Below are 83,675 nucleotides of genomic sequence, written 5' to 3'. Positions count from 1 at the left end.
TAAACTTGCCCCTTAGAAAAAAGAAACAATCTCGCCTAAAATTGACTTTGCATAAGCTTAGCTTGATAGCGATGTGGTGCTACCCCAAAATAAAAAGATTAGGAGTGAATCCTAATCTTTTTATTTATACATATTTTTGGTTGTTATATCACTATCAATTCCAAAACGGGATATTTTGAATAAATGAAACCGTCAAAATTAGTGTTGATGCGGAACCAGCAGTTACTAAAGTTACTATTTTTCGTCCATTCTGTTCTTTTGAAGGTTTTATAAGTTCTGTAATTAACACAATCCATATTATGATAGAGACTATTGAAATAATATTTATAGACATATGTATCACATCCCTTCTTGTTTTTACATAAATATTTCTTCTTTTATAAAATAAAAGCAATTTAACAAGAAAACATGTACCTCATTAAAAATCAATATTTCCCTGTTAAACCACCTTTTTTAAATAGAAATACGACTGATAAAACGATAACAACAGCCTTCAAACTTCCCCAATATGGATAAATAGTATGATCTGTTAGACTAGCATATTGAAAAATATTCTCTAAACCGAAAATTCCTATCATGACTGCTAAAATAAATGAAGCTGATCCATACGTCCCGTTATGATAGAGGGTAAATAAGTATATTGCACATATAAGTGGTACGATGATTTGTAATAAGAGTGTCATAATTAGTCCCCCAGTATATTGATACTTATATTATATACAAAATTGTAATAAAAAGGAATGCGACTTATTTAATACTAACAGAACTACTCTAATCATATTCTTCTATAAAAAAGAAGAAAAAGGGGTGTACAGTTAATTGACAAAAGTTAAAGTTAATTTACGACCCATTGTTCATAACGTAAATTTACCAACCGTATTGAAAACAACGATACTTCCAGGTGAATCGACCGAAAGACTATTTATCGCAACTCAATTAGGAGAGATTTTTTACATAGGGGACGGAGTTATAAAAAAATTTTTAGATATGCGTCACCTAATTATTAAATTAGGTACATCTGAAGAAGGTGTTTCTAGTAGCGGTTATGATGAACGAGGATTACTAGGACTTGCATTTCATCCGCAATTTTATCAAAACGGTTTATTTTATCTTCATTATTCAGTAGCCGGAACTCAAGGTCCAGGTGCACTTTCTGAACAATTTAAACCGAATCCTTGTGACCCTAAAACGTTAAATTTAAAGTGGGTTAATAGAAATACGCAATATGATCACATTGATACAGTGGAAGAATGGACTTTACAATCTAACGGCCAAGCTCAAAAGCGACGAACATTACTGAATGTAAGAAGACCATTTTTTAATCATAACGGAGTCAATAGTTTAAACTTTTCACCTGAGACTGGAAAACTTGTTTTTACAAATGGAGATGGCGGATCAGGTTATGATCCATTTAATTTAAGCCAAGATGATTTAGAAATAGCAGGAAAAATAATTGAAATCGATGTAAATAAAAATACATTTATAAATAACCCTCCTGTAGTTACACGCTTTAATGACCTTCCTTTATCTATACAAGAAACACTTACAGTAATTGCAAAAGGAGTACGTAATATAACCGGCATTTCATTTCAAAGGTTTTATAATCAATATATCAAATACACCGGAAATGTCGGACAGGATATTGTAGAGTCTATTTTTTCATTTGTTCAATATAAACCTATACCAGTTACAGAACTTGTTCAAATGCATTTTATGAGGTTAACTCCCAATCAAGATGGTTTTATCAATTTTGGGTGGCGAGGATGGGAAGGGGATTTACCTACTTCTTTTATACGACATTGTTCCGAAAATCAGACTTTGGATGAGAGAACAATAGTTTATTATGATGAAACAATACAAACTTCAGTGAAGCGTATTCTGCCTCTACTTAGTTATTTTCATAAAGATTTTAGAACCGATAAGTTTGGAGGAACTTCACTTACAGGAGTTCAGCCATATATGGGAAATGCAATTTCAAATTTAACGGGTAGCGTTGTTTTTACCGACCTTGCTAAGAAAGAAGATTCTCGACCGCCAGTTAAGGGTGTTTTAGCTTATACTAGAGCCGGTACAGACGGTAAACATGCTGACTTTCATGCTATTGAAACCAATTATGATTTTGGTACGCAAGCAGCTTATTATATGAGTTTAGGAACAAATTCGGCTCAAACTAGGTTATATTTAGGAGTTTACGGTTCTATGAAAGTAACTGATTTTAACAAAGGTACCATTTTTGAAATTATTCCTTGATACGATACAAATGCTCAGTCTAAAAACATAAGGAATTTATTCTGTTTCCAAAACGCAAGACTTAACTTGTCCCCCTAAAAATCTTCAATGTATTAGCATCTATTAACTTGGAGAAAGTAACTCATAAACCATATGTGTACGAATAATATAGAAAGTAATGAATGAGGTATCTTTAGGGGGTATTTTAATGAATCGTTTTGTACGTTATTGGTATCAACTGATGATAGAGCATGATATAAGCTTTGTTCATAAAAGAAACTTGTCCCTTGCGAATAAGTTAGTACTTACAGCTTTGATGAGTGCATTGGCCACCATGTTTCAAGCAGCGGGGAACTTAATTCCTGGTATAGGTTTGCTCATTAGTCCATTTTCGACATTGCCGATTTTTTTTGCTATTCTCTATTCTATTCGTGAGGGAATACTTTCTTATATTCTTACTATTTTTCTATTATTTATTATTGAGCCAAGTGAACTAATTGTCTTTCCTTTTACTACAGGCTTATTAGGTCTAGCCTTAGGACTAGCCTTTTTAAAATTCAAGAGGAGAATTTGGATTGTTTCCTTTTCAGCGACTTGTCTACTTATAGGGATTATGATCGTTCTCGATGTTTTCCGTTTTCCGGTACTTGGTCCTACTGTTCATACAACTATGGACATAAAAATTATTTTATCAATATTTATACTGAGCTTTCTATACTGCTGGATTTATGCAGGTTTTTGCAGAATAATGATGAATAGATTATGTAAAGTGTTGTATTGACAATGGCATAATGAAGATTGGAGAATGCATTCATGACTAACGTTGCAGTTAGAAGACCAAATTTGAATGATGTAGATGAACTATATTTATTTTTCCGGATAGTTATTACGAATACATACAAAAATGAAGGATTGTCACAATTATTGGATGACATAGAAAATGAAATTAACTCAAAAAAGCAGTATTTGAAAAGTGATTTTGATAGTAACGGAGAAAGTCGTTACTTTTTATTAGCAATTGATACAAGTAACGATAAAATCATTGGAACAATCGAAATTGGTCCAGCAAGTACATTGATTAATAGTTGTACAGGTGGTGTACTTAAAAATTTGTATGAAATAGGAACTGTATTCATACTTCCGGAGTATCAAAGAAAGGGAATAGGGAGTTTATTACTACATACAATGTTTCTTACATTACTTAGCAGAGGGATAACAGAATATTGTTTAGATAGTGGATATAAAAATGCGCAAAGTATATGGACGAAAAAGTTTGGAAAACCTAGCTATGTATTGAAAGATTACTGGGGCGAATCCAGTGATCATATGATTTGGAAGAACAATTTACATGATACACCTATAATATTTGAATTATAAAATGAAATATGCCTCTGAACATAGCTTTTCTTACTTATGTATGCTATTATTTATCTTTATAATAAAAGAGGACGTGAATGAACTTGATTAAAATTAGTATCCCTGAAGTTGATGTTACAATTACTGAACGTAAACAAGTTATTAAAGGAGACGAGCCAATCATTACTCCAATTAATGGATTTATCGATTTTCACTTGTTCCCTAGAGATAAAGGCGGCATTTTTATGTTTTACAATATTAATGACGAACTTCTTTTCGTAGGTAAAGCTCGTAAAATTAGACAACGTATTAAGAAGCATTTTGAAGATAATGTTTCACCAATTAAAAATCACCGTGATGAAGTATACCGCATTGATGCATGTATCGTAGAAGATCCAACAGAAAGAGAAATTTACGAAACATATATCATTAATGAATATAAAGCGAAATATAACGTTGATAAAGTATTCTACAAATAATGAACATTAATAAAAAACAATCCTAGCTAATATGCCAGGATTGTTTTTTATTTAGATTTATTCTTCATATCTTTCTCCTTTTTTCAAATGATTAGCCACAATAAAACAGAATATCCCTATAAATATAAGTACAATACCAAGCGTTTTATGTTTTCCCTCAAAGAAAGGAATATCTGAAATAACATTTGTCATACATAGTCCTAAAAATACAAGGATAGGGCCTACCCAAAGTAATACATTACCGAATTTTGTGTGCTTCCACATAATAACCCTCCTTAATTCTCTTTACATATATATCCATAAATTAAAAGTAAATTCATAGAGAAATATAGTTTTTTTCATATCGAAAATTTAACCTTCATATATTGGTACAAGCAAAAGAGAAAGGAGACCATCATGAATTGGTTAGAAGCTTTCATATTAGGTATAATTCAAGGTTTAACAGAATTTTTACCAATCAGTAGTACCGGACATCTTTATTTAGGAAGGCATTTATTTCAATTAGATAAAGCAGGCTTATTTTTAGATACGATGTTGCATATTGGGACTTTACTTGCAGTGTTTATTTATTACAAAAAAGAATTTATATATTTAATTAAAAACCCATTTTCAAAGCTCATGTTATTACTTATTGTTGGGACGATACCTGCAGTTGTTATTGGTTTATTGTTTAAAGACTTCTTTGAAGATATTTCAAAAACAGGAATCACGATCGGTTGGGAGTTTTTAGTGAGCGGATTCTTTCTCTACATGGCAGATAAACAAAAGAATGGTCGTAAAAAAATGGATGACATCACATATAAAGACGCATTAATTATCGGTTCATTTCAAGCGGCTGCTATTTTCCCAGCGATTTCTCGTTCTGGTATGACAATCGTCGCTGCATTATGGAGGCAGTTAGACCGTGAAACTGCTGCTTACTTTTCTTTTTTATTATCAACGCCAGCCATTGTCGGAGCCATTATTTTGCAATTTGTAGACGTTTTTCAAGGGAAAGCAGAATCTATTTCTAGTACATCTTTAATTGTCGGAACGTTATCAGCAGCGTTTTTTGGATACATAGCCGTTTCATGGATGATTCAATATTTAAAACGTCACTCCTTAAAAGTATTCGCGTATTACGTATGGGGATTAGGTATTTTAATTTTAATGTTGCAATTTACTGATGTATTTTAAGTATAATGATAAAGAAGTTAATTAGTTTAAGATCCTGTTTCATTCATACAAGGCAGGATCTCTTTTTATTAAGGGGGAAAATATGTTTAATACGGCTATCGTTATTGGTGGAAGTGTGGCAGGAAAGTTTGCAGCAAAAGCATTATCAACTTCTTTTAAAGAAGTAATCATTATAGAAGCTGGTGAAAGATGGGATGGAAAGTCTTCGAGAAAAAGAGTTCCACAAAGTAATCATCCTCACGTGTTATTAAAAGGTGGAGAAAACGCAATTGAAGAATTGTTTCCTAATATTACGAACGAATTAATAGAAGCGGGTAGTATTATAAACAACTTTACGCGTGATTTGAAATGGCATCAATTCGGTCTATGGAAACAACCGTTCATAGGGGAAGTACATATGATTCAACAAAGTCGTCCTTTGCTAGAATGGCATATTCAAAAACGAATACATCAAATTTCAAATATTACTATTAAATATGAAACATTGGTTAAAGGGTTATTGGTAGATGCAAAGCTTAACAAAGTGTGTGGAGTAAAAGTTAAATATTTAGAGACAGACACACAAGAAGAAGTTCATGCAGATCTTGTAGTTGATGCGAGTGGATTTGGCTCAAAAAGTATAGAATGGCTACGAGAATACGAAATTGAAGTAAAAGAAGAGAAAGTTCGTATTGATTTATTTTACGCAACGAAAATGTTCAAACTTAAAGAAAATGAGGAGTTAGACTGTTGTAATATGCTAATGTCTCCGAGTTTCCCTGATAACCCTTATGGCGTTCTTATTCAAACGATAGAAGATAATCGTTATTTTGTTACTTTCAGTGGATACGCAAATGAGAAAGCACCACAAACAGATGATGAGTTTTATGATTTTGCTGAAAACCTATCAATTTCTAATGTTACAAACTTCCTAAACAAGGCTGAGGGAATTACTGATATAAAGACATACAAAATTCCTTATCAAGTACGCCGGCGATTTGATTTAGTGAATAATGTACCAGAAGGCTTATTAGTTGTTGGAGATGCGCAATGTCGTTTTGATCCCGTTTTCGGCCAAGGCGTATCAGTTGCTGCTATGGAGGCTCACCAGTTGCAATTACTTCTGCAAGGCAGAAAACAGCTTGATAAAACATTTACACAACAATTTTATAAAAAGACAGCTAATATAATAGAAACCCCTTGGGATATGACAACGACAGAAATATCACGTCACCCGCAGCTAAAGAGAGAATTAACTACAAAACAAAAATTTCAGCTATGGTATACGAAACAAATATATCGACTATCCGCAAGTAATTCTGATGTTTATATTCGATTAGTACGAGTGATGAATTTAATTCGTAGTCCATTTCATCTTTTTCATCCGAAAGTGCTACTATCTGTATTGCTTAATCGAAAGAAATAGCAGGAATATAATTGATTAAAAAAGAATGTATAACAGTTAGTAAATCAAGAAGGAGAATACGAGATGGAAATATACATAGAGCAACTAAAGAAACAAGATGTTAAGGATTTATTTACGTTTGAACTTACGAATAAATCTTTTTTTGAAACAATGGTACCAAATCGTGGCTCGAAATATTTTGAATTTGAATATTTCCAAAAACTACTAGACGATTTATTAATAGAACAAGCGGATGGAGATTCTTATTTTTATTTAATTCGTAATGAAGAAAAAGAAATTGTAGGGCGAATCAATTTAGTAGATATAGATACGGAAACTCGAATTAGTTCACTAGGGTATCGGGTCGGAGAAAAATTTACTAAAAAAGGAGTTGCAACAGCAGCCGTAAAATTAATTTTAGATGTAGCGAAAAATAATGAAATTACTGACATTTATGCTAAAACAACGACTAATAATCTCGCATCACAAATTGTACTAGAAAAAAGCGGATTTTCTTCTTATCAAAACGAATCAGATACAACATCTGTAGAATTAAATGGAGAACATGTGAAGTTTGTACATTATATTTGGAGAAATACTTCGCGCTTATAATAAGGAGGACTTATTCATGAATGATTTGCGTTATCCAATTGGCCAATTTACATACAAACGTCCTATAACGGAAGAAATGATTGATACATGGATTCAAGAAATTGAAGATTTACCACATGAACTAACAAAGGCAATTAAAGATTTAGATCAGAAGCAGTTAGATACACCATATCGCGTTGGAGGTTGGACTGTACGCCAAGTAGTTCATCACGTCGTTGATAGCCATATGAATAGCTACATACGCTTTAAATTAGCACTGACAGAAAAGAATCCAACTATTAAGCCGTATAAAGAAGAGAAGTGGGCAGAGTTACCCGATTCAAAATTACCGGTAGATGTTTCACTAGTAATGCTAGATTCATTACATAAAAGATGGGTTAACCTTTTATATTCTCTAGAAATTGAAGATTTAGAAAAGACATTTAACCATCCTGAAACTGGTGAAACAAAACTTGCTGTTGCAATAGGACTATACGCATGGCATGGTCGTCATCATACCGCTCATATTACTTCTTTAAGAAAGCGTCTAAATTGGTAACATGGATATTATATTAGAGAAGGCGACAGAAACTGATGTAGAAGTTATATTTCAAATGCAAATAGACTCATTTAGCCCTTTATTACATAAATATAAAGACTATGAAACAAATCCAGCAAATGAAACTATCGAAAAAACTATTTGTAGAATAAATCAAGTAAACGGTGGCTTCTATAAAATAATAGTGGATATGAATCTTGTTGGAGCGATATGCATTTCACAAAAAGAAACACCCTCTAAATTTTGGATCAGTCCAATGTTTATTCATCCGGGTTATCAAGGAAAAGGAATTGCTCAAAAGGTGATTACATTAATTGAGGAAATGTTTCCTGAAGCAACGAGCTGGGAACTTGCTACTATTTTAGAAGAAGAGAAAAATTGTTTTTTGTATGAAAAGATGGAGTATAAAAGAACAGAAGTTATAAAGAAATTAAATGATAAAACTACACTTATTTATTACAAAAAAGAAAGGTAAAGCATATAAAACACGCTTTACCTTTTTATGTTATTTTAGATTAAATATACAAAAATGATGTATTTTCTTCCAAAATACTCGGGTTAGTAATTTCTGAAATGAATAAAAATACAAAAAACCACTACTTTGTCGTATATGTCACTAACGCTTTTTGAATGCTTAAAATACTATCGTCACCTTTAAATTCTTTCGTAATTGGATCCTCCATACTAGACACCCAAATTTTAAGTTCTGCATCTAAATCAAAATGCCCAGCCGTTTCGATGCTATATTGTGTAATACTTTTATAAGGAATAGAATGGTATTCTGTTTTTTTGCCGGTTACTCCTTGTTTATCTACTAAAATAAGTCGACGATTTGTAAATACGATTAGATCACGAATTAATTTATAAGCATGCTCTACTTTTTCATCGTCTAGCATAATCTTCTCTAAATCACGTTCTACACTTTCAGAACTCGTATTTGATGCATTTCCTAAAATACCGCTAAATAAACCCATATTAAATTCCTCCTTTAATATATGTGGAATGAATTACTTATATTGTAACATGTTACTCACAAAGATATTATGACATTACTTTAGTAGTTTCTGGTTATTGTTGTAATTAGTTTATATAACCTCATCTTAAAATCTTGTGCTAATATGAAATTAAGAAAAAAGAAGCAGAGGGATATAACATGAAGAATATCGGTTTAGTATTAGAGGGCGGAGGAATGAAAGGTTTATATACTGCAGGTGTACTCGAATATTTCATGGAAAAGAACTTATTCTTTCCGTATGTAGTCGGCGTATCAGCTGGAGCCTGTATGGGGGCAACCTATTTGTCACGTCAAAAAGGGAGAAATAAGAAAGTAAATACAGAACTAGTATCAGATTACAGGTATATATCTTATCGAAATTTAATTCGAAAACGTGAATTATTTGGGATGGACTTTTTATTTGATGAAGTACCTAATAAAATTGTCCCGTTTGATTTTCAAACTTTCTTAAACTGTAATGAACAATTTGTTATAGGGACGACTGATTGCGAATCAGGACGAGCTGTTTATTATAATAAAATAGAACATGGAAATGATATTTTAAAAATCATCCGTGCATCTAGCTCAGTTCCGTTTATAGCACCTGCTGTAGAATACGATAATCGTAAGTTGTTAGATGGAGGAATTATAGATCCTATTCCAGTTCTAAAAGCTCAAACTGATGGTTATGAAAAGAATGTAGTTATCATGACAAAACCAGAAGGATACGAAAAGCAGCGGAATAAATTTTCTAGACTGGCTAAAATTTTATATAGAAAATATCCGAATATCGCAGAATCTTTAGTAGAACATTATCGTTTTTATAATGAGACGATATCTTATATGAATCAAATAGAACAAAAAGACAACTTTTATGTCATTCAGCCTAGCGTACAGCTTCCAATAAGCGGAATAGAAAGAAATAAAGAGAAACTTGTTAATTTATATAACCTTGGCTATATAGATGCTCAATATCATTATGAAAACTTATTAAATTGGATAGAGAAATAAAGGAGGAGAAAGTTGAAGTTAGGAAAAAGGGTTATTTTTAATGAATTGCAGAAAATGCCTAGTCCGCTGTACAAACCGTTTCCTTATCGCGCTACAGCAAAATTGCAGCGAAACTTAGAAAGTAGATTTACCGAAGATAATTGTATAAACGCTGATTTTAATCATCATTGGATGCATACAGCAGCTACTTTAAATTCTGTACTAAATGGAAACGAACAGAACATTACGTTTCAACAAATAAAGTGGTTAAGAAAATCGTTTTTTGAGTGGTTTCCGCAATATCGTTTTCTAGAAACAGAAATTGTGAATTATCCCATTTTGTATAGAGATTTCATAAGTTATGAGAAGACCAGGAAGCTATTACTTTATTACCTTACTGAATAAAAGCGAAAACGTACAGGTTACATTACTTGTACGTTTTTTGTTCATAAAACATTCAATATTAACAATTAGTTTATATAGGAATTCTAATGAGAAGAAAGAAGTACATATAATAGAATGATACAGGGGAGGAGAGAGGAATAGCTGTTTTGCTTTAAGTTATTGTCCAACTCGAATACAGTTAGTTATTTATGTTAAAATATTTCGAGTGAAATCAAGCTTTTAAGGATTTCATTGAACATTAAACAAAACAAGTTAGCAACGTAGAAGGGATAACATTAACATGAAAAACGTATCAAATATAGATAAAGTAGAATCAATAAAATCTTTACAGTCAACAATTAGTAAACTTGAAAATGCCTTATCACAGATGACTCAAAAAGGATCAAATACTACTTTAGTGAAAAAAAGACTCAAAGCAGCTAGTATCGGCTTAGCTATGTTAGAAAGTGTTTGGAAGCAAGAAACTCATCATTATACTCAGGAAGATTTAGCAGAAGCTCGTAATGTTCTGATTGGTTTGCTTCCATCAATTGAAAAGATTTACGTTAAGTCAAAGCTTGGGAGTCCTCAAAGAACGCTTTTAGAAAGAAGAATAAAATCGTTTGAACTTTCTATTCAAGCAATAGACAATTATTCTAGTAAATAACTTATTTAAAGAGTCTTATTACAAAAGTGTAGCAAGACTCTTATATCATTCTATCAAAATTAAATATCCTTACTGCCACATTGCAGCAAAGGCAAAACATCTTGATCTACCTCATAATTATTCTCAAACTTCACATCTTCAAGAACATTTCATTGTCTTTAATAAAAATCCATGCATTAAGTAATCTTCAATCGCAAAAACACTCAATTATTTAATTTACGAAAATGGAATACCGCCATGTATTGCTGTAGATCATGTTAATCAGCTAGAAGAACTAACTTTTGAAAACGATATTCCTCGCATTGAAAATCAAATTTCATCTATAAATTCTAATGCAACTCAACTTCACTTTTATATGGTAGCAGGACAACTTGAAAACAAACCTCTTTTAACGGCCAATAATCACTTGTATAGAGCTTTAAAAGATAAAGGGTACAAAACCACTTATGAAGAGTTTCAAGACGGTCATGATAGCGTGTGAGGGTGAAAAAAGTTATTTGATGGATTGAAAGATTTGAAATAGATAAAAACCACACTATAAAATAAAAAGGAGAGAAAATCTATGAATCAGGAAGAACTCGATAAAAAATTAAAGAAACAAGAGATTTTAGTAAAAGATGAAAAAGTTTGGTCGTATACGTATGAGGATCATATTAGTTCTATCGTTAAACAAGCAGAACAGAAAGGAGCTTTTGATAATTTACCTGGTAAAGGTAAACCTCTTAATCTCGATAAAGATCTTTCTTACAATCCTGAAAAGCAACTTTATAGAACTTTAGCAAATAATCATATTTTGCCTAGGTGGATTGAGCTTTCAAAAGAAATTGAAGATTTAAAAGAAAGACTAAAAGAAAATACAAATACGGCAGAAGCAGCGGAATTAATTCGAACTATCAATAAAAAGGTTTTAGAGCATAATTTACTTTGTCCGACAAGCGCGCAAAAAATGAGGGTGAAAATGGATTTTTAACGATTTTCAATTAAGCTATCGCTTACTATATAATTAAGTTAGGCATTTTCAATTCGTTACTAAAGGGAGGCAAATGTAGTGAAGAATACGTATCAACTTCAAATTCCGAAAGAACTAGAACAGTATCGTAGTATTTTAGAAGAAAGTGTGAAACCGTATGTTAAAGTGTCTGGAACATTAGCAGAGACAACGCTTTTTGAAAGTAAGTTTGGTGGTTATCCGTATTTACCTATAGATCAAGAGCATCCTAAAGACTCAAATGGACAACCTATGATGCTACTTGCGCAGTTAAACTTTGAAGAAATGCCGCATGTTGAATATATGCCTCAAAAGGGATTGTTACAGTTTTTCGTAAGTCCTGAAGAAGATCTTTTTGGAGCAGATTTTGATCATCCCACAAGCCAAAAAGACTTTCGAATTGTTTATCATTCTACAATCACAGCGGATTTAACTAAGGTGATTACTGATTTTAGTTATTTAAACACTTTACATTTAGAGAATTTTATCATACCCGAAGCAGCAAAACTAAAGTTTGAGTTGGCATATCAACCAGTAACACCAAGAGATTATCGATTTGAAATGATTTTTAGTGATAACATTGATTGGGAAGAGATTGTTGATGAAGAAAATAATATAGAATTAGGCGAACTGTATGATGATTTATGTAAAGATCAAGGACATAAAATTGGTGGATATCCATTTTTCACACAGACAGATCCGAGAGAATGGGAAGAAAAATACCAGCAACATGACATATTATTGCTGCAAATCGATACAGACGACTCATTAAATATTATGTGGGGCGATTCTGGGGTTGCTAATTTCTTTATACGTAAGGAAGAGCTGTTAAATCTAGATTTTTCCAATGTCATTTACAATTGGGATTGTTACTAGAAGATATAAATAAATTAATAGCAAACAAAAAATCTTCCTGAAGGTGAGGAGGATTTTTTATGTTAAAAATAAGCGTTATGTTAACTAGAATAAAAAACAATGAGTGTAATGAAAGGCAAGCCTAAATAACAGAAATAACAACAAATAATGTAAAGTTGTAAAACGTGTGCAAATAGCAATAAGTTCATTAAGTAAAACATAAAATAAAATTACTAATTTATATTTTGTATAGAAATAATTTTTCTGTATAAAAATTTCTTGCCGATCAAAAATGATTTGGATTCGTTAAATCTTAAGCGATTATTGAGTAAGATTTGCTGTGATGAATTTATAACAAATAAAAACGATAAAAACCGAAGAAATTTGTTTAGATAAGATTTCATATGAATCTCACTAAAAATCTCCGTTCCGTCTCATTAAGTATAGTTTACTTGGTTTTTGATACCTGTAATCGCTTTGTCTCTATAACTACCTATAATATATATTATGTTAACTGTAAAAAAGTAATAAACTTATTAAGTGTTAGTTAGAGTTATTATGATCCCCTTTTCCACCGAATTAGTAATGTGTGACTGATTGTGTAGTTATTCGCTTTATTAGCTATTGATAATAATATTTTCGGATATGAATTAGATTTTAAATAATAAAAAATACAATTCGTTTAATGTGTTCATTTTAAACGAATTGTATTGATATGATTGCGAATACGTTTTTAAAATTAATTTGCTACAGCGATCGCTTCGATTTCAATTAATAAGTTATCGTTAATTAACTTTCTAACTTCTACAGCTGAACTTGCTGGTGGATTCTTAGTATCGATGTATTGATCTCGTATATCTCTAACAATGGCCATCTGAGAAATATCTGTTAAGAAAAATGTTAATTTTACTACATCATTAAATGTTAGTTCCGAAGCTTCTAATGCACTTTTAATATTTTCGAATACTTGTCGCGTTTGTGTAGCTAAATCACCCAGGCCAACTATTTGACCATCAGTATTGATTGCTACTTGTCCAGATATGTAAATTGTTCGTTTAGCGTTACTAACGTCGACTACATGTGAGTATCCAAAAGTTGCTGGCATCGTTTTTGGATTGATAAATTTCTTTTTCAAGATCCTTCTCTCCTTTAAATATCTTATTTTCTTTATATTAGATTTTAATTTCAGATTATCCTCTATTTACTAATAATTATTTATCCATTCAGCTGCTACATCTGTAAAAGTATATTAGCACTTTAATTTAAAGTTAATAATGGATTATGTACGTTTGATTTTCTTGTGTGCTTGTTATAATTACACCTTGTTTTATTAACTCTTCAGTTACTTTTGTATAGAAAAAGTGATACCACCAGATAAAAAACTCTTCATAAGTTATTTCTTTTGAGTATCTGCTGCTCACAAAGTATTCTTTTAAAGGTTTATCGTTTTCATTAAACAATAAGACTAAATCTTTACTGATTGTGTTTGCAATTTCGTTAAGTATAGATAAGTCTGTTGATTTAAATACAGGGATAACAGGTTGTGAATTTTGATATAAGCCTAATTTTTCGTAAACTACGTTTAAATGTAAGTCTTTTTGTTTATCTGCTGCTACGAAACCTTTTACTAATTGCTTTTTCTTATAATTAATATCAGTATTATTGTTTTGAAAATATTCTTCAAATGTTTCGTTATCTGCTGTTATTAAATTTAATGTTGAATATCTAGAATTTCCATAAAGACCAATTTGAACTTCTCCTAAATCTAAATACGTATTACCCTACATCCCGAAAGCCTCTTTATCTGTTAGTTCTTGTTCTTGAATAGCGTAATAATATCTTTTCTTATTTCTTAAAGGTCATTTCTTTTTTTAATATTTTTCTTCCATGTAATTTATTTGTCCAAAATCTAATAACATACCACTATACAGTAAAAGACTATACGATTCTTTAGATAAATGATTAAACGTGTCGTTTCTTTTTGAAATAGCTTCAATTTGACTTGAGTAATTTTCAATGATCTTAAGTGTTGGTTTAATTAGTGATTCACAAAGGTTATAAAGCTTTTTTCCTTCACAAGCTGTTATCACCATACATGTTGGATAGTACCTCCCTCCTGTTTGTTTCAATAGCCCCTCTACTTCTAATGAATTAACGTGCTTTTCAAATTCCTCATTCGTCCAATTTAGCTTCGGTTTTATAGCATTTGACTCAATTACAAGGTGGAGCATTACAAGTAAATGTTGAAGTTTCGTCCCTTTTATTTTTATAGATGTCGAATTATCTCCAGACGAAATCATTTTAGCTTCATAAACTGACTGTATGTAATATATTCTCAAGACTATTATTAGTGAGAATTTCATATTCCCTCCCTTACTAGTAAATTCATTGTAAAATCTATGTATTTACTAAGTTCTATAAACGAAAATAAGTATCCTTTAATAAGATCAAATTAAAAACCTTAGCATAGATATACTAAGGTTTCTTGAATTTTTATAATGAATGAATTCTTTCATAGTCTTTTTTAAATTGATTATCATTTTTTAACCAACTTTTAAAAGTTGGTTCCTTTATTTCTAAATTGGAACAAGTTGTAGCGATACATTTATTTTTCATATATTCCTTAAGAAAATTTTGTTTTCTCTGCTTAACAGCAGCTTGAGTTCTTTTTAGTTTTCGATCTTGTAATTGATCTAGACTTAGACTTTCTTTCTGAAATTCTTGATATTTTCTATGCAAATAAATATCTTTGTCTTTATAAATCCAATTTGAAAATAGTTGTATTGATTTTCTCCCGGTTAAAATGACGCGATAATGTTTATTTTGATTTAGTAAATCGGTTGGTAAATTGTGATTTTGTAGTATTAGATTTAAAGAATTCATAAAATTATATGATCCACCTACAAAACTAACTGTATAAGTTTCATAATTGGCGTAACCATCCCCATCAAAATACCCACGAACAAAATGATGTAAATATTCTTCTGGCACGAATGGAAATTCGATGTTAAATGATTTACATGGCATAATTCCGTGTATGTTCATAAGGTTGTCCTTTATTGTTTTGCTATTAATATTTAGCATATATACACCTGTTTTTTTGTTTTGGTAAAGTGGCTGGTTTGTTTTTAGTTCTTTTTTTATGTCTTCTAAAATGTAACTTTCTTTTTGTGATATACTGACGCATTGATTTTCTTTTTGTATGACACCATCTGCTGCTATAAATCCTAATATATAAGCCATGTTATTTGACCACGTTTTAAAATAACCTTCTGTTATGTCGTACTTTCTCTTCCAACTCCCTATAGCGCGCCTTGGAACGTTATTGTCTGTTAAAACCATACGAATATACCTAGCAGACACATTAGCGAGTATAGCGATTTCTGAGGTACTCCTCCCATCTGCATAAAGCTGCGTTATTTCAGATTTTGATAGTTTACATTTTGATTTCTTTTTTCTCTCTATTTGCACATACGTCCTCTCCTTCCTTTTAATACTTAGAGACATATTTTCTTCTATAACATACAACGAAACGTATGTTCTTTGTTGCGTATAAGAAGGAATTTACTAAATTAAAACATTTTACATTTACTTCATATTAGTTTCATCTGCTGCATGATTTATTTTTTATATATAAAAATAATGAATTTGACAAATTTATAAAATGTACTGCATTTAAGATGAAAGGTAAAATGATTTCGTTTAAACTACAATTAGCTACAATAACAACATACGTATATGGTTAAACGTAAAAAGGAGAACGAATGAAAAAGAAATATATAAATCAAATTCATACTGATGTAAGTTTTAAACCGAAAGATATTATAGGTTTAATAACTGATTACTTTAAAATGAAATCAAAGCTGCGTCCTATAAAGAATTTACCTATTGTTTTATCGGATAAAAGTAATGAGTCTTTAGAGAGTGTGACATGGTTTGGGCACTCTGCTTCACTATTAAAAATAGAAGGTAAAATATTGTTATTAGACCCTATGTTTGGAGATGCCTCTTCCCCATTTCCTCTGTTTAATAGTAAACGTTATAGTGGCGCTTTTTCTTTAGACCGCGAAGACCTTCAAGAAGTTGATGCGATTATCATTTCTCATAATCACTATGACCATTTAAATTACAAGAGTATTATGCAGTTAAAAGATCGTGCAAAGCACTTTTATGTTCCAACTGGAGTAGCACAATATTTAATTAAATGGGGTGTTTCTCCTAGTAAAATTAGTGAGCATAATTGGTGGGACGAAATTATGTTTGATAATATGAAGTTGGTATGTGCTCCCGCAAGGCATTTCTCAGGACGAAGTATGACAGATAGAGATTGTTCGTTGTGGTGTTCATGGCTTATTCTTGGTCAAGAAACTAAAATTTTCTTTAGTGGTGATAGCGGTTATGCCCCTCACTTTAAGGAAATTGGTAATAAATATGGTCCATTTGATCTTACTTTAATGGAGTGCGGGCAATATGATCCTAGATGGTCTGCTATTCATATGTTACCTGAAGAGACAGTTCAAGCTCATATTGACGTGAAAGGAGAACTACTTCTTCCGATTCATTGGGGTGCTTTTACATTAGCATTACACGAATGGAGTGACCCGATAGAACGAGTTACGAAAGAAGCAAAACGTTTAGGAGTTAAAATTGCAACGCCGCAAATTGGTGAATCGATTACGTTAAAATCTATAGACTATCCTTCATCAGCTTGGTGGAGAGAAATATAATTATAAATATAAAAAGAGCGAGTTCTCTTATAAGGAATTCGCTCTTTTTTGTTTTAATGCTTATTTCACTATATTTGCTTTTCCGCTATCTAAAACTCTATTTGTCGGTACAGAGGTAATATCAATCACTGTATTCATGCTCTTATCAGTTAGTTCAATAAGCTCGTTTTCATGTTTTATTTTATTTAAGTCCCATACCATCCCATGGAACTCATTATGCTGTCCACTTACTCTTATAATACTTTTCGTTTTATTTGAAGGCTGTATTTGAAGGTTTATGAATTGATTCCCACTAGTTTCATTTGGCGTGGTTACTTGACTATCCATATAAATCATATTTACACAATCTTCAAGTGAGAAGTTCATAAAACGATTGGCATTTATCCAGGCATAACCAGATTTCGGTTTCTTTGCTACTAATTTTAGCCCAGTTTCCATTCCTACAACTTTTATATTTTCAAAGTTAATAAATGAAATTTCATTTTCTTTTCCACCAGCATACAAAGAAATTCCAGTACCTTTATTTGTTTCTGTCCAATTGATAATATTTACATCTTTTATTTGTGTCTTGTGCCACGTGTTATAATACTTATTTTTGCCGTCTAAATATATAACTTCAGAATTAAATGTAGGATCGTCTATAGCTATATATGCTCCTTCGATAGATGCATTTTTTTCTAATTCTAGAACTCTAAAATTACCTTCAACAACAAATTGTGTTCCATAACCAAATAATAACTTTACACCTTGCTTCACTATAATTGGTGAGGTGATTTTGTACTTCTTATCATCAAGCAATACCGTTTTAATTTTACTAGATTCTGCTTTATTAATAGCAGATTGTATTTTGTTTGAATCATTTTTTCCTTTAAAGTCTTCTACATACACCTTATCATTTTTAGATAAACCATCTTTTTTATTGTATTGATAAAAAGCAAAAGTAATTAAAACTACAGCTATGAGTAAAATAATTATTTTCTTCATTACACTCATCCTCATATAAATTTTCTCCTTAGATACTCTTCGAATCATTTACGTTATAATTATTTTGCTGTGTATTATAGATTACAATGCCTGCTTTTTATAATTGAACTATATTATCTATAGAACTGTCCTGCTTAGCCAATTCTTTATTCCTATAATCTATTAATTTATGATTAGATAAAACAAAATTGTGCTCTAATATTAATTCATTGTGGAGTACTTCATATAAAAATTTTGGTATCATCTCTCCTACGCCGTAATTATAATCACTTAGAATCCAAGAAATCTCTTTCCAGTCTAGAATTCCTTCTGAAACTTTTTTTGGAGTGTGATATATAAATTCATTCAGTATCTTTATTAAATAAACATACATGCCGCCAGAATATGAAGAGTCCTCCCACTTAATAATGCCTTTAAATTGAATGTGGTCATGCGTAACTTTTATATTAGTCTCTTCTTTTATTTCACGAATTGCATTTTCTAAAGGTGTTTCTCCTTTTTCGACCTTTCCTCCTACCCCATTCCACAATCCTTTTACAGGGTCATATTCTCTATTTAACATAAGTATCTCTTCGTTTCTTTTTATAAAACATAAAGTATGCTTGTACATAATGTGATTCCTTCCGCTGTTTTTAATAAGCTCTTACTGGTGATATAAGATGTACTGCTGCAGATTCTGTCCCTGCTTCAATTAATATTGGTCTCATAGAACCGCTGAAGCTTAGAGTAACCGTTTCTTCTTTTATCGTCCTTAAAGCATCCATCATAAATCGTCCATCGAAAGATATATTTAATTGTTTTTCACCTTGAATCGCATCTATTTGTTGTGTCTCGGATATTTTACCAATCTGAGAAGAGTTAGAAGAAATTTTCAATGTGGATGCGTTTATGATTTCTAAGTTGACATTGTTATTTGCCCATTCCCTAGCTAATAAGCTGGATCGATCTACACCTTGTAAAATTCTTTTTCTATCTACGTTAATGACTGTCTGAAATTCATTTGGAATTAAACTAGATATATTAGGGTATTTCCCTTCAATTAGTCTTGAATATAATGTAGTTGTGCCGAATGTAAAAATAATGTGACTTTCTGAAAGATAGATATATACGAATTCGGAATTACTACTCATTAATTTTAGAAGTTCACTAATAGTTGCACTTGGTACGATACAACTTGCTTTCACATCTGTAGATATCATCGTTTCGCGTATAGCAAGTCTATGTGAATCAGTTGCTACGCAAATTAATTTATTATGATCTAACTCCAAATGAACGCCAGTAAGAACCGGTCTAGATTCATTTTTAGCTACTGCAAAGACAGTTTGTTTAAACACCTCAATTAATTGTTCTGTTTCCACTTGTATTTCTGCATGATCGTCAATAAGTGGGACATTCGGAACCTCATTTGCTGGAAGTCCATTTAAGTTTAATGTAATTTCTTCTGACTGTATCGTAATGATTTGCTCATTCTTACTTTTTATTGATATATCACTTGGCATTTTCTTTATAATTTCAATGAAATATTTTGCAGGTACTACAATAGTTCCTGCTTTTAATATAGTTGTAATTTGGTCGTTTTCGTTGGAACTAGGGATGAATTTTTCAATGAAAATATTTGAATTACTTGCGATTAAAGTAATTCCAGATTGATCTGCGGTTATTTTTATACCAGATAATATAGGTATTATAGCTTTGGTAGATATAGCTTTACTTACTTCTGAAAGTGCTTGAGTGAAATGATTATGATTAACGATAAACTCCATTTTTTCCCCGCCTTACATGATATGTTAATGTTATGAAGATTGATGAATGATTGTTCCGTTAAAAAAGTAAGGTGCTGTTTCTTTCCTTTGTAATGTATTTAATAATTGTTCTGGTATACGTAAATGCGGTGCTGCTTTATGTAATTCCATCCAAGTAATCCCTTCGATTTCTTTTGGTCTTGTTATATTTATCTCCCCGTCGATTATTTCACCTAAAAAATTAAAGAAAATGGCATGGTGCCCTCTCTCTTCAAAAAAAGCTTCGCTAATGTAACCAATACCATTTACAGTTATATGTAGCCCGGTTTCTTCTTTCACTTCCCGAATTACTGCCTCTTCTAACGTTTCTCCAAATTTAACTGCGCCACCTGGTAACGTGTAATAAGAGCCATTCTTCCCTTTGTTTTTTACCATTAGAATTTTTTCGTTTGTTTTATCATATAAAAGTGCATATGTAACATTTACTTTTTTCATCTAAGTCCACCTTCAATAACGAGAATTTTCTGTCTTTGTTACATTCTACCATTTAATCGTTTTAAAATATAAAAAAATTAATAGAGTATTTCATTTATCTGCTCTTAGTAAAGTTAATAACCGATAACCTTTCATTGCTATATAAAAAAGAACGTATGTTGAAAGTAATTATTCAATGTACGCTCTTTATGCTTTGATTTGTTTTGGGATTCTATATATTTTCTAACCTTTTTTCTAAATAATATCGATTGTGCCCTTTCGGATGATCTTCACTTACTCCAATCACTTTATATCCATGCTTTTTATAAAAATTAGGGGCCTGAAAACTAAAAGTATCTAAATTGATTAGCCTACACTCTTTTTCAATTGCAAATTCTTCAATAAGTTTTAATAACTTGCTTCCATATCCTTCGTGTCTATAATCTTTAGAAACCCAAAGGAAATCGACATGCACGTGGTGCCAAAATGTAATTGCAGTTATTCCACCTACAATTTCTTCCTTTTCATTTTTCACTATAAAACTAATTTTTTCTGAAGGCTTTTTCTCTTCATCCGAAATATGTTTTTGGTTATATTCAATTACTTTTTCTCTTATGTAATCACTATCTTCTTGGACCCATTGTTTTACTATTTTCATTTTAATTATCACGCTCCTTTTAAAGTATCTATTCAATTTAATAATCATAATGTCCTGTCTAATTTAATAGTCGTAGAGCACTGTTTCATTTGACTAAAATAAAGAAAAGCCCTACTACACTCCATCTGTAATAAGGCTTTATACGTAGTTCGATTCATTTAATAAAAACTTCCGTTAGTTTAAACATATTAGTAAAATAATTCAATTGTATGACTGCGAAAAAGAATGAACATCCCTAAACAAATTAGAACTATTGGAACAATAATATGACAATTTCTCTCAAGTACTTTAGCTAAAATAGGAGCTCTTAACAATTTGTAGCTAATAAGACACCATATTGCTATCATGCAAAAAAAGATAACTAATGTAACAATATTTGTTTTAAAATTTTGACTAGCGAACATTGGTATATAAATTGAAATATTGTCAGCTCCATTACCTAATGTAATCGAAGCCACTTTAAATATTGAACCTGAAACGTTATCAATGACTGTATTTCTTTTATAAGAACGAAGTGACAATAGTGCTTTCACTCCCATATAAATTGGCACGAATCCTAATAACCCAATCCACGATATAGGAATGAAAAAAGAGCTTAAAGAACCAATGATACTTAGGAAAATAATTACACTAAACCCTAAATATTGTCCAACAACAATATAGAGTTCTTTCATCTTAGTTTTTTCCGGGACTGCTCTACCTTCTTTCTTAATTACTCCTGTTTTTACTTGTGAAAATAAAACAAGGAGTATAAAAATGTCATCAATATTTGTTGAAATGAATGCCATAAAAGAAGAAATTATGGTTGTAACCAATATAAGCCAACTACCTTCATTATAAATTTATAAGAAAATAATGGTCTATAAATGTATTGCATTTCTAATAACAAAGTTGATTAACTGTAGTTTTTAAGAATATTTTGGTTCTTTTATAAAACAATATGATTATTTTACTAATCTGCTACTTGGTTCGTTAAGAAATAAACTACTTTATTCCTTTTTAAATCATTTTACTTTGAATGATGTAACTCTTTTCTTCCTACACAATTAGTAAAAAGGAAAATCAAATATTTCATAATATAAAAAGAGCCCTATATGAGGACTCTTTTTAAAATTAAGCTACTTTCCGATACAAATGTTGTTTTTCTTTTTTCTTTTCTGCTTTTGGCGGACGAATTAATATCGAAATAATAAAGGAAATAACACTTAAAACACCGATTATAATAAAGGTCGGTTGAAATCCCCCGAGTATCGCTCCAATAAATGATCCTGCAAGCGCACCAAATCCGAAACCTTGGTAGACAATGCCGTAATTTGTACTATGGTTTTTTAATCCAAAGAAATCTCCGACAATAGCTGGGAATATAGTTATATTACCACCGAAGCAAAAGGCGACACTTGCTACACAAGCAAAATAGATTCCGTAATTTAGCGGAATAAAACTTAAAGTAAAGACTGACAATCCTATAATAATAAACGTTGCAGAGACAATTTTCATTCGGCCGATTTTATCTGATAGCGTCCCAAGAATAATTCTACCTACTGTATTAAAGATTGCAATCATAGCAACGGCGTTTGCAGCGGTTGCTGCGCTAAGTCCAACGAGTTGTACGCCGATATCTTTTACCATACTTATTAAATACAAACCACCCATACACGAGGTGAATAACATAAAAAATAGGAGATATACTTGTTTCGTTCGCATCATTTCACGCGGAGTATAGTCATTGTGTAATGTTTCAGTTACAGCATTACTTACAATTGCCTCACGTAAGAAGAACGATCCGATTAACACTAAAAGTAACACGATAATACCCCAATATAAGAATGCTTGTGATACACCAAGGTTATCGATAAGATTTCCGTTTATATATCTAAAGATTAAGCTGCCCATTCCATACGCTGATACAGATATACCTGAAATAAGCCCTTTCCGATTTGGAAACCATTTAATTAAATTAGATAGTGATGTAATATAAGCTGTTCCATCCGCATAACCAACAACGACACCAGCTAATAAATATAATAGTGGTAAAGAAGAAACTTGTGAACTAAGTATTAAGCCGAGTCCTAAAACAATTCCTGCAGTAGCAATAAGTTTTCGCAGTCCTAATTTTTTCTGCAACTTTGCTGCAAATAAAGTTGAGAATGATAAAGAAAAACTTGTTATGGAGAAAGTTATCGCTACTGAATTAAGATTCCATCCAAACTTACTTACAAGGGGTTGATTAAATAAACTCCATGTATAAATTGTTCCAAGGCCAATTTGAACAATGATTGTACCTAGAACAATTAGTAACGGATTTATAGAACTTTGTTTCATACTAACTTGTCCCCTTCTTTTATCTTGACATGAATTTTCACAGTTAGTATATCCATCATAAATTACAAGATACTGTACGGAAAATGGTAATTAAGTTCATATACACAAAAAGACACTTCATAAAGAAGTGCCTTTTGCAGGTTATATCAGATATTTCTAAAGAAAGCTTTGTTAAGATAAGACATTTTCAAATGCTTATGTATATATGTTATCAAATAATTTCTTAAATGTTATGAGACTTAAGACGTATTTTTCATTCATCATATAGTCGGATGAAAAATTAATATTCGATTTCATCAAAATCTTTCGGCTGCGGTACAGTTTGCATATTAGCTGCATCTTTAGGATCGCTATAAATTGCATTTTGCTCTGTATTTACATCTTTTATATTTTGCTTTTTATTTTTGTTCACTTTATCTTTCACTTTCAATCACCCCTTTTTGTTATAGGAGTAATTATGCCCTAATACGGTTACTAAATGTATCAGCGACTAAATTACTAAATTCACGTAAATAATATAAGTAATTATCACCGCCGTAGTTATATCTTTTATTATACATTTTTGCAACAACTACATTATATTCAGGTATTACTAAAATAGTCGGTCCAGTAATCCCTAATATTTGATACGACCCTTTTGGAATACGTTCACCAAGTTCGCTTAATTGTGCAGGCTCATTTTGGATGAACCAAAACACCCCATTTTGTGGTAGCTCTTTGTTTATAAATGTTGGACTCTGCAAACTCGTAGCAATTTTTATAACTTCTTTTGGAACGATTTGTTTATCATGTATCATGCCTTGATTTAGATGAAGATTGCCCCACTGCGCAAATTCTCTAGCTGAGACAAATAGATTTTTTTCAGTACCATCATTTACTGTACCAATTCCACTTATCGGGTCTTCATTTGGATTATTAATAATTTCAACCAAATTTTCATCTTGCTGTATTCTCCATCCTGTTTCTTGAAATTTAGCAGGTTTAAAAACACGCTCTTTTAACAATTCAGGAAAACTTTTGTTATATAGCTGATAAATAAGACGTGTCATCATTCTTACATTAATATCTCTATACGCCCATGATTGTCCCGGTTCAAATTCACGAAAAATTGTCCCGTCATTCGTTTCTTCTAATCCGTGCGAATGTGTTACTAAATGTCTTATCGTCGTTTTACCAAGCAATATAGGATCAAAGTCTTTAAAATATTTTATCGCTTCATCATCAATAGAGTTTATTTTCCCCTCATAAAGCGCATACGCTATTATTAATCCTAAATAACTTTTTCTAGCAGAAGCAACGTTAAATTGTGAAGGTGCTGTTACTTTCTTGCTTGTAGATGTATTTGAGTGATAACCACTATAATGCTCTAGCACGATTTTATTATCTTTTATAATACAAAGTGCTGCAGCAGAACTTTGATTTTTTTCTTTTATATTTTCTACCCAAGAAATCAACTTTTCGTATGTATACAAATAAATCCCCCTTAACACTAATACAAAATTACAGCATGAAAGAAAAGTATAAACAGTATTTACACCTTTCTTTCATATAAAATATTAATGATGTACTATATTTAAATAATCCACCAGTTCCAGCAATTAAAGCAACCAAAACAACCAGCGCAACCTACGCAACGTCCACCACAGCCACCACATCTACCGCCGCCACAACCGCCACAGCGTCCACCACAACCTCCGCATCCTCCGCAACGACGTGCATCGTCTTGAATGTAGTAGTATGGATATTGACTTTGTTGTTGATCCCAATACACAACATTACCAGTTTGATAATCATTAAGATTTAATGTTTGTAGTTCATGTTGAAACTGATTCATTAAGAACCCCTCCATTTATAAATATAAATTCCGCCCAAATATTAAAGTTAATAAATTCTTGTGAACAAAGTAGAAACAAGACTATAGACTAAATGCGTACATCAACAAAATATGAACTTACACTAGGTGATGTACCTTGTTTTTCAGCCTATTTTCTTTATATTCATTCGATGGACGTATTTACTATAAATAAAGTGATTTAAAAATTACTAATCCAACAATTTAGTAGTTCATCACTTAACTTTCTTTCTAGTAATTCCTTCACTAAAGGCATTGGCATGATTTCATAATGATTTAAGGCTTCTTTATTACAATCTATCCATTGAAATGCTAAATGAGACTCGCTAGATTTCGGTGGTAAGTCCGTATGTAAATCTTGTGACTCTACTTCAAAAATGTGGTTAATTTCATGATGAAGCACTTCTTTATCTTGCCATTGATTTTCTATGACTCCTAAAAATTGTTGTATACTACAGTTTACTCCAAGTTCTTCTCTTAACTCTCTTATTAATGCATTCTCTGCTGATTCTCCAATTTCAACATGGCCACCAGGTAAAAAATAATGATGGCCAATATATTCAGCAACTAATAATTTTTCATCTTTTATCATGACTGCTCGTACAATATGATGAAATTTACTTTTCAATTGATATTCCTCCTAGTTATTCAATGTATAGTTGCTCAAAATAGTCATTTAGTATTGGTATAATATAAATCATAGGTGTTTCATACGGATGAATATCATTAATAACTTCAAGAGCATCTTTTACAAGTTCTCGTTTACACTTTATTTCAACTTTACATTCTTGCCCTTCGCATATTCGACCAATTTCTCCATTAAAAGGAGATGCCTCGTCTAACGGTCTCCAATATCCTTTCACTGAACTATAGGAAAGACAATGGTCATATTCGCCCGTTTTACATGCTCCAATTTTATTTAATTCATCCCTTAATGTTTCAATATATTCTTCAGGAATGAACACTTCAATTTTCACTTCAGTAAATTGCATATTTCATTTCACGCCTTTACTTCCTAATAGTTAAACAAATAAACGATATACTTGCTCGCCATCATACTCCTGTTCTAATGATTTGAAACTGTATCGTTCATATAGTTTCTTTGCAGAGATATTATCTTTATGTACGGTTAATCTAATTTCTTTACACGATTTAAAAGTATTTTTTATTATATTAATACTTTCTTGTAATGCTGCTTTTCCATATCCATTACCTTGCTGCTTTTGATCAATAATAAATCCGTTAATCCAATACATATCTGATGTCTTTCTTACAACTGCATGCATTACAAAACCAACCATAAGGTCACCAACGTATATAGCGAATGGTATGTACTCTACATTGTCACCATCTGGTTTTATATATACTTTAGCAAGCGAAACTGCTACGGATGGAACAAATTTCAACTGATTTTCTTTAACTTGTAGCTTTAATGCTTCTTCCCAATTTTCTCTCGTAACAACCTTTAACTGGACATTCAATATTGTAAGCTCCTTTATCTAGAGGGATGTATTTTTATATTCAACGCATTGAAATAATTCCCTTTTTCGACAACAACTTATAACATGATTTTTATAAAATCTTGAATGAATTTTTGTTCATCTATTTCTAATGCTATATGGGCCCCTTCAGGTATAGAGCTAGGGCGAAAATCAGCAAATGTTTGTCCTTTCGTATCTCCGTATGTATCTACATTTACTGTACGATGCACAAATTCAAAAAAACTTGGATTTACTAATCCACTTATTGCAACCACATCATGTAGCAAAGGTCCTTCGATAGATGGATTAAGTTTTTGGTATGCAGATAAATAGTAGTCATACATTGGTTTCATTATCATATGAAATGGATTCTTTGTATTAGCTTGAATATAGCTAAATACATTTGGTGTTAACACAGCTTTGTTTGTTACATTTAAAGGGAATATTAATAAATTCTTTGCTTGATGGAAAACAATTTTACTTGCTATAGGATCTCCATACACATTTGCCTCTGCTAACGGCGTAACGTTTCCTACTTCTAAAAAAACACCACCCATGAAATATATTGCTTTTACATTTAGCATTAAATCATTCCATAAATTAAAAGCAATTGCTAACGAGGTAGATCTTCCTACATCAACAATCGTTAAATCTTTTCCGTACTTTACAAGAATCGCAGCGATACTACCAAAATTGTATATTGGAATAGATAATACGCTTTCTGGAACATGGATGGGCCCTAATCCTTCTGCTCCGTGAATTTCAGGGTAGTACGTAGTAATTTCTTCTGTAAGTGGTTTTGTTGCACCACTAATGACAGGAATGTCTTGTCTATTTGCTAACTGTAAAATATACGCTGCATTATGTGCAGCATGTATATGCTCAACATTTCCGTATCCAGTTACAATACCTACAATTTCAATTTCGGGATGCAGTAAACCATACATAATGGCAAATGAGTCATCAATACCTGGGTCTCCGAAAAATAATACTTTTTCCAAGAAATACTCTCCCCTCATAAAAACATAGAGTCATCAATAACTATGTATATGAAAAAAGCAAGTATATCTATGCGAATTTTAGAATGGATAATGTTTTACAAAATATTAAAAAGGAACTAGCGTATGCTAATTCCTTTCTTAAGTAACCATTCTCAAATTTAATTAATTATCGTATCCTTCATAAATTGCATCATTTATTTGATTTTGTATTTTTTTATCATCAGGTACAGGTTTCCACCAATTTCCTGTAATAAATAACATAGTTAATAAATTATAACTATCACTAAAATAACTTTCTCTCTTATTCTTCATCCAATCCCAACCGCTATTTACCCACTTTTGATTATTGCTACTCGTTATACTTGCAGCAATAAACGGTGAAACAAATACAGCAGTTGAATAACTACCAATATTAGATCCATTTAATTGATAACCATCCACAATTTTAGAAGGATTTCCATTCGTTTTATTTTGAATCCATGAAGAGACTTTATCAGAAATGACTTTACTTCTTTTCTCGCCGTACATCGCATAGTCCATTACAATTCTCAATGGTACCCGACTAGCATTGTAATAATATGCATTTGTATATTCTGACTCCTCTAAGAAGTCTTTAGGTGCGGGTTGTGGTGGGTTTTTTACAACGAAATCTGAAATAAGTCCTGTATTTGGAGAGTACTTATTACTAAATTGCGTATAAACATCGTACAAATTATTAATAACAGTAAGCCAAGTTTTATCACCTGTAAATTCATAAAATGCTCTAAGGTGTGACATCATCCAATCAGATGGCCTCGTATCAAGTGAATTTTTAGAATCCCAATCTCCTAAATTTAGTCGGCTATTATTTGTAACATTACTAGCTTTAATACCTTTTGTAATCATGTCTTGTGCTTCTTTTAAATAATTAACTGTTCCATTTGATCCCCACTGCTTATGAGCAAGAAGAAGAGAATACGCAATATCTAAATCCCCATCAGTAGCAGAATCAAAATGACCTTGTGCTTTTTTACTATCTGCGACAACCCATCCCATTAAATTAGGATTTTGAGAGCTTTTAAAAGTTCTTGCTGTTTTAAATAAACCGTCATAGATTTTTTGAGCATTCGAATCATAACCAGCCATTAATACTGTAATTATCATCCCATACCCTTGACCTTCTGAAGTTCCAAGTGGCTTAAACCCATCCGCATCACCTGTAATCTCTCCTTTTACATAATAACCACCAGGTAAAGAAGATAAATCATTTTTCAAATATTTCTTTTTCCAATTATCGTAGTAACTTCTTACAGAAGCATTTAAACTTTCCTGTGTAACATGAGTAGGTTTTATAACACCTGCATAATTAACTTGCTGGGGAAATGGTTTCATTTCCTTTGCAGAAGCTACTTGTTGATTAACTACAGGAATAGAATTTTGTACTGAATTGTCCGTTACATTTGCTGCGAAACTAGAATTAGAAAAACTAGCTAGTCCGATTCCTATAATAGAAATACATGTGAAAAATTTTCTTTTTCCATTCATTATGTTGTCATCTCCTTTTAAAATGCTTACTACATAAAATGTAACATACAATATTTAACTGAAATACAAAATATTATATTTATCAACATAAGAAAGAAACTATATGAAAAAGTATCATAAAATCATTATTGAATTACATTATACGGATTGATTATTTGCTAAATTCCTATGTTTTTCTTTTCTTAATACTGGTATATGAGCAATCACGATACCAAGTATAGTAATCCCTCCGCCAATTATCGAAACTAAAGTTGGCACTTCTCCTAACCATAACCAAGCAATAAAACATGCAGTTACTGGGGGTTAAATATAGAGAGCTTGTTGCCTCAGCAGCACCAGCATGAGATATGATATAGGCCAATGCGATATATGGGAGTACTGTTGGAAATAAGCCTAAATATAAAACACTCACATTCACTTCAAGAGGAGCTGCTAGTATTTCTTGATACATTCCCGGTAAGAAAATAAGCATACATACAGTACTAGATACAATTGTATATATGGTGAATGGTAAGAAGCCGTACTTTTTTAAGTAAGAAGTTTGGAAAACAAAATATAGGCTTTCTGAAATTGCTGCAAATAATATAAATAATCCCCCACTATTTAATTGAATACTATCTCCTTGACTAAATGATATGAGAGCAATTCCTATAAAACTAATTACACCACCGATCCAACCATTTAATTTCATTTTTTCGTTTAAAAATATAGAAGCAAGAATTGCCGTTACTATAGGTGTGACCGAAACAATTAAACTTGCAGAACCAGCATTTACTGTTTTTTCGCCGTAGTTTAATGCAATGTGATAAAAAGTGAATCCTAAAGCACCGAACATAAAAATTGCTGGGATATCCTTTAAATCCGGTAGCCGTAACTTGTAGATAAAAGAAAACAACAGAAGTATAAATGAAGCGATTAATAAGCGTAGTAAAGTAAGATGCTCAGGTGTATAAGATTCAAGCCCCATACGAATTGCCGGAAAAGCAGTTCCCCATATAAGAATCGTAAACGCGTGTGCATATATAATGCGTAAATCCCATTTTTTATTATGCATGTTTTCTCTCCCTTTCTAATAAACCAACCATTTTTAAATTACCAATTATTTCTTTTCATCATATTTAATAGTTGATACAATGTCTTCAACCAGTTATTTATCGTAAAAACCAACCACTTGGCATTTTTAAATTGAACGAGGGAGTTTTTTTATGACAACGAATAAAAAAACTGCCTAAATATCGGCAGATAGTAGATTATATGAAAGAAAAAATCGAAAACGGAGAATGGCCGATCGGAAGTAAGATCCCTAGTCAAAGGCAGTTAGCAAAATTATTTCATGTAAATCGAAGTACTGTAATAACTGCGCTCGATGAACTTATGGCAGATGGCTTAATTCAAGGGAAAATCGGAGCAGGAACAGTTGTAACAAATAATACATGGTCATTATTAGCGACGAATCCCCCGCCTGATTGGAGTGAATATGTAAAAGCTGGTATTCATAAACCTAGCAAGTTAATGGTACGAGAAATAAATGAAGCAGAAGCAAATAAAACACTTATCCATCTTAGTAAAGGTGAACTTGCACCTCAAATTTTCCCGCTAAAAACGATGCAGTCCATTATGAAAAACGTAAGTGACGAATTAGATTATTTCGGATACGAAGAACAAAAAGGTTTTTTACCGTTACGTGAGGCAATAAGTAACTACGTAAAATCATTCGGAATACATGTATCACCGGGTTCTATATTAATCGTCTCTGGTGCATTACAAGCATTGCAATTAATATCAATTGGTCTTTTGCATAGAGAATCAACTGTTTTACTTGAACAACCTTCTTACTTATATTCACTTCATGTATTTCAATCAGCAAATATAAATTTATCTGGTATAGCTATGGATCATCACGGTATTTTACCTAACGAATTATTAAAACGCATTAAATACAGTCAAAAGAAAAACATTTTATATTCTATTCCTAGTTTTCAAAACCCAACTGGGATATTAATGTCTCAAGAACGAAGAAAAGAAATAATAAAGATATGTGAAAAGGAACAGTTACCTATTATTGAAGATGATATTTATCGTGAGTTATGGATTGATGAACCCCCTCCAGCTCCTTTAAAATCAATAGATAAACATGGACATGTATTATATGTTGGTAGTCTATCTAAAACACTTAGCCCAGGACTTAGAATTGGATGGATTATTGGACCTGAACCAGTTATTGAAAGATTGTCAGATATAAAAATGCAAACAGACTATGGATCGAGTTCGTTATCCCAAAGAGTTGCTGCTGAATGGATAAAAAAAGGTTTTTATGAAGAACATGTTGCAAACGTAAGAATTCAACTAAAAGAACGAAGACAAATCATGATACGGGCTTTAAATAAGTATTGTGCAGATATTGCCACTTGGGATATTCCTAACGGCGGATTCTTTATATGGCTTAAGGTTGTACCTAGCATTCCGATGAAGAAATTATTTTCAGAGGCACTATCAAAAGGAATTCTTTTAAATCCAGGACGTATTTATGAAGAAGAATCAGAACCGTACATTCGTTTATCATATGGATATGCTTCTCCAGAACAAATGACTCACGGGGTTAAATTGCTGAGTGAATTAATCCGTAAGCTAATGGCATAATAAAAACTCCTCTTTTTCTATAGAGGAGTTTTTATGTATCTTATTTACCACAACCGCATTTCCTGCCCCAACACAATAAGTCCTTCATAAGGATCTCCTTCAATGTTTAATACTTGAGCAAAAGCAGGTTCTGTTTTTATACCGTTCTCTTTTAAGCGAAGAATTTCTTCCCTTATATGTGGATGCTGCATTAATAGCATGTGCTCTACTATCATATGTCTATATGCATTTTGGTTACGCACTGGCTTAGGCTGAGCAAATAATTCAAATTCAAAACCTTCGAATTCAAAATTTACCTTTATCGATTCAGTACCTTTCATTTTTTTCTTTTTTATATTGAACCCTCTATAAGAACCATATAAAGATCTCATTTCCTGCTCAAAAACATCAAAGTTATGTACTTCCATTACTATATCTAAGTCAGATTGGAGAGTATCAATTCTTATAGGGATTGTCCCGCAAAGAACGGGACTATACAAAGCTAAATCCTCCATTATGTTTAGTTTATTTAAAACATCATATACCTTTTGTTGTTTGTCATTCCCTGATTGTAAATATGTAATAGATGTAAACATGGAAGTCTCTCCTTCATTTCACGTAATACGTGGCTCACTAAAATCAAGAAAAATTTGTCCGTTTAAATTTGTTCTAGGATTACCTTTATTTCAATATATTAAGGCCAACAAACAATATGTTTCAACTTTTCTCCTATACTGCAATACTATAAAAATAAAAAAGGAGGAATTATTATGAGCATTTTTAACATTCTTTTAACCATACACATACTATTTGGAACAATATGCTTAATCACTGGTATTGTAGCGATGGTTGCTCAAAAGAAGAAAGGAAAACATACTGAATGGGGCGAGATATATCATGCATCCTATGTTGTCATTACCCTTACGGCAATAATATTATCCATTATCAACTGGGATAAAATCGCATATTTATTTTATGTAGCAATCTTCTCTTATTCATTTACAATTTATGGATACCTTGCACGAAAAAAACGTTGGAAAAATTGGCTCCATCACCACATTAGAGGTATGTTAGGTTCTTATATTGGTGCAGTCACCGCACTTTTAGTAAATGTCGGCATCCATATTCCCATTATAAATTTACTTCCGCCTATATGGTTTTGGTTTTTACCGACCTTAATTGGTATCCCCCTCGTAGCCAGTGTATCAAAAAAATATAAAAAGCGTAGTTGAAATTAATTACATTTTGATTACTTTCTGATTATTAGAATGAAAAATTATACTCTATGTATCACAAATGATATTATGAATGCTCGTCCTATGAATATTTAAAATAAAATGCCGCCCAGCAGGACGGCTCTTATTTTTACTTTACAAACGTAACATATTCACCAGAAACCCATTGATTTCCACCAACATTATACCAACCATCTTTATATCCAAACGATTGATATTTTTCACCTTGGTACACGTTTTTCACAATGCCGTAATTTGTTCCTGGGCCGGTACGAACACGCAATACATCCGCTATTATAGTAACTACACCTACACCATCGTTTGATGATTGTGAAGTTGCTGGTACATTTCCTCCCGTATAACGAATGTATGATGGATCGTTATAAATCCACTGATCGCCACCTAGATTTAACCAGCCATTTGATTGTCCAAATACTTTGTAGGACTCTCCTTTCCCTAATTGACGAATAACGCCATATCCAGTACCGGGTCCTTTTCGTAAATTTACATTACTACCGTTAATATAAGCAACCCCTACACTATCATTCGACATGGGAGGAGTTGCTACGTTTTGAGCACCTTTTCCAAAAGTATCCGTTCCATACCCTTTGTAGTTATATTGCAAATGCGGGCTATCCACAAATCCTTTCCAGTCACCGCCCCATTCAAAACCAATTTGTTTAGCATAACGAATTGCTGATGCCCACGGTTCTTTATTATAGCCATTCCAATCTTCTGTACCATTCGACTGAATTGGAACAAAATCTAATGCCTGTCCTACTAAGTGATATGATCGCATCGTTTGTGATGCTCCTTTACGAACATATTCACGTTGTTGCTCGACCGTACGGATTGTTTCATAAATTAATACTTCAATTCCATTGTCAATACAGTACTGATACCACTTAAAAGCTGCAGCTTTCGTATTATCCGCTAAGTTATTCAGATTATTTACATTTCTAGTGTGGTATTTCAATATGCAACATCTCCTTTTCTATTATCATATGCAAAACTCGTCTCATGGGTTGTACATATACCTAGAACGATCCGAAGTACAAATACATAAGAAGCCAATTCATCTAAATAGATTTACATTTCTAGCTTCAAACTTTGTAAACTGAAATCGAAGCAATAAAAAAACCGCAACCCAGGTCTTCTAGTTGCGGTTTTTGGTATTTTCTTTTTATATGCAACATGTCATCTTGCATTATTAATCCTAATATATAGATTGTGTAAATTTTCCCTTTATGAATAACACTTCTTATTCATGACTTTTCAAATCCAATATGGAATGTAAACGATCCGGATAATTAGTAAACATCCCGTCGACTCCCCATGAAAGTAACTTTTTCATATCTTTTTCATTATTTACTGTAAATGGATGAACTTCTAATCCGTTTTTCTTTATTTTATTTACATAATCTGAATCAATATATTTGTAATTCATACCAAGACCTATACAGTACGTTTTATACTTTTCTATCTCTAATTCTGTTAATTGAACTGCTTTTTTATATGGTAATAATTGTACTAAAGATATATTACTATTTAAGCTATGAATCTTTTGCAGACTTTCTTCACTAAACGATTGAATAATAACTTTATCCTGTATTTCATAGTGATTAATAATTTCTAATAATTTTTCTTCCATTCCTGGATATTCATTAGGTGATTTTGTTTCAATATAATAGTTTGCGTTATGCCCAAACGTTTCAATAATTTCTTTTAATGTTGGGACTTTAGCATTTTCAAATTCTTTCTTTGCTAAGTTCGGATATTTTTCGTTGAAAAAAGAACCTGCATTTAGTTGCTTTATTTCTTCTAATGTATGCTCTTTCACTAGCCCTGTACCATTTGTTGTACGGTTTAAGGTTTCGTCATGCATAGCCACTAAATGTCCATCTTTTGTCATTTGGAGATCAATTTCTATATAATCTCCATTCATTTGTTGGCCTAATTGATATGCCTCTATTGTATGTTCAGGTGCGAACGCAGAAGCACCTCTATGTGCGATATTTTTTATATGATTTGATTGATTAATAGCTTTAGTATACTTATGTTCATTTATTTTCTGAAAAACAAAGATACTTATTACTATAAAGGCACAAATTATTGTAACGAGATAGATCTTTTTCATAACAATTTATAAGCTCCTATATAAAGACGATTTAACTTGAATGATTTACTCAATTAAATGTCGATTTTCCAATACCGTCATTTTGCCGATAGCTTGAAATCCTGATTTTTTATAAATATTGATTCCATCTGGTGAAGCTTGTAATACACAATACGTATTTTTAAATTTTTGTGCTTCTTGCAGAAGGAAATTGAACATAGTAGATCCGAATCCTCGTCCTCTCATTTCTTCTTTAGTTGCTATGTCATAAATACCAATACTATCTTTTGAACATATCAATGAACCAACAGTTACGACTTCACCTTCATATAACCCTAAAAATAATTTCATATTCTCACTGTTACATATATCAAGATTAGAAATTTGATTATAGAATGCTTGTACATGTATACCTTCTTCTGATGTGCCGAATAGATCAGCTAACGTTTCTCCAAATTTATTTATTTGTCCAGGTGAAGATGCTTGTTGAATAGTAAAACTTACTGGCATGTTTATTGTTGGGGAAATTGTTTTTAAGTCTGCTACCATCGCAATATTCTGTTCCGCTTTTTTTAAACCGATTTTAATTAACTCGCTTTTTATATCCCGCTCTTGCTCCTCATCCCATAACCAAACACTCATTGGAAAATTTCTTTGATAATAGTATTCTACCTCTTTATATAATTTCTCGATCCCTTCCGTTAAATTATTGTTTAGTAGAGTGATGATATTAAATGTATCGGCAGGTAATCCACAATCAACAGCAATATAATCTTTCGTTTTTTTTATACTCATTCCGGGCACAAATTGTGCAACATATGAAGTTTTAAATGCAAAGTTATCTAGTAGTAGTTGTTTATAATTCATCAATAGTTCTCCTTTTCATAAAAAGTAACACTCGAATTTTTCTATATTAAATATAACATATTAGAAATTTACCATTTTCTATAAAAAGTACCTCTTTAAATTGTGCTCTATAGTTTAAAATAATTAAAAATGATATAACGTTGTCGGAATGAAAAAAGTGGTATATAATAAATATTAACATTACTAGTAATTATTTTAGGTATTCCTAGAATAAAGGAGCGATACATATGAAAATTACTATTTATTTCGGAAGTCATGAAGATCAAGATGTTCGTACTATGGACTGTCATTTAGATGTAGAAGATACAGAAGAGATTGTTTCTGTATCATAATATAAATAGTTAGGGTAAAACCTATTCCTTACAGCGTTTAAGGCACCTTTTATAAGGTGTCTTTTTTGTTATATTTTCATCAAAAACCCTTTACTTTAGAGCGTTTTAATAGTAAAATATAAATATACGAACAAACGTTCTTTTTATTTTAAACGTACATGAAGGGATGATTTTAACAATGGCTCCATTAAAGCGCAGAGGAAGAAAAAAGCAAGCACCTATTATTTCAAATACAGGCTTTATCGGCTCTGTCTTTATTGATACATTGGAGTTACAAAAGAAATCCTATTATTTCGCTCGTAAAAAACTTCAAATTGTTCATCACGTACTAGATGGTCTCTCTGGAGCAACAAGTGCTTTATTTAAGGAACATAACATTTCAGCATACATGTCATGTGTGTATTTACATACACAAAAGAAAATTGGTTTTGTTCTTTCAACGAAACCATTTGAACAAAGTGATGGCGTTGCTTATTTTGTAAATTATTTAATCGAAAAGAATTTTTACGGCGACCATGACGAAGATGTAGAATATCAAGAAGTATTTAATACAGGTTTTATCGGTGTAGTATTCGCTGATTTGTCTAGTATAGATCGCTTTAATTTCGAGTTTGAAATGGGTATGCTAACGAAATTAATGAAAGATATGATTATTCCGGTTAAAGAACTCTTTTTACGCCATAATGTACCGGCTTACATCTCCACTTCTCATTTAGAAGAACAAAACAAATTAGGTTTCGTTCTCTCTGTAAAGCCATATGATGAACGCGCTGAAGCTGATTTATATTTTGAAGCGTATTTAAAAGAACGAGGATTATTTATTGGTGATGAAGAAGATGATATTGATAAAATTGTTATTAGAAAAACAGCTGAATTACGATAGAAAAGCGCAGGATGCTGATCCTGCGCTTTTTAAGTTACGTTAAACACTATAATCTTTTGAATGAATTTCTAAATTTAACTTATTTGTTAAAATTTTATTCAAAGTAAAAAATACAATCCCCCCTGCAATGGGAAGCGTGTAGGCTGGAATGAAATTTAATAATAGTCCTGATATTGCAAGTGCTATTGGCTGCATTATTTTACCTAAGCTTAATCCAATACTAAGAACTCTTCCTCTATATTCTTCAGGAATCTCATTTTGCATGAAATACATTAAAGGAATATCAATTTGTGCTATCATAAACCCTAAAAAGAACATAATCATGCAATACGTAGTAACATATACCAAATTATTTACTACAATAGATTTAAATAAAACAGGTATTCCTGAAACTATCATAAAAATTGCCAACATAAAACTTATTTTTTTCAATAGATAAGAATAAGAAAAACAATCAGTTATCTTTTTTACTAATATTGCACCAACTATCATACCTATCGGAAAAGTCCCTTGAATCATACCAAATTGCTTAGAACTAAGATTGAGAACTGTGTTAATAATGTATGGCAACGGAACAGTTACAGCAAAGCCTAAAAAGAAATTAAGTGAAATTAAAATACTAAAAGTATTTTTTAAGCTTTTCCGCTCCAATAAGTAAGAGTATCCCTCCTTTATATCTTCAATAAAATTAATTTCTCTAATTGAACATTCCTCATTTATGTTTTGCTCGCACAATTTAAAGTTTATAAACAATATGGATATAGCCGAAAGGATAAATGAAATACCGTTAATAATTATAAAAGTTTTCATATCAAAGACTGCAAAAACAATGCCCCCTAACATAGGCCCTAAAATTAAAGATATAGAATCGATAATTTTACTTATAGAATTAATACTCATTAACCGTTCTTTAGTAACCATATTCGGTTTTACGGCCTCTAATCCTATTCCAAAAAACGTTGTAAATACTGTCATAAGAAAGGTAGTAGTATAAATGATGAATAAGTTTAATCCATAATAGCTGCTTAATATATAAACAGTTATTAATAATAATCCGCTTAGTAAATCCATACAAATAACCAGTTTCTTTTTATCAACCTTATCAGCAATGACACCGGCAAATGGATTCATAACAATCATTGGAATCGTTCCTAATATGAGCGAAATTGCAAAATTTAACGCAGATCCGGTTATTTGTAAAACATACAATCCTAATGCAAAACTATAAATAGAGCTACCAAATAGTGATACTGTTTTTGCAATTGAATATAAACTAATATTTCTTAATTCTTGATTGCTTTTTTTATTTTCTATATGTAATCGTAAACTTCCCATCACTTTTCCCCCTGCCTAACTTTGTGTTACGTACATTGTAAGTTCTTGGGTCAACCCAATAGCAATATGTACTATTTGAAAAGTTTTAAGGGAAAATAAATAAAAGATGGGGTTAACCCCATCTTTTTCCGAAAAATGAATATGTATAAATTTCTTCTCCTTGAACAAAGAAATCCTCGTACCTTCCCCCTCGTATCAAATAATTTGAAGTACTTTCATCAATAGATTGAAACTGTAAATTTTCGATTTCTTTTGTTACTTTTGCAGATGTAAAATTCTCTCTGAGTCTAGGTGCAATTTGGCTATTTATACTAAATTTATTAAATAAAATAAATGAACTTAATAAATAACAATTGTGTTTAAAAAGGGAATTTAATTCACACAATAAGAACTCCTCATATTCAAAACTATAATTACTTGTACCTGATTGATCGATTACAATATCAACAGAATTATTCTGAATAGGTATGTTTAGAAAGTCGGCACAGATAAATACAATATTTCTTTTCACATTTCTTCTCTCAATTACATCTTTTAAAAGTAAAAGTTTATTCAAATCTCGATCAACAGCAATATATAAACACTCTTCCGGTAGTTCTTCATAAATATTTCGTAAAAAGAACCCAATACCAGACCCTAAATCAAGTAGTATTTTTTCATTTAAATCTAATTGCATTAGTTTCTTTTTCGCCCATTCTCCTCCTCTTTGAACATTTTCCAAAAAAGCAGTATCAGTTTCATGAATATAATCCGAAATAGAATCTTCAAGTGATTTCTTTTCATACGCTTTCACTGAGTTGCCAGCTGTTAAAACCCCTGAAATAATCGTGTATTCTTCACCACAATTACAAATTAACTTTCCCTCAATAATTTGATTCTTATTAATAATGCCATCTTCAAGAATTAAATTTCCGTTACACTTAACACATTTAAATAAATGAAGTACTTTTAAATCTACCCCTAAAATTGAACTCGAAATTTCAGTTTCTATAGATAAATTATGTAACGCTTCCTTTAATTTGCATTTTCGTTCCTCTAAAGTTTTTATTTCTTGTTCAATCTTTTCATATTTTACTTTAAATAAAGATTGATAAAAATTATCCTTTTCATAGTCTAAGGATTTCCCTAAATTTTTATAAAGAAACAGTTCTTTAATTTCATACAAGCTAAACCCTAGCCATTTGTACTCTAATATAAGTTCTATATCCTTTTGACAATACTCGTCAAAAAAATAGTGACTTCCTTTTTTCTCGGGAATAACGAGTCCGAGGTCCATATAATGTCTAATCGTATCTACACTTACATTATTTACTTCTGCAAACTTACTGATTTTCATCCTAATCACTACCATTTATATATTTGTTTATACATACTTCTTTATTATTTTAAAAAATCCTTTCATCTGCCTATACAAAATTATTTATGCTATGAAAAAGATGTAATTAATTTTAAAGTTTCGCCACATAACCATTAAGCTAAGCTTAGCTACTCTTTTTTAATCTTGAATTTAAAAAAGAGTAGCAGGTAGTACGTTTATGTCTATATATCTAAAAACTGTGAGTTCATGGATGAATTTAAAACTGCGGCGTAAGTACTGCAGTTTCTTCCTTTTTCATTGAGTTGAAATATGTAAAGTTACGTACTTTAACTGTAGCGGACTTGTACTACGCGTTCATATAAATTTTATAGACGTTAAGGATTTTGTTTTATGGGAAGTGTTCTTGCTATGGAATCGGAATTGTAAATATAGATGAACGTGATTCAAATCAAAAAAAGGTACTCCTAGAAGTACCTTTTTAACTATTCTATATGTGCGAACGTTTTCAAAAATTATTGGATATAAATTGACGTACGCATTGTATTAAATGGCGCGTTTATAGATGTTTTTTGGTATTCAAATGTTCCTTGTTGATGTCCAGACGCATCCCATTTGTAATACCAGCCAACGATTGGTTTTCCGCCGATTATTGTGGATCCAATACTTTTTACATTAGAACCATTCATTTTAGTAAACGGATTTTGACCGTATCCCATCTCTTTCGTTGTAATATATAAGTATTTTCCCCCGTGGTTACGTGTTGTGCTAAAGCTGTTTTGGTTAATTGTTTCTACTCCGCCCAGCTCAGACTCTACTTGTACGACGTTTAGTGAAGTAAGTGGTGCTGCTGGTCCAGCTGAAGCTTCTGTTGCCATCCCTAATCCGACGAACGCTGTGATTGCTAACGATGAAATCCCTAGTGCTGCTTTTTTAAACATAAAAAACATCCCCTTCCATCTATTGTTTTCTCTTTCATTGTCAATATAATCCTAATAATCTTATATGTAAATAGATTGTAACTGTAGAAATAAAAGGTAGAATATTCTGATTTATTAGCATTTAAAAATATGACTTCAACTTTTTTCGTTAAAGATAGTCATCAATCTCTAACTACCTAATGACCTCAAATAAACGCTATTCAAGTCATTTTAAGAGGTACAAAAGACCTTATAGTATATAAGGTCTTTCCCAACACTCTGAAAAAACCCGTGAATGATTCACGGGTTTTACTTTAATAACTAATTGCTATTGTTCCCTCACCTGCATGAACCGCAAATGAAATTGGTAATGGATATAATTTGAAATCCATTTCGGGGAATGCTTGTTTAATATCTGCAATCCATTCTTCCGCTCCAGCTTTATCGTTAGCATGGAACATATGAAGTACTTTTGGTAATTCTTTTTCAAGTTCATTTTTAATATATTCTCGACATTTTTGGATTTTACGAACTTTCTTTTCAAGTAAAAGCTCTCCACCTTTTACTTCTAGTATTAAGTTCACACTTAATAAACTTCCAAGTAAAAATTGAATACCCTTTACACGACCACTCGCATATAAACCTTTTAAACTCTTTGGGAATACATGAAAAGGTCTTCTTTTTTCATCTACTAATGTTTTGTGTATATCTTGTAAAGTCATACCATCATTGTATAACGATTTCGCTTTTCTAATTAATTCATCCATTGGATAACTTGTTGTTTCACTGTCTAATACAGTTAATGGAAAACCTGCCATTTCTGCAGCTAACTTCATATTTTGATAGGTTCCACTTACTTTTCCGCTAATAGCAACTGCAAATCCTTCTTCATATCCTTCTTTGCATTTTGTAAACAACTCTACCATTTCCCCAATATTAGGTTGTGAAGTAGTGACTGTTTTACCTTCGTTTAACGCATTATAAACCCGTTCACGTACACCTTCTTCACAATCTTTGTACGAAATTCCATCAATAATAACTTCGATTGGGATAACAAAGTTATCTCCTTCTGTTTTAAAATTCGCAGTTGTACTATCAGTAATCCAAGCAACACGCTTCATGTTGTTCCTCCCTTAATTCAATTCCTCTTTTCTAATTTTTCTATATATTTATGTTATAAAAAGAGAATATCCCTGTAATAGTAACAGGACTTTATTATTTTGGCTATAGTAGATGTATATTAAATGTGACTATTTCTTGTCTATTCCACAAATAAAAAAGAAAATCAAGGAATTTGCTCGATTTTCTTCTTATTCATATACTATTTAAAAGTTTCATTATCTAAAATTACAACATAATCATTCGTTAATCTTCCTGCCTCTTTTGTATAACTAACAAGCCTTTGTATATTATCACAGCAAATTTTTGCTCCCCATACGAGTAACGGTACGCCAATAAAATCGATATGGAACCTTCTAGAAAACAGACCACCAAAAGTCATTGGTAAAGGTACGGTTGGTGATGTATTAGAAAAAATAATTTTTTCATGACTTTGATAATGTTTTTGCAAGATTTCTCCTAAATGCTTCATCGCTGGTACAACAACTTTTGATGCGCCACATCCAATCGTATATACAGGATGACCGTTTTCGTCTATTCCATGAAAAATAATTTTTCCCATATCTTCTGTTTTCAATTTATTAAAGTAATCTACATTCAAAATTTCTTCTTTTGTTAACTTACGATCCGTTGGTAATTTATTTAAATGATATGCTGCAGCTAGTGATGTTGTATGTGTACCGCCGAAGTCTGTGTAAATGTATATCATATTATCATCCCTTGTTGTAAAAGTTCAATGTTATTTAGTATTACCGTTCGCAACAATGTTAAACAAGGGATGCATGTATTTACGCTTTTTGTGTTAATTCATTATATTTTTTCCAAATATAATAACGTCTACTAATTACGGTGCCTAATGTAATACATAAAAAGGCATTTGTTACAACCATTAGTGTCTGGTGCGTGCTACCAGAAAACATACTTTGTTTAATAATAATTTTTGCTCCTAAAATAACAAGAAGAATTATTGTACTTACCCAATTTCCTTTCCGTAGTACATGACCCGTTTCACTATCTAATCGAAATGTTAAAGCTTTCCCCCGTATAATTCCAATACCTAAGCCAATTCCAAGCATTACAAAAAACAGTAGTCCTTGCAGCAAAGTTATTTGTCCCATACGAATAATGGACTGAACTGTTACAAAGCACAACAAAGCCGGAATGAGCCAAATACGGTTTATTTTCACTTTTCGTTCTTTACTTTGCATCAAAACAATAATAAGAACAACAAGTAAAATATCCATTTAGAATCCTCCTATAAACTTGTTTATCTTTAAAGATTATATTCTCCTCTTTTCATTCCATAATTGAAATACAATAGCTACTTTCAAGTGTAAGATGGAAAATGTGAGTTCTCATCAGCCTTAAGCATTATTTATAAAAATAAAAAGACGTACTTTTTACTCGTACGCTTTTAATAACTTGTTTAAACTCCTATTTATCAACTAATTCCACACCTTTAGAATTAGTTTTACCCAACAATCGAATGTTAAATTTATTAATAGCTTTTAAAAAGATATTATAAATACAATATCCAACAATAGAACCTATAACATTACAGATCACATCATCAATATCAGTAATACGTCCCACTCCACTAAATAAAGACTCAATTAATTGTAGCAATTCAATACTAACTGATATAGCAAATCCTAATAAAATATTATTTTTGAATTTCGTATATTTATCCCATAAGATTGGTGCTGAAAATCCTAAAGGCATTAATAATAAAATATTCCCGCCTACATTTCTTACAATTAGACCAATCATAAACAGGGCATCCCCATCATAAGCACTACCAATTTGATTGATGTCTTTAATAATTGATGCAAATGGTATTATATTGACCGAGCGATTCAGATTTTCAACATTAGAAGGAAAACCAATTGGTAAAGGGAATAAAGTTACTGCAACAACCATACAAATGTAGACCACGAATAAAAAACTTATTATTTCTTTCCACCAAATCACATGTTTTTTATTTTTGGTACCAATTAATATTCCACGTACAATTAAATAACAAATAACCCCTAAAATAATAAACAAACTACCGTTGATCATATACAAATTGCTAACACGCCCTTTCATATGAATGAATAATTAAAATTTACAACTATATAGTAATGTTTTCGAATTCCAAAATCTATATAATTGTATATATTTTTATGAAATTATAAAACCCTTTATTTACTAAATAAAGGGTTTCTCGTTAACTAAAATATTTTTCAAAATAGAAACTATCATGAACCCGTTTAAATTATTTTTGTATCTCTTCTTTAATATCCATATAATTAAAAAGCTCTTTCTATTTCTGTCATTAATTTTTCGGGTCCTGCCCCTTTATTCGATGGAATAACTAAAGTGATTCCTAATTCTGGATATATAGACGAGCGAAAACTGACGCCTGGATCATATCCCATTATATGATATTTGAATACCTTGTTTTCTCGTGTTTCAATCCATATTCCATAGCCGTAAGACTGTTTATCATTTACTTGAATGTGGGGAGTTAAAAGTAACTTTGTATATTCCTTTCCTAAAATTTCATTATTAAATAGTGCCGCCCAAAATTTCAGCATGTCTGGTGCAGTAACATATGCACCTCCATCAGCTCCTCCTTTTATTGGTATAGAGTAGGCGTTTGTTCTCCAATTTTGGTTAGTTTCATCCTTTATATATCCTAGTGCTGTATGTCTTGGTAATCTATCTAAAGAAAAATAGCCAGAATCATTCATACCAATTGGATTAAATATGTTCTTTTCTATATACTCCGTAAATTTAAATCCCGTCTGTTCTTCTATTATTAATCCGAGTATGATAAAACCTGCATTGTTGTAGTGAAACTTACTTCCAGGTGTAAACATCATATTACTGTTTTGGAATAATGGTAAAAAATCTTTTAAGCTCTTTAATAGATACATAGGTGTTTGTTTCCAAAGATCTTCGAAGTTATCCATAATACTTTCATCAAAATAATCTGGTATACCAGCGCTATGCGTTAGTAGTTGATGTATTGTAATATCTTCATCAAAGTTTGGAAATTTTATCTCTAGACAATCTTTTAATTTTGTATGAAAAGAAATAACACCTTTTTCAACAAGTTGACAGATGCCAATTGCAGTGAAAATTTTACATCCTGAGGCAATGCCGAATCTTGTTTGTATCGTATTGCTTATACATTCACTTTGGTTTGCGTAACCCAATGCTTTTTCATAGACTAGGTTTTTTTCTTTTTTTACTAAAACTACTCCAGAGAAATCTATTTCCTTTTGTATTTCTTTTACAATTTTATTAATCTCATCTTTTGTTTTTATCACGACAACCACCCTTATCTTTCCAAATTGTTCTTTCCCCTTATTAATTTTTCCATATAAAGGGGAAAGAACCCTCTTATTGAATACGATAAATTGTTAATGAGAACACAAAGTTTATTTCGAATTTATCCCGCATTAACGGACAGTAAGACCCCCACCTCAAAATTCAGTGGAAGTTAAGCGGGGGATGAACAAAACCCCCACTGATTAAAGTTTCACTTTATTGATTCAGTAGAATACAACTTAGATTGCAATGGGAATAAAGTAAACACACACAATACGATAGTGATAAATAACATTATTAATGACCCTACAATAACTACAAGTTGTATAGAAATGAACTGAGTCGCAACACCAGATAATATTGTAATAAAAATTGTTACTAACGCAATAATAAGCCCATATATACTCCCGATCCGTCCCATCATATGAACAGGGATGTTATTTTGGTAAAATGTATAAAATCCTGTATTTGCATATGCCATCGAAAAAGATAAAATAAAGAATCCAATAGCAGCTATTAAAAATACATTTGAAAAGGCATAAATTAAATAACCAATTGCGATGAATAATGATCCTATTCCAATTAGAAATGAAGGTGCTAATTTCTTTGACAAAATTGTATTTGTTATGGCACCTAATATATAGCCTGCACCAGCTATACTAACTAGAAAACCGTATTCACTATCTGTTAGTAGTAATACCTCTTTCGCAAACGATAGTTCAAGTGAATCAGTAGCAGTTGCTAATACGAACATACTTTGAAATAAAAAATACACATATACGACATACACATGTTTTCTACTAAAATTTATAACAGTGCTCCAATCTTTTTTTAATACTGTAAGGGATAATGTATTACTAGTTGTATCCGAATCTTTTTTCTTATCAAGGTTGGGTAAAAGTAATGTAATTAATCCTGATAAGAGAAATGCTATAGCATTCATATATATAGCGAATTCTGGTGTACCCGCAATTAATAATCCCCCCGCTACTGCTGGTCCAATTAGTGATGCACCAGATCCTATTAAACTACGTAGTGAGTTGAAACGTTGTCTTCGCTCTACTGGAATTAATTTCGTCATATACGTCATAGCAGTTGACTCATAAATTGCACTGGCCATACTTATAAAGAATACGAATACATAAACAATCCAAAGTGACGGAAGTAAAGGTAAAATAGCGATAAATAACGCACGATATATATCGAGGTGAATCATTAACTTCCGTTTATTTAAACGATCAATCATACTCCCAGACCAAGCGTTTGTAAATAAAGTGGCTAATGGTTTTATTACATATAAAGTAGCAACAGCTAAGGCTGAGCCACCCATATTATAGACAAGTACATTCAGTGCTATTAAGTAAATCCATGCCCCTAAATTCGCAATACCAACTCCGGACAATAGTAATAAAGGATATTTCCAATCTTTAAGTAAGTTTTTCATTTTTGGCCCCCGCTTTCCAAATTGTTTTACAACAATAAAAAAATCCCACCCCCAAGACTTTTAATCTTAGGGACGAGATTATCATCGCGGTGCCACCCTAGTTTGTTAATATGTCACCATACTAACCTTATCAGGTACTGCATTCTCATTCATGCTTATACCATAGCTCTATAACGGGAGCTCCCGTCACACCACCCCCTTCATAACAGGTTCCGGTGTACTGCTCAGAGGCTTGATTCAATAAAGAATTTTTACTCCTTTTCAGCTAAATGGAGCTCTCTGTGAAAAATTCATTTTATTTACTATTCTCTTCACTGCATTTGATTTTTTCCATATTATCACAAATGATTTTAACTGTAAATAAAAAATAATCAGATATTTAATAACGTATTATTATTAATTCGCTTATTTATTATTTTTTCTAAAAATTACGGTGCGTGAAATTACTTATAACTCTAAAGAAAGAGCCATTTTCATATAGCTCCTTCCAAATACCTGAATTAATTTGTATTCGCCTCTGTTAACGGTTGTAACGGCGGTTCTAATTCTATTTCTAGTGTATCTCCTTCTTGTAAACCTTGTCCTTTTTCAATACTTTGGCTCGTTACATAACCCGTACCAGAAGTTTTCAAATCTAATTTCAAAAGCTTAGAGAAATACATAACATCACGCATGGACCAACCTTTTACATTTGGCATATGTGCGTTATTTCCTAATAAAAATATACGATCTCCTTCACTTATTACCTCGCCAGACTGTGGGTATTGTTTTATTATTTTTCCTTCTCCTAAAATTACCGGCTGTAGCTTCTCTTTTTCTACACTTTTCTCTATTGTATCCATCGATTTATTTACATAATTTTGCACTTTTAATTGAGATTGTTTCGCTGCATCAGCTATTTGTTTTTCTGTATACGGTTTCACTTTTAAATATTCAAGGCTGTTTTTTATAACAGGTTTAAATATTTCAGCAAGAGGCTGAGCTCCATACTCATCTCCTTTTAACTTTGGCTGCTTAATAGCTAAGTATACGATTAACTCCGGATCATCAATTGGAGCCATTCCTAAAAAGGAGAAAATGTAATTCTCTTTCCCTTCCATATATCGGCCGTTTTCAGGATTCGGGATTTGTGCTGTTCCTGTCTTACCTCCAATTGGATAACCATCCACTTTATACATTGTACCAGTTCCTTTTGAAGATGTTATAACACGCTCCATTAAGCTTCTAACCTTGTCCGCTGTTTCTTTTTTTATCGGATTCCCAATTTCTTTCGGTTGATTTTCCATAATAACTTCTTTGTTTGTTGGATTTACAATTTTATCAACGATATATGGTTGCATCATTTTCCCATCATTTGCTATTGCAGTAGCCGCTTGGATTAATTGAATAGGAGTTACTGTAGAACCTTGACCGAAAGAAGTTGTAACTTGTTGAATTTGCGTATTTAATAATAAAGTATTTTTACTTTCACCAGGTAAATCTATTCCTGTTTTTTGATTGAATCCAAATTTATTCATATATTGCTTAAATTTATTTGGTTTCAGTAACTGATCTTCTAAAATAGAAAAAGCTACGTTTGATGACCTTTCAAAACCTTCATCAAACGTAATTGATCCCCATCCAAATCCACCATTATGATCTTTTATATCAGATGAACCCACGGAATATTTTCCAGATTGAAAATATTCTTTTCCGTTATATACACCTTCATTAATGGCAGCTGCTAACGTAAAAACTTTCATTGTTGAACCTGGTTCATATGCATTTGCAATCGGATCATTTAAAAAGTATTCGATATCACCTACATTAGGATTGTAACTAGGTTTACTAGACATTGCTAAAACCTTTCCTGTTTTTGGATCAGCAATAATTCCAATTAACATAGAAGGATCATAATGCTCTTGTGCTTTGTTCATCGCTTCTTCTAAAAAGCTATTAATTTGTTTATCAAGGGTTAAATATACGTTATTCCCATTTTTAGCAGGTTCTACTTTACCTATATCATTCGTAAGCGGAATCCCCCTTCGTGTACCCACATATTCTATATTCCCGTTTGTAGAGCGCAAATATTTATCCAAACTCTTTTCAAGCCCAAACTTTCCTTCTGTATTCCCTTTATCATCTGGTCTAGCAAAACCAAGTATATAGGATGCAAAGTCTTCATTCGGATACACTCTTGCTTTTTCCGTCATAAAAGATACACCTGGTATTTTTAAATTATTAATTTTTTCCTTCGTTTCCCTAGATAAGTTCCGACCAATTTTTCCAATTTCAACTTGTGTACGCCCTTCATGCAAGTTTTTCAATACTTCTTCTTTATCAATTTCAAGTGCATCGGCTAATTGTTGTGCGGTTTCATCTTTATTTTTCACTTTATCTTTTCCTTTTAAATTCACAACAACTCGATACGTTGTAGAATCTTGTACTAACACCTTCCCGGTTTGGTCATAGATAGTGCCACGATTCGCTTCTAAAACACCTTTTTTATTATGTTGTTCATTCGCTAGATCCTTTACATTCACATTATGCACGACTCCTACTGCCTGAATATAGAATATACGCAAAATCATAATAAGAAACAAAACAATAAAAGCAATCATCATATATCGAGCGCCTTTATTCGTTTGGAGTTTTTGCATACTTATCTCCTCTCTTTTGGAATGGATTCGTACGAAGATACGTTTTTAAATTTGTAATTTTTGTTTGCGATACTATATGTTTCGAAGTTTTCTTTTTAATTCCTTTAAAACAATGCAAAACTAACTGTTGTTATTTTGTGTCATTATTTTATATAATTTAAATTCGGTGCGTGAAATTTCAAAATATTAATTAGTACAACTTGATTACAGAGCACTCTAAACTCTTTTCGTATTTCCTATAAAAAAGTTCCCCTCTGGATGTCCAAAGGGGAACTTTTTTATAATACAATTATGCGATATGGTTATATTTCGCTAAGAAAGGAATTCGTCTCGCTACTAATGCATACATTTTGAATACAAGTTTCGCTATTGGTTCAAACATACGTGCACTTTGCATTACTAATGCGCTCATAATAAGTGTTAAGAATGCTGCACCAAGTATATCTAAAGGATAATGAACACCTACGTACATACGTGATATACCGACTAATACTGCCCATAATAGCGCGATATATTTCAGTTTTTCTCCTCTAAGAATAAATACGAAGACGATTGAAAATACAAGTACAGAATGATCGCTAACGAATGATGAATCTGCTGCATGTGGTACTAATTGATGTACATCATGTGATACGAACGGACGCGGATGGTAATATACTGCGTGTATAAGAACATTTACTAATAATGCAAAAATAACCGAAAGCGTCGTATATAAAACTGTATATTGTTTTCTAATTGCCTTATCTTTCTTTCCATTATTAAACCATAAGATAAGCATAAATAAAATGGCTACGTATGCAGCGCTATTTGTAATAGCAACCATTAACGTATCTAATAGTTTGGATGAATCAGCAAAATTATTAAACCACTGAAATACTGTGTAATTCATTAAACTCTCTCCTTACATACAAGTGTTCTTGATTTACACAGTATACAATACCATTATGAAAATAGGCTTAAACTTTTTTCATCTAATCCTCATTTTACTATTATTCATATGACAATTATAAAACAAATTTTATACGCAATTTATGTATAAAGCTGGTAAGCCTTTATAATAAGGCGGTTCGTATTTTTTCATGTTTGGGATACATAACATATTCATTTAAATATACTAATTGCAAAATCATATTTTTTAATTCATTTGAAGTACAATATTTCCGAATTGTTCTCCATGTTCCATACGGCTTAGTGCTCGAATTGCTTCTTCTAACGAGTAAACTTTATCAATAATTGGTTTAATTTGATGTTTTTCTATAAATTTTATCATCTCATTAAATTCCTCACCGCTACCCATGGATGTTCCCATAATATCAATTTGATTGTAAAATAGCGCGCGTAATGGTAATTCAATTTTATCTCCTGAGCTTGCACCAAAATTCACGATTCTTCCATTTGGTTTTAATACATCAAAATATTTCAAAAAAGTTGCCGGACCTATACTATCTATTATTAAATCTACTTTTTCACCTTGTAAGCTCTCTTCCCAATTTCCAGCACTATGAAAAGAAATATCTGCACCATATTTCTCAGCAAGTTCCCTTTTATTCTCTACCCTAGAAGTAACACTCACTTTTGCGCCAATTGCTTTCGCGAATAACATGGCAAATGTAGCAACACCACCGCCTATTCCCGGAATTAAAACGTGTTCGCCGCACTTCAGTCTACCTTTTGTAAAAAGCGCTCTATATGCAGTTAGTGCGGATAAAGATAGAACACCTGATTCTTCCCAAGTAAGATATGAAGGCTTTTCTACTACATTTTCAGCTGGTACAATTACATATTCAGCAAACGTTCCATCTTTCGGTCCACCTAGCACTTCCGGTAACTCCGGTACTTCAGTAGCATGTTCCCATCCAATACTAGGATTAATAATAATTTCTGTATGTAGTTTAATATTTGAAACTCCTTCTCCTATTTCTGTAACAACTCCTGATCCATCTGACCCTATTACTAATGATAGATCCATTTCTTTTCTATTATTTATAATAAATAAATCCCTATGATTTAATCCTGCAGCTTTTAACTTTACTTTTACTTCACCTGCATTAGGACTTATTTCAGGTGAAAATTTATATTCTAATCCCTCTAATCCTTTTTTATATTGATGTACAATAGCTTTCATTGCTTAATTCCCCCTTAATATTTCCAATGTACTCGAAATATCAAAATAAATAAAATAGTTTGCCTCCAATAATTAGAACTTATATATTTTGTCATGAAAAAAACAAAAAATCCCCTCCCTATAAAAAGTATAGGAAGAGGTTTCAAAACTAGTTAGATAAGAATCTATAAATTTATTAAGTTCTAGCTAATTCTAATATTTTTCGAATAAACGGCGCTTTTGCCTTTGTATACGACACACGATCAAAAGTATATGTAATAGCAAGCATCTCTTTTAATTCTCTATATTCTTCACGTGCCCATTCATGGCTTATTAGAAAGTCCCGAAATAAAATATTGTTTCTCCATTCTTCGCTATTATAAATATAAATATGCAAATGATGAGTACCTGCTCTCCATTTTCCCTTTCTAAAAAAGCGCCAATTCGTAGCTTCTTTTGGAACAAACTCATATCCAATTTCAGATAGAATTTCTATCCAGTTTTCAGTAATTTGCAAGTCCGTTACGCCAATCATCATATCAATAAGAGGTTTAGCTCCTAATCCTTTTACTGCAGTGCTTCCTATATGTTCAACAGCAATTATTTCTTGTCCTAACAAGGAACAGAATTTCTCTTTTTCTTTTATATAATCTTCAACCCAGTCTTTTTGATATGCTTTAATAACAATTTGTTGGTCCATTATATTCACCTCTTTATAAGTGTTTATCATTATATTTATAAAATTTTATATTATTAGCATAGGATTTCCATAAAATATGTCGAAATAGTGGAATGTACAACTTAATTATATTAAATGTGAGGTAATCTATGAAAGATAATTCCGTGGAAATTCAGTTAAATAACGTAACATTCCAATTGAAAGAATATCATAATTTTGATTGGCTTATTAAATTAGGGACCGTATTTGCAGTTTTTGACCAGCAAGATTCAGGTAATATAAGTTTTGGTATAGAAAAAGATGGTCATAAGAAATTTATTAAATACGCAGGAGCACAAACAATTGCATATGAAGGAACAACAAGGGATGCTATTGAAAGGCTAAAAAATTCAGTTACTATCTATGAAGATTTAAAGCATGACTCGCTTATAAGATTAATCGATCATTTTCCAGTTCAATCTGGATATGTATTAATTTTCGATTGGTTTGATGGTGAATGTCTTCATTCGCATTGGCGTTTCCCACCTCCTGAGAAATATAAAAATCCAAACTCTCCATTTTATAAATTTAGACATTTGTCTGCTATAAAACGAATTCATTCCTTACATTCCATTTTTTCTTTCCATACTTATGTAGAAAAGAAAAACTATGTAGCGATAGATTTTTATGACGGTAGTATTTTATATAATTTTAATACAAACGAAACAAAAATTTGTGATATAGATTTATACAGTAAGAAACCTTACATAAATAAAATGGGCCGGCTATGGGGTTCCTCCCGTTTTATGTCACCAGAGGAATTTGAACTAAACGCTATAATTGATGAAAGAACAAATGTATTTAATATGGGAGCAATGGCTTTCTCACTTCTAGGCGGTGAAAAAGATCGTTCCTTTATAAAATGGGAAGCAAGTAAGGAATTATATGAGGTAGCGTATCGTGCTGTAAATGAAAATCGGGCAGAACGGTATGCATCAGTTACAGAATTCTATGATTCGTGGTTAAACGCGGCGAATGCAGAAAGGATATAACCTTAAATTATTAAAAGAAATATAGAGTTTATACTGTTATCATGTATATTAAGACTGTTTTTATGAGTATTTCGTATAAAGTGTGATGTAACTGATTAAAGCTATTTTCAAAGGCGACATATCGGCAATAAGTTATGTCTATTCTGTATAAGTGTTAGCAAGTTCGTTTGCAAACTTGCTAACACTTTTTTGTTTAAATAATTCACACATTTTTTCTTAATATACTGATTATGTTTCCAATTGTGTATTAATGTGTGGGTTTGACTACCCATATTTTAGACAAAATGGACGGTAAGGGTGAGGACAATATAAATATGTCTTTTTCTTTGTATATGTTTATTTCACGAGCTATAAATTTTTTCAATTCCAAGCATGTGTATCATATTCTTCATTATTACAATAAATGCATTTCACGGTAAAGATAGGGAATTTGTATATCTAATATTCGTAATTTACGTTATGGTACAATATGTTAATTAATTACAATACTTTCTAAAAGGGGAATACATAATGAAAGCAACGAAACTCATAGCGTTGACAGTGCCAGTTCTATTATTGTTCGGTTGTGGGCTAGGAGATAAAGATTCTACTCCTAAGACTGAAGAAACTAGTAAAGCAATGTTGAAAACTACAATATCTGAGGAACAGTATCCAAGTTACATGTATGAACAATTACTAGATTTTAACTTTAATAAGGATGACATAATAATAGGTTTAGGTTATGCACTAAAAGGTGATGAAAAGTATAAAGAGGTATTCAAAACGGCAAGTATTTTGGATGAAGCTTTAGATCGAATGGAGAACGTAAAAGTACCTGATAAGTATAAAGACACGCATAAACTCATCTTAGAAGGGATAGAGGATGCAAGAAAAGGTACAAAACCAATATTAGAAGCTAAAGGTAAAGATGTAAAAGAAGTTAGTGTAGTTATTGCGAATAGTTCTCCCCACCTGTTAGGCATGGATAGAGAACAGTGGAAAGAAGCAGTTTACCAATTAGCTAAAGAAAACAAGGATGATTTCTCTAAGGTATATGATAAGAAAGTAGAGGAACATCAAAATAGAAAGAGTAACTCGTAATCAATTATACAACACGATAAGGAAATATAAGAAAATGATGATCAAAAAGGTAAATTATTAAATTTTATTGAAGCTAAATACGAAGTTAAAGAAAAGAAATAATACATACTTAATATTTCTTTTAGGGCGCATCTTCATGAAAGTTGTACGCTCTATATTTAAAGGCTTTCGTTTAATGGGCTTAATTGTAAAGACTTAACTTAAAGCATTATCTAAAAGTAAACATAATATCCCTCCATGACTCTAATGGTACCATTAGCAAGGACAAATTTGAACAACTAGGATATTTATGTAAGTCAGATATAGTGTCTCTTTATCAGTTGCAAGAAAAAAAGTGGCTCCCTATTCTCTCACATGGAATCCACTCTTTCTATTTCTACAACTCTATTTTTATACGTTCCTCTTCTTGTCCTTAACAGGACTGCCATCACTAAATCATTAACATAATTATCTTTAGCGGAAGTTAAAAGTTTTTATTTTCTTACTCAATTAAAGCGCCCGTTAGTTAAAGATTATGGATAATTAATTTGAAAGTGTTTTATCTAAATACACCTTTTCTTTTGGAAAGCCAATCTTCTAAGGCATCTTCGTGTAGTTTTGTGAATAATTTTGGTATTTGGTCTATTGGGAAGTATTTTAAATCCAAAGTCTCAATACCATCTACAGTAAGTTCTCCGCCAATTGGCTTACATTGAAAACAATGAGTGATAGTCTGAGCTTTATCTCCGTTCGGAAACTCACCAGAATATTTAGAGTAGACACCTATAAGATGTTCAACCTCAACATTTAATCCTGTCTCCTCAAATATTTCTCGTTTAGCGGTTTCTTCAAGAGATTCTCCAAGTTCCATAGCACCACCTGGTAGACCCCACTCATTTCTATCTCCCCGTTTTTGTAAAAGAATTTCATTTCGTTCGTTATAAACAATACCTCCAGCAAAATTAAGAAATATTAAATCATGCCCTACTTTTCCCCGGATATAACGAATGTAGTCCTTATTTGTAGTCATAAATTCCCTCCTATTTATATATAAAATACAAAATACAAAATAATTATATATAAATATAGAAGAAAGTGGTAATAAAAATGATATTATTCCTTATTCTCATAAGGGATTCGCTTTCTTTTTTTATCAATCTATGCGTTTTTTAAACATTTCTATTTTGGCACAACTTAGGTTTCTCGTTTGTTACTGGATTAGCCGAAAAACTATATAAAATCTTGCATGCCCGTAGCATGTTTTTTCAATGCTACAGTAATTTGTATTCGTCTCTGTTTCCCTATTTTCTTTTCTCTCATAGATATATGACTACCTTTGACATCTCCTACCTTCAATTTCAAAATGTCCCAGATTCTTAGGCCTGTATTGATTCCGATAATGAATAGAATGTAATTACATAAACTCCTTTCCTTAAAGTAATCTTTCAGCTACTGTATTTGCTCTGGATCACGTATTGATTGAACGAAACTTATTAAAAAAAGTTTGATAATTAATATAATAAAGTATTCTTTTATAATGAAAAATAACACTTTTTCTTTTATACGTTATAATATAATATATAAATATATTATATTATTATATAAAATATTATAAGGAGTTCATTAAATGAATCAGATTGACTTTATTTCTATACAATCACCTGTTAATCAATTAGCTATACAGGCAGCTATTATGTTCCTTGCTATCGGAGTTACTTTTGGGTTAATTTATATCTTACTGTTAAAAATCCATGCTCCAAGATGGTTAGCTAGTGTTTTAGCAACCACATGTACTATTGTAGCTATTTATCAAACGCTTTTAATTTTATTTCCATGAATACAGCAAAAAAGAGACCCTATGGCTCTTTTTTATTCCTTAATAACAATCTAAATATGGTAAAATATATCCATCGCTCATATGTCCAACTATGCAATTTTCAAAGTAGCAAAATTATAACTAGACTTATACAACATGATTCAAAATAAAATGAAGGAGAGTTTTTAACGAAAGGACATATTCGAAAAAGAGGAAATAAGTACTGTATCGTTATTGATGTCAGTCCTGATTCAGAGATAGGAAAAAGAAGCTGAGAAAGATATGGTGAAAAAAAGGGATTTTTGTAAAGCCATCTAAGCTTACTTTAAAAGACTATCTGGTTTAGTGGTTAGAAATTAAAAAGATGAGTTTAGAAAAGAATACCTACGTTTCTTATAGTAGTTACATACCCCACCATTGTTATACCTAGCATGGGAAATTAACGCTTAGGATTTATTCTCATATTTTAACGAACTTGCAGGAAGAACCAGTAAAAAATTTTGATAAAAGTATCTTTAGATAACTAATGTTTGCATTTTATAAAAAAAGCTAAATAAATCTTGTATGAACAAGGTTTATACATCCTAACACATGTTATCATGTATAATACATATGTTAAGTAAATTCAGAATAACGAGGCAAATATTATGGACTTTGTTTATATTAACCAAAACGTATTAAATAACCTTCTATACATTTTATGTAGTATATTTGTTTTTTATTTCATATATGATAGCAGGCATTATTTGAAAAAATACAAAATATTACTGATTACCCTTTGTTCTAGTATCCCGCTTATTTTATGTATGCGATACCCTATCTATATGGATGAAAGTTGTATTCATGATTTAAGACAAATTCCGGTCATAATAGGTACGCTTTATGGTGGATTCCCTGTCGGTATCATATTGTTTACAATTTTATTAATTACAAGATTTATATTTTATGGCTTTAATATGCTAACAGTCGTTGTTTACGGAATAATGTTCATCGTTACAGCACTCGCATCTTCAAAATTTAATACATATAATAGAAAGCTTAAAGTAGCTTTTTCCATGTTTTTAACCTTTTTCCTAGCAATATTTACAACTGTAATTGTATTAACTTTATCAGATTTTGAAGTGAATAATTTGTATATTATTTATTTCATGGTATTACCGACTACTTTAATGTTATTTATTGTTTATATAAATGAAGTTATAAAAGATGCTGTATTAATGCGCTCAAAATTAATTAAAATGGAAAAAATGGAGATTGTTAGCCAACTCGCTGCAAGTATATCGCACGAAGTAAGGAATCCTTTAACGGTTGTAAAAGGATTTACACAGCTTTTAAAAACACCAAATTTAACTCCTGAATCAAGAGACGAATATATTAAACATATACTTGAAGAGTTAAATCGTGCCCAAGAAATTATCGATGATTACTTAACGTTTGCCAAACCTTCTCCAGAAAAATTAGATCAAATTTCAGTAAAACAAGAGTTAAATCGAGTTATTAATATGATATTGCCATTGTGTAATATGAATACGATACATATTACACAGGATTTTTCTGAGGCAACCATTGTTGGTAATAAACAACACTTTCAACAATGTTTTTTAAACTTAATAAAAAACAGTATTGAAGCAATGCCTAATGGTGGTACCTTAAATATTTCCTCATCTATCAATAATAGTAAAGTTGAAATACGAATTGAAGATAGTGGAGTTGGAATGTCACAGGAGCAAATACATCGATTCGGTGAACCGTATTTTAGTACAAAAACGAAAGGCACCGGTTTAGGTACGATGGTTGCTGTTAAGATTATTGAGACGATGTATGGAAGTTTAAAAATCCGAAGTATCGTTAGTAAAGGAACGACTTTAACGATTACGTTCCCAAAATATAGTAAGAATACGCATTAAAACAAATAAAAAAGGAGCATAGTCGCTCCTTTTTTATTTGTTTCGATACATAAGTATCTTCAATGTTTTTTAGTTTACATTTGTGAAGACTAATTAAAAATTAGTATCCTCCGCCCCAGCAGCTGCATCCTACAATTATTAATAGAATGAATAACACAACTAATAAAGCGAAACCTCCACCAAAACCACAAGAACCACCGTAACTCATATTTTCTCCTCCTTTTGGTTTGAAAACTAATAGGTAGTTGATCATTTTAACTGGTTCGTATTATACATTATGTGTATATCCCTTTTTTGAGCATGTCTACATAAAAATAAGTAAAAGCACTCGTTTAAAGAGTGCTTTAAAATGGATACCAAAAATTTTGAAATACGTTTAATTTTAAATATACGGCAACAATGAATATGAAAACACCGGCAAATAAAGCGATGAAATCTTCACGTTTCGCCTTACTTGTATAAAACCATGTACGTTTATCCTTCTTTCCAAATCCTCTTAAATCCATTGCATTTGAAACCGTATCTATTCTTTCTAGAGAATGAATGATTAGTGGCCAGAAAATTAAAACACGGTTCTTCATACGAACCCATAAACTTGCTTCTCCTTTTTCAAAAGCCACTCCTCTCGCTTCTTGCGCGTGTTTAATAATTTTATACTCAGACTGGATGTCAGGAATATAACGCAGTGCAATATTTATTGCATATGTAATCTTATAATGAATACCAAATTTACTTAAACTACTTACAAATTCACTTGAATCTGTCGTGTAAATAAAAAGAAGTGTAAATGGTAATAACGTAAAATACTTTAATGAAAGTGTAGCTGCATAAAATAATGTTTCATATGTAATTGTTGCATATCCAATATGTAAAAACGAGGTATATGATTCAGTTAATTCAGATCCATAAGTGGGTGTAATAAATAAAATCATGACAGAGTTTAATAAACTAAATGTAAATATGACACTAAAAACAATTAAAATTTTACGAAATGGAATTTTAGCAATTCCGAGTCCAATACACCCAATAATAAATAAAATTAGCAACAACCTAAAATCAAAAAACAAAAAAGTAATCGTCATACAAAAAATAAATAAAAACAATTTTACTACCCCATCCATACGATGAAAATATGTACTATGCACCTTCCTCCCTCCTATTACTGTCTAAATAAAGCTCCATAAATTTTTCTGGACATACAATCCCACTAAATTTAACAAGCTTGGTTAAAGAACTCTCTCTTAAGTTGGCTCTTTGTAAGGTTTCTTGATCACCAAATACATTAGACACTGTATTATCCGCAATAATTTTCCCTTCATGTAGAACTACTGCACGGTCTGCATATTCTAGTGCGAGATTCATATCGTGAGTGATAAAAACAAATGAGATTCCCTTTTTAGCTAGTTTTTTAATAAACGACATAAATTGTTTATAATGATAATAATCTTGTCCCGCTGTCGGTTCATCTAATATGATAAGCTTGGGATCTATTGTTAATACAGATGCGATTGTTACTCTCTTTTTTTGCCCATAGCTTAGCGCTTGAATTGGCCAATTACGAAATGGATATAAACCACAAATTTTTAAAGTTTCTTCTACTCTATTCTTAATTTCTTCCTTAGAAAAATTATTTAATTTTAATGTAAATGAAACTTCTTCAAAAACAGTGGGCTGTGTAATCATATGATTTGGATTTTGCATCACGTAAGATATGGTTTCCCCACGTTTACGAATAGACCAAGAACTAATATCTTCACCTTCTAACAAGATTTCCCCATTTTTCATTTTGTTTATGCCTATAAGACTATGAGCTAATGTTGATTTCCCTGCTCCATTATGTCCCAACAGTGCCACAATTTCTCCTTCATATATTGAAAGGTTTACATTTTCTAATACTTTTTGTTTATTAGGGTATGAAAATGATAAATTCTCCACTTTAAGTAATTCCTTGTTTTTAGTATTACCTTTTAATATGACTTGTTTCTCCATCCACTCTCTTATAACGTTGCTTACCTTTTCCTTTTGAAGGTTTTCCATTGGATATATTACGTCATTATTACTATCAAAATGTAATCTCTTTAATGCTTCGATGTAAATAGGCTCTCTTAAGCCAATACATGGTAATATATTTGACGCTAAGATTTCTTTTGGTGTTCCTATTGCAATGACTTTACCTTCATCAATTAATATAACTTTGTCTAAATCCAGCTTTAAAATTTCTTCTATTCTATGTTCGATAATAACAATCGTTTTATTATATTGCTCATGTATATCTTTCATAAGTTCTATCGTATGTAAGGCGCTTAGCGGATCTAAGTTCGCTAACGGTTCATCGAACAATAATATATCCGCATTTGTTGTTAATAAACCAGCAAGAGAAACTGTTTGTTTTTGACCTCCTGATAATTCATGTGGACTTTGTTTATGAAACGTATGCATCTTCACCTTTCTTAATGAGTCCGAAACAATCTTTTTCATATCCTCTTGATTTACACATTCATTTTCTAAATAAAAAGCTACATCTTCTTCTACTGTCAGACCAATAAATTGAGCATCTTGATCTTGCAAAATTGTTCCCACATGTTTACTCTGTTCAAAAATACTGCCTTCCCTCGGGTCTTTACCGGCAATTAATACGTTACCTGTACTAATCCCTTCATAAGAAAATGGAATTAGCCCATTGATACAATGAGCTAATGTCGACTTTCCTGAACCACTTCGTCCAGCAATTAGCACTTTTTCCCCAGGGTATATATGAAAGGTAATATCACTTAAAGTAGGCTGCGCAGCATGCCCGTATTGAAAGGTGAATTGTTCAAACGAAATAATTGGTTGCATGTTAACATCCCTACTTTTCAATTTTTAAATGTGCATGTTTCTTATTGGATTTCGCCAAGCCAATTGTAAGTGGCAATCCAAGAACTAAGAATACGATAACGTCGGAAATTGTTGCTCCTAATACTTGTATAACAATTTTGTCAAATGGTTCTCCCATCACAATAATATCGAATGCCCCAGCAAATATAATAGCAATGACAATACCAACTAACCCAGTAATTGCTAAATAAGAAATATCTCCCTTGTTAAATGACCCGTTTTTCACACTAAAACCAACTCTTTTTTGAATAAGACCCATTGAAAAACCAATAATCCCTGAACTAATAACCCAGCCCCACCAAATCCCCCAGCCAGCAATCGTATCTGTTACGGTATGACCGATAAGTCCGATTAAGAGTCCTGCCACTGGACCAAATAATGCTCCAAAAACAGTTAATATAGCTAATGCTGGTTTAATAAATGTATTCGGTGCAATAGAAAATCCCCAAAGTCCTAATATCCCGTATAAGGCTGCTCCAATCCCGATTGCTACTACTAACTTTGTTGATAATTTATTCATTACAATTCCCCTCTCATATTGGTCAACTTTTATTATTCTATATTTATTTTAAAAATGAATTATGCATCGACACTTCCTTTCTATACAACAAAAAAATGACCTCTTACATAAGAGGTCATTTTCTTTCACGTTCAAGAATCCTCTTATCTTTCAAAAAACACATCGTGTCCTCTGCGGAATTAGCACCTTCCTATAAAATTGCATAGGGGTTGCTGAGGTTTCTTAGGGCCGTTCCCTCCACCTCTCTGGATAAGTATTAATTTGTAATTCGTATTATGGCACTAAAAAGCATAAATTTCAATACTTTTCTAACTATTTTTATTTTTCGTTAAATAGTACATTTAAATCATTGTATTCTTATCGGAATTATGAAATAATAAATTCAAAATCGTTTCGGGAGGAATGCATTATGAAAGTTATTGGTTTAATTGGGGGATTAAGTTGGGAATCTACATCATTATACTATAAACATATTAATACACTTACACTCTCTCAATACGATCAAAATGCGAAGCTAGTTTTATATAGTATGGACTTTGGAGAAGTAACTACTTTATTACAAAACCATCAATATGAAGAAGTAAAAAATGAACTAGTCACGGTTGCAAAGAAGGTTGAAAAATCTGGGGCTGACTGTTTATTAATGTGTTCAAATACTGTACATCTATTTGCCGAAGAAGTAGAACAAGCAATCTCTATCCCGCTTCTTCACATTGGCGATGTAAGTGCTAAAGAAATGGTAAAACAAAATATAAAACGTATCGGACTATTAGGAACAAAACAAACGATGGAGCAAGATTTCTATAAATCACGATTAGCGAAATATAACATTGAGACAATTATCCCAAATGAAGAGGAAAGAACAGTTATCCATCATGTCATATTAGATGAATTAAGTAAAGGGATCATTTCAGAAGCATCTAAAGAAAAGCTATTACAAATTACAAAGTCATTAATTCAAAACGGCGCTGAAGGTATACTATTAGGCTGTACTGAAATACCTTTACTCATCTCCCAAAATGATCTTACTGTTCCCGTTTTTGATACTGCTTTTTTACATGCAAATACTGCTGTGCAATTTGCTGGATAAGAATATACAAGCATAAAGGTACGAACCTCTATGCTTGTATATAGTTACGACTATTTCCCCCGCTATTTACGGGCAGTAAAACCCCCAACGATTAAAGTTTCACTTTATTTAAAAGAGATTCAATAACTGCAATTACTTCTTTTGAACCACCACATTCTAAAAAGCTATCATTAAGTTTTCGTATACCATGCTTATACTTTTCGTTTGAAAGAACATCTGTTACAGCCTCTTTTAAAGTGTGCACATTAACATGTTCTTTCAATAGTCTACGCGCTGCTTCCAGTTCAGTTAATCTTTGCGCTATCATAGGCTGATCTTTATCATGCGGTATTATTACAAATGGGACATTATAATGAATGGCATCGTGTACGCTATTCATGCCGCCATGTGTAATAAAAATATCCGCTTCATTTAATATTTCTGATTGAGGTACGTATGGAGCAATTATAAAATTATCTGGTGCTTTCTTAATTTTAGAAATATCATTTCTATCACCAATTGCCATTACAACTATCCCATCAAAATCTGAAAAAGTATCAATACAAGTATTAAAGAATGGTTCGAGTCCTTCAAGCAGTGTTCCCATTGAAATATAAATAACTTTCTTCTCTTTAAGTGATTCCAGTGGAAACTTTATATTTGTTTTACGCTTTGAAATACTCGGTCCAATAAAAATGTTATTTTCTCCGAACGATTCGCTATTAGGTTGGAAATAACGACTTGTGTATACGAGACAAACATCACCCTTATTATTCATAAATTGAAGATTATTCTTTGGTTTTACTCCAAATTCATGTTCCATCTGGTTTAGTAATTTTTCAGAGATCTCCTCTGGTTGGAATGGTATATCTGCATTTGGATGAAAAGGTAATGTCTTCAAAAACTCTGAAGGAATTAAAAATATAGGCGAGGACACTACACCTGGAACTTGTAAATACTCCTTTACTAACTCTCCCGCACCAAATATATCATAAATTACGAAATCAAAATTTATGCTTTCACTTAATTGTTTCGTAATTTCTAATATATATAAAGAAGTTTGAACATGCACATGAAAGAAAGCATTTAACCCAGATGAGGTTTCAGCATCAATAGAAATCTCCTTTAATAGATCCGGATGTGTATGTACAGTAGCTCCTAAATCTTCAATCCTATCTTTAAAGTTTGCAGTTGTAATATAATGTACGTTATCCCCTCGTTCAGTAAAGGCTTTCACTAAATTTAATGTAGGGTTTACATGTCCCTCTGCTGGAAAATTAACTACTAAAATATTTAGCACTTATTCCTCACTCCTTACATTTCACTGTTTTAATTAAAGCATACTGTTATTTGTACATGTAATCGTCCCCTAATAGTCCTAAAATGCTTGCTACATTATGTTGATAAATAATTTTCAGTCATCAACATAAAAAAAGCATCTACCTATGTAGATGCCTAACCGTGATAAGGAGTGTTCTGTGAGGTTAGAACAAGCTTCTCTGCTTGTCCTATGCTATCAATATATGATTTATTTTATAAAACGTGAATAGTTAATAGAATTATTTTATCCATTTTATATGATCAAATGGATAAAATACCATTTCTACTTTACCTATTATATTTGACTCATCAATAAGTCCAAGTGTATTCCTACTATCTTTACTATGATTACGATTATCACCTAACACAAATAATTTATGCGTAGGAACTTTTATTTCTCTCAAATTTGAAAAACGATTGGATACTTGTGACATATCTAAATGTATATACGATTCATCACGCTTTTTACCGTTAATAAATACCTCACCCTCTTTTAGTTGTATGTTATCCCCCGATAATCCAATAATTCGTTTCACATAGTAAGTAGGCTCGTCTTCTTTTTTTATAATGACAACATCTCCATGATGAAAAGACGATAAACAGACGTTTACCTTATTAACAAGTATATAATCTTTTTCATTCAAAGTAGGTTGCATTAAAATTCCTTCTACCATACAAAATAAAAATGACTTATTAATAAAAATAACCCCTATTATAATTAAGATGTAGCTACATATGTTCCTCCAATATTTTAGAATAAACGGCTTCATATATACCTCATTTCTAATCTATTCCCAGATAAAAACGCCTCTAGTTCACATGAATGCTAGAGACGTTTCGTCCATTTTAATTCTCTTTAGAGGCATCTGTTTTTGGCGCTTCACCAGTTAATCGCTTATTTTTCAAATCAAAATAAGCATCTAAAACTTCTTTTCCAATATCGGAGTTAATGCCCGATTTATCATTTTCAACCCATGGTACTACAACAGAAAATGCTACTTCTGGATCATCATATGGCGCATATCCAGCTAATGTTAAGTTATAACATTCTCTACGATCGCCTTTCGCATTTCGCCCAATTTCATTTTCTCCACCATATACAGTTTGTGCGGTCCCTGTTTTACCAGCTGGTTTATATGGTGCTTTTTGGAACGCTCTTACTCCCGTTCCATCTCCTTCTTGAAATACTTTTCTAAATCCTTCTTTTACTTGATTAATATATTCTTGTTTCATATCGATTCTATTTAAAACAACGGGTTCTATTGATTGTACTACTTTACCAACCTCATCTTTTTGAACGGTTTGTTCTCTAATCTCTTGAACAATTTGTGGTTTCATTCGATACCCTCCATTTGCGATAGTCGAAATATATTGTGCAAGCTGAAGTGGTGTATATGTATCATATTGTCCAATAGAATAATCTAATAAGAAACCAGGCTGATTATCTTTTCTTCCAATTTGTCCTGCAGTTTCATTCGGTAAATCAATACCAGTTTGTACGCCTAGTCCAAATTGCCTGAAATAATATCTCATTTTATCAAAATATTCTTGTTTAATATCTAGTGAACTATTTTTCACATAATCCACACCAGCAATTTTTAATGCTATATTAAACATATAAACGTTTGAAGAAACTTGTAACGCTCTTAGATCGTCTATATCACCAAAATTTTTCCAAGACTTCTTTTCCTTAGTTCCTTTAAACTTCATAGGTGCATCATAAAAATGTGTTCCAGGAGTTATTGCATTTGTTTCAAACCCTGTTAACACTGTCGCACCTTTAACCGTTGATCCAAGCTCATATGAACTTGTCAGCGTGCCTAAAGCATAATCTTCTACTTCCATTTTCCCATCTTTTTCTACAAGCCTTTTCCCAGCCATTGATAATACTTGGCCATTTTTAGGATTCATCATCACTACGAAAGCACGGTCTAACATTGATTCTGATCCTTTATATTGTTTTAATATTTTTTCTATACTCTCCTCTACTTTTTTTTGCAATTCCATATCTATGGTTAAAGTTAAATTTTTACCGCTTTTTCCTTCCGAAACCGTTTCCGTTCTCATTGTATTGCCTTGTTTATCAGCAATGCTTCTTACTTCTTTTTTCGTACCATGAAGTACATCTTCGTATTGCTGTTCGATATAACTTTTGCCGACCCTATCATTTCGGCTATAATCACGCACTAAATAATAATCTAATCTTTCACGTGGCAATCCTTCATCAGCATTTGAAACGTTACCAAGAACGGAACGAAATAGACCATCATTTACATAGATTCTCTCCCAATCAACTGATGCGTCTACCCCTGGAAGTTTCGCTAAATTTTCACTAATCACCGCATATTCCTGTTCACTAACGTCCTTTTTAATAATTTGAGGTGCCATCTGAAAACCTGAGGTCATTTTACTTTTAATAGCTAACACTTCTATATCTTTAGCCGTTAGTTCTTGAAGATTTTTATCTGTAACGCGCTTCCTTTTTAAATCTTCTATTTTTTTGTCTAGCTCTTTTCCGGTAATATCCTTATCTCGGAACTTATCTATTTCTTTTTTTGATACTAAGTCTTGAGTAAGTTCTGGATTTAATTGCATCCAAAAGTCTTTCTTATCAGTCTCAGTTAACTTATCTATATCTTCTTGCGGCATTTCAATAATGTCTGCAAGTTGTCTTGCTGATTTTAATATTTCTTCTTGTTTTACACCTTTCACCTTTGTATATGTAATCGTACGTAAAGATTTATTATCAACTACTGGATTTCCTTCACGATCAAATATTTTCCCACGTGGTACAGAAAGGCCCACGGTTGTATTTTCTCTCTTCTCTACTTCATTTTTATATGTTTCTCCATCAAAGATTTGCACTTTTCCTAACTGAATAATGATGCCAGAAAATAATAAAAAAACACAAAGGAATAAAATATTTAACCGGAGAGGTACTACTCTACCACTCTTCTTCTCTTGTTTTTTCACCTTGTCATAATCTCCTCCTTACAATATTCCAAATAATAATCACTTTTCTATATTAAAAGTAATGTACAATTTTTATACATTGCTTTGTACAAATATTAATATAATGTTTAAAACTTAATAGAAATTAAAACAAATGTAAAGAAAAGATAAAGTTTACTAAATTAAATATAAAAAATACCCAATAACAAAAAGATTAGCTTTCACTAATCGCTTTGTTATTGGGTATTAATTGATTTAAGAATTACTACTAGTGCGTATTGCTATACATTTATCGTCACAATTAGAAAAAGATTGTTTACTTTGTACTTTCGGTAAGTAAATTGTTACTGTTGTCCCGACACCAACCTCGCTCATGATACTAATTGTCCCTTGATGACTTTCAATAATTTTATAACTTAACATTAATCCAATACCAGTCCCTTTTTCTTTCGTACTATAAAAAGGTTCACCTAATCTCTTAATTCTTTCTTCAGGTATTCCTATTCCTTCATCTATTACATGAATGATGACACCATCATCATTTATTTCTTTTATGTGAATTGAAATTTCCCCACCATTTGGCATAGCTTCGATTGAATTTTGCAAAATATTAATAAATACTTGTTTCAATTGATTTTCCGAGCATTCAATAATTATATCTTTGTCATCCGTAAATAGTTCAACTTGAATATTTGTCATAATTGCTTTTGTATTCATTAACGATACGACATTTTTAAAAATTTGATAAATATTTTTCTTTTCTGTATTTATCTCATCTGTTTTAGCAATTGACAAAAATTCTTGCAGGATCGCTTCTATCCTTTCAATTTCAGAAAGCATAAGATCAAAATATCTTTCTTGATCTTCTTTATTAATTTGGAATAACTGTATAAAACCTTTAATTACAGTTAAGGGATTTCTTACTTCATGAGCTACCCCAGCTGCTAATTGACCAATTGCTGCAAGCGTATCTGATTTGTTTAGCAATTCTTCTGTCTTTTTTCGCTCTGTAATGTCACGTACAATAATCATAATTTTATCATGTAATAATGGTAAGCACCTAGCTTCAAAGAAATCAATACTTCCATTAAGTGTGAGTGGATATTCTACAATTACATTCGTTCCTTTTTCCTTCACTTGATTAATGGCTTCCTGAAACTGCTGTACTACTGAAGATGGTAATACTTCGTAAAACTTTTTTCCCATAAAAGCTTCTGCGGGTACGTAAAACTTTGTAGGAGATCCTGCTTTGTAATCTATAATTGTGCCATCATCTTCTGTTAAGAAACATAAATCTGGTAAAGCTTTAAATATTAATTCCAGTTCAGATGTTTGTTGTTTTAACTGCTCTTCTATCGCTTTTAAATGTGTAATATCTACACCAACAGCCCAATAACTATATCCTGTTACAGGAAACTGTTCTGATATATTAGACCACATTATTGTTTTGATTTCACCATTTTTACATGTTAAGTGCATTTCCCAATCTCTGAAATTTTTTCCACAAGTTAAAAATTTCTTTTGTATTTGCTGGCGATAACTATGATCAGGATATAATAATTGAAGTGCATTTGGATTTCCAATTATTTCTTCAGCGGTATAACCTGTTACAATTTCACATTCTCGGTTCCACAAAACAAAATCTCCATTATAATCAAGCGCATCGACCATAACAGGCATGTTTTGTAAAATCGTATGTAGTTCCTCCTCTTTCTGAGAAAGCAACGTTGTTTTTTTACTTTGAATTACTTTTATTGCGCCATCTAAAATTAAACTTGAGAGCATTTCAAAGTATTTTTGACAACTGAAAATTTCGCTTTTTTTGGACCATACAACAAAAGATCCTAAATGTTGATTGTATAAGAAAATGGGGATTTCAATCTTTGGAAGTTTACTCTTAATTATCTCATTCATTCCGAATGAAAAAATACACTCTTTTTCAGCATCAAGAAGTTGATGTGATATGTTAGTTAATTTATAAAATTGTTCTGCCATGGTTTCTATTGTACTCACATCAATAAGTTCCATTAGCCGCGAATTCATTCCTTTTTCACCTCAATATGTAAAATTAATACAAATCTAAAATTCATACTTCTCCATTATACGAAGAAAGCTAGTGTAGGTATATAGCTGTAGAATAATTATTCGCACAAATTTTATTTTTCAATTAAAATAAGAAAAGAATGTATATACTGAATATACCTTTAATTAGTAGATATTTCGTTCATTCCTCCTTACATTCACTGAATTTTTCCTTGAGGGTCATACGCGTCACTAATAACGGTATAAAAATGCAACAAGTATAAAATTCATAAAATATTCACAAATTTCATGAAAAATATAAACATTTATTCCAATATATTCTATATAATGAAATGTAATAAGGCTTCTATGAATCTCATAGAATACCTTACCCCTAATAAAAAAGAAAAAAGAATCCCTTTGGATTCTTTTTTCTTTTTTAATTACATTACATATTTATATAAAGCATGTGCCACACCATGTTCTTCATTTGATAACGTTTCGTATTTACAGATTGTTTTTATTTCTTCAACTGCATTACCCATCGCAATTGATATGTTCGCTTTTTCCATCATAGAAACGTCGTTTAGCCCATCACCTATCGCTACAGTGTTTTCAACTGGAATATTAAGATATTCTGCTAAAGTATATAATCCATTCCCTTTTTGAGCATCTCTATGATTAATCTCTAAATTGTGCCAATATGAAGATGTAATTGCTAAATCTGTATTATGAATAAATGTTTCTTTTAGTTTTTTTAATTTCTCAATATCATAAGAAAATGGTAATAGTTTATGCACATGTATATCTGTTTCTACAATTGGCTTACAACTTTCCGCACTATGAAACGCTGTATGCTCAAGATATAATGCTGCGATTGTTTTTAACTCTTTCAAGTCGAAATTTTCTTTTGAATTCTTCACATACTCAATTTCATTACGTACACTCTCTACTCCATAATCCGGTACATACACACCTTTATCAGTATAAAGCTGATAATATAAACCATTCTCTTCAAGATATTCCACAATTTCAAGTGCCTGCATATTTTGAATTGGATATCTCTTCATCATTTTCTTATCTTTATATATAAGCGCACCATTTTCCGCAATGATTGGACACTCTAAATCAACTTCTAACAATAATCGTTCAATATCAACAATAGAACGTCCAGTACAAATTGCTACAACATGGCCAGCTTCTTGACATGTTCGAATTGCTTCTGCATTTTCTTTACTAATCATTTTATTCCCCGAAAGAAGAGTTCCATCTAAATCAATTGCGATTAATTTCATTATTTCTTCACCACTTTCTATAAATACACGAGTTCTAATTAATTATTAGGTATCGTTTTCATACAATCCTCGTGAGGTACTTCTTATTTATAATTTATGAAAAGCGTTTCAGGTCAAGAAATAATTAAAAATAAAATCCAAAGCTTTTCTTTTTAAAAAGCTTTGGATTTCAAACTATGAATTATAACTAATGTATTTTGTCTCACACATGTACACATTTTTTTCTTCAGTTGGGATATATACTTTAAACTTTTCTAACCGTTTTCCATAGATATGAATTGTGATAACGCTTTCCTTTTTGCTAATTTCAAGAATATGACAATCCGCAGGTGGAATGACTTTATCGGTTTCTCCTTCTCCCAAATATAGATTTCCTGTATGTGTTAAATAAACAAGTGAATTTCCAAGTTGTTTCGTTTGTATAAAGTTCTGCACCATTATCCTTCCTGAAAAGACGCCTTCTACCCCCCATGTGCCGTCATGATCATGTAAAGGTGTAGATTGTCCATCTTTCCATACGAGAGCTAGTACTTCAAAACGTTTGAGCGGATCCTCATACAATAAATGTCGTGCATATTGAGTCGAATTCGCCTTCTGTTTATCTAACGGAAGCCATGTTTTCTTTTCTAAAAGTTCTTCTAGTAACTTTTCAATGCCACACACTATTTCTTCTTCAAATAAACCGTTTTCCATAAGATCTGTAACACCTTTAATAAACTTTTGAAATGATTTACTTCCATTACAAGTCAACATAGGAATCCTCCTCTACGTTTTATACAACTCCATATTAAGGTAATTACCTGAAACTCACAATTGAGAAACAAAAAACAAGATGCAAATGTATGCACCTTGTTGAGATTTTTATTTGGCTTTCAATCGAATAGGTAAGTATTTTAATGTTTGTTCATTTTCCAATATACATTTTTCTAAACAGAAAGATGGAGATAGCTCTATTTTTTCAAAAGCATTTATAAAGGTAGTTAATGCAATCTCAGCTTCTAAACGTGCAAGTGGTGCTCCTAAGCAAAAGTGAGGACCTTTCCCAAAGGTTAAATGCTTTTCATTTCCTATTCGATGTACATTAAATTGAGAGGGGTGTGAAAATTTTTTCTCATCTAAATTCGCTGCACTAACCCACGCAACAATCATCTGATCCTTTTTCATTAAAGGGCCAAATATATTTGTATCCTCTGTAATCCTCCGGGCCAATGTAACAGGAAAGCGATAGCGTAATACTTCCTCAATCGCTTTTGAAATTAAGCTAGGGTTTTTTCTTAAATCTTCATAAATTCCAGGTGAATCTACTAAAAAGCAATAAAAGCTATTAATAATTAAATTTGTAGTGGTTTCATTCCCAGCCGCTAGTAAACCTAATGAAAAGGTTACAATTTCTTCATCGGTTAATCTTTCTCCTTCATATTCAGCTCGAATTAAATCGGAAATGATATCATCAGTTAAATGATATCTCTTTTCCTGAACGATCGGTAGAAGATATGCCTTGAATTCATTTAATGCTATCCCTTTCTCAGCATCCAGATCATTAAACTTTTCTTTACTATACGGCATAAATAAAATATCAGACCATTCTTTAATTTTTTTACGATCTGTTGTTGGGACTCCTAATAAATCAGAAATAACGGTAACAGGTAAAGGGGCAGCAAACTGTTCAACGATATTAACTTCACTATATTTTTCGATATGCTGTACAAGTTCATCTGCGATAGCCTGTATTCGAGGTTTCCACTGTTCTAGACTTCTTGGAGTAAATGCCTTAGAAACAATGGAACGTGCATTGCGATGTTCTGGTGGATCTGTAGAGTTTATATTTATTCTAGTTTCTAATGGAGGGATTGAGAATTGTCTGCGCTCCCTTCTACTTGAAAATAAGCGATAATCTGATAAAACACGATTTACATCATCATATAAAAAAACATTCCATACATCCTGCTCTTCATCATAATGAACTGGGTGATTATCCCTCATCAAACGATACCATTCATATGGATTCCATAATTCTTCTTTTGTTTTCAGCTTTGAAATTTCATGAACTAAAATAACATTTTCAGGTGAAGCCATAGTTCTTTCCTCCCTTTTCTTTTACAATAAAAGTGATAGGTCGGCAGTTCAAAGTTGTATAAACTATCATATGTTATTTTAACATATACTAAAGGAGATTTTTCATTAGAGGACTTGAGAAATATATAAGGGGGATTTTTATGTACGTTGACATTTTACTACTAGCAGAATTAACGACAGGACCAAAACATGGATATGAAATCAAAAAAAATGTTCAAAATCGTTTAGGTGAGAATTTTGAATTAAATCACAACATGCTTTACCCTGCCCTTCGGCGCTTTGAAAATATGGGTGCTATAACGAAAAAAATACATAAACAAGTCGGAAAACCAAACCGAAATATGTACGATATAACAGAAACAGGAGAAGAAATTTTTTCTGAAATGTTACGAGATTTTCCCGAAAAACTTGCGACAAACAATGCAGAATTCCTTGTTCGTATCGCACTATTTGAAAAACTTGACTATGAGGCTAGAAAAGAGATTTTAACTATACGCCAAAACGTACTACATAATCAGCTTACTGCTATTCAGTCTCTAGAGGTTACCTCATCTTTTATTACTGAAGTCATTGAATTTAGTAAATCACGAATTGAACATGAGTTGACTTGGATTACATCACTTATGAAAAAAATATGAAAAAATAACAAGAAAATTTAAAAACAATGAATGAAAATGATATTTATTATCAATACTATAATTAATAAAAGGGCAACCACGATTTGGCTACCCTTAAACAATTTACACTTCTGGATCGAAAGTTTTGCAATCTGTTTCTTCCGTTGTAGATGCATGTTTACCTTTATGACTTACTACGTAAATTGCCTCTGCACTACATTTATTACCATTCGCCCAAAATTTACAGTTGTTTACTTCACATAAAACGTCTTGTGCCATAGTATCACACCTCCTTGTTCTATTATCATTAACAAAATTCGGAGGTATGATACTCTTTGTCATGCATTTTTTATTCCCTTTTTAGTTTTCTTAATGATTCAATATCTCCTCGTACAATCACATCTATATTTTCAGTTATTTTTTCAATGTCAAAATGCCACCATTGAATTTGCAATAATTCTTGAATTGTTTCATTTGAAAATCTCTCTTTTATTTTATTTGCAGGGTTTCCACCAACAATTGTATATGGTGCGACGTCTCTAGTCACAACAGATTTAGCTGCAATGATTGCACCATCCCCTATTTTTATTCCGGGCATAATTGTTGTATCCATACCAATCCAAACGTCATTTCCTATAACTGTATCACCTTTGTAAGGTAAATCAGACAAACTAGGTGTATACTTCTCCCACCCATTTCCAAATATATTAAATGGATATGCCGAAAATCCATCCATCCGATGATTGGCTCCGTTCATAATAAAGTTAACTCCAGATGCAATACAACAAAACTTTCCAATAATAAGGCGATCTCCAAGAAATTCATAATGATGTAATACTCGATTTTCAAATTTTTCTCCATCTTTCGCATCATAATAAGAATAGTCACCAACAAGTATATTAGATTTTGTTATTGTATTTTTTATAAATTGAACGTTTTGATTTCCTTCAATAGGGTATTTAATATTTGGATTAGGATTCATTCTGTACAGCACTTCCTTTACCACTTATTTCACTTTCTATCGCTATTACTGGCTTTAAATTGTATATAGGTATAATAAACAATAATCCAATTATAAAAAGTAAAGCCGTCCCTTCATACATCATACTTAATGAAAACATCTCTTTTAATGAGCCAGCTATACTCATCGTTACTACCATTGAACCGGTAAATAGTGGACTTAAAATACCATTTACACGACCTATAAAATCGGTATCGCTATTTTGAATAATAAGCGTATTAATACCAATTTGGATACAAGGAAGAGCTAAACCACTAAAAAGCTGCGCTGTAAGTGTAACCCATAAATTTGTAGAATACCCTATAATGCTAATACCAATTGCTTGACCAAGCATACCGATAATTAACATCTTTTGCGGAGCAACGTTTTTCGCAAATACCATCGCTAATGCCCCGCCAACAATCATTCCCGCACCATTTACTGTTAGTAGCCACTGTAAACTCTCTTTTGATAATCCTAACTGCTCAGTCACAATAAATATACCTAATGGCTGAATTAATCCTATACCTAGTCCTGCAGCCATAAAACAAAGCCCCAGCAAAGTTAATGCTTTTTTCTTTTTGACATACTTAATACCGTCCTTCATCTCCTGCAACAGAGTGATATCTTTCTTTTCTACGTCGTTTTCAAGATCTTTCGGAAGAAATAACAATACAACTGCCGCAAGTACAAACGAGATGCCTGTTATGATGATTGAAATATAAATTCCAAAACTATGAAAGATAAATGTCCCTAGGATTGGTCCTAATACCATAAATATTGCAAATATCGTTTGATATATAGACATTGCTAATTGAATTTGTTCCGTTGATAAATGTTGTTTAAACAACTTCATTCCAGATGGTTGTGAAAACTGTGAAAGGATTGCAGAGATGAGTGTCACAAAAAACACAATTTTCCACGTTCCAAACATAAGCGTAATTAATACAGCGAATACTGAAATGGAACTTAACGTCTCACACCATATCATTGTCTTCTTTGGCTTCCACCTATCAGCAAAAGTACCGCCAATAAATGAAAAAATAAAAATTGGAGCGAATTCAGCAACTGAAATCATCGAAATAGCAAAAGCATCACCTTTTGTCATTTCCATTACATATAGTAATACCGCAAAGTTTCGAACCCATATTCCTATTTGTAAAAATAATGCTGATGCTAAAATCCCTTGAACAAACCGATTTTTTAATACTTGTGATACCCCATTGTTTTGTTTCGTTACTACATTTGTCGACATAAAAAAGCCTCCTATTTCATGTTCTGAACAGGAGGCAGCACAAATCATATAAAAAGACTATATATTCGCAGAGCGAAATACATCCCTTTTCTATAAATGTACAGACTAACCCTATTCAGAAGAATATTTCGTTTTTTAACGAAGATCTCTTACAAATAGAATTAGTTGATCATTGGGATGTCTTCACCCTTCCGTTTCGAATTTAAATAACACATACATACTCTATGTAAATCATTTTCGATGTATGCATGTCTCCTTTTACTATTCTAGAAAGTTAAAGGCAATTCCTCTAAAGAACGCATTAAATAGTTACCTTGCCATTTAATTTCTTCACGATTCCCTTTTATTTGTAGTTCAGGCATTCGATTAAACAAAGTAGTAATAGCAATCTTTGCTTCCAACCTAGCAAGTGGAGCGCCTAAGCAGAAATGGCTCCCATGACCAAAGGCAATATGACGATTATTTTCCCGAGTAATATCGAATACTTCTGGGTTTTCAAATACAGTTTCATCACGGTTTGCAGAAGCTAAGGCAATGACAACCATATCTCCTTTTTCGATTGTTTGGTCGTGAATTTGAAAAGGTTCATCTGCCCATCTTGAAGTTGTAACCTCAACTGGAGAATAATATCGTAGTCCTTCCTCAATAGCGGCATCAATTAATTTTGGATTTTCTTTTAATAACTGTAATTGATCTGGATTTTCGAGGAGCGCTAATACCGTATTTGTTATTAAATTTACCGTTGTCTCGTGTCCCGCCACAATTAGTAACATTATCATTGAATATAGTTCCCGAGCGCTAAGTTTATGCCCTTCACTCTCTGCAAGTATTAAAGCACTCACCAAGTCTTCTTTTGGCTCTTTTCGTTTAATATCAACTAAATATTGAAGATATGTAATAAACTCAGATAGTTGCTTTTCAGTTTCTTTTATTTCTTCTGGTGTTTCTGGGTAAGCAATGACAGCATGAGACCAAATTCTAAATTTCGCTTGATCTTCTTTTGGAATGCCAAGCATTTCACTTATTACAATAATCGGTAAAGGGAACGAATAATCATCAACAAGATTTAATGAACCCTTTCGCTCGACTTCATTTAACAAATCACCTGCAATATCCTGTATTCTTCCTTCCAATTGCGTGATCATCTTCGGTGTAAAAGCTTTTTGTACGAGTGATCGTAAACGATTATGGTTAGGTGGATCTGAATTTAACATATGAGTAGTTAAATAATCACTATTGTCAACAGTAAGAAACACATTCAATGTATCTTGAGAAAATACATTGGCTGGATCTTTTTTTAAGCGACTATCTTTTAAAAGTGGCAAAGCATCTTCATATCTTGTGATAAGCCATTCCGCACCTAGTTCAGTTTTATTCACAAATAAGATAGGTTGCATTTTTCTAGATTCTTTATAAATTTCATACGCATCTTCTTTAAATTGAGCTGAAGCTAAATTAATGCCCTCCTCTATTTTTAGTCCAACCTTGTTTTTCATTGACATTGTATTCCCTCACTCTCATTTGTTTTTGAAAACCAACCCAACATATGCATTATACTCTAATAAAAACGTGAAAATTGTAAATTTTTAACCAAAATCTTACTTCGTATATTGAAAAATAAAAAAGTGAGAGAGTAAAATCGTTTCACTCTCCCACTACTCTTTATGCGAAGCACATAAAATTACTAATTTGTTGATAGCGATAACTTACTTTACGACGACGACCACCTTGCCAAGTGTAACCTGATACTCCGTTTCTTCTCACTTCAGTCGGAAAGAACCATAAGTCCCTTCCGAAAGGACCAGGACGATGTAAACGTAAATAGCCCCATCTTCCTAGACAATTACACATCCATGATTTCATATTGCCCGCTTGAGATGGAGACGCAAAGGTAGACGGTAACGACGGAGCTTGCGACGGCGGTGGTGACGTTGGAGCATCTTCCGCATCATCTGGTCTGTAATCTTCTTGTTCCATATCTCTCGCTTCATCTACAGATTCATACCCGTAGTTTTGTGGATTATAATACATCGCTTGATCATATGGATAATTTTGTTGGTTATACATATTAACAAATCACCTACTTTTCATTCATTACCTTTAACATTTATATGTGATATGCCCTCTCTGGGAAGCTTATGTTATAGCCCAAATTCAACTTAAAAAGCTCGTATTATTAAAAATACGAGCCTTTCAAAAATAGAAGGTGTTTATTATTTCCTTAACTTCACACTATAAAAACGCATTTCATCTAACGAACCTTCAAATTCAAATACTTCTTGTTTAATTAATTGTTTCAAGCGATATTCTAAGAAAGTATCTCCAACCAATTGTTCAACAAGACCAAGTGCTTCACCAATTACTCTAGGAGCTTTGAGGAATTCTCGATCAGCACCCACACTTTTCGCGCATTCAATTATAAATTGATCAAAATAATCTTCTTGTACAGAATATACTTCATTTTCTTTCCACACTCTTAAACATTCTACGCTTCCCGATATTCTATCCCATTCATGTTCAAACTTCATTCGCTTCTCTTCAGTTAAATAAGGTAACTTTGCAAAACTTTTTTGGAATAGAGCTAAACTTTCAGGTGGTAATTCTCCAGTTCCACGAATATCATACTCTTGTTTTAATATTTCTCGACTTGCTTCAGATGTATTAATAACTCGAATGTTTTTCTTATCCTTTAATTGTGCCATTACAAAACTTAGGCCTACATGTTCATGTGCATTATCAGCCTTCCAAATTGTAATAGGCGTTTCAACAGGAATAGTATGTAGTTCTTCTATAGTTGCTATAAATCTTGATAAATATTCTTCTTCAAAATAACTATCATAAGCAGTTAAATTATTTATTAACCACTTCTGTCTTGCTAGTTGCCCCCCATTCGTATGCAACTTATATATCGGTCCAATTGAAAAGAATTCAGAAAAAGCAACAACACTCTCTTCAGATAATTCTTCTTGACTTAACATATATGTTAAGCAACCAGCCGTTGAATCATCAAAAGCAATATGTACGTGCGTACTTTCTTTTACATTTCTTTTATAAGTAGGATTACTCGTTAATTGTTTCGGAATATCCATCAAATTTTTAATTGTATCTTCACTATAGTTTTCTTCTAATAAGTTTAACTGTATGAGAATACTTTGAAGTAAATCTTTAACCTCATCCTCGTACATATCCTCTACAGCATTTTTAATTTTATCTATCACACAAATCCCTCTATTCATTTCAAAAATAACGTAGATTATAGTGTATCATTTTAGTATAGTTCTTTAAAGTCAAATCCAGATTGCTAGAGCAATCTGGATTTTCAACAAATACTTTCCTTATATTTTTGAATTGCTAAATATTTTTACTTTGAAAATCCTTGTATCTAAATGTATAATTATATAAAAACAAAAATATAGGAGCTACATTTATGGAGAAAGTACTTACTAATTATAGACATTACTTAAAAAATTGGAGATTTATATTTATTTGCATACTACCTGTTATCGCCTTATTCGTTACTTTCTATGTCATCTTCGAACTACTGTTTCATCAAGATTTCTACTTATCTAACTTAATTTCTGCTATCATATTATTTTTAATATTTACTAATGTTAAAGATAAATTTAAAATTAAAGGCTAAAGAACATTATTTAAAAATAGCCCTTTATTCTTGCATCCTACTATAAAATAAGCCTTGCAGTAAATTTTTACAAAAATAAGAGCACCCTGCAATTGGATGCTCTTATGTGATTAGAAGTTTTTTCTGAGTATTAAGTAGGACACGAAGATCTTGTCCTACTACATAATATATGCATAGTCATTGCTAAAAAAATCTACTCAAATATTCACTATACAATTTCATATTTATAAATTAAAAAACATCCATTGGGGATGTTTTTTATCTAACGATTTTAAGCTTCCATAAACTTAGCCGGTACACCAATTTTTTCAACTACAGAAGATATATTAGTAGGATTAATCATTACATTTTCAATACATACTAATTTATTTTCTAATATCCCATTCTCTGTAGTAATAAGTTCTTCAAACCGATCTAAAGTCATTGAAAATTTGTGTTCACTTCCACCATTCATACTAACTTTTACATACTTCATAGTGTCACCGCCTTTCATAATAATTTACATTTCGACAAGAAGGCGCTTACACCCTTTTTTTATTTACTCTTGGATTTCTCACGTTTACATATATTTTGAGAAAAGAAACTACTATTATTTACTCACAAAATTATTACTAATAAGAAAGATAAAGATAAAAATGCACAAAGTGGAATATATAAACCAGTATCCATTCTAGCGAAGTGCGTATCTTTTTGTCGTTTAAAGATACCAAAATAATTAAACTCACCAATTACTCTAATAGAAAAGACGATCATACAAATCCAGGAACCGACTTGAATAATAACATTAGGAACTGCAAAATGAACAATATTTGCTTGTTGCAACAAAATTATCGCTGCCATACTTAATAATAATGCAATGAACAATGTCATTCCGGCACGAGGTGTAAACGCCTTTTCCCCTGATTTAGTTGGTATAACACTATTTGTCCCCCAATTACCTCCGAAACCCCAATATACATGTAAAAAGCTAACTAAGAATAATATACAAGCAGATATATATGTAATGATAAGCATTTTATCCTCCCCTTATTTTATTTAACTTCTCACCTATAAAATATGCTATCCCCCCCCTCATTAGCAACCTTTATTTAATTACATAAAAAAACCGTAATGATTTATCAATATTAAGATAAGTCATTACGGGGTTATTAAACTTCATTATGCATTAAACCTATTTCTTCGGCGTTCCATCCTTGTTTGACCTTGAACTTCATTTTCTTTGTATGGATCTATTTTCTCTGTCATTTTATATGTTGCAACTGGTTCTTCGTACTTATGCTCATGTATCTTTTCTGGAATTTTACTTTTAGATTCTTTCCCACCAAACTTAAATAGTTTCATCTTTAATTTCGGTAATCTCGGAAGACGAATCTTAAATGATAATCTTTTGCGTTTCTTTTTTGGTCCAAGTAGATTTATATTTTCTTTATTATTATCTTTCTCTTTGCGGTGAATGAACATCGCAAGTAATCCTCCTAATACAAGTCCTCCAATTAATAGTAATATATATACATAATGGCTTGTCATTAAACTCGTCATGCGTTCAAGTATGACTAACGACTGTACTTCTTTTATATCCCATAGTAAAGCGGCCCATAATGAGAATAATCCCAAAGTAAGTCCATATGTACGAAAACGAAATAAACATGGAATTAACGCGACACATGCAGCAATTTTCGCATTTGCTATGATTGAGCTTGTTGTAATATCCTGATGCCAAATAACTAACAGTAATGTTATAAATGGCGCATACGCTATCCAGCTGCATATACGTGAATACATCTTTTTAGCAAAATAACTACCGAAACTAGTAAAAAATAAAAGCCCTCCAATATATACAGATTGTTCTAGAGGGATTTGCTTTGTAAGTCCTGCAATTGGAAAGAGGACGCTCAGTAGCATTAAGAGCACATCTAATTTCTTCACCATTCCCCATTCCTTTCAAATTTTTTCAATTAATAAAAATCGCTTTTCCATTTGGTATAGTTTTTGTATTTCTAAAAAACATATTAATCCTGTCTGCACATAAAGTAAATATGTAAACGAAAAGATACTTGACAAATGATATCCTTATTTGCATAAAAAAATGACAAATCCTGATCGATATAACGAGCAGGATTTGTTTACTAGTATTTAAAGTAGAATAATTGAATCTTTCTTTTCTACTTTTACTACATCTACATCCAATTCATCATCAAATTCTTTAAATTCTCTTGCATCTATGTCAGTAATATAACTCTTTATTACTTTTTCCATATGTACGGAATATGTCATGTGTACATTCTTTTTCGAAAGCATACTAGAATTACAGCACATGTAATGTATCATTTTAGCGATATAATCCCTTTCTACAGGTTTTACACCTAATGGTAGAATTTCAATTATATATCGCTGAAAAACTTCACTACAATTAAGTGAATATTCACCAGTGCTATAATACATCCCTTTTTGATCTGCATATAAGCCTATTCTATCTAGAGCATCATCACATTCTATTACACCGTAGCTTGGTACATCAAAACCTGTATTTATTCTAATAATATTTAAGTTGGGAACCTTTAATACCTCTGGAACAATATCAGGTAAAATATCTGTATTAATTTCTTTATTTTGTAACTCTTTTATCCAATATTTTCTCAAATTTGCATCTACAATGAAGTAAACTTGTTCATTTTGTTCTTTTGCATATTGTACAATTTCCATTAATGTTTCGAAAACATATTGTTTAAAAAGAGCCCCCATATCATTTCTCTTTGATGGTTGTGATAAAAATGCATTATGTTTATTTATATTTAATAATACGTAATCAATCTTTTGCCACTCTGTATTCCCATATAATTTATATAAAATTTCTTTTCCTTTTATTTTTGAAAGAATAGGTAAGAAATCAAATTTCGATATTCGTTCAATTGATAAATTAACATATGTACAAGGTAAATTTATCTTATTCCAACTACGCTTCAAAAATCCTTTTTGTTCTAATAGACTAAAAACACTATTTACAATTGTTTTACGAGATACACTTTGGCCTATAAATAAATTAATAAATGTTGAAATACGATTTGTTCGTGCAAATCCCTCTCTAATGATTTGTTTTGGATCAATTTTTTCGCGTCCATCACAATTTTTCATTGCGATTAATGCTAATGTCGCATCACTGCGCTCACCCGCGGTAGCATAGACAGCTTTCGTAACATCATCTACAAGATTTGTTTTATATTTTTGACAATATTGCATTTTATATGGATTTTGTAACACCTTTTCAATATTGTATCTCACAATCTTTAATAATACTGGGAAATCTGTATTCAATACATAAGAATTTTCACCAATTTTAGTCAAAACAATTTCGCTATCAAGTAATGCTTGTTCTATTTCCAGCGCTATATTTTCAGACCAAACTTCTAATGTTAATGTCTCTAATCCTTTTGGTGCAAATAAAGGAAATAATTCATTTTTGTTATTTGTTGCTACCTTTTTACATTCTGGAAGTATTGTGAAATAAGAGAATTTACGCTGGAATTCTTTAAATAAATACTCTCTTTCCTTTACTTTTATACCTGGTTCTATTTTAGTACCTTGGACTTTATATATTCTTTCATTGTATGGAAATAACACCCTTTTATTTTCCCCGACAATATAATCTTTCGGATATTGGAGAATATGGTCTAAATCCAAATCTCCACCTATTTGAAAATCATCTTTTAAATTTCTAAATATCTTAATCCATTTCATGCCGGTTGTAGCTTGTTGCATTTTTAGTTTTACAAACCGTATTTTTTTATTATTTGATGCAAACTCTGGGGTAGAAATCAATATCATCCCTCGTTTTCGTCTGAAAAGTAAAGGAATATCTGGATGATTATATTCTTGATAAAATCTCCGAATCCCTATTGAAATATTTAATAATGGAGCGTTCTCACCACCACGAGTTATGCATTCGAATCGATATACATAGGAGAAAAAATCTTGTGTTTTTTCATCTTTTATTGGCCCTGACATCGCCTCACAAATATTTTGTGATCTAAGAGGAGAAAAATAGATTTCTTCTGCATTTGTATTTTCTAAATATATAGGACGCTCACAAAAAATATGTGAGATTAAAGCGGGCACCCACTTAGAATACGTTTCATTATCATGTAGTACTGGCAAATTAGAAATCAAATCGGATTGCCATTCATATTTTGGTGGCTCTACTAATTTATTTGGTTTCCAATCATGAATAATCTCATACCAACTTTGAAAAATATAATTGAGCTGCTCTTGTTTAATAGGTTCTTTTGATACAATCCATGGTGTATTTTCATTTAATACATACGGATTATGCTGAATAAACAATATATCAGAAAACATATCATACAGTCTTTCATTCAAACGTTTCAACTTACTCGTTAATAAAAACGTCTTATAATGTATCTCTACGATGTCCAGCCATTCAATAGGAAAGTATATAAATGATACCTTTTCATTTAAAAGAGGTTCTACTATATTTTCAAATGTTAACAACCTTAATTTTTTCATAAAATGATTCTTTCCTTTCTTCAGTTGTCTTGATTATCAAAAAGCTAGAACAAAAGTTACTTAATCTAATCCATTTAAACAAAGTATTTAAAAGAAAAGTAAAAACTATCTACATAAAACATTATCAAACCGACTCTTTTAAAAATTAAAAGTAATTATTATCTACAACACCTCTTAGTATTCGTAATTTAATACATTTAAATTATATAATATATATAATATATTGTACTTATCATTTACAATAACTTTACAGAAAAACCAAAAAAGAACACCTTAAATTGAAGTGACCCCTAAAAGTTAGACACGGTTATTTGATTAGGCAGCTTGATAAAAGTGAGTCCGGTATTGTACCGGGC

The 83,675-nt window shown here is 31.6% G+C and carries 84 protein-coding genes, 5 pseudogenes, 1 riboswitch and 1 other annotated feature; of the genes and pseudogenes, 26 read left to right on the top strand and 63 right to left on the bottom strand.

All coding sequences use genetic code 11. From position 1 onward, the window contains the following. Positions 1 to 154: 154 nt before the first annotated feature. Positions 155 to 334 carry a hypothetical protein gene (locus DOS87_RS14450; RefSeq protein WP_000026325.1) on the bottom strand — a complete coding sequence of 60 codons (180 nt, stop codon included), beginning with the start codon at positions 332 to 334 and terminating at the stop codon, positions 155 to 157. 91 nt (positions 335 to 425) lie between these two features. Continuing rightward, positions 426 to 683, bottom strand: coding sequence for a hypothetical protein (locus tag DOS87_RS14445; RefSeq protein WP_000173569.1), 258 nt, complete (start codon positions 681 to 683; stop codon positions 426 to 428). 136 nt (positions 684 to 819) lie between these two features. Here DOS87_RS14445 and DOS87_RS14440 point away from each other — a divergent pair, with 136 nt between their 5' ends. The 4 genes from DOS87_RS14440 to DOS87_RS14425 all read left to right on the top strand — a co-directional run bounded on the left by DOS87_RS14440 (position 820) and on the right by DOS87_RS14425 (position 4,064). Continuing rightward, positions 820 to 2,250, top strand: a complete 1,431-nt coding sequence (locus DOS87_RS14440) for a PQQ-dependent sugar dehydrogenase (RefSeq protein WP_000169959.1) — start codon at positions 820 to 822, stop codon at positions 2,248 to 2,250. 187 nt (positions 2,251 to 2,437) lie between these two features. Continuing rightward, positions 2,438 to 3,010, top strand: a complete 573-nt coding sequence (locus DOS87_RS14435) for a hypothetical protein (RefSeq protein ID WP_001079230.1) — start codon at positions 2,438 to 2,440, stop codon at positions 3,008 to 3,010. Positions 3,011 to 3,042: 32 nt separating this feature from the next. Then, positions 3,043 to 3,606 (top strand): GNAT family N-acetyltransferase, encoded by a 564-nt coding sequence (locus tag DOS87_RS14430; RefSeq protein ID WP_000185962.1) that lies wholly within the window; start codon positions 3,043 to 3,045, stop codon positions 3,604 to 3,606. A 77-nt stretch (positions 3,607 to 3,683) separates the two neighbouring features. Next, positions 3,684 to 4,064, top strand: a complete 381-nt coding sequence (locus tag DOS87_RS14425) for a nucleotide excision repair endonuclease (RefSeq protein WP_001048947.1) — start codon at positions 3,684 to 3,686, stop codon at positions 4,062 to 4,064. Positions 4,065 to 4,121: 57 nt separating this feature from the next. Here DOS87_RS14425 and DOS87_RS14420 read toward each other — a convergent pair whose 3' ends face one another. After that, on the bottom strand, positions 4,122 to 4,328 hold the full coding sequence (locus DOS87_RS14420; RefSeq protein ID WP_000265474.1) for a hypothetical protein: 207 nt from the start codon (positions 4,326 to 4,328) through the stop codon (positions 4,122 to 4,124). 132 nt (positions 4,329 to 4,460) lie between these two features. Between DOS87_RS14420 and DOS87_RS14415 the strand changes: the two genes are divergently transcribed. The 5 genes from DOS87_RS14415 to DOS87_RS14395 all read left to right on the top strand — a co-directional run bounded on the left by DOS87_RS14415 (position 4,461) and on the right by DOS87_RS14395 (position 8,249). Further along, positions 4,461 to 5,240 carry an undecaprenyl-diphosphate phosphatase gene (locus DOS87_RS14415; protein WP_001104287.1) on the top strand — a complete coding sequence of 260 codons (780 nt, stop codon included), beginning with the start codon at positions 4,461 to 4,463 and terminating at the stop codon, positions 5,238 to 5,240. An 82-nt stretch (positions 5,241 to 5,322) separates the two neighbouring features. Next, positions 5,323 to 6,645 carry an FAD-dependent oxidoreductase gene (locus DOS87_RS14410; protein ID WP_098578580.1) on the top strand — a complete coding sequence of 441 codons (1,323 nt, stop codon included), beginning with the start codon at positions 5,323 to 5,325 and terminating at the stop codon, positions 6,643 to 6,645. 63 nt (positions 6,646 to 6,708) lie between these two features. Beyond that, the gene (locus tag DOS87_RS14405) at positions 6,709 to 7,236 is read left to right on the top strand and encodes a GNAT family N-acetyltransferase (RefSeq protein WP_000409250.1); all 528 of its coding nucleotides are present in this window, start codon (positions 6,709 to 6,711) and stop codon (positions 7,234 to 7,236) included. A 16-nt stretch (positions 7,237 to 7,252) separates the two neighbouring features. Next, positions 7,253 to 7,774, top strand: coding sequence for a YfiT family bacillithiol transferase (locus DOS87_RS14400; RefSeq protein WP_000999062.1), 522 nt, complete (start codon positions 7,253 to 7,255; stop codon positions 7,772 to 7,774). A 1-nt stretch (position 7,775) separates the two neighbouring features. Next, positions 7,776 to 8,249 carry a GNAT family N-acetyltransferase gene (locus tag DOS87_RS14395; RefSeq protein ID WP_000351398.1) on the top strand — a complete coding sequence of 158 codons (474 nt, stop codon included), beginning with the start codon at positions 7,776 to 7,778 and terminating at the stop codon, positions 8,247 to 8,249. Between the two features lie 121 nt (positions 8,250 to 8,370). Here DOS87_RS14395 and DOS87_RS14390 read toward each other — a convergent pair whose 3' ends face one another. Beyond that, complete coding sequence (locus DOS87_RS14390) at positions 8,371 to 8,748, bottom strand: PH domain-containing protein (RefSeq protein ID WP_000522474.1); 378 nt, start codon at positions 8,746 to 8,748, stop codon at positions 8,371 to 8,373. 179 nt (positions 8,749 to 8,927) lie between these two features. On the opposite strand from DOS87_RS14390, the gene DOS87_RS14385 reads away from it, so the two are divergent. The 5 genes and pseudogenes from DOS87_RS14385 to DOS87_RS14365 all read left to right on the top strand — a co-directional run bounded on the left by DOS87_RS14385 (position 8,928) and on the right by DOS87_RS14365 (position 12,673). Next, positions 8,928 to 9,779, top strand: coding sequence for a patatin-like phospholipase family protein (locus DOS87_RS14385; RefSeq protein WP_000789282.1), 852 nt, complete (start codon positions 8,928 to 8,930; stop codon positions 9,777 to 9,779). A 12-nt stretch (positions 9,780 to 9,791) separates the two neighbouring features. Next, the gene (locus tag DOS87_RS14380; RefSeq protein WP_000765972.1) at positions 9,792 to 10,163 is read left to right on the top strand and encodes a YxiJ-like family protein; all 372 of its coding nucleotides are present in this window, start codon (positions 9,792 to 9,794) and stop codon (positions 10,161 to 10,163) included. Positions 10,164 to 10,443: 280 nt separating this feature from the next. After that, a complete protein-coding gene (locus DOS87_RS14375; RefSeq protein ID WP_000800304.1) occupies positions 10,444 to 10,809 on the top strand; it encodes a hypothetical protein in 366 nt (121 codons plus the stop codon). Between the two features lie 97 nt (positions 10,810 to 10,906). Continuing rightward, a pseudogene (locus DOS87_RS30515) lies at positions 10,907 to 11,779 on the top strand (DnaJ family domain-containing protein); the annotation flags it as partial. 78 nt (positions 11,780 to 11,857) lie between these two features. Continuing rightward, the gene (locus DOS87_RS14365; RefSeq protein ID WP_000799798.1) at positions 11,858 to 12,673 is read left to right on the top strand and encodes a YwqG family protein; all 816 of its coding nucleotides are present in this window, start codon (positions 11,858 to 11,860) and stop codon (positions 12,671 to 12,673) included. Between the two features lie 718 nt (positions 12,674 to 13,391). Here DOS87_RS14365 and DOS87_RS14360 read toward each other — a convergent pair. The 3 genes and pseudogenes from DOS87_RS14360 to DOS87_RS14350 form a co-directional block, all read right to left on the bottom strand. Then, complete coding sequence (locus DOS87_RS14360; RefSeq protein WP_098853229.1) at positions 13,392 to 13,787, bottom strand: RidA family protein; 396 nt, start codon at positions 13,785 to 13,787, stop codon at positions 13,392 to 13,394. A 133-nt stretch (positions 13,788 to 13,920) separates the two neighbouring features. Continuing rightward, positions 13,921 to 15,010, bottom strand: a pseudogene (locus tag DOS87_RS30205) (hypothetical protein). A 135-nt stretch (positions 15,011 to 15,145) separates the two neighbouring features. Further along, positions 15,146 to 16,123, bottom strand: coding sequence for an LAGLIDADG family homing endonuclease (locus tag DOS87_RS14350; RefSeq protein ID WP_098853227.1), 978 nt, complete (start codon positions 16,121 to 16,123; stop codon positions 15,146 to 15,148). A gap of 293 nt (positions 16,124 to 16,416) precedes the next feature. On the opposite strand from DOS87_RS14350, the gene DOS87_RS14345 reads away from it, so the two are divergent. Continuing rightward, positions 16,417 to 17,379 (top strand): MBL fold metallo-hydrolase, encoded by a 963-nt coding sequence (locus tag DOS87_RS14345; RefSeq protein ID WP_098578516.1) that lies wholly within the window; start codon positions 16,417 to 16,419, stop codon positions 17,377 to 17,379. A gap of 60 nt (positions 17,380 to 17,439) precedes the next feature. Here DOS87_RS14345 and DOS87_RS14340 read toward each other — a convergent pair whose 3' ends face one another. From DOS87_RS14340 to DOS87_RS14265, 16 genes and pseudogenes are all read right to left on the bottom strand, one after another. After that, positions 17,440 to 18,378: a hypothetical protein gene (locus DOS87_RS14340; RefSeq protein ID WP_098578515.1), complete on the bottom strand. Its 939-nt coding sequence runs from the start codon at positions 18,376 to 18,378 to the stop codon at positions 17,440 to 17,442. Between the two features lie 82 nt (positions 18,379 to 18,460). Next, positions 18,461 to 18,973 carry an NUDIX hydrolase gene (locus DOS87_RS14335; protein WP_098578514.1) on the bottom strand — a complete coding sequence of 171 codons (513 nt, stop codon included), beginning with the start codon at positions 18,971 to 18,973 and terminating at the stop codon, positions 18,461 to 18,463. Positions 18,974 to 18,995: 22 nt separating this feature from the next. Then, positions 18,996 to 20,126, bottom strand: coding sequence for a DNA polymerase III subunit beta (dnaN, locus tag DOS87_RS14330; RefSeq protein WP_098578513.1), 1,131 nt, complete (start codon positions 20,124 to 20,126; stop codon positions 18,996 to 18,998). Between the two features lie 30 nt (positions 20,127 to 20,156). Continuing rightward, positions 20,157 to 20,600: an NUDIX hydrolase gene (locus tag DOS87_RS14325; protein WP_098578512.1), complete on the bottom strand. Its 444-nt coding sequence runs from the start codon at positions 20,598 to 20,600 to the stop codon at positions 20,157 to 20,159. Between the two features lie 211 nt (positions 20,601 to 20,811). Next, complete coding sequence (locus DOS87_RS14320; protein ID WP_098578511.1) at positions 20,812 to 21,237, bottom strand: GNAT family N-acetyltransferase; 426 nt, start codon at positions 21,235 to 21,237, stop codon at positions 20,812 to 20,814. 188 nt (positions 21,238 to 21,425) lie between these two features. Continuing rightward, positions 21,426 to 22,052: a cadmium resistance transporter gene (locus DOS87_RS14315; protein ID WP_098578510.1), complete on the bottom strand. Its 627-nt coding sequence runs from the start codon at positions 22,050 to 22,052 to the stop codon at positions 21,426 to 21,428. Between the two features lie 298 nt (positions 22,053 to 22,350). Beyond that, positions 22,351 to 23,559 (bottom strand): L-lactate MFS transporter, encoded by a 1,209-nt coding sequence (locus DOS87_RS14310; RefSeq protein WP_098578112.1) that lies wholly within the window; start codon positions 23,557 to 23,559, stop codon positions 22,351 to 22,353. Positions 23,560 to 23,839: 280 nt separating this feature from the next. Continuing rightward, a complete protein-coding gene (locus DOS87_RS14305; RefSeq protein WP_000653680.1) occupies positions 23,840 to 23,983 on the bottom strand; it encodes a hypothetical protein in 144 nt (47 codons plus the stop codon). A 31-nt stretch (positions 23,984 to 24,014) separates the two neighbouring features. Further along, positions 24,015 to 25,031 carry a serine hydrolase domain-containing protein gene (locus DOS87_RS14300; protein ID WP_098578111.1) on the bottom strand — a complete coding sequence of 339 codons (1,017 nt, stop codon included), beginning with the start codon at positions 25,029 to 25,031 and terminating at the stop codon, positions 24,015 to 24,017. A gap of 101 nt (positions 25,032 to 25,132) precedes the next feature. Beyond that, positions 25,133 to 25,393 (bottom strand): heterocycloanthracin/sonorensin family bacteriocin, encoded by a 261-nt coding sequence (locus DOS87_RS14295; protein WP_001071342.1) that lies wholly within the window; start codon positions 25,391 to 25,393, stop codon positions 25,133 to 25,135. Positions 25,394 to 25,592: 199 nt separating this feature from the next. Beyond that, on the bottom strand, positions 25,593 to 26,039 hold the full coding sequence (locus DOS87_RS14290) for an NUDIX domain-containing protein (protein ID WP_000836826.1): 447 nt from the start codon (positions 26,037 to 26,039) through the stop codon (positions 25,593 to 25,595). A 16-nt stretch (positions 26,040 to 26,055) separates the two neighbouring features. After that, on the bottom strand, positions 26,056 to 26,403 hold the full coding sequence (gene cutA, locus DOS87_RS14285) for a divalent cation tolerance protein CutA (protein WP_001160789.1): 348 nt from the start codon (positions 26,401 to 26,403) through the stop codon (positions 26,056 to 26,058). Between the two features lie 30 nt (positions 26,404 to 26,433). Then, positions 26,434 to 26,892, bottom strand: a complete 459-nt coding sequence (locus DOS87_RS14280) for a GNAT family N-acetyltransferase (RefSeq protein WP_001102680.1) — start codon at positions 26,890 to 26,892, stop codon at positions 26,434 to 26,436. A gap of 77 nt (positions 26,893 to 26,969) precedes the next feature. Then, the gene (locus tag DOS87_RS14275; RefSeq protein WP_098900435.1) at positions 26,970 to 27,893 is read right to left on the bottom strand and encodes a nucleoside hydrolase; all 924 of its coding nucleotides are present in this window, start codon (positions 27,891 to 27,893) and stop codon (positions 26,970 to 26,972) included. Positions 27,894 to 28,055: 162 nt separating this feature from the next. Continuing rightward, positions 28,056 to 29,417: a family 8 glycosyl hydrolase gene (locus DOS87_RS14270; RefSeq protein WP_098424918.1), complete on the bottom strand. Its 1,362-nt coding sequence runs from the start codon at positions 29,415 to 29,417 to the stop codon at positions 28,056 to 28,058. 138 nt (positions 29,418 to 29,555) lie between these two features. Next, positions 29,556 to 30,471: pseudogene (locus DOS87_RS14265) on the bottom strand (DMT family transporter). A 200-nt stretch (positions 30,472 to 30,671) separates the two neighbouring features. Here DOS87_RS14265 and DOS87_RS14260 point away from each other — a divergent pair. Beyond that, positions 30,672 to 32,057: an efflux pump transcription regulator NorG gene (locus tag DOS87_RS14260; RefSeq protein ID WP_208730369.1), complete on the top strand. Its 1,386-nt coding sequence runs from the start codon at positions 30,672 to 30,674 to the stop codon at positions 32,055 to 32,057. 44 nt (positions 32,058 to 32,101) lie between these two features. On the opposite strand, the gene DOS87_RS14255 is transcribed toward DOS87_RS14260, so the two are convergent. After that, positions 32,102 to 32,632 carry a DUF4269 domain-containing protein gene (locus DOS87_RS14255; RefSeq protein ID WP_000495184.1) on the bottom strand — a complete coding sequence of 177 codons (531 nt, stop codon included), beginning with the start codon at positions 32,630 to 32,632 and terminating at the stop codon, positions 32,102 to 32,104. Positions 32,633 to 32,806: 174 nt separating this feature from the next. On the opposite strand from DOS87_RS14255, the gene DOS87_RS14250 reads away from it, so the two are divergent. Next, complete coding sequence (locus tag DOS87_RS14250; RefSeq protein ID WP_151628710.1) at positions 32,807 to 33,268, top strand: DUF2306 domain-containing protein; 462 nt, start codon at positions 32,807 to 32,809, stop codon at positions 33,266 to 33,268. Positions 33,269 to 33,401: 133 nt separating this feature from the next. Here DOS87_RS14250 and DOS87_RS14245 read toward each other — a convergent pair whose 3' ends face one another. The 3 genes from DOS87_RS14245 to DOS87_RS14235 all read right to left on the bottom strand — a co-directional run bounded on the left by DOS87_RS14245 (position 33,402) and on the right by DOS87_RS14235 (position 36,254). Continuing rightward, the gene (locus DOS87_RS14245) at positions 33,402 to 34,247 is read right to left on the bottom strand and encodes an SH3 domain-containing protein (protein ID WP_029442468.1); all 846 of its coding nucleotides are present in this window, start codon (positions 34,245 to 34,247) and stop codon (positions 33,402 to 33,404) included. A gap of 285 nt (positions 34,248 to 34,532) precedes the next feature. Further along, on the bottom strand, positions 34,533 to 35,408 hold the full coding sequence (locus DOS87_RS14240; RefSeq protein ID WP_098641081.1) for a glycerophosphodiester phosphodiesterase: 876 nt from the start codon (positions 35,406 to 35,408) through the stop codon (positions 34,533 to 34,535). A 45-nt stretch (positions 35,409 to 35,453) separates the two neighbouring features. Then, the gene (locus tag DOS87_RS14235) at positions 35,454 to 36,254 is read right to left on the bottom strand and encodes a GNAT family N-acetyltransferase (protein WP_048564732.1); all 801 of its coding nucleotides are present in this window, start codon (positions 36,252 to 36,254) and stop codon (positions 35,454 to 35,456) included. A 510-nt stretch (positions 36,255 to 36,764) separates the two neighbouring features. On the opposite strand from DOS87_RS14235, the gene DOS87_RS14230 reads away from it, so the two are divergent. After that, positions 36,765 to 37,469, top strand: a complete 705-nt coding sequence (locus tag DOS87_RS14230; protein WP_000035359.1) for a hypothetical protein — start codon at positions 36,765 to 36,767, stop codon at positions 37,467 to 37,469. Between the two features lie 39 nt (positions 37,470 to 37,508). Here the strand turns inward: DOS87_RS14230 and DOS87_RS14225 are convergent, their stop codons facing one another. From DOS87_RS14225 to DOS87_RS14165, 13 genes are all read right to left on the bottom strand, one after another. After that, positions 37,509 to 38,804 (bottom strand): MFS transporter, encoded by a 1,296-nt coding sequence (locus DOS87_RS14225; RefSeq protein ID WP_000535181.1) that lies wholly within the window; start codon positions 38,802 to 38,804, stop codon positions 37,509 to 37,511. A gap of 112 nt (positions 38,805 to 38,916) precedes the next feature. Continuing rightward, on the bottom strand, positions 38,917 to 40,140 hold the full coding sequence (locus DOS87_RS14220; protein WP_000703286.1) for a MerR family transcriptional regulator: 1,224 nt from the start codon (positions 40,138 to 40,140) through the stop codon (positions 38,917 to 38,919). A gap of 494 nt (positions 40,141 to 40,634) precedes the next feature. Beyond that, the gene (locus DOS87_RS14215) at positions 40,635 to 41,060 is read right to left on the bottom strand and encodes a DUF4879 domain-containing protein (RefSeq protein WP_000472921.1); all 426 of its coding nucleotides are present in this window, start codon (positions 41,058 to 41,060) and stop codon (positions 40,635 to 40,637) included. A 293-nt stretch (positions 41,061 to 41,353) separates the two neighbouring features. Further along, positions 41,354 to 42,160 carry a DegV family protein gene (locus tag DOS87_RS14210; protein ID WP_000831922.1) on the bottom strand — a complete coding sequence of 269 codons (807 nt, stop codon included), beginning with the start codon at positions 42,158 to 42,160 and terminating at the stop codon, positions 41,354 to 41,356. 200 nt (positions 42,161 to 42,360) lie between these two features. Next, positions 42,361 to 42,867, bottom strand: coding sequence for a DUF3189 family protein (locus tag DOS87_RS14205; RefSeq protein WP_000639423.1), 507 nt, complete (start codon positions 42,865 to 42,867; stop codon positions 42,361 to 42,363). A gap of 79 nt (positions 42,868 to 42,946) precedes the next feature. Further along, a complete protein-coding gene (locus DOS87_RS14200) occupies positions 42,947 to 43,402 on the bottom strand; it encodes a DUF1453 family protein (protein ID WP_000353715.1) in 456 nt (151 codons plus the stop codon). Between the two features lie 190 nt (positions 43,403 to 43,592). After that, the gene (locus tag DOS87_RS14195) at positions 43,593 to 44,225 is read right to left on the bottom strand and encodes a VanZ family protein (RefSeq protein WP_000281840.1); all 633 of its coding nucleotides are present in this window, start codon (positions 44,223 to 44,225) and stop codon (positions 43,593 to 43,595) included. 224 nt (positions 44,226 to 44,449) lie between these two features. Beyond that, positions 44,450 to 45,475 (bottom strand): serine hydrolase domain-containing protein, encoded by a 1,026-nt coding sequence (locus tag DOS87_RS14190; protein ID WP_000598055.1) that lies wholly within the window; start codon positions 45,473 to 45,475, stop codon positions 44,450 to 44,452. A gap of 212 nt (positions 45,476 to 45,687) precedes the next feature. Then, a complete protein-coding gene (locus DOS87_RS14185) occupies positions 45,688 to 46,920 on the bottom strand; it encodes an MFS transporter (RefSeq protein WP_000793350.1) in 1,233 nt (410 codons plus the stop codon). Between the two features lie 65 nt (positions 46,921 to 46,985). Then, positions 46,986 to 47,244, bottom strand: a binding site (T-box leader). Between the two features lie 176 nt (positions 47,245 to 47,420). Next, positions 47,421 to 49,559 carry a penicillin-binding protein gene (locus tag DOS87_RS14180; protein ID WP_001170953.1) on the bottom strand — a complete coding sequence of 713 codons (2,139 nt, stop codon included), beginning with the start codon at positions 49,557 to 49,559 and terminating at the stop codon, positions 47,421 to 47,423. Between the two features lie 289 nt (positions 49,560 to 49,848). Then, positions 49,849 to 50,448, bottom strand: a complete 600-nt coding sequence (locus DOS87_RS14175; RefSeq protein ID WP_001110130.1) for an undecaprenyl-diphosphatase — start codon at positions 50,446 to 50,448, stop codon at positions 49,849 to 49,851. Between the two features lie 246 nt (positions 50,449 to 50,694). Continuing rightward, positions 50,695 to 51,684, bottom strand: a complete 990-nt coding sequence (locus DOS87_RS14170; RefSeq protein ID WP_000644523.1) for a zinc-binding dehydrogenase — start codon at positions 51,682 to 51,684, stop codon at positions 50,695 to 50,697. Between the two features lie 175 nt (positions 51,685 to 51,859). Next, positions 51,860 to 52,363, bottom strand: a complete 504-nt coding sequence (locus tag DOS87_RS14165; RefSeq protein WP_151628718.1) for a GrpB family protein — start codon at positions 52,361 to 52,363, stop codon at positions 51,860 to 51,862. Between the two features lie 128 nt (positions 52,364 to 52,491). On the opposite strand from DOS87_RS14165, the gene DOS87_RS14160 reads away from it, so the two are divergent. Both DOS87_RS14160 and DOS87_RS14155 read left to right on the top strand, forming a co-directional pair. Then, a complete protein-coding gene (locus DOS87_RS14160) occupies positions 52,492 to 53,373 on the top strand; it encodes a protein kinase domain-containing protein (protein WP_000654529.1) in 882 nt (293 codons plus the stop codon). Between the two features lie 510 nt (positions 53,374 to 53,883). Continuing rightward, positions 53,884 to 54,453 (top strand): hypothetical protein, encoded by a 570-nt coding sequence (locus tag DOS87_RS14155; RefSeq protein WP_098900427.1) that lies wholly within the window; start codon positions 53,884 to 53,886, stop codon positions 54,451 to 54,453. 538 nt (positions 54,454 to 54,991) lie between these two features. Here DOS87_RS14155 and DOS87_RS14150 read toward each other — a convergent pair. After that, positions 54,992 to 55,462, bottom strand: coding sequence for an NUDIX hydrolase (locus DOS87_RS14150; RefSeq protein ID WP_000210489.1), 471 nt, complete (start codon positions 55,460 to 55,462; stop codon positions 54,992 to 54,994). Between the two features lie 230 nt (positions 55,463 to 55,692). After that, a pseudogene (locus DOS87_RS14145) lies at positions 55,693 to 55,881 on the bottom strand (site-specific integrase); the annotation flags it as partial. Between the two features lie 178 nt (positions 55,882 to 56,059). Here DOS87_RS14145 and DOS87_RS14140 point away from each other — a divergent pair. From DOS87_RS14140 to DOS87_RS14135, 3 genes and pseudogenes are all read left to right on the top strand, one after another. After that, complete coding sequence (locus DOS87_RS14140) at positions 56,060 to 56,269, top strand: hypothetical protein (protein WP_001071610.1); 210 nt, start codon at positions 56,060 to 56,062, stop codon at positions 56,267 to 56,269. A gap of 179 nt (positions 56,270 to 56,448) precedes the next feature. After that, positions 56,449 to 56,685 (top strand): annotated as a pseudogene (locus DOS87_RS30625) (site-specific integrase); the annotation flags it as partial. Positions 56,686 to 56,895: 210 nt separating this feature from the next. Further along, on the top strand, positions 56,896 to 58,155 hold the full coding sequence (locus tag DOS87_RS14135; RefSeq protein ID WP_000348332.1) for a sensor histidine kinase: 1,260 nt from the start codon (positions 56,896 to 56,898) through the stop codon (positions 58,153 to 58,155). 100 nt (positions 58,156 to 58,255) lie between these two features. Here the strand turns inward: DOS87_RS14135 and DOS87_RS14130 are convergent, their stop codons facing one another. From DOS87_RS14130 to DOS87_RS14115, 4 genes are all read right to left on the bottom strand, one after another. Beyond that, on the bottom strand, positions 58,256 to 58,363 hold the full coding sequence (locus DOS87_RS14130; RefSeq protein WP_000120182.1) for a YjcZ family sporulation protein: 108 nt from the start codon (positions 58,361 to 58,363) through the stop codon (positions 58,256 to 58,258). A gap of 136 nt (positions 58,364 to 58,499) precedes the next feature. Further along, positions 58,500 to 59,300: an energy-coupling factor transporter transmembrane component T family protein gene (locus DOS87_RS14125; RefSeq protein WP_000556368.1), complete on the bottom strand. Its 801-nt coding sequence runs from the start codon at positions 59,298 to 59,300 to the stop codon at positions 58,500 to 58,502. Beyond that, entirely contained in the window at positions 59,293 to 60,993 is a 1,701-nt protein-coding gene (locus tag DOS87_RS14120; RefSeq protein ID WP_001182502.1) for an ABC transporter ATP-binding protein, read from the bottom strand. The genes DOS87_RS14125 and DOS87_RS14120 overlap by 8 nt, the downstream gene beginning before the upstream one ends. Before the next feature lie 10 nt (positions 60,994 to 61,003). Beyond that, positions 61,004 to 61,552: an ECF-type riboflavin transporter substrate-binding protein gene (locus DOS87_RS14115; RefSeq protein WP_001038209.1), complete on the bottom strand. Its 549-nt coding sequence runs from the start codon at positions 61,550 to 61,552 to the stop codon at positions 61,004 to 61,006. Between the two features lie 140 nt (positions 61,553 to 61,692). Further along, positions 61,693 to 61,808, bottom strand: a riboswitch (SAM riboswitch). Between the two features lie 153 nt (positions 61,809 to 61,961). Here DOS87_RS14115 and DOS87_RS14110 point away from each other — a divergent pair. Beyond that, entirely contained in the window at positions 61,962 to 62,642 is a 681-nt protein-coding gene (locus tag DOS87_RS14110; protein ID WP_000864388.1) for an aspartate/glutamate racemase family protein, read from the top strand. 91 nt (positions 62,643 to 62,733) lie between these two features. Here DOS87_RS14110 and DOS87_RS14105 read toward each other — a convergent pair whose 3' ends face one another. The 7 genes from DOS87_RS14105 to DOS87_RS14075 form a co-directional block, all read right to left on the bottom strand. Then, entirely contained in the window at positions 62,734 to 63,921 is a 1,188-nt protein-coding gene (locus DOS87_RS14105) for a macrolide family glycosyltransferase (RefSeq protein ID WP_000932150.1), read from the bottom strand. Between the two features lie 259 nt (positions 63,922 to 64,180). Continuing rightward, entirely contained in the window at positions 64,181 to 64,711 is a 531-nt protein-coding gene (gene lepB, locus DOS87_RS14100) for a signal peptidase I (protein ID WP_208730368.1), read from the bottom strand. Between the two features lie 76 nt (positions 64,712 to 64,787). Then, positions 64,788 to 66,914 carry a peptidoglycan D,D-transpeptidase FtsI family protein gene (locus DOS87_RS14095; protein WP_000743784.1) on the bottom strand — a complete coding sequence of 709 codons (2,127 nt, stop codon included), beginning with the start codon at positions 66,912 to 66,914 and terminating at the stop codon, positions 64,788 to 64,790. 234 nt (positions 66,915 to 67,148) lie between these two features. Then, complete coding sequence (locus DOS87_RS14090) at positions 67,149 to 68,936, bottom strand: PAS domain-containing sensor histidine kinase (protein ID WP_001088546.1); 1,788 nt, start codon at positions 68,934 to 68,936, stop codon at positions 67,149 to 67,151. Between the two features lie 422 nt (positions 68,937 to 69,358). Continuing rightward, positions 69,359 to 70,210, bottom strand: coding sequence for a Cof-type HAD-IIB family hydrolase (locus DOS87_RS14085; protein ID WP_000766389.1), 852 nt, complete (start codon positions 70,208 to 70,210; stop codon positions 69,359 to 69,361). Positions 70,211 to 70,384: 174 nt separating this feature from the next. Next, positions 70,385 to 70,963, bottom strand: a complete 579-nt coding sequence (locus DOS87_RS14080; protein WP_000954440.1) for a cysteine dioxygenase family protein — start codon at positions 70,961 to 70,963, stop codon at positions 70,385 to 70,387. Between the two features lie 108 nt (positions 70,964 to 71,071). Continuing rightward, positions 71,072 to 72,286 (bottom strand): cytochrome P450, encoded by a 1,215-nt coding sequence (locus DOS87_RS14075; RefSeq protein WP_017763211.1) that lies wholly within the window; start codon positions 72,284 to 72,286, stop codon positions 71,072 to 71,074. 140 nt (positions 72,287 to 72,426) lie between these two features. Between DOS87_RS14075 and DOS87_RS14070 the strand changes: the two genes are divergently transcribed. Continuing rightward, positions 72,427 to 72,924, top strand: a complete 498-nt coding sequence (locus tag DOS87_RS14070) for a PadR family transcriptional regulator (protein WP_000289119.1) — start codon at positions 72,427 to 72,429, stop codon at positions 72,922 to 72,924. Between the two features lie 102 nt (positions 72,925 to 73,026). On the opposite strand, the gene DOS87_RS14065 is transcribed toward DOS87_RS14070, so the two are convergent. From DOS87_RS14065 to DOS87_RS14040, 6 genes are all read right to left on the bottom strand, one after another. Then, a complete protein-coding gene (locus DOS87_RS14065) occupies positions 73,027 to 73,182 on the bottom strand; it encodes a DUF1540 domain-containing protein (RefSeq protein ID WP_000046095.1) in 156 nt (51 codons plus the stop codon). 70 nt (positions 73,183 to 73,252) lie between these two features. Then, on the bottom strand, positions 73,253 to 73,885 hold the full coding sequence (locus tag DOS87_RS14060; RefSeq protein WP_098577825.1) for a Vat family streptogramin A O-acetyltransferase: 633 nt from the start codon (positions 73,883 to 73,885) through the stop codon (positions 73,253 to 73,255). Continuing rightward, positions 73,875 to 75,158, bottom strand: coding sequence for an MFS transporter (locus DOS87_RS14055; protein ID WP_000106404.1), 1,284 nt, complete (start codon positions 75,156 to 75,158; stop codon positions 73,875 to 73,877). Before DOS87_RS14055 ends, DOS87_RS14060 begins: the two co-directional genes overlap by 11 nt. A 266-nt stretch (positions 75,159 to 75,424) precedes the next feature. Beyond that, positions 75,425 to 76,660 (bottom strand): cytochrome P450, encoded by a 1,236-nt coding sequence (gene cypA, locus DOS87_RS14050; protein WP_000062094.1) that lies wholly within the window; start codon positions 76,658 to 76,660, stop codon positions 75,425 to 75,427. A 160-nt stretch (positions 76,661 to 76,820) separates the two neighbouring features. Then, positions 76,821 to 77,225: a hypothetical protein gene (locus tag DOS87_RS14045; RefSeq protein WP_000282691.1), complete on the bottom strand. Its 405-nt coding sequence runs from the start codon at positions 77,223 to 77,225 to the stop codon at positions 76,821 to 76,823. A 146-nt stretch (positions 77,226 to 77,371) separates the two neighbouring features. After that, entirely contained in the window at positions 77,372 to 78,376 is a 1,005-nt protein-coding gene (locus DOS87_RS14040; protein WP_000565700.1) for a DUF1835 domain-containing protein, read from the bottom strand. A 209-nt stretch (positions 78,377 to 78,585) separates the two neighbouring features. On the opposite strand from DOS87_RS14040, the gene DOS87_RS14035 reads away from it, so the two are divergent. Further along, the gene (locus tag DOS87_RS14035; protein ID WP_000416836.1) at positions 78,586 to 78,798 is read left to right on the top strand and encodes a hypothetical protein; all 213 of its coding nucleotides are present in this window, start codon (positions 78,586 to 78,588) and stop codon (positions 78,796 to 78,798) included. Positions 78,799 to 79,069: 271 nt separating this feature from the next. Here the strand turns inward: DOS87_RS14035 and DOS87_RS14030 are convergent, their stop codons facing one another. The 4 genes from DOS87_RS14030 to DOS87_RS14015 all read right to left on the bottom strand — a co-directional run bounded on the left by DOS87_RS14030 (position 79,070) and on the right by DOS87_RS14015 (position 83,319). Continuing rightward, positions 79,070 to 79,273 carry a hypothetical protein gene (locus tag DOS87_RS14030; protein ID WP_000878369.1) on the bottom strand — a complete coding sequence of 68 codons (204 nt, stop codon included), beginning with the start codon at positions 79,271 to 79,273 and terminating at the stop codon, positions 79,070 to 79,072. 122 nt (positions 79,274 to 79,395) lie between these two features. Beyond that, positions 79,396 to 79,812 carry a DUF3995 domain-containing protein gene (locus DOS87_RS14025; protein WP_000905578.1) on the bottom strand — a complete coding sequence of 139 codons (417 nt, stop codon included), beginning with the start codon at positions 79,810 to 79,812 and terminating at the stop codon, positions 79,396 to 79,398. A gap of 144 nt (positions 79,813 to 79,956) precedes the next feature. Next, the gene (locus DOS87_RS14020; protein ID WP_014894749.1) at positions 79,957 to 80,724 is read right to left on the bottom strand and encodes a DUF3959 family protein; all 768 of its coding nucleotides are present in this window, start codon (positions 80,722 to 80,724) and stop codon (positions 79,957 to 79,959) included. A gap of 207 nt (positions 80,725 to 80,931) precedes the next feature. Next, positions 80,932 to 83,319, bottom strand: coding sequence for an RNaseH domain-containing protein (locus tag DOS87_RS14015; protein ID WP_081143677.1), 2,388 nt, complete (start codon positions 83,317 to 83,319; stop codon positions 80,932 to 80,934). Positions 83,320 to 83,675: the final 356 nt, after the last annotated feature.

Origin of the sequence: Bacillus sp. CR71 (genome assembly GCF_003429245.1) — a bacterium.
Taxonomy (GTDB): domain Bacteria; phylum Bacillota; class Bacilli; order Bacillales; family Bacillaceae_G; genus Bacillus_A; species Bacillus_A thuringiensis_S.
The sequence above is the reverse complement of the archived record's forward strand: the minus strand, read 5'-3'. Positions and strand labels throughout refer to the sequence as shown.

Bases quoted from the DNA above. Each gene is read 5' to 3' on its own strand.
- DOS87_RS14450 (WP_000026325.1), bottom strand. From the start codon at position 334: ATGTCTATAAATATTATTTCAATAGTCTCTATCATAATATGGATTGTG.
- DOS87_RS14445 (WP_000173569.1), bottom strand. From the start codon at position 683: ATGACACTCTTATTACAAATCATCGTACCACTTATATGTGCAATATAC.
- DOS87_RS14435 (WP_001079230.1), top strand. From the start codon at position 2,438: ATGAATCGTTTTGTACGTTATTGGTATCAACTGATGATAGAGCATGAT.
- DOS87_RS14430 (WP_000185962.1), top strand. From the start codon at position 3,043: ATGACTAACGTTGCAGTTAGAAGACCAAATTTGAATGATGTAGATGAA.
- DOS87_RS14425 (WP_001048947.1), top strand. From the start codon at position 3,684: ATGAACTTGATTAAAATTAGTATCCCTGAAGTTGATGTTACAATTACT.
- DOS87_RS14420 (WP_000265474.1), bottom strand. From the start codon at position 4,328: ATGTGGAAGCACACAAAATTCGGTAATGTATTACTTTGGGTAGGCCCT.
- DOS87_RS14415 (WP_001104287.1), top strand. From the start codon at position 4,461: ATGAATTGGTTAGAAGCTTTCATATTAGGTATAATTCAAGGTTTAACA.
- DOS87_RS14410 (WP_098578580.1), top strand. From the start codon at position 5,323: ATGTTTAATACGGCTATCGTTATTGGTGGAAGTGTGGCAGGAAAGTTT.
- DOS87_RS14405 (WP_000409250.1), top strand. From the start codon at position 6,709: ATGGAAATATACATAGAGCAACTAAAGAAACAAGATGTTAAGGATTTA.
- DOS87_RS14400 (WP_000999062.1), top strand. From the start codon at position 7,253: ATGAATGATTTGCGTTATCCAATTGGCCAATTTACATACAAACGTCCT.
- DOS87_RS14395 (WP_000351398.1), top strand. From the start codon at position 7,776: ATGGATATTATATTAGAGAAGGCGACAGAAACTGATGTAGAAGTTATA.
- DOS87_RS14390 (WP_000522474.1), bottom strand. From the start codon at position 8,748: ATGGGTTTATTTAGCGGTATTTTAGGAAATGCATCAAATACGAGTTCT.
- DOS87_RS14385 (WP_000789282.1), top strand. From the start codon at position 8,928: ATGAAGAATATCGGTTTAGTATTAGAGGGCGGAGGAATGAAAGGTTTA.
- DOS87_RS14375 (WP_000800304.1), top strand. From the start codon at position 10,444: ATGAAAAACGTATCAAATATAGATAAAGTAGAATCAATAAAATCTTTA.
- DOS87_RS14345 (WP_098578516.1), top strand. From the start codon at position 16,417: ATGAAAAAGAAATATATAAATCAAATTCATACTGATGTAAGTTTTAAA.
- DOS87_RS14340 (WP_098578515.1), bottom strand. From the start codon at position 18,378: ATGAGGATGAGTGTAATGAAGAAAATAATTATTTTACTCATAGCTGTA.
- DOS87_RS14335 (WP_098578514.1), bottom strand. From the start codon at position 18,973: ATGTACAAGCATACTTTATGTTTTATAAAAAGAAACGAAGAGATACTT.
- dnaN (WP_098578513.1), bottom strand. From the start codon at position 20,126: ATGGAGTTTATCGTTAATCATAATCATTTCACTCAAGCACTTTCAGAA.
- DOS87_RS14325 (WP_098578512.1), bottom strand. From the start codon at position 20,600: ATGAAAAAAGTAAATGTTACATATGCACTTTTATATGATAAAACAAAC.
- DOS87_RS14320 (WP_098578511.1), bottom strand. From the start codon at position 21,237: ATGAAAATAGTAAAACAATGGGTCCAAGAAGATAGTGATTACATAAGA.
- DOS87_RS14310 (WP_098578112.1), bottom strand. From the start codon at position 23,559: ATGAAACAAAGTTCTATAAATCCGTTACTAATTGTTCTAGGTACAATC.
- DOS87_RS14295 (WP_001071342.1), bottom strand. From the start codon at position 25,393: ATGAATCAGTTTCAACATGAACTACAAACATTAAATCTTAATGATTAT.
- cutA (WP_001160789.1), bottom strand. From the start codon at position 26,403: ATGCAATTTACTGAAGTGAAAATTGAAGTGTTCATTCCTGAAGAATAT.
- DOS87_RS14270 (WP_098424918.1), bottom strand. From the start codon at position 29,417: ATGAATGGAAAAAGAAAATTTTTCACATGTATTTCTATTATAGGAATC.
- DOS87_RS14260 (WP_208730369.1), top strand. From the start codon at position 30,672: ATGAAAGAAAAAATCGAAAACGGAGAATGGCCGATCGGAAGTAAGATC.
- DOS87_RS14255 (WP_000495184.1), bottom strand. From the start codon at position 32,632: ATGTTTACATCTATTACATATTTACAATCAGGGAATGACAAACAACAA.
- DOS87_RS14250 (WP_151628710.1), top strand. From the start codon at position 32,807: ATGAGCATTTTTAACATTCTTTTAACCATACACATACTATTTGGAACA.
- DOS87_RS14240 (WP_098641081.1), bottom strand. From the start codon at position 35,408: ATGAAAAAGATCTATCTCGTTACAATAATTTGTGCCTTTATAGTAATA.
- DOS87_RS14235 (WP_048564732.1), bottom strand. From the start codon at position 36,254: ATGAATTATAAACAACTACTACTAGATAACTTTGCATTTAAAACTTCA.
- DOS87_RS14230 (WP_000035359.1), top strand. From the start codon at position 36,765: ATGGCTCCATTAAAGCGCAGAGGAAGAAAAAAGCAAGCACCTATTATT.
- DOS87_RS14225 (WP_000535181.1), bottom strand. From the start codon at position 38,804: ATGGGAAGTTTACGATTACATATAGAAAATAAAAAAAGCAATCAAGAA.
- DOS87_RS14220 (WP_000703286.1), bottom strand. From the start codon at position 40,140: ATGAAAATCAGTAAGTTTGCAGAAGTAAATAATGTAAGTGTAGATACG.
- DOS87_RS14215 (WP_000472921.1), bottom strand. From the start codon at position 41,060: ATGTTTAAAAAAGCAGCACTAGGGATTTCATCGTTAGCAATCACAGCG.
- DOS87_RS14210 (WP_000831922.1), bottom strand. From the start codon at position 42,160: ATGAAGCGTGTTGCTTGGATTACTGATAGTACAACTGCGAATTTTAAA.
- DOS87_RS14205 (WP_000639423.1), bottom strand. From the start codon at position 42,867: ATGATATACATTTACACAGACTTCGGCGGTACACATACAACATCACTA.
- DOS87_RS14200 (WP_000353715.1), bottom strand. From the start codon at position 43,402: ATGGATATTTTACTTGTTGTTCTTATTATTGTTTTGATGCAAAGTAAA.
- DOS87_RS14185 (WP_000793350.1), bottom strand. From the start codon at position 46,920: ATGAAAAACTTACTTAAAGATTGGAAATATCCTTTATTACTATTGTCC.
- DOS87_RS14180 (WP_001170953.1), bottom strand. From the start codon at position 49,559: ATGCAAAAACTCCAAACGAATAAAGGCGCTCGATATATGATGATTGCT.
- DOS87_RS14175 (WP_001110130.1), bottom strand. From the start codon at position 50,448: ATGAATTACACAGTATTTCAGTGGTTTAATAATTTTGCTGATTCATCC.
- DOS87_RS14170 (WP_000644523.1), bottom strand. From the start codon at position 51,684: ATGAAAGCTATTGTACATCAATATAAAAAAGGATTAGAGGGATTAGAA.
- DOS87_RS14165 (WP_151628718.1), bottom strand. From the start codon at position 52,363: ATGGACCAACAAATTGTTATTAAAGCATATCAAAAAGACTGGGTTGAA.
- DOS87_RS14160 (WP_000654529.1), top strand. From the start codon at position 52,492: ATGAAAGATAATTCCGTGGAAATTCAGTTAAATAACGTAACATTCCAA.
- DOS87_RS14155 (WP_098900427.1), top strand. From the start codon at position 53,884: ATGAAAGCAACGAAACTCATAGCGTTGACAGTGCCAGTTCTATTATTG.
- DOS87_RS14150 (WP_000210489.1), bottom strand. From the start codon at position 55,462: ATGACTACAAATAAGGACTACATTCGTTATATCCGGGGAAAAGTAGGG.
- DOS87_RS14140 (WP_001071610.1), top strand. From the start codon at position 56,060: ATGAATCAGATTGACTTTATTTCTATACAATCACCTGTTAATCAATTA.
- DOS87_RS14135 (WP_000348332.1), top strand. From the start codon at position 56,896: ATGGACTTTGTTTATATTAACCAAAACGTATTAAATAACCTTCTATAC.
- DOS87_RS14130 (WP_000120182.1), bottom strand. From the start codon at position 58,363: ATGAGTTACGGTGGTTCTTGTGGTTTTGGTGGAGGTTTCGCTTTATTA.
- DOS87_RS14120 (WP_001182502.1), bottom strand. From the start codon at position 60,993: ATGCAACCAATTATTTCGTTTGAACAATTCACCTTTCAATACGGGCAT.
- DOS87_RS14115 (WP_001038209.1), bottom strand. From the start codon at position 61,552: ATGAATAAATTATCAACAAAGTTAGTAGTAGCAATCGGGATTGGAGCA.
- DOS87_RS14110 (WP_000864388.1), top strand. From the start codon at position 61,962: ATGAAAGTTATTGGTTTAATTGGGGGATTAAGTTGGGAATCTACATCA.
- lepB (WP_208730368.1), bottom strand. From the start codon at position 64,711: ATGAAGCCGTTTATTCTAAAATATTGGAGGAACATATGTAGCTACATC.
- DOS87_RS14090 (WP_001088546.1), bottom strand. From the start codon at position 68,936: ATGAATTCGCGGCTAATGGAACTTATTGATGTGAGTACAATAGAAACC.
- DOS87_RS14085 (WP_000766389.1), bottom strand. From the start codon at position 70,210: ATGAAATTAATCGCAATTGATTTAGATGGAACTCTTCTTTCGGGGAAT.
- DOS87_RS14080 (WP_000954440.1), bottom strand. From the start codon at position 70,963: ATGTTGACTTGTAATGGAAGTAAATCATTTCAAAAGTTTATTAAAGGT.
- DOS87_RS14075 (WP_017763211.1), bottom strand. From the start codon at position 72,286: ATGGCTTCACCTGAAAATGTTATTTTAGTTCATGAAATTTCAAAGCTG.
- DOS87_RS14070 (WP_000289119.1), top strand. From the start codon at position 72,427: ATGTACGTTGACATTTTACTACTAGCAGAATTAACGACAGGACCAAAA.
- DOS87_RS14065 (WP_000046095.1), bottom strand. From the start codon at position 73,182: ATGGCACAAGACGTTTTATGTGAAGTAAACAACTGTAAATTTTGGGCG.
- DOS87_RS14060 (WP_098577825.1), bottom strand. From the start codon at position 73,885: ATGAATCCTAATCCAAATATTAAATACCCTATTGAAGGAAATCAAAAC.
- DOS87_RS14055 (WP_000106404.1), bottom strand. From the start codon at position 75,158: ATGTCGACAAATGTAGTAACGAAACAAAACAATGGGGTATCACAAGTA.
- cypA (WP_000062094.1), bottom strand. From the start codon at position 76,660: ATGTCAATGAAAAACAAGGTTGGACTAAAAATAGAGGAGGGCATTAAT.
- DOS87_RS14045 (WP_000282691.1), bottom strand. From the start codon at position 77,225: ATGTATAACCAACAAAATTATCCATATGATCAAGCGATGTATTATAAT.
- DOS87_RS14035 (WP_000416836.1), top strand. From the start codon at position 78,586: ATGGAGAAAGTACTTACTAATTATAGACATTACTTAAAAAATTGGAGA.
- DOS87_RS14030 (WP_000878369.1), bottom strand. From the start codon at position 79,273: ATGAAGTATGTAAAAGTTAGTATGAATGGTGGAAGTGAACACAAATTT.
- DOS87_RS14025 (WP_000905578.1), bottom strand. From the start codon at position 79,812: ATGCTTATCATTACATATATATCTGCTTGTATATTATTCTTAGTTAGC.
- DOS87_RS14015 (WP_081143677.1), bottom strand. From the start codon at position 83,319: ATGAAAAAATTAAGGTTGTTAACATTTGAAAATATAGTAGAACCTCTT.